Source organism: Hahella sp. CCB-MM4 (genome assembly GCF_002260525.1).
Taxonomy (GTDB): Bacteria; Pseudomonadota; Gammaproteobacteria; order Pseudomonadales; family Oleiphilaceae; genus Hahella.
The window spans coordinates 1-115343 of the sequence record NZ_MRYI01000012.1 but is presented as its reverse complement, the minus strand read 5'-3'; the positions used below and the strand labels follow the sequence as shown (position 1 = coordinate 115343).

Genomic DNA, 115343 nt, shown 5'->3' with positions numbered 1-115343 from the left:
GCTTTGAGACGACTAGACGTAGCATTTCAGTTTCATCGGATTCCCGCTTGTGGTTGAGTGTAGATTGAATAACCTTGTCCAAATGTTTTGGTGACGACGTGAATCCTGGGTCATTGTAGATAGTGGTGAGCTTACGATATAGCTCCTCATCTGAAACCGACAAAAAGTAATATTCCAAAACCTGATAGTATGAGAGGAATTGATTTATTGGGTCCTCGACAACCATTCCTCTTTGGTAGAACCTTGCAACATCTTTGTTAACCGTAGATCTTGGCATAGGAAGCTCGGTTCCAAAATCGTGGTCTTCGTATTTGAAATCATCCCCAATAACCTGCCGATGAGGTAGTTCTTCCTCAAGTACTAATGCTATCCCTTTCAAATACGAAATGTTAAACAAGCAACCCTCTATTATTTCCGATGCATTTTCAGCCATTTTTTCTGGGGTTGTCTCAGAAAGACCGAATACTTTTATCGTGAGCGGTGCATATACGTAAAACCCAATGTCTCTATCCGAATCATTTCTTCCGTGCCTGCCATTCATCCGAAATCGATCCAATGTTCTCATTATGAAATATTCATTGAATCTCAAATAATTCCTGTAATCTGCGGAAGCTTCAGATATTTCAACATAAACTGGATCAGTCTCTGGGTTTCCAAATGTAATTGTTTGCCCTCTGCGCATATTGAGAAAAGATCCATACCTATTCCCAGACGTAATCATTTGTTCAAAATGATCTTTATTACACAAACACGTCTCAAAAGGTTTATGTATATAAGTTGATCTTCGAGATTCAAATTCCAAGTACGATCTTATATCTTCAGAAGACGCCTTTATCGTTGTGCCGCCACGGCTCTGAAAACATATCTCATCCTCATGCTCATCAACAACTTCTAGCCATTTTCTCGCGTAAGCTTCTTTAAACTTTTCTTTTACTTCCTGCAGAGTCATATACGTATTTCCATTTGTGACGAGGTGCTAACGCCGCATTCAGCGGCTTGTCCGCTGCAATGCTTTGTTAACTTTCTGCTGATTCATCAATGGGCTCCTCTTTCAAAAAAGCCTCTAAGGATATTTGGCTATTGTCATCCTTTTCCAAATACTCATTGAATCGATCCTCAAATATTTCTTCGCGATATCTCACAATTCCTGGCCCCATTCGGCCCATATCAGATATTGCTTCGAATATTACATGACGCACATCTGGCGTCAGTGTAAGAAAACTATTCCAATCAATATTGATCTGGTTGATAAAATCCTGACTAAACCTTAATTCATAATATGTTCCATCCGATTTTATTAATGCAGATCTTCCAAATGAGCTTCTAGAATCTGGTATTTCTCGGATTGCGACTATATCTGCAAGGGATAGCAATTCTTCAAACCCTACACTACCTTCAGTAACGACACTAAAATCTGGGAAATTTATTCCTGAAAGAAAATCAGATAGGCGCCTATATTTTATTACGCCCCTCGCGACCTCTCTGTTCTGAGCGTTGCCAATAGTTGAAATCATTGCAGTTTTTAGGTCTTCGATCTGCTCTGTAATTGTAAATAATTTTCTCGTCTCAACTTGCTGTTCTCTCTGCTCGCGGAGCAACCTTTGAAAAAGCGACCCCCACTGCTTTTTTAAATGGTTTTCAATGTCTTCAATTTTACCGAATGGGATTACACTATTCCCTTTGTTTCGGTGCGAAAGGAAACTAATAAATTCAAATATGTACTTAGCAGTTTCTGGCTTATCGATAGATGGGAATTTGATTTTATCCACTAGTTCTTTGTTTTTTTGATACACATAATGATCATGCATTACCTTTTCATCAACAAAAGCAAAAACTGGCACAGCAGAATCTATTGCCTTTAAAACCTCTAGCTGCGTAATGGAAAGCTTTTCAGGATCATTTAATACAGTTACGTCAAAACTAGAGTTAACCAGATTTTCCAAGTCTACAGTTGATAAAGCTTCAGGGATTGCCTTCCCCCCAAAACGTGAACCAATAAGCACCACGACGATGTCGGCATTTGGAACTTCTTGGATACAACTGGTATGAGTATGAGCTCTTGGATCATAGAGAATATCTGAATACTCACTTAAAACTGGCTCATAGCCGACCCTCAAAAGGAATGAGCGAAGCTGTTCCCTAGCCATACCGAGGTCATAGCATGTTGATGAAACAAATACTTTTGGACTTGGCACATTTTCTCCTTAGAAAGTTAACATGTGTATATCGTGCATGCGCGTTTTTCCATTCCAACATTTTGAAGATAGTTCCTCCAGCCCACTGATTCCAGTGTGAAATCCCAGAAAGTCAAACTACCTCATTTACGAGAAACCGTGCGTGCGCATACACACTTTCTTGGGGGTCTCGTTATCACAACAGGCTATATCGTAAATTATTGAATCGAAGCACTTTTCAGGACAACATCATCAGAAAACCGAGCCATTCGGTACGGAAAAGCGTGCGACTTTCCACACATGTGAGAAATCAACTGTATTTATATACAGACAAACTTAGAAAAATTACCCGCCCCCCATCACAACCTCTTAAACCAGGTTAACTGTTACAACTTAGTTCCAAATTATTCAGTAATTGAAATCCTGATTTTTCCAAAGCCTGTCCCCCTTGGGGTTTAGGGCCTAACGCTAACTTCATAAATTCAGCATTTACTCAAATCGCGCAGGCGTGGGGAGGAGTGAATTTTTCCCGGTATGAAGGCATCATCCTTAATTATAAGGGGTTGTCCTTGCCCATCATCAGACAACAAATCAATGGGCAATTTCCTATACCAAACGGTCTAACCGTTTACCCCTATTGATCAAAAAGTAAGAACTTATTATGGTTCCCCGCTGGATGAAACAAAGCCCGTATTAAGGAGAATCCTGTGGCAATCTACATGAACTACAACCAACTCAACGTCAAAGGAAATGTGACCGCTGAAGGCTATAAAGACTGGATTCGTCTGGATAGCTTCAGCTTTGGCAATAGCCGCCACCTCACCATGGAAGCGGGTCACATGTCCAACCGCGAAGCCACCCGCCCCGTTCTCAGTGCCGTTACCATCAGCAAACTAATGGATACTGCCTCTTCCGGCCTGTTTAAAGAGTCTCTGACAGGTGACTCAGGTGTTAAGGTCGTGATCGATGTGGTTCGCACTTCCGCAGACAAAATTGAAAAATACGTCAGTTATGAACTGGAAGACGTAATCATTAGTGACTACAAAGTCACTGCCGGTGGCGAATCAGCCCCTTCAGAAGCACTTTCGTTGAGTTATTCCAAACTCACTATGAGCTACACCGCAGCCGACCGAGCCAACAAAGGCGCATCACCTGAGCGAGTCGGTTACGACCTGGAAGCCGGTAAAAAACTCTAATTCTATTTTCACCGAGAAGGAGAATAGGGTCAGGCCTTACATTTCACATCAGCCTCTATCAAATATAGAAAACAGATCAGCCACACCAATGATCACTTAGAAAATGAGCAGCCCTCCGAATAGACCAATTTCGCAGGGATAAAGGACATCCATTCAAGCGACTTGAACTGAGTCCTCCCCAACCTCTAAACCTCCGCAATCATTTTTCAGCCTTCCCTCTGTTGATTGATCATGCACATGATCAAAATTAGGTTTCAATATGTTTATAGGTCGGGAGTGGAGTGAGCGCAAGCATGCCTCAACCGTTCAGCTGATTACTCAAAACGAGAGTTGAATGGATGCTAGGTCAGATACAACCTCCGGGAATGGATTCGTCCCTGACACCAACGTTGCCCAAGTTTGGCGACAGCCTTGTCCAATTTATCCACTCTTCCCGCCAGTCGCGGAAATCTGTGCCCCAAGTATTTGATAGTTTCCGTCCAGTCCGCCACTGAAAAGTACTTCGATTCAATAACTTGCGATCTAGCCTGTTGTGATAACGAGCCCCCCAAGAAAGTGTGTATGCGCACGCACGGTTTCTCTTAAATGAGATAGTTTGACTTTCTGGGGTTTTACACTGGAATCAGTGGGCTGGAGGAACTATCTTCAAAATATTGGAATGGAAAAACGCGCATGCGCGATTACAAACGTTAAGTGCTCTCAACGGAATAAATGTCGATATTTATAGGATTTTGAAAATGAACACTTACGCTGACAAAACGCAAGAAGCTAAAAGCCTATCGGTTGCGAATCATGTTGCTCAAAAGCAAGGTGGTGAAGGCTCTACTTTTCAGTTTGTAGATAACCGACCTGAAGCCGTTAAGCAAAGAAAGCTGCAAGAGATGGCGGATAACTATTCTTCTCAACAGCAACAACCCATCCAAAAGAAAAAAAATAATACAGGTTTACCTGATAAGCTTAAATCTGGCATTGAAAACCTATCTGGCTATTCAATGGATGATGTAAAGGTACATTACAATTCAGACAAGCCTGCTCAACTAAATGCACATGCCTATGCACAAGGAACGAATATCCATTTAGCTTCTGGGCAGGAAGAAAATTTGCCCCATGAAGCATGGCATGTAGTTCAGCAAAAACAAGGCCGGGTAAAGTCAACTACGCAAATGAAGGCTAAAATAAACATTAATAATGATGCTGAATTGGAAAAAGAAGCGGATGTAATGGGACGTAAAGCAAAACTAAGCAGTAGTAACGCAATTGATACTGTTCAAAAAACTCTAAATCCTGCGTCTCAGCCTGTACAGTGCTTAAAAATTAAGAATGGTGTTTTGGTAAGCACATTTGATGAAAGTAAGGTAATTAATAAAACTCAAAGCGTTATTTCAGTGCGTTCATCTGACAAAGTATTTCATGGAGGACATACACGAATATATCTAGAATACTTAAATGGTAATGGGGAAGGTATTGCTCAACAATTAGATTTATGGGCAGATGGAATAACAGGGAAAATATCAATAGAATTAGTAATAAAACAAAAAGAGTATAATCCCTCGAACTTCTTCACAAGTACACTTTTTAATAGAGAAATTACTGAAGTAGAAGATGAAACAGATCGAACTCCTGGTCCATTAGTCGCTACAGGTAATTATCAAGCATATGCAATAAAAGCAGATGGCATTCAGGGGGCGCTAGCCAAAGTTGCTGAAATTAAATCCAAGGCTGATTCAGATGAGCTTACTTATGGGTTTACTCTTAATCCACTATCAAACTTAAACCCTTTCAGTAGTGTTACAAAAATGAATTGTTCCGAATTTTCTGCTGAAGTTCTGAGGGCAGCTGGTGTCAACATTTCCTCAGGATTATTTGGTATGCCGTCAACGGTATCGTCAAAAGATACTAGAACAAACGATCAAATTTACAAGGATAGCCAGTAAGCCTTGCCCTCGAAAATATAATAATTAAACAGGATGACGAGGTTATTCATAAACTAAATTTAAAAAGCGGAGAATAGGCTCAGGCCTTACATTTCACATCAGCCTCTATCAAATATAGAAAACATATCAACCGCCCAAAACTGACTATAGTACTATCGGTGCCGGATCCAAATTTCAGTTGATCTAATTACCGCCCTCCCCTAATAAAATATAGCAACCACGCCAATGATCGCTTAGAAAATGAGCAGCCCTCCGAATAGACCAATTTCGCACCCTATCCCAAATGCCCTAAACGAACGATGTAGCCCATAATCCTGATTGAATGATACATACGGAACTCCTATCTTTGCCGACCGGATTAGAAACGATCGCCAGCATTTAAGGCGACAAAGGAAAGCAAGGAGAATTCCATGGCAATTTATATGAACTACAACCAACTCAACGTTAAAGGCAACGTCACCGCAGAAGGCTATAAAGACTGGATTCGTCTGGACAGCTTCAGCTTTGGGACCGGCCGCCATATCACGATGGAAGCGGGTCACATGTCCAACCGGGAAGCAACCCGCCCTTCCCTGTCCACCGTCGATGTCAGCAAGTTAATGGATAAGGCATCTTCAGGCTTGTTCAAAGAGTCACTGACTGGAGACTCGGGTGTAAAGGTCGTCATCGATGTAGTGCGTACCGCAGCAGATAAGATCGAGAAGTACGTGAGCTATGAACTCGAAGACGTCATCATCAGCAGCTATAGCGTGTCCGCTAGCCACGAATCTGCACCTTCCGAAGCTATTTCAATGAGTTATTCCAAAATCACCATGAGCTACACCGCTGCCGACCGTGCCAATAAAGGCGCTTCCCCTGAGCGCGTGGGTTACGATCTGGAAGCAGGTAAAAAGCTTTAATACAACATCAATCTGTGTATAAGCGCCTTGATTACAAGGCGCTAACGGACTTATGACTTTCTGAAAAGGACGCGTGATGCAGAACAGCAACCTTCCCGCTCAACACGATCTCATCCCATTTGAAAACCCGTTGCCAAGCTGGGGGGCGTCACAAAAAGCCACCGGCAAGAAGCTGATGATCACTAAAGAGGCTGACTCTGACTTACGTCGCCTGAACACCTATGAGAAGACCTTAGCTTATAACGCAGCCTGCACGCTGGTCAGCGAAGGTGGTTATGGACTCGGTAGCGCAGGGTTCTTTAAGTCTCCCATGTTCATGCGTTTCAAGAAGTTTAAGGGCGGCGTAGGGCTGAGATACAGCTCGAATCCTGAGATGCTAATTGTTAATCAAGTAGAGTTGAAGCGTGAACTGACTGACCTTGACACTCCCAATAATAAACAACAGATGGGCCTGTTTGAAATTAAACGTGAGTCTGGTATGCGGTGGCATGAGACCTCCAGTCATGAAGATGTTCAAGAACTGCAAAAGGCTTGGAGCAGGCCTGTAAGAGTTCATCGTATTGGCACAGAGCACGTAGCAATCAATGGTATGTTAAACAACCTAGACAAAGCACGCTGGCTGATGGGTGTACACATGGATACTGCATATTGGGAAGACTATGCCAAAGCCTACACTTTGATTCATAACCCTACACGAGGCTGGTTGCCTGATTTCTTTGAGTGCCTGCAAGATAAGCTGGGGACATCCAAATTAGCCCAGTTTGTGGCCGTTATGCTATTGGAAAGTCAACAGAAAGGCGAAAAGCGCAAATGGACAGCCCATAGCCAGGGCGGAATCATACTGACCAGAGCAGTAGAGCTAGTGAATCAAAGAGGAGTTAGGCTGGAAGGACAAAGAGTCTCTATCCATGCAGGGGGCAATGACAAAGAACGCGCCGAGAGTGCTTTTAAGCAAGCGGGGATGACAATTGACAATATCACGCGAGATCACCCTTTTGATCCTGTTCCTAATCTCGCAGGTGGTAATAACGTATCACGCTCTTCAATTGGGCATGGACTTGGCAACCTGGGACTCGTTGCAGGAAGCTCGAGTCCTGTGGAAACCAGTCCTCATACTTTGCCCTTTCTCAGTGCCGAGTGTAGTATCCGTCACTTACAGATGAACGGCTATCACAAAAAAGCAGAGAAGCTAGCCTTGCAGGTGATGAAGGATATGGATTTAGTATGATCAAACAGCTGATGAAGCCTGTTCTGACAGGCAAAGGACCAGACTTCTCAAAGCTGACATCAAAAGAGTGTGGTTTAGGCGATTATCGATTGAGATACAAGCTCCCTGGAAATGCTCTCAGTAATGAAAGACCGAATAGATCCAAGCCTGAACGTGTCAACTTGAGAGACTCTCTCTTTGATTCTTACAATGTAGAGCATGACTACAACCGCACATTTGTAAAAATGGATTTTGAGCTGTGGAACTACAAGGGAAATTACTTTCAAGGATATTTTGGCAAACTCGGCGAAATGAGTATAGATATCGCAGTAAATCGAGCTGAGGCACACACTGTAATCAGAGAGAGTGATCTTGACAGCTTAGAGTCATATCTGAAAAAGGATTACTGGGAATACTACGAAACAGAACAAAACAAGGATGGAAAACCTGGTGCTAACTGGGAAGCTCGCTATGAGTTTGAGCATCCTGACGAACTTATTGCAAAAGGTTACATCCCCCCTCAAAGACTTGTATTGGTACAGCTGCCGGAGGTCTATGAGAAGGTGTGCTTCAATGATGTAAACTGGCTTCACTACGCCATTCGCGGAGAGGGAATTCCTGGACCTAGATATAGCTACTATTGGGCTTATCCCTTGAGTAATGAGTATTATTTAACGATTTGCTTTCGGATGTCATCTGAGGTCGGTAACGAAACAATGAGGTTCCAACGTATGCTTGAAGACGCCAAGCGTATCATGTCAACGGTTGAGGTGAGCAAATGCTAATGGACTGGATAGACCGTTTTAAATCTCTCAAATCGAATCCTGTAGGGCCTGACATTGCCAATGCATCCTGGACTTCCTTTACATTGTCCGGCACAGAAATTCGATTCAAATGCCCTCTTCATGAAATAGCTTCAGAGTTACAAGCAACGTCGCAGACCCTAGATATCTATCGGGACGATCTGTATGAGCATCCGTGGAACGAAGCAGATATCAGCATGTCAGCCTCATTAAGACATTCTGGCTGGAAACTCTGGAGCAACTCTTTCAAAGAAGAGCCTATTGGCGACCTTAGCTTTTCAATTCTCTTGACTAAGTGTCACCCAAATTACCGAAAGATTGACTCTCTGTTCAAACCTGCAGACATCCAAAATTGGATTCTCGAATACTGTGACTCCGGGTGGGGAGAATTGAACCGAGAACTTCGGGGGGATGATAATGATGGAATGGACATCCTAACTTACCCTCGGTCCGCCGGAGACATCCAAAGAACCTCTATCAACGGCCAAGCATGGTACAGCTATAGTGCTCAAGGGATTGGGGGTGGAAAAACCATCATATGGAACTTTCCGATCTCAGACTCTCATGCACTTATGTTCCAGTTCCAACCTACCCCAATTACCCGTAACTATAATGAGCCGGAGAACTATCTTGACGACCTAGCAGAAAAGACGGTTCAAGAGTTCATGTCTCACGTCCACGTCAAGTTATCCCCTGACGCACAACAACGTTGTGACAAGGTGAAATCCGAAAACCAAGCATCATAAATTCTATTTTATGATGCTTCCGAAGATCCCCTCCAGATTCAACACCTGATCATCAGAAGTATCATCATGGAAGCTGTTCGGACTTCAGCTCATAACATACCGGCAGCTTCGACCTTCTCTCTGCCTTACTTAGTTGGCTTCCGACGAGAAGTATTTTTACTATGCGAAGCTGATCGACGTTGATCCGCCTTTTGGGGTGGTTTCGGCCCCGTTTTTGGTGCAGCTTTGCGACCGTCGCGCGTTGGTCGCGGAGTTTTTTTCTCGCCGGACGGTGATGTCCGATGAGCTTTGCCCTGCCCCTTTTTGACGTCACTTTTTTTGGCGTGAGTGGTGTTAACCGCTTTGCGGTGTCCCTCAGCGGCAGTTTTGCTGGATCCTGCGACGGCGCGATTGATGTCTTCCATTTCTGCGGGTGTCAGATCCCGCCATTGTCCGGGCTTTAGATTGTCCAGTGTGACGTTCATGATGCGTGTACGAATGAGGCGGGTAACTTCATAGCCCAGGTATTCGCACATACGGCGGATTTGGCGGTTCAGGCCTTGTGTCAGAGTGATTCGAAATACAAATCGGCTTTCAACTTTTACCGGACAAGGCTTGGTGACCACGCCGAGTATCGGCACACCTCTGGACATGCGCTCGACAAAACGTTCACTCAGTGGTTTATCCACCGTCACCAGATATTCCTTATCGTGAGCATTTTCAGCCCGCAGAATCTTATTGACGATATCGCCATCACTGGTGAGAAAAATCAGACCTTCAGAAGGCTTATCTAATCGACCTATGGGGAAAATACGTTCCTTATGCTTGATAGCATCAACGATATTCCCTTTGACATGACGCTCTGTGGTGCAGGTGATTCCCACAGGTTTGTGGTAAGCAATATAAACCCTGTCTGATTTGTCGGGTACGCCTGTACTGATGACTTTGCCGTCCAACCGGATGACGTCCTGATCCGTGACCCGGGTACCCAGTTCCGGTAATTTACCGTTAACGGTGACACGGTTTTCTTCAATGTATCGATCAGCTTCCCTGCGGGAACAGATACCAGATTCGCTAATGTATTTGTTCAGACGTTTAGAGGTGTTTTCGGTCACTGCGGTTAAACCATCGGATGTTGAAGTGATGCATTAAACCACAAATCATCGATATCAGCCTCTTCCTTCTGCGAAGGCCTTTAAGGTATAGATCACCCAGGAGCAGCTTTACCTTCAAAATAGTTTAGTGTGAAACATGTGACACCTGCTCTTTTATTCCCAACTCAGCAGGAAGCGTGGTCGCAACCAGCTCAGCAGGAACCTTGGAGAATACGCTCAAAGCAGTCACCGTCACCAGGATCAGCCCCATACCGATAATTTGAACAACCACCAGACTCTCATCTAAAACCACAAAACCGAACAGAGATGCCGTGACCGGTTCAACCATTGCGACAATGGAAGCAACAGCCGGCGCAGTATGCTTGAGGCCAATGATATAGAGAATGAACGACAACCCCGCGCCAAATACCCCAAGCACGATAATCAGGGGCCAACTCGGCGTATTGAACACAGCAAAAGCCTGATTGGTATCGCTCAGTACAAACAGAATAGTGACAAGCACTACATATGATATGACGAGAATCGACTGTGGACTGCCGTGTTGTGCCGCATACTTGAAGCCGAAAATAAACACGGCATAGGAGAGCCCGGCAAGCAGTCCGGCAACAGCCCCAATCAGCGTAACGCCGCCCGAGCCGGTCTCGTAAATACGCGTCAGCAGCACGATGCCAACCATGACCATCGCGATCGCAGCCCACTTCAATGGGGTCGGACTTTCAAGCTTGAGCGTGAACGACACCAGATAGACGAACACCGGTGCGGAATACATCAATGTTGCAGCTACAGCGACACTCCCCTCAGAAATACTCAAGAAGTAGAACGCGAAGTTGCCAGCGACACCGATACCTGCGATCGCCGACCAGAACCACATTCGACCACTGGCGAGCCCGCTGCCACGGGGACGCAAAGCCAGCCATGCGAGAACAAACAAGAGACCGATTACACCGCGGAAGAACGACACAACCAAAGGGTTCCAACCATCGGCCATGAGAATCCCGCCGATCCCACCTGAAAGTCCCCAGCATAACGCCGCCAGCACCACAAATACCGTACTCATTCTGGCCATGGTGGCTCCTTTTGAGTCTGATACCTATCTGATATTTGTCAGATAACTTCTACACCTTCAAAGCGGTATCCGTACCAGTCTTCAAAGCCTTATTTGTCGGCCCCGATGTAGCGCTGAACCGCGACTATATAGTCCTCCCCGGATTAATATCCTTCTTGCCTGAAACCGACGCTTGAAGGTCTGATGGCCCTGATTAGCGTCACACTATTCTGCAACAACCATTTGGGGGTTCTTGTACTGCTTTCTATGATATCCAGTACTGCTCTCTCTATTTTTAAGTACTACTTTATCTGGTTTCCAGTACTGCTCTTTCTGGTCTTCAGTATCAGTTTTTCAGATTAACGGTAAATAAATCGTCATCCAGGCGACCAACAACTAAAGGCTCACCAACCTTCACCAGGACTGATGAGCTAAAGCTGTGCCGTATCTTCTGGGCTTTTCCCTCACTCACAAACTCAATATCCACGATGTAGCTGGAATCCTCTTTTTGAATTTTTCCAGATAGCTCCAAGTTATCCTTTTCGGTTTCTTTCGTACTCTCAAAGACACTATTGTCATTAATTGGCGCTGAGATAGATTGTTCACCAAAAGTGAATACAACTTCCGTTGGTTCTGACGAGTTATCGGAGGTGCAGCCAATTAAAAATGAGCACATTACAATTCCTAATTTGTATTTCATCTTCATCCTGATCTTTCTATAAGTTTCAACAAGTGAGCTAACAATAAGCGGTGAGGTAGATTAAAAAATCCGGCAGTTTTTACCCCAGCAGGATCTTCCTTTGCAAACCTTTCTGTACCTTTTATATCCGCGTTTAATTTTCCGGTAGAAGTGAGAGAAAGTGGGATTCAATCTATCTTTTTAGCGAGCGCTAAAACACCGAACAGATTCCCATATAAGAAAATGCCCTGGATACAAATCCAGGGCACAGGCCTATAGATAGTTAAATATCTAAGTATTTATCTATCTAAAGAGTTAAATATCTAATCTCTGACATAATAGTCTCTTAACACTCCATCGAACTTGCCTGAGGCCAGACAACAGCGCTTGAAATCTATTACCAGAACCGCAGGGGCACGGGTCGTTTCTGCCTAGTTTCTCGATGAGTTCCTTATTGCCATGAACCTTTCTATCGCCACGTTTGACTTGGGTTTCAGATGGATACCCTTTGCGACGTTTGCTCATGGTTTCGTTGAAAAAACACCATATTGGTTGAGGAATTCATGGTACACCTCCTGGTTAATTATTGAATGAGAGAGCCAGCCGGATGGCTGACTCTCTTGTTTGGTGCTCTCAGCTATTCCATTATTTCAGTCACAAAACCTGCACCAACAGTTTTGCCGCCTTCACGAATCGCAAACCGAATACCTTTTTCCAAACCTACCGGCTTATTCAAGGCAAACGCGATATCAGTCTGCTCTCCTGGGTTAACGCTTCCCTGCTCATTTTCGACAGTGATCTCACCGGTCACATCCGTCGTCCCAAAGAAGAATTGAGGACGATAGCCGGAGGTGAACGGCTTATGCCTTCCACCCTCATCACCGCTCAGCACAAAAATATGCGCTTTTGCTTTGCTGTAAGGTTTGATGGCTCCCGGCACGGTAATCACCTGACCTCGGTTGACGTCATGGCGTTTTACGCCACGCAACAACAAGCCCACATTCATACCGGCCTTGGCTTCAGGGACGTCAGAGCGAAATGCCTGCGTGCCCGTTACCACCACCTGGCGACCATCGTTAGCCAAACCGACGATTTCAACTGTATCACCGGCTCGGATAATCCCACGCTCAACACGACCGGTCACGACAGTGCCGCGACCTTCAATGGAGAACACGTCCTCAACTGGCATCATGAAAGGACTATCGAAGTCTCTTACCGGCTCAGGAATGTGGGCATCCAAAGTGTCCACAAGTTCAGCAATGCAGCTAGTCTCTGGGGAATCGAGGTCCCCACGAGCGATTGCATCCAACGCGCTTAATGCACTTCCGAAAATGAAAGGGACATTTTCATAGCCATGTTTGGACAACAGATCGTCAAGATCCAACTGAACCAGTTCAGCCATTTCCTGGCGCTCATCGTCAGCCAAAAGATCCATCTTGTTCACAAACACAATCAAGTGCTCAACGTTAACCTGTCGTGCCAGCAAAATATGCTCAAGCGTTTGCCTGGCGGCACCTTCAGTGCCATCAACAAGCAGAATAGCACCATCCATTTGAGAGGCCCCGGTGATCATATTCTTTATATAGTCAGCGTGGCCCGGACAGTCGATGTGAGCATAGTGCCGGGTCGGGCTTTCGTACTCGACATGAGTGACGTTGATGGTAATACCACGCTCCTTTTCTTCCTTGGCATTATCAATCTGATCATATGCCAGTGCCTTGCCACCCATGCGCGCAGCCTGCAGTTGCGTAATCGCTGCAGTTAATGTTGTCTTACCATGATCCACGTGACCGATGGTACCCACGTTTAGATGTACTTTAGTAAACATCGGAATTTCCTTATTAAATTGAGCAATTAGCTCGTTCTTTTATGGCAGTTGCCTGCCGTTGTTTTGTGCGCGCACACAAATTGGTAGCCGTTGTAATCCGTAACTGTTGGCAGTAGCAGCAAAACGGCAAAAAAAAACCCGGAAGGATGACCTTCCGGGTTTTCTGTTTGGTGGAAGGCACGTTACCGTGCCTTTCCTTTAAATCTTTTTAGATCGGCACGCAAAGAATCGCATCGCTGGATGACAGCGACGGCAGTACAGTTGATTCAAAACGGATTTGCGTGTTCATTTTCCAATCTCGGTGTTAAGGGTAAAAACAGCCGGTAGTCTACTCCGATAGACGACAATATCAAGCAGATATTGTGATAATTAATCGCAATTCTGAATAGCTCTCTTTTTCTTCCTGCCAGGTTTTATAATCCAAAGTCGCTATCTGACGGCTACATAGATTGAAATTTCTTAAGGGTTTTAAAAAGGAACCTTGAAGTTAATTTGTATTCAACCACATTGATCAATACAGGGAATTATCATGTATCAGCGATACTCGAAAATCATTTTGGTTTGGGCCATAGCGCTACAGGCGACTCTTGTCGCTTTCAATAACTTGACGGACTATGGATCAAACTATGAGTTTGTCGCCCATGTACTGGCCATGGATACCACTTTCCCTAACAACAAGGGAATGTGGCGGGCGATATACTCACCCACCATCCATCAACTTGGATACGCCATCATTATTGGTTGCGAATGCCTGGTCGCTATCCTTTGCTGGATAGGAGGCTACAAACTCTTCACCAGAGTCAATGATCGTCTGCAATTTCATCAGGTCAAAGGCATTGCCAGCTTAGGCCTGACCCTAGGGATCATACTATGGTTCACGGGTTTTATTACGATTGGCGGCGAATGGTTCCTGATGTGGCAATCAGAAATATGGAATGGACAGCAGGCTGCTTTTCGGATGGTGGTGATTCTCGGTATGAGCATCATCTACCTGAATATGGCGGAACCAATAGAGGCCCCATCAATGAAAGCCGGTCACGAACTGCATTAGGGAATAGTCTTTGATGAGCACTGAGTGGGTTAAGACATATAGTTTGAGGCAATCTACAGTGGGCTCCTCCTTATCCTCGACTTATTTACCCACATATCACCGTTCGCACCGGAAATTTGCCCGCTCACGACACTTGGCAGAAATTGAAACAAAACTGAAACTTTTTTGACGTATTCAGAAATGAAAGTCCACGTCGTCTTCAGCAAGTTGAAGGTAGTCCCTTCACACTCGACTCGGCGGCTCACTGAGCCGCCTTTTTTCTTCAAAAGACCCCGACAGATTAGCCTCTACATCTCCGAACCTAATTCGTTGAATTTAATATATTCAACTGAAGTAGGGAGGTTTTGAATCCCCGCAATTAAAAATTCAGGCTTCAGCACGTACTCCCCTAACTTGGCAATTGGAACCCAGCGAAATATCAGGTCAACATCCTTTTCAATACCCGCAAAATCAACTTCTGTCGAAACCTGGGGCTCACACTTGAATGATGCCAAGAAATAATTGGCGACTTCATGGAACTTCGTTCCTTTGTAATTAAAGAAGTTTTCAACATACCAAAGGTGGCGGTCAATCGATGACTCAACACCCAGTTCTTCCCTCAACTCCCGAACAATGGTGTCCTCAGAGGTTTCAAAGAACTCAACACGACCGCCGGGCAAAGCCCAAAAATCATCTGACACAGCTCTATGCAGTAAAACATGGTCGGAATGACATACAACCGCAGCACTTCTGAAATTGAATCGATTATTTCCTTTATCAAAGCGAATCATCTGCTTTCCTACTTCATTAATTTCCCAGGGCGAGTCCATATCAATATCTTTACTTCCTTCAAGAATTCGTAACGGCCGGACTCAATGACCATATACACTTTTCCAGATTCGCTACTATTTTTAGATAGTTACAGAATTGTAGATAGTTGCAGAATTGTCGATAAATGTAGAGCTGCTATGGGGATAAACGGGGATTATCTACATACACCAGCAATAAATGTTTCTGCCTCTTTAGGAGACTTCAATCTCACAAAATTTACGTGCTGGTATTCCGGTGAATTCATGTAACCTTCGTACTTGGCAATGTTCTTGCCATAGTTTGTCATCATCCACAAAACCACCGAATCTTTAGAGAAAAAACTCTTTGAAATTGACTCTCGGTTTCCTGTGCCAGGCCATAACTCCTCTTGAGTTATAGACCTTTTCACTGCACGTGTGACGGACTGTCTGAAAGTCCGAAAGAAGCTGTAATCGAGCCAGATAATGGTGTCTACCTTTGCCCATTTGATTGGAATTGTACGGGTGTAATTACCATCCAGTACCCACGAATCTCCCTCAATCGCTTTTCCAATCTTCGAAAGCAACTCTTTTTCGGAGGGTTCTGTCCAATTTTTCCCCCAGTAGACGGCATCCATTTCGATAAATTCGACACCGAGCGCTTCAGACAACCTCCGTCCAAAGGTTGTCTTTCCACTGGCACTGCTGCCTACAACATTGATCCTTTTCACTGTTTAACCTCTTTCCGTGACCTCTCTTATTTCATTGATTTTAAGAGAGAATAATCGACCCACAATTTTCTCAAACAGGGATATTGATTACCAGAGGGGCAATTCAGGAAGGGAGGTGCATTATATGAATTTAAGGAAAATGTCAGGCAGGAAATGGATTAAATCGATTGCCTTGGGATTAACTTCCAGAGCAATCGATACCGACCCAATCGAAAACGAGCTACGGCTTCCAATCTGGATGAACACCGCGACAGCCAGCAAATATAAACTTATTTACGTTTGGTTTATCCTGCCGGACGAGATCTATAATTTCGCTGAGAAGCAGATACTTCTTTGAATTACGATTACGAACAGAAGCAATGTGGGGTTTCCAGATAGAGCTAGTCATAAACTTTTCCATCTGTTTATACGACCAGTTATCCGCGTTTTTCTTGTCCCAATGATATCCAAGTCCCTTTACAACAACATAGTTCTTGCAGAGGGAGCCGCCGGAAAACTGGCGTTTATCAAAATCGTCCAGCATCATGCGGGCCGCCTTGGCCTGCTTGGTAAACAGTTGCTCATTGCGATCATAGCGGGTTGCCCCTTTCCCAAGTTCCGCAACCGGATTGGTTGTGTTGGGTAACGAGTGCATCACCCTGAAATTGAGTTCAACGCCGGACGGGACACGGAAATAATCCCCCAAGGATTCCACCCATCCAGCATGGCCCAAAATCAGACATTCGCTGGAGTTACCAGCCTTGGATTCGAACAGATAGAGATAATCCCCAAGAGCTTTCTGGTTACTCGCTTTAGACATGGACATAGCGCAGTTCCTATCAAGAAATTTTATCCAAAACCGGTGACCATTTCCTTTACAAACCCGATGAATGACCGGCAGCTCGTTTATAAGCGCCAATTTGTTCAATAAACCGGAATAGTGAATCAATATCGGATGTCAAACACGTATTTTTGGATTCAGCACTCACTCTCACAGCAGCGCTCAACCTACCGACGTCGCTGAAATCTGTGTTTTTTTGGCGATAATTTCCAGTGAGGTGTTTCTGTCCAACCAATCTCGAAATTTGGCAGCATCTCACATTCTGATTTACTCTTTGAGAAAGGAGATCATCCAAAGGAGGAGCCAAGATGCCCATAGTATCGCCGACCTTTGAAATGACACTGGCCGATTATTTCCGGGAGCGTCTGCAGGAACTCGGAGAAGAACTCAAGCCGCCACCGCATGAGGATACGCTCTGGTATATGGGAAACATGCTGGCCCGGTTTGGAGATAGTGATCAGTTGTTCAGTTACGATTATGGCAAGACGGGTATCCGGCCATTGGCTCTGTTATATAAAGATGCCCGCGAAGCCAGAGATGCCAGAATGCGCTGCCTGATATTGAGACATCTGGGTGATCTGGCGCTGTTTCTTGGAGCCCTGTTTCCGGAAAACTATGCCCGGCGGGGAATTCTGAAGGACTACTTTATCGGTATGGGTGGCGGTGCTTATGATTATTTATCTGAGAATGCCGACCAGAACCGTCATATCTTTTCCGAGCTGGCAACGAAGTTCGCTCGAATGCTTGAACTGGTTGCCAAGACCTGTTCAAAGCAAAACCCTTTTGACGCCAACGATGTTCTGAATCTTTATCAACGCTGGCGCCAAAGTGGAAATCCACGCATTGCCGAACAACTTAGAGCATTGGGGATTAATCTTCCCGAGTCGGACGAATTACACTAAGGCCTGCTCACGCGAACTCAAGCCTGCTGTGGAGTCGCCGTCTTCCTGATCTGTTCAACCTGCTCATTGAGTGTTGCGGCATTGATCTTATTGGCTTGATTGACAGCCCCGAACAACTTGGCCTGATCCTGTAGCAGCTTGTCATTTTGAGGAAGACCGACCAGAGATGTTGGATTATCGCGGCCTTTTGTCGTGATCCTGTCGATAACGGTCCGGGCACTTTCCGATGCTGTATCCTGTACACCTAGATCCACAATGGTTGGAGCATCTCCGGTAAACCATGTCTGCTGCCACCAATGATTTGTAGAAGGATCTCTCCAGGAAATATACCCTCCCTTCAGAATGGTTCTCGGGGCTTCAATCGCACCGGTGAAACTATATCTTACATTTCCTGAAGGACGTGGCAGGAAGAAATCCGGTGTGTAGAAATCTGAGACGATTACCCCATTGATCTGATAGGTAAAACTTTCGGCCTCACTGGGATCGCAGACTTCCATCAGGTACTGGACGTAACCCTGCTCTGATTTGATTGATGGCGCACTGATTGTTCTGTTGCCCATCGGGTCAACGAGTATTTCCAGGATTTCATGACTGGCAGTGAGTGACCACCGATTCGAATACTGAACCAAACCGAATGGTTGCTTATTCTGATCAAGATGAATCCCGGCCGCTCCAGGAAACCCTATGTTGTCCTTGATCAGGATCGGCCAGTATCCGGCAGGCACATCGTCCAACATATCAAAAGCACTGACGGTCGCATCAATTCCCCATATCGGGGTGAAATCACGACTAATCTGAATCTGCAAGGCAGCCGCTACCATCTGCACCTGCCAATTCGGGAGGTTCGTGGTTTGTGAAACCAACGCAACATAGTTAAACATGATCTTCCTCCTTGAGAGTAATACCAACACTCCCTGGTGTTGTTTACTCATAACCCTCATCAGTTGTTGTCAGGAGGGAACCAGCCAGCTCATCCAGAATGGTGAAACTGCTTGATTCTTAAGGAGTGAGCGCAGGTTTCCCCCCATACGTTACAAGGGTGCTCTCCTACAGCCGGGAAATCAGGCATTCCCAGGGGGCCTTCTTGTAGAAATTCCATTTTCTCTCGTGAAAACTATCCTTGTGAATTCCAGTTAAGTTTCCGGCCCCATTCTTGTCAAGCAGATGACAAGCAGGCTTCAGCCTATCCAAAAGCCGGGATATTCTTTCCGGCTATAATCAGATGTTTCCCCACTCGCCGGCATTTTGCACTAATCGGTCAATTGCAACGCGGGTCTTAAGCGGCATATAACTCGCTTTGGGCCAGATAGCATGTATTCCAGATTCAATCACGTGAAATTCGCCAAACGCACGCTGTAGGCTGCCATCCCCAAAGTGATGAGCGACCAACCAGCATGGCAGCCAGGCCAGTCCAAGACCGGCCAGTGCGGCATCAGCTATGGCCTGTACGTCATCAAGGAAAATGCGGGGAGGAATTGAAATGCTTTGCAGTTGCTGCTGTGGGTCTTTCACCAGCCATTGCTTATTCATACCCGGTCGGCTGTAGATAATTCCCACGTGATCGACCAGATCCTGAAAGGTCTCTGGCCTGCCGTACTTGGCAAAATATTTAGGTGACCCACATATAGCCATTCGCTGTGTCCCAATCCGACGAGCCACAAGGGACGGCGAGTCTGCCAGAGGGCCAATCCGCACCGCTAAATCATACCCTTCCTGTACCAGATCGACCGTATGATCACTGAAAGACACTTCCAGACTCATCTCACTGTGTGCACATACCAACCCAGTAAGTAGCGGTGCGATATGCAGGCGTCCGAACAAAATCGGTACGCTGACCCGAAGCTTCCCGCTTGGCGTGCTGCGACCATTATCCAGAGCCGCTTCTGCCAATTTCATTTCTGCCAGAATTCTCAAGCTATGCTCATAATACACCTGCCCGGCTTCCGTCAGATTCTGCTGTCGTGTTGTCCTCTGAAACAGCCTGACGCCAAGCCTGTGTTCCAGCCGGGCAATCACTTTACCGACAGCAGAACGGGTTAAATGCAGCTTTTCTGCTGCTGCGGCAAAGTTACCGGCCTCCACCACTTGGGCGAACACACCTATATCCTCCAATCGATCATTCATCGCCAACTATTGATTCCAAAATGGATACAGACTTAATAAAAAACATCAGCACTAAAAAACAAATGGAACCAATAGACTACAGGCTCCTTAATAATTTTCACAGGAGTTTTCCATGCGAGCTTTCCAGGTGCATCACGGCAAACAAATCGACGGATTGACACTGATCTCCAAACCAGACATTACAGATCTGGATTCCCATGAGGTAAAAGTGCGTATTCGTGCGGTCTCACTGAATTACAGAGACCTGATGATCACCCAGGGGATATATCCGGCTAAGGCCGACCATGGCATTATCCCGGCTTCAGACTTTGCCGGTGAAGTGATTGCAGTCGGGTCTTCCGTCACGCGATTCCAAACCGGCGACAGAGTAATGGCATCCTTTTTCCCAGACTGGCTGGAAGGAGAGTTAACCCTCGATAAAGTAACCCGGTGTTATGGAGGGGATAGCGACGGAGTTCTGCGGGAGGAAATTGCATTGCCCGAATCCGGCCTGGTAAAAATCCCATCGCACCTGGACTATATCAGTGCCTCAACGCTGCCCTGCGCAGGAGTCACCGCCTGGAATTCCATATTCGAGAGCACCAAACTTCAACCCGGCTCGACAGTCCTCGTGCTGGGTACCGGTGGCGTTTCCATTATGGCTTTACTGCTGGCCAAAGCTGCTGGTCATAAGGTATTTATCACCTCATCCAGCAATGCCAAGCTGGAACAAGCCCGCACTCTGGGAGCTGACGCGACCATCAACTACATCGATCAACCGGAGTGGCAAGAAGCAGTCCTCGACCTGACTCAAGGGAAAGGCGTCGATCTCGTGCTGGAAGTCGGCGGCAAAGAAACCGTCCAGCGTTCATTAACGGCAACGGGTACTGGCGGCACCATGGCCATCATCGGAGGAGTCAGCGGATTTACCGGCACACTTGATCCAATATCTCTCCTTTTCGGAGCTAAACAAGCGAAGGGGATTTTCGTAGGTAGCCGTGCGATGCTGGAGTCCCTCAGTCGGTTTACGGAAATCAACAATATCAAACCGGTTATCGATGAAGTTTTCAGCTTTGATCAGGTGCCACAGGCCTACGAATACATGGCCGCCGGAAAACATTTTGGAAAAGTGGTGATCAAACTCGATTAGTACGGCAAGAGTTCTGGTGCACTTTCGTTTCAACATGCGTCTGTAACCAGATTCTATGAAGAAACTTTTGAGGGGCCCCCAAAGAGCCCTTCAAAAAAGCTCTTTTAGAGGCACCCTATAAAGACTTGAAGCGAATTAAGAGACTGATTCCAATGCCTGGGATAAGTCAGCCAGGAGATCATCAATATCCTCAAGTCCGACAGACAAGCGTATCAAGCCTTCAGATATCCCATGCTGCGCACGTTCTTCAGGAGTATAAGTAGAGTGGGTCATACTGGCAGGATGTTGAGCCAATGACTCTGCATCACCAAGGCTGACTGCACGACTAAAAAGGCTTAACGCATTCATGAACCGGCGGCCGGCGTTTATTCCCCCCTTAAGCTCAAATGCAATCATCCCGCCCGGCAGTTTCATCTGGTGAGAAGCTAATTCAAACTGGGGAAAAGAGGCGAGACCAGGATAGCTGACACACTCCACTTCAGGGTGCATCTCAAGCATTTCCGCGACCACCTGGGCATTACTGCAGTGGCGATCCATTCGTAAAGACAGCGTCTTCATACCACGCATAAGTAAGAATGCATCCTGAGGAGACATCACAGCTCCTGTCAGGTCTTTCAGTCCTACCAAGCGAATCCGTTCAGCGATTTCCTTACTGGTCACCGCAATACCTGCGGTGATGTCGCCATGACCACTCAGATATTTGGTTGCGGAGTGAACCACCACATCGGCTCCCAATTCAATCGGGCGCTGCAGATAGGGCGTGCAGTAGGTGTTGTCCGCCACCACAGTGATGTTCTCATAATCATGTGTAACCCCTGCCACGGCTTTGATATCAACCAGAGACATGCTGGGATTAGCCGGTGATTCAAAGTAAATCACCCGGGTTGCCGGTGTAATTGCGTCCCTTAATGCGGAAATATTGGCGAGATCCACATGACGTACTTTGACACCGAATTCAGCGATTCCGTGATGTAGAAACGCAAACGTGCATCCATAGAGAGTCTGATCCACGATAATTTCGTCCCCTGGACGCAGCAATGTCCATAGGGTTGCCGTGATAGCCCCCATTCCGGAACCGAAAGCAATAGCAGCTTCCCCACCTTCCAGTGAAGCCATACGGGCCTCAAGAAGTGCCAAAGTCGGGTTTGAAATGCGGGTATAGAAGTGGCCGCTCTCTTCTCCTGCGAAGCAGGCTGCGCCATATTCTGCGGAAGGAAAAGTAAACGTAGATGTCAGACAAATCGGCGGTACCAGGGCGCCATGATTCTCCGATGCATTGTAGGCATGGTGAATGGCGCGGGTAGAAAAACCAAGATTCTTATCATTATGCTCCATGGCAACTCTCCAGTGCTTTTTATTTAGCCTATACTAAAAAGCACGCGCATTTTTTCTAAACATGCCACTCTATAGAGCATTTTTTAGATGATCATTATAAATACAGTATTATTTGAGGTAATTTATGCCCCCGCAACTGGATCGCACTGATAAAGCACTTCTGACAGCCCTCCAAAACAATGCCCGCCTTACCGTTGCCGAACTCGCCGATCAAGTTTCGCTGACCACCTCACCCTGCTGGAGGCGTATTAAAATGCTGGAGGAAAGTGGAGCCATTACCGGTTATCAGGCGGTTCTCTCCCCCCAGAAACTGGGATACGGCGTCACAGCCTTCGTCAGCGTGATGATTGACTCCCATACCAAGGACTTGGCCAGAGACTTTGAAAACAAGTTATTGGAGATACCGGAAATCGTCGCATGCCATAACGTTTCCGGGCGCTATGACTTTCTGCTGGAAGTCCTGGCAAAGGACCTTGAATCCTTTGGGGAGTTCGCCCGGGAAACTTTGCAAAGTTTGCCGGGCGTTAAAGAGATCTATTCGAGCTTTTCGTACAAGTCAGTCAAGCAATCAAGGGTAATTCCTGTCCCCGCCAGAGAATCATGAACAACGAGGTCTTGGATAGCCAGATCCTGAATAAGCGGGTCTTGAACAAGAAGGCCATGAACCACCAAACGACAGGTTACTGGTTCTTCGTCTGACCTGATCCCTGCCCTTTGCCTCCAGACCTTTGCCGACGAGGCTTACCCTGGGCTCCGGAGCGATTACCGCCGGCATTGGATCTGGAACGACGACCGCCGGAATTCTCATCCGAGCGTTTGCCTTGAGACTTCCCGCTGGAAGATTTGCCAGAGGGTTTCCCTGCGGAACGCTGTCCATCCTTATGCTCGGCTTTTGGTGCTTTCGGTTTTTTGGGCTTCTTGGGTTTAGCCGGCTTGCTATTGAGCTTTGTTTCCGGAATATCATGCAGCGGCTCAAATCCATCCTCGTACCGCCGAGTCAACAGCTGGCGAATCACATTCTCAATATCCTGCAGCTGTTTGTGCTCATCGTGACTGACAAGTGAAATAGCCTGTCCACTGGCTCCCGCCCGTCCAGTACGCCCGATCCGGTGCACATAATCTTCAGGGACATTGGGGAGGTCTACATTCACTACCTGCGGTAGCTGATCGATATCCAGCCCACGGGCAGCAATATCTGTGGCCACCAGAATCCGGATGCTGCCACTCTTGAAATCAGCCAGCGCTCGGGTACGGGCTCCCTGACTTTTATTGCCATGGATCGCCGCCGCGGTAATGTCTTTGGCGATAAGGTATCGGGCGAGACGATCCGCCCCATGTTTGGTACGGGAAAAGACCAGGACCTGATGCCACTGATGTTTGTTAATCAGGTGCGTCAATAATGCAGGCTTCTTACTCTTATCAACCGGACAAATCCATTGCTTCACGGCTTTTGCCGTAGAGTTACGGGGAGTAACTGAAACCTCAACGGGATCATTCACCAGCCCTTTGGCCAGTGTACGAATCTCATCGGAAAAGGTGGCAGAGAACATCAGATTCTGACGGTGCTTGGGCAATAACGTCAGAATGCGCCGAATATCATGAATGAAGCCCATATCCAGCATGCGATCGGCCTCGTCGAGCACCAATACTTCAAGCTGATCAAACTTCACCGCATTTTGATTATAAAGATCCAGCAGGCGACCTGGAGTGGCCACCAGAATATCCACCCCACGGCGCAGCTTCATCATCTGTGGATTAATGCTCACTCCACCGAATACGACTGCGGAACGCAGCGACAGAAATGCGCCGTACTGAGAAACGCTTTCTCCGACCTGAGCTGCCAGTTCTCGAGTTGGTGTAAGGACCAGCGCCCGGACCTGGTTCCCCCGGGACCGATTACCCTGTGACAATCGCTCCAGCAGCGGCAGAGTGAAACCTGCTGTTTTGCCGGTGCCGGTCTGGGCAGCCGCCATGACGTCCCTTCCTCGGATAATGGCAGGGATGGCTTGGGCCTGGATGGGTGAAGGGGTTTCATATCCCTGTTCGGATACAGCACGGACTATTGGGTCCGATAAACCCAATGCAGCAAAACTCATAAATGGAGAATCTCTTAAAATAGGGGGTAAGCCCGACATGCGGCGGTGCAGCTTACAGGATTCGGCGTACTGACGCCATCAATTTGGTGATTTTTTGAGCATCTTATGCACAACGATAAGAACACACGAGTAGAGATTAGGTAGAGGAATAGTCTGTCTTAGCAATATCAGTAGACATGATTTTTCCTGATGCATTCGTAGCTTTGTTAAAGCCCGGTGGAGTTTGTGTAAGCTTTCTCACAAACTCCACCGGGCATCAGGCCATAGAGGTCTATCCAACTCCAGATAATGGATATCTCTATATCTCTTATTTCTTATCTATCGTTTACGACCGACGGTTCAGGAGACGATTTCTGGCCCCAATACCTAAAATGCCGAGGAGCAGGAAGGATAAGGAAGCAGGAACGGGAACTTGGTTTACGTCATTAAGTACCAGAACTGAATAGGAGACAAGATCATCCTGTTCCCACTCATACGACTCCGTAACTTCTGAGATTCCATCCGTGGGATCCAAATCCAGGCCAATACCAATGTGCATGAATTCATATTGGTTGTAGTCAAAAGTTGATGCTCTCAGAACCGTGTCATTGAATTTACTAACATCATAAGTGAGCAATGAAAATGTGAAGGAGTTAAAAACACCGGGGTTAAATTCAGTACTCGCCCATACTGAGTCTGAAGCCGGTCGTCCATCCATATATTCATCATCAAGGACGCTGACCGAATGCTCTTTAAATGCATCAGTGGAATGGCCATCCACACTCAAATCCAGGCTTACCAATGCCTGTTGATAGTAGGACCAATTTCCTGAAGTGTTTCCAGGCGCTGCGATATCAAACACCAGGGAGGCATCCACATTGTGCCCGTCTGCAAGTGCCTCAAAATCAACCTGAATGAGTGTAGCGTTCGCCTTTATAGAGCTGAGGGCAATGACTGAAAGGGCAATAATGGTGGAAATAACGCGGCTAAATCTTTTGCCTTCAATGCTGCGTCTGATCATGTACTTCTTTACTCCTTCTTGATTCAGACTTTAAAGAAAGTGATTTTCGAAGAATCCAACTTCGTAAGAATTGAAAATCGGGGACGGGGCGCATTGTATAGGACAATCAGTTACAAATATGTAAAAACTTATAATAATCCTGGCGCATTAAGTATTCGTTTTTCACATATCTATAATTCATACTGACCACGCAATTTTTGTCGCAATCCCCCCAATTTCTCACGAAGCTCTTCCAGTTCAGAAAGCTTTAAGCCACAGCTTTCAAATATGCACTGGTTGATTCGCTTCGCATCTTTCTGCAACTTGCGGCCATGTTCTGTGAGCGTAATACTGATACTCCTCTCATCACCTTTATTGCGCACCCGGTGAAGAAACCCATCCGCTTCCATCCGTTTGATCACTGGAGTTAATGCACCTGGTTTCTGGCCCAGTTTGTCGGCCACCTGTTTCAGGCCGAGCCCATCATTTTCCCAAAGTATCAACATGACCAGGTATTGGGGATAAGTCAGCCCCATAGGTTCGAGTAAGGGCTTATAAACCTGGGTCATCGCAAGGGACGTGGAGTACAGGGAAAAGCACAATTGGGAGTCGATTGATAATTGATTGGAAGGCTTGGCCATATATCCCTCTACTTTATCCTGATGAGCTGACCGTATAATCCTGGCAATCTGACAGAATAGCCACGTTCATCGTGCGATAATTATTGGTGTGATAAATAAGCGATTCTACCTTTTGTCGAGTTCTCCTTAAAGCCTGGAGCCGTTGAGCCCAGTGAATAGAAGACTCAAAAACGGGCTCATTTCTGACCCCGTTCAGATATCTATAGACTCAGTTTGAATTTTCTTGCCCGCCTGGTCTGATACAGGAATGCTGAAGGTGTCAGGAGGGTAGCTTTGGAAGACTATATGACCAATGGCTTGTATCAGGCCAATCTATCCTCTCCCGCTACCCATGACGATTAGTTAAGTACCAAACCTACTCGTACGTTACCGCGGGTAGCATTTGAATAAGGACAAACCTGATGTGCCTTTTCAACCAGAGACTCCAATACTTCTTTTTCCAATCCCTGAATTTCAATATGCAGATCAACATCAATCGCAAAACCTACACCGGCAGGATTTGCACCAATCCCGACATAGGAGGTTACATTAGGTTCGTTTGGCAGCCTGATTTTGTCCTGCACCGCCACATATTTGAGTGCGCCGATAAAACAGGCAGAGTAACCGGCTGCAAATAACTGCTCTGGGTTTGTCCCTTCGCCACCAGCTCCTCCAAGTTCTTTGGGGGTGCTCAACTTGACATCGAGACGTCCGTCAGACGTGGTTGAACGTCCATCCCGACCGCCCGTTGAAGTCGCTTGTGCTTTGTAGACGATATTCATAGTTGCTCCTGTATATTCTCTATAGTTTTCAAATTTCGATAGTCATAAATGACTTGAAATAAAGTTATCGCAATAATAATTATCGCGCAATTAAATATCGCTATAACTTAAATCAGGTTTAGCTATAATTTTTAGATATCAATGGGATACGGGGACAGGACTATTGCGATAGGTCTAAAATCTAGTTTGTCTGATTTACCATCTGTATTGTATGGAGAGAGACTAAATCGTGACATCCTTCCATCTATAATCTATAAAGATCTATTTGACTCTTGGGGCGTGAGCACAACCTATGGCAGTACTTGCAGACTTAAGGAAGCTTTTTGTTTCCGCACTATTTGTCATTGCCCTTCCAACGATTAGCAGTTGTTCGTCGATTCAGTACGACACTTACTACGATATAGAATTTGCAAGACTGACCTCGAATGGCTTTGACTTGTTGATCAGTCAAGAAGAAGTGAAGAGGGAATGTGAAGTAGGTGCCCACGGATGCAGCCATAAAACTTTAAGCACTGCGCTATATCGGCTGGAGGTTGCGAAAGACGAGAGTTGGATTCCGTTGAACCAGGCTAAAGATCGGTGGAAAAAAATCATCGATACCGACCATCCCAAGGCTGATGGTTTCCTGTATACGGAACTATATGATGACTATCTCATTGACTTGAGATCCGCAAACGGTATTTCCTACTGTAAGGTTTCCACCACCCCACCCTGTTCCGACAGCACCAGTATTGCTTATGGACCCTCAATCGCTCCTTTTCGGGAAGCATTGATAAATTCTTCGACAGGGCTGCTTTTCTTGAGTGGCACAATCTATTCACTGTCAGATATGACCCCCTTGACTCAACTTTCTGAACGCTCCGATTACACAGACTTTGTGACGTCTGCTAAAGAGCGATTCTCCAAAGCCTCTTACGCGGCATTGGATATTCTACCTACGGGGGAGCATCAACTTATTGCTGCCGCAAATTTTGCCGATGAAAGCCGCACTGTCGCTATTCGGTTTGATGCACAAACAGGCCAGTCCCAGCCAATAAGATTACCCAACGCTTTTCCGGAAGCTTCTATAGCGGTAGAGCGTATTTTCTCCGATGATAAAGACACGGTTTTTGGGCTGAACTTCTTTCGTTTCAAAGAGGGGTCTCTCGACAAATTGCTTGACGAAAATTACCTCTATTCAGAAGCTGAGAATAAATTGTTCAAGATGGACAGCGTAGACTTTTCAGCGCTGGAATCGCTGGTATGGGATAGTACTGAAAGACAAATTATCCACATAGATTGGAACCATCAAAACGAGGGAATTAAAATTATCCGTCACTCATATTAGCCCTCTTCCCTCGGGTTCATTTCAGACATGGCATAAACCGCTGGGAGAGGTTACTGAGTAATCTCTCCCAGCTTCTCACGTTGATCATCATTCAAAAATACTACGTTCTTCTCCAGCATCTGGCTGATCAAGGAATAGTGCCCTGTGCGCATTTCCAGCTTGGCGAGTAATCCGTCTATAGCCGCTTTTTGAAGTTTTGGATCAGGATCAACGATCAGCTCATTCAAGGCCAATACGGCAGCATCTTCTTCGGAGACGACCAGCCCCTCAATATATTCCTGCTGTTGCTTTGCTTCGAGTTGATACAGTGGTTCCAGCAAATCCTGTTCATTCCCTATTTGCTCATTCACTTGCTGAAAATTGTAATCGTCCTCAACCAGTAGTTGCCGGACTTGCTCATCAGGATCTTCACTCTCGATAGCAGGAGTAGTATGAGGTGCGAGGGCAGTACCTGGAGATGATGAAGCGGTGGATTCAACACGATGCTCTTTTCCCAGTACCCAGAGAGCCAAGGATTTGATCTGAGAATCTGAATCGGCTGTCAGGAAATCGATTTCATGCTCATATTGCTCCTTCAATTGATGTCGCCATACCCAAAACAGAGCCTGCAGACGAACCTCCCTATCTGCATCCGAGAGCAATCGGCGAATATCCACTGCCTCCCTGTCAGGTCGTTCGACAGGGGTGTTCGCAGACAGATCGCTGACCATCGGTGTGGGACTTTGTCGGACAACATAATCTGGGCGATGAACTCCTGTCTCCGGCGAATTGAAGATGTTGGTGAAACCAGCTTGTCCAGCGAGATATCCGATGGGCAACAGCATCACAAAGAGCATGGGTTTGATCAAAGAGCGAGCCATTCTGCAAACTCCTTTTCAATAGAAACAGGATAACTATCCATCAAAAAAACAGGATATCTACCCATTAGAAACTAGGATGCCTATAGTGTGAACAGCCCTAGGCATCCTAAATTGAGTTATTAACGTTTGAAGTACTCTGTAGTGGTGTAGTCTTTCCGAGAATCGCCTGATGCAAAAGTACTGAACTGGTCAAGACGAAGATAACTGCCGGTACGCTTACCGAAGAACCGGGCATATTTGAACCCGCTATTGCGATAGGCAGTAAACCCTATGGCCGTATTAGACGACACACCAGCACTGTGAGGGTACGCCAGCACTGTCGTATGAACACAGGGGCTCGGTGAACAAGCGCCATAGGATTTGAAGGTCAGGCCGAATATCGTGCTTGTCACTTCAACTTTGACAATACCGGATGTACTGGCGTTAATGTTGTACCAGGTTCCCACCAGCCCGGACACATTGGAAGGTGGAAGAGCATAGGCTGAAGTTGCCAGCATGATACTGGCGACCAGAGACACGATCGAGAGAAGTTTTGCAAATTTCATAGCTATATCCTTGTTGTATGTGAGTGTTGTTTTGCGAGCTGTGACAGCCCCGCTTTTCCTCATCGAACCGACTACCTCGGTTTCAGGCTCCATGTTAAAAATTGGTAACCTGTGCAGCTGTGAAATTTTGCGAAGGAACTTTGTGAAATATTTACCTTATCGATCACTCTCCAGGAAAGGCTTTAGATAACAGTTCATTAGCAGCTTCCTGGCCGCTTGAAAATATGGCGAACTTCCTCTGCCCTGCTTCGGACAATGCATCCCTCAGCATGGTCGTTGATCAGTCCCATAGCCTGCATGAATGCATAGACGGTTGTAGGGCCAACAAACTTCCATCCCAGTTTCTTCAGGTCTTTGGACAGTGCGATAGATACTTCTGAAGTTGAAGCTGTTTGAGGTTCTGCCAACTGACTCTCTGTTGGCTCGTAACGCCAGAAATAAGCTGCCAGAGAACCTCGACTGCTTACCATCTCTTGCGCACGCTTGGCATTATTGACGACTGCTTCAATTTTACCCCGATGCCGGACAATGCCCTCATCCTGCATTAGCCGTTCGACATCTCTATCAGTAAATTCAGCCACTTCATTGAAATCAAAGCGACAAAATGCAGCGCGGAAGTTCTCGCGTTTGGCTAAAATCGTGCGCCAGCTCAGCCCGGACTGAAATCCCTCCAGGCAAAGTTTTTCAAATAATCGCTGATCATCCGCCACCGGAAATCCCCACTCCTTATCGTGATATTCCAAGAACTCCGGGACAGCAGCACACCAGCGGCATCGGGTATGTCCATCACTGCATTCGATGGTTGTATTCATTGTTTTTCCTTAAGCTGAAACGGTTGAATGTGCGAGAATTTAATCAAGCAAAAAGCTCAAGCGCGGATCTACCTTTCCCGGTGTAATTTCAAGAATTTCCGCAGACACCACCCGCTCAGCCACAAACGGATCATCATTTACCCGGTTCTGAAGCTCCTCCATAGAGGTATTGTGGGCAACAATTCCTCCCCCTTGGTTTGGCTGCAGACTCCCCACAACCAGGAACACGCCATCATCCATACCGCGTCGGATCCATTCGTTATGCCCCTCCATGAATTCCCTGGCCATAGACTTATTCTCTGAGAATTTGAGCAACACGATAAACATTTGGTTCTCCTTGAAATTCAATTGACTGAAAATGGGAAATAAGAGAATCAGCCGTGTGGATTATACGGCTTCACATACGTTTTCTGCTTATTTAACAGTGCGAGTTATCTGCGTCTGAAGCCAGTCACACATCTGCTTGACCTCAGCCTCCACAAAGGCTTCATCTCCAAATGCATTCGCCAAGGTAGCGACCCCCTGGCTACGGGCAAGAATATGCATCGCCAACAGATCGGCCTCTTCTTCAAGTCCGAGCTGCACAAACTGCCTGCTTAACCATTCACGAAACAACGTAAACAGCTTACTGGCTTCGGCCTGAGAGGCATGGTTAAGCTTTGCGAGTTCTGAACACAATGTTCCAACCGGACAACCGTGCTTCATAATCGGGTCCCGATTGACGATCAGGATATGAATAAAACTCCGGATTCGATCTTCAGGGCTCTCTCCGTCCATTTCCCACTGATCTAACATCTTCCGGGTTTTCTCCAACCGGAAATCGATCACCGCAGCAAGAATTTCATCTTTGGATTTGAAGTGGTGATAAAAATTACCACGGGAGATTTTCACCACATTGGCAATGTTCGAGAACGAGGTATGTTCAAATCCCTGTCGATAAAACAACTGATCTGCAGCTTCGACAATATTGGCCCGGGTTGTTTTATCACTCATGAAGCTACCTTTGAGATCAAAGTTGGCATTATATTTTAGGACAACCATCCTAATCCGATCTCAAAAATAGGACAGTCGTCCTAAGTTGTCAATAAATTGATTCGCATACCTGAGGGAATAGAAGTACAGCAAACAAATGCGGCTTTAGCGCAATCTCTTCATGTCATCGTCATCTTCAGATGCAGGCTGGTCTTTACAGTCGACATGCTCAGGGAAGTGGCGACATACATCTTGTGGTGAAATGGTGACACCTTCCTTCTGTTCGGAAGGTTGTTCAGACTCGGGACTCTGTTCTGAGGCACAGGAAATGAGCTGTAGGCATAACAGCGCGGCGGCGATCAGTCTCAGAAATTTATACATCGGTTTCGCTCAATTCCCAGGCGTTGAGGGCATCAGTACATTTTCTATGGCCCACTGAAAATCGCTACTCCGGCTTAATGCCGGTGTTTCATAGGGCTCATAGTCCAGGTTCTGAAATAGTTTGCTGACGTTGATCAATTGATTATAAAAATAACGAACATTGAGCTGATCATGCAACATAGAGGCAAAACGCAAACCATTGCGAGCAATATTCCAGTTAAACGGCTCCAGTGACAAAACTTCTTTGGTTTTACCCAAAAAATCCGATTGCTCAAAATAATCCAGCGTTTCTTTATCTTCGACCCAGGAGCCTTTTCGCTTAGCCGCATTCAAATGGCAGGCGAGAATATTTTGCCTGGCTTTGTATTTAACCAATTCGCTCAGTTCCGTTTCACATTCAATAATTGCCAATGCCTGCTGATAATGCGCAATCGCCCGCGCCTTAAGGCGATCGAGTTCATCCACATTCCGATAGGCCGGAATACGGTCAAAGCAGATATCCCCCAATAACCAATAGAAGCGGGCATCCCTTAACGGGAGTTGGGAGCGGCCCCTTTCGATTTCGAAAGAGATATAGGATTCCAACTTTTGAATTTCACTTCCATAGTCCTTCTTCTTGTCTGACCGGATAAAACTCTCATATATGTCCATCAAGCCGTCGACTTCAGCAGGAAAAGGACCGGGAAATTCTCTGTCGTGAAGCTTGTCTACCAAGGCGACAGTATGTCTGGAAGGTTTATGGTGAGGATATCGATAAGCCGTTTTCAGCGTTTTGATGTCCGGCCCGACACCATATTGCTCGATGAACGTTTCCCACGTCCAAAGATTCTTAAGGCGATGAATTTTATTAAAGGTTGTGGGCACTGTTACCAACCGACTCTTTCACTACTCAAAACACAAGGCTTGTCAAGACCAATTTTCTTGAAAAATTGGGATTCTAGCGACTTTTCTCCCCAAATACACTAAGCCCCACATCATCGGCCTTTAACGACACAATAAAGGATCTAGACTATGAGAAGCACTCTATTCTGCCTTTGCATATTTACGATAGGATTGTCTGCCTGCTCCGCCCCCTATGTTTATCAGAACTATCCAGGCAACAATGAAGCTTTCGCCCCCCAGGACACTGATAGCCAGGACAAGTTCATTGCCTTACCCAAAAACAATATCAAGCTGACAAAACGAGAGCCCGTTTCCACCTTTAGCATTGATGTAGATACCGGGTCATATAGTATTGCCCGACGCATGCTTTCAATGGGAAATTTACCCCCACCAGAAGCCGTTCGAGTTGAAGAATTTATTAACTACTTTGACTATGACTACCTCCCCCCTCAATCCTCCAAAGTACCTTTTAGTGTGTCGACGGAAATCGGACCAACTCCCTGGGATCAGAACACCCAACTTCTGCAAATTGGCATCAAAGGATATGAAGTACCTCCTGAGGAAGTCGGGAATTCAAATCTAGTTTTCCTTATCGACGTATCCGGCTCAATGCAAGGAGAGGATCGCCTCGATCTGGTTAAACAAGCACTAACCTCATTAACCTATCAATTGAGGCCTGACGATCAGATATCTATCGTCGTCTATGCCGGTGCAGCTGGAGTCATTCTGCCCCCCACCTTCGCATACCAAAAATCAAGAATCATCGAAGCCCTGGATCAACTGGAAGCTGGAGGCTCAACGAACGGTGGTGAAGGTATTCAGCTTGCCTATTCGCTTGCTCAGAAAGCCTACATTGAGGGAGGTATCAACCGAATAATTCTATGTACCGATGGCGACCTGAATGTTGGTATTACCGATACCAACCAGCTTAAAAGTCTGGTTGAGGCCAATAGAGAAAGAGGCATCAGTCTGACGACACTAGGTTTCGGTCTAGGCAACTACAACGACCATCTGATGGAGCAACTGGCAGATATCGGGAATGGCAATTATGCCTACATTGATAATTACAGCGAGGCGCGCCGGGTACTGGTGGACCAGGCAAACTCGACTCTGATGACGATTGCAAAGGACGTGAAAATTCAGATCGAATTTAATCCCGAAGTAGTTAACGAGTACCGGCTTATCGGGTACGAGAATCGTTTGTTGAACAGAGCGGACTTCAATAACGACAAGGTTGATGCAGGGGACATTGGCGCAGGGCACACTGTAACCGCTATCTATGAGATTCGCTTGTCAGACAGTGACAATCCAAGCATTGATCCGTTGCGCTATCAGACAGCCCACCCCACAAATGAAAGACAAAATGACCATGGAGAATTGGCTTACCTCAAACTTCGCTACAAGCTTCCCGACGGGGATCACAGTCAACTCGTCAAACACCCTATTTTGACGCAGGACATCAAAAACAAACTATATGACATGAGTGACGATTTCAGGTTTAGCGCCGCCGTTGCTGCATTCGGCCAAAAGCTTGGTCATAGTCAGATAGCAGATATGCCCTATGCAAGTATTCACGCACTTGCCTCTGGCGCTCTTGGGCAGGATAAATTTGGATACCGCCGGGAATTTATGTCTCTTATCAAATCTGCGGAGACCCTATCCCAGCAACAGTCGTCTTTATAGGGCCCTTATTAACTTTATAGGCCTTTTATAAACTTCATAAGAGCTTTATCAACTTAGAATGCCCCTCAACCCAGAGGGGTATCGTCAGCCATCAAGCACCTCGTGTTTGATGGCTTAATCTTCTCTACACGCTCTTCATTTCGCTTCGAGCCAACTTAATCCACTTTTTGTAGAGGTCATTGTAATGCCGGCTTGACCGGCTTGCCTGAAACACAATTTTCTCCAGTAACTCCTGAGCCTTTCGCATATCACCAGAGTTTTTAAGTAATTGCGCATAGCGATAGGTCGCCTCAGGACCTGAGAAATATGTATCCAATACTGAATATTCATGCAAAGCCGCCTGAACATCACCTAGACGCTCCAGCGTCCTGGCATATAACAGATGGGCATCCGCATTTTTGTAGTTGGGGTTATGTTCAATCAAGCGATCCAGGATTTGCTTCACTTCATCATAACGATGCTGACCAAACTCTGCTCTGGCCAACCCAAACAGGATCACAGGGTCATGTTCATAGATTCCCTTGAGACATCTCTTGAAAAGCGCACCAGCCTCTCCATACATTTCTTTCTTGATCATTTCCTCGGCCAACGCAATGGAATTTTCCTGCGTGTCCGAGATCGAATAGTCAAAGGCCGCCTTCTTGATTTCCTGATTTGGATTCACAATCCCACCAATTCTTCTTCTGGCTTTTCTACCTGTTCTACTGGCACCTATTTCAGGCAGAACTTCGACGACGAAATAAGCAATGGTCCCAACCATAGGCAGCATGATGACGACCCATATCCAGATAGTATTTCTACCGGTTTTAAAAATATGAACCACAAGAGCTACCTGAATCAGGATAGATAAGATCAGAAATGGCACTTCCCACTCTCCATGTTGATAACAACAGAGTTTGTATCTGAATAGTTTGGATACGAACAACATTCATCCATCAAGCCAAAGCTAAGTGGACAAGGCAGGCAATTTAAAGCTAAAGAAGCAACATTTCATCATATTGATTCACTTTTTCACTTTCTTTCACGTAATTTGTACCTTCTTGTGCATTCGCCCCCTCTTGCCAGGATGGATCTGCATTTGAGGCATTCTCTTAGGCCCACCATAATTTTGTTCCTTTCTTTGCTATAGTTAATGGGTATCAGCTATTCAGTATCACTGACACAGGCCTCTCAACCTCCTATCTCAGGCCACTCAGTGAAGAAGCTCCTATGATTCGAAGCTCCTATTATTCAAAGCAGTTATTCATAGCAGTGAACATTGCCAGGGAACCAGATAACGGTGACGCATGCTGAATCAGACTACCTTACAGGCGCTGGTGGACAGTTTTGAAGGCAGAACCATCCCACCTTATGTCCTGGCCGCAACTCTAGCCACGGAACTTAATTCCACCAAGCAGACGGCGAAACAGTTGTCGTTATGCTCCAAAAATGCCCAGGCTATCACTGCACGGGCTGACGAGTGGGGAAAAGGCTTTTCCGGGATTACGGACTACATCAATGTCACCGCGAATATCATGATCAGTCTGGCGGACAGCGTTGGCGAGCTCGCCCAGGGGTTAACCAAAGCTTCTGTAAAGAGCGTATTCGAACAGAAAATGGCGGCTAATCTGGACAGACTCAGTGACAAAGCTTTCCAGAACCATCCTGAACTACACCAGCTAAAAGAAGACATCTTAAAAAGTGCGGATCAATTCACCGAGAAAAACCTCAATGCGGTGGTATTGCTTAAGAAAAATCTTCGCGAGATCAAAGACTGTAACAGGACGTTGAATTCTATCGTTGCCATTTGCCGTATCGAGGCTTCCCGGGCCGGCCCTTTCCAGGATTCCTTATGGGCCATTGCCGACACCATTGAAGATGCTGTACTCAGGCTGAAAGACCGCATCCTGATGGGCGATAGACTGATGAACTTAATGGAGTGACCGGAATGCTCACCAAAACGCTTTGGGAAAACAATACGCACAAATGGATTATTTGCGGGCGGGATCCGGAAAAGCCAGATCGAATTATCGATACCAATCAATATATGATCAAAACGCATAATCGGCTTTTGATCATGGATCCGGGTGGAATTGAACTGTTTTCGGCCATGCTGAACAGTGCCCTGGAATATTCTGCCATTAATGAAATTACGGATCTGTTTGCTTCCCACCAGGACCCGGACATTATTTCATCCCTTGGGCTATGGGATAGAGCCCTGCCCAAGGCCCGGCTGCATGCTCCCTGGCTCTGGGAAGGGTTTATCCGCCATTTCGGTATGGAGCACACGGAATATGTTCGTATACCGGATGAGGGCGGCGAAATCGATTTGGGAGCCGTTCGCCTGACCCTGGTTCCCGCCCACTACCTTCACTCTTCCGGAAACTTCAATGTCTATGACCCACAATTGAAGGTCCTGATGTCAGGAGATATCGGAGCCGCATTGGAACCCGGACAACCCCCGCTATTTGTCGAGAACTTTTCCGAGCACACCAAACATATGGAAGCCTTCCATAAGCGTTGGATGCCCTCCAACAAAGCTAAGCAACACTGGATTGACCGGGTGCGCAAACTGCCCATTGAATACATGGCCCCACAACATGGACGGATCTTCAAAGGTGATGACGTAAAAAGGTTCCTGGATTGGTTTGAAGCATTGGAAGTCGGATCCGCCATTCTCTGAATGGGCCCAAAATATACAGCCTTCAACTTTTTAATATACGAATCTGCTGAGTTAAGGTAGTTTGTTTCGATTTACGTCTAACGGACAAACCTATCTGCATGGATATCCATATCTCAGCTGGCACCATCGTCACCTTTGCCATCTATGCAATTTTGGCACTTGGAATAGTTGGTGGAAAGCTCACTGCTTTTTCCAGGAATGGCTCCATTCTACTCGCCGGCATGCTGATCACAGCCACAATATTTCAACTGATCAATTTTATCGCATTAGGCATTGTGGTGGCGTACTTCGTCAGCGCTCACTTATCCAGACATCAGAACGCTTACATCAGAAAGGAATCCTGGACGCTCGTGATTATCGGTTCTTTGGCATTAGCTATGCACCTTGTGCCCGGCTTTCACAACGAAGTTTTATACCAGTCGCAGGGTATCAGCTCTTCGAGCTTGCCCTTTACACTGAAAGCAGGACTCGACAAGGCCATTGCAGCCATCGTCATCCTAAGCCTTATGCAGGGGCGGCTCCTTCACTGGAAAGCGGGCGAGTTCATTCAGAGAGATTTGCCGATCATGGCAGCTGGTATATCCACCGTATTTATTGTCGGCTATGTCTTGGGAATAAAACTTGATATCAAGTTCGGCGAATTAACCCTGGCATTTGCATTCTTTAATCTGTTTGTTACCTGCCTGGCTGAAGAGGCTTTTTTCAGACTATTAATTCAAGATACCTTATGGAGTGTCATAAAACATAGATATGCCGGCTTGATTGCATTCGCGGTGTCCGCAATACTCTTTACCCTTGCACATTTTCATACGGGCCCCGGTGCTGCCGAAAGAATGTTGTTGATATTACTGGCGGCCCTGCTATATGCCGGAGTTTACTGGAGGTCCAGGCACTATCTGACCTCAGTGACAGCCCACTTCTCATTGAACATTCTGCATTTAACGTTCTTCACGTATCCTGCGACGTTCTGAGGGGTTGAGCTGGCAATATCTGCTGTTCTATGTCGTTCTGTTTCATCAAGCATCCTATCCGCCAGATAAACTACGGAGGAATTCTTCCAGTGTTTTGTTGACGGCCACAGGCTCTTCCACTGTAGAGGTATGCCCTGCCCCGGGGATCACAACCATTCTGGAACCGTTAATCCGATCACGCATCCGTTCGGATTTGGCAGGGATAGTCGCCACATCCTGATCCCCCACAATAATCAGGGTAGGCACATTAATGCTGTCAAGCTGGTCATACATTCCTTTCCTATCGATGACGCCCTTAACAGCTCGGGTCGTTCCGAGTCTTCTATTCGCAATCATGCGCTGTTTCCACAGGGCTCTTTGCTGAGTGCGGGTTGGATCTGTCAGAAACTTCTGACCAAACATAATCGGCATCACCCGCTCAGCCACAATGCCAAATCCAAACCACCGGGCAATAAAATTCAGTTTTCGGTATCGGGGAATATTTTCTTCCGGCTCCGGGTCCGCCGAGGTTTCCAAGAGCACTAGAGATTTGATCAATGTGGGGTAATTGATGGCCAAACGTTGCCCGATAAATCCCCCCATGGATAGTCCGACAAAATGGCAGGGTGCGCAGTTAAGCGTCTTGATCATCTCTGCCGTATCATTGGCCAGAGTATCCATATCATACCCTGAAGCAGTGACTTCACTCTGTCCCTGCCCTCTGAAATCAAAGGTGATACAGCGGTATCGATCCTTTAATGCCTCCACCTGATCATCATACATGCGCCCACTCCACAAGAGCCCGTGAGCAAACACGATAGTTTCGGGACCAGTTCCCTGGTCTTCGTAATACAGGGATACACCGTTTACGTTGATGGTGGGCATCTGTCGTCCCTCTCCTGCTTGGTTTTCTGAAATGTGAAACTTTTAGGTTTCACAAATTTGTTGTACAGCGTAATAACGTAAGTCCTGGAACTTTGTATTGCGAATTCGCGGCCTTATTCTTAATGCTCAGCTTACAAAATTCTTAATGTTCAGCTTACAAAAAACGGAACATGACATAAGCGTCGACAAGTCCAAGTCGCTTGTGCCTGAATGCTTTGGGCAAAGTGCCCGCAATGGAAAAACCTAACGACTTATAAAGCTCAACAGCTGCGACATTGGTACTGACCACATAGTTGAACTGCATAGCTGAAAAGCCTTCTGAACGAGCTCGTTCAAGGCTATGGCAAACTAATGCCCGCCCGACTCCCTTTCCTTGAACATCCGGGCTTACCAGAAAGGTAGCACTTGAAACATGAGCTCCCAAGTCAGGGTAATTAGCTCCCATTTTATACATGCCGATAACACCAGACTCATTGGTTGCGACATAAGCCGGATGTGAAGTAAACCAATCCTGATGAAACGTATCCCGATCAAAGCTTTCACCAAATGGAAGCGCATCACCGGTTTCGATAACTGACTGGAATATATTCCACATCGTGTTGAAATCATCCATTGAAGCAGGTCGAATATCTACCATCTATAAATCCTTTACTATTAGTGGAAATATTTAAATAAGAAGAACAAATTCCCTGTTACTTTTTCACTCTTAACGCCTTTTTGCTCCTTACTGAATAAGCTTACCTGAAACCCCCGAACATTCATTTAGCATAAGCAGACTTCTCTGAAATTCAAATTGTCCTATAGCAAAGAACCATAGTTACCAAAGAACTATCGTTGCTATATAGCTCTATGTCTCCTATTCACTGTTTTCCGCATTCTGACTTCCGCTTCCCCCGCTTCCCACAGACTGTAAGACGATCTTACATACATAAAAAACACCAGGTCGGATACTGATACTGGAACGCTGTCACTTGATTCAATTTCGCTCTAATGGAGTAGTATCCGTGATAAAAATAACGACTAAACAAACCTTCCCTGGAAACACCGTCAATCTAACAGCACTCCTTTATCTGCTATTTAGTATCCTGCTCAGCATCATGATAGGGCCATTGGCCGGTTGTAGTGGAGGATCAACCACCACAACCAAACCCTCTGATTTCGAACCGCCTTTGGAGCCGATTAATGTTGGCGGAGATGGCGATCTTTACGATCCAAAGCGCCTGATTGATGTCAACATTACCATGGCGGCCTCTGATTATGCTGCCATGAAAAAAGAAGGACGCACTCTCGCCAGCACTGCGAGAGAGTGCGTACCCGACTACGAATACACCGAGTTCACCGCCACCGTCACCATTGATGGTGACACCATGAAAAATGTGGTGATCAGGAAAAAAGGATTCCTGGGCTCCCTCAGCCCCAGCCGCCCCTCCATAAAGCTCGATTTTGATGATCTTCATGATGGCCGCACATATCAGAACATGAGCCGCATGACATTGAACAACAACCGCCAGGATCCGTCCAATGCCCGTCAATGCATGGCCTATGATTTGTTTCGCAAAGCCGGGATTGCATCCCCCCACTGCAACTTCGCCCGCGTCAAAATCAATGGTGAAAACCTGGGTATCTTTTCCAATGTTGAACCAGTCAAAAAGCCATTCCTGAAAGAGGCTTTTGGCAACAAGGGTGGCAACCTGTATGAAGCCCAGCTGGCTGATTTTGGCACTTATCTAAGTCAGAAATTTGAACTGAAAACCAACGAATCAGAAAACGACCGTACGGATCTGCAACAGGTAGTAGACACACTCAAGCTATCAGATGCTCAACTTATCGACGCCTTACCGCAGATTCTGGATGTGGACGAATTCATTCGTTTCTGGGCCATGGAAACTCTCCTGGGCTTCTGGGATTCAGCTACAGGCAACGCCAACAATTTCTATATCTATCACTCTACCGACGACAAGCTGCTTCACTTTATTCCGTGGGGTGCCGACACCGCATTCACCGGTGCTCATGTATTCAAACCGGACTCAGGCCCGATGTTTAGAAACCTCAGCCTGGCTGCCCGTCTGTATGACATTGATACCTATCGTGAGCAGTACTTCTCTACCTTGGAAGATCTTCTCAACAACGATTGGAACGAAGCTGCATTGCAGGAAGAATTGAGCCGAATCCGCCTGCTGACAGGCACTCCCGAGGCAGCATTTGAAAGCATCTCCAACTTTATCTCCGGCAAAGGAAGTGAAGGCGATGATGACTATATCGCCTCTCAACGCCAAAAACTGAATGCTGCACTGGCGGATAGCGACGCGACGGGAACAGCGCATCTATTGGAGGATGTTGAGGTCGACTGCAGTCAGCAACCGAAAACGACTAATCTGAGCGGCTCAATTACAGCAAGCAAAGGGACGGATACCGGAACCTTCACATTCACCCTGCCGAACGGCCGTACCGTCATCTCCAACATCATGTATGCAGGCACTAAAGTAGACAGCATTGTTTACTCCCTGACGGACTACACCAATCCCAGCGTTGTCGGCTTACTGTTAATTGGCGTGGACATTAGTGATTTCACAAAAGCCTACGTCATCCAACTGTTTATCGAATCTTCCGATTACAAACCCGGCACACACTCACTACAGGGACTCGCCACCAACGCCATATTATTCGAAGCAGATGATTCCGCACCTTTGGGAGTTAACACCCTGGCCATGGGGGCAACGGGCACAATCAATATCAGCAGCGTTGGCAGCGGCAGCAATGTTGGCGATGTAAAACTCAGCATGAATATGAAACTCGAATATCTACCAGGAGTTGAGTAACGTGCGCCCCCAGGAACCCTTTCCCTGTAGCGGCCATCCGAGCCATTCACTGATAGAGCAGTCCAAGGCTGCTCTGATGAATCGCATGGATTCCAAGTTCATGCTGCTGCAGCCTGAACTGGAAAAGTATCTAGAATGCCTGAAAGGCAATTACACCATGCTGGAGATGGAAGGTTGCCGGTGGTTTACCTACGACACACTCTACTTTGACTCAGGCACATTAGAGCTCTATCAGGCGCATCACAACGGCAAATTGAATCGCTTCAAGGTGCGCACCCGGCATTATGTGGATAGCAATCAATCGTTTCTTGAAATCAAACACAAGAACAACCAACGACGCACCATCAAACACCGGATAGAAGTCGGCTCTCCAGATATTCCATCATCAGAGATTTACCATTTCCTTTACCGCCTGTTGGGCCTGTCGGCTGCAAGGATGCGGCCGGCACTTTTTGTCAGGTACAAACGAGCCACCCTCATGAGCAAGGATTTCCGCGAGCGGATTACCCTGGATGTGGACCTTCAATTTGCTACCGCCGACAAAGCTCAACAGATCGCGTTGCCGGGAATAGCACTGGTCGAGGTTAAATGCGAGCGCAAGCATGAGAACTCTGCAATGACCACGCTTCTGAAGCAGAAAGGGTTAAGACCTCTGGGGTTCAGCAAATACTGCATCGGAACCAGTCTGGTGAAGGGTGACCGGGTAAAGTCCAACCGTTTCAAGCCGGTTCTGAATCGACTGAACAGGCTCCAGCAATTACATCGCTCAGGAGCTCCCATCAAAGAACAATCTCACTCTGCGCCCCAGCACAATTTGGTGCCATTACAGGCCTTCACCATTCCGGGATATACGGACAAAACACTCCCGCACAATGGCACAGATGACAAAAATAATCAGAATCCAAAGGAATCATTATGGAATCAACCATTAACCTCGATTTTTTCATCCGCCTGATCATAAACACCGTCTCCGTTCTGGTACTTATTCGCCTCTATTACAGCTTCTCAAGACACAGAGAAAATGCGGCGTCCTTTATCCTGTTTGGTACCGGTGTTTTTCTGGTTACGGCTTTGCTGCATTCAGCGGAAGTAACCATGGGATTCGCCTTCGGGTTGTTCGCCGTATTCTCCATGCTTCGTTACCGCACAGAAGCCCTGGGCATTAAGGAAATGACCTACCTGTTCCTGGTCATCGCCATGGCGTTACTCGGAGCCGTAGGAGCCATGCAACACCATGAACTCATCGCTCTCAACACCCTGATAATTGCCCTGGCTCTGGTCCTGGAAACCAGAGTACTGCTCCCATTGATTGAGGAGCGCGACGTGGAATACGAAAAAATAGAAAACATTCACCCGGACAGAAGACAAGCCTTACTCGAGGACCTTTCCTTACGAACCGGCCTTGATGTTCTTCAGGTGGAAGTTATCTCGATCAGCTTCCTCAGGGATACCGCTCAACTTCGTTTGCACTACAGAAAAAAGGCTGTGAAATGAATACCATTTTCCAATGGACGCCAATGATGTTGGCTTTACTATGCGTTTCTGCCCATGGGGCAGACTCTCCCGAGGTTCAAGCTCCCTCGTCCGATAGTGTCAAAAACCAGGGCAAAGTCAGGAACCAGGAAGAGGTCATGGATCAGGAAGATGAAGAAGACCACAAAGAGGATGCCAACAACCTGGATATTGATGCCTATCTGAACCTGGGGATTGATCACTATGGATCGTTCCATGATAAGAAGGCGAAGGATTCCACCACCAATTATCTTTTGCGAAAGGCCAAACTGGGATTTGATTATCGTTTAAACAAGGAATGGAGAGCAGAACTGGGATTGAACTACAGTCACGAGGGAAACGACCAGGATCTCGAACTGGGAGACGCCAATATTGATTACCGGGGATTCAAGTTCGCCCATATTCAGGTCGGCCGAATGCTGGAGCCCTTTGGATTTGAACGACTGGGAGGTTTCTCCAGTCTGATCACCAATGAACGCTCACTGGCCACCTCCGTATTCGCACCAGGACGCTCATCTTACGGCATCAGGCTCAACGACAAAAAGAAGGCCTATACCTGGGCGCTGGGTGTTTTTCAGGAATCATCAGATTCCGAATCACCTCAATCCGTCACCGGCCGATTCACCATGGCCCCTGTTCGTGGAGATGCGTTCACTCTTCATATGGGATTGGCCGCTTCCTATCGCGATTTACAGGAACAATCTTTTCAAATTAAAGACGAAGCGGAAGTTTTCAGTGCAGATAATGTGGTTCGAAGCGCCCGATTCGATGCCGACACATCGACGCTACTTGGGGGTGAACTGGCGTGGCTATATAAATCTGTTACTTTCAGCTCAGAAGTCATGTCAGAACAAGTTACCCAAACTGATGACACTCAGTGGGACTATTCCGGATTCTATGCGCAGTTAAGCTTTCTGGTAACGGGCGAACAGCGGGAATACAGCAAGGGCGAATTCAAACGCATCAAACCGCAAAGCCAATATGGTGCTGTTGAACTGGTTACCCGCTTCAGTGCAGTGGATCTTCGGGATCATGAACTCGGGGCAAAAGCCCAGGTACTGTTAATGGGCATCAACTACTATCTGAAAAAGAGCTTTCTTATCAGACTGAATTACCTGATGCCTGACATCAGCGGCAATGCCTTGAATGATAACCCCGAAGGAGACGCCATTACCCTGAGAGCCCAATATCGCTTTTAGCTTCTACCGTAGATCGCAGAGGAAGCGAGAGCACCACCTCTGTCCAGACACCATGCTCACTATCAATTTTTATCGAACCATGATGGTGACGCATGATGGTCTGACAGATACTTAATCCCAATCCCAGGCTGTTGGGGGTGTCCTTGGTGGAATAAAACGGCTCGGTCAGGCGCCGTATATCATTTGACTCAATCCCTCTGCCGTTATCCCGAATACGAATATTCAGGCTGTCCGTCCCTTGCTCAGAGCTGATATCAATCATGGCGGCCTGGTTAACAGGTTTCCCTTCCAGAGCCGAGGAGGCATTCAACATGAGATTAACAAACACTTGAGTCAACGCAGATGGATAACAGCTTACGCTCAAGTTATCCGCCAGGGACACACGGACTTCAACGCCTCTCAGTTCATTCCGGCAGATACGGATGGCAGTATTAATCAATTCACGTACATCTGCCTGTTCCATATCATGATCAGGTTTAGGCTGGGAAAATTCGATCAGATCCGAAACAATATCGGCGATTCTGGATTGGTGTAATATGGCATCATCCAGCGCCTCACCGATTTCCTCATCCCGATTGATGCTCCTGGCATATTGCAACGCCTGTGTAGAGCAATTGACCGGATTCATAATCTCATGCAGCAGCCCTTTTGCCATATGACTCAGAGCTTGCTGCTTTTGCTGTTGAATCAATTTGTCTTCGGTTTCCTGAAGCGACTGAAATGTCGCTGTCAGAAGCTTGTTACGGTCCTTCAGGAGATACTGCAATGCAAACAGGTTGCGAAAAAACCAGCGATTAAAGATGGCTGACAAAGGCGCAATCATAAGACACATCGCAATAAACCAGTTGCTTAGGACAGAAGCTATGGCCCCCGCGACTTCTCCCGGAGTCACCGCCAACCGGGTAGCCAACACCAATAACACCAGATTCAGCGCAATAATCACCAAGGTATGAAAGAGAGACAGCGTAATAAAGCCCAATGAGCTCAGAAAGAAGTGCAATCCGAAGATCGGTACCACGCCTCCTGCGGCATCGATGTATCCCAGATAACTGAACAGGGACATCAGGGAAAACACAATGTATACAATTAACGGCGAGGCATATCGAAGCCGGGTAAATCGATGCAGAAGTGCCAGCCCCACAAGAATGCCCGTGTATACATACGTTAGAAAGTGAACATTGGTATCGGCCTGCCGGGAAAGGCTGAAAATGAACAGCAAGGTACCAAGAATCGTCACCAGCAATGACAGATCAGCAAATAGTGGTAATAGGCGATACTTCACCTGGGCATGATAAAAGCGCTCAAAATGCTGTTGCTTCTTCTCCGGCAACAGCCTGACCTGGGACAGCCCATTCAATATCTTCATACACTGACTTGATTCTGGAAACGCTTCATATACAAAACCAGTTCCGGCAGTCGCTCAAATCCCATTTTGACAAATATCCGGTCTTTGTATGAATGCACGGTTTTATAGGATACCCCCAATTGCTCAGCTATCGATTTCACCGACACCCTTTGCGCCATCAATTGCGCCACCTCCCTTTCGCGGTCTGATAGAGAGTTGAAGACCTCAAGGTCTGCCTCCACAGCCGCTGGCATCGGTCGATAGTGCTCGGCATCCACATACACATGACCATTTTTAATATAGTGGAGTGCTTTGATCAGTTCCTGGACGGGCTGATGTTTCGTAATCACCGACTTGATCCCGGCCTCAAGATAAATTGCCAGGCGATTGGTGCTGATGGTGGAATTCACCAACAACATGATGGAGAGTGACGGATTCTGGGCTAACGCAATTTCTGATATTGTCAGACCATCATTGTCCTTCAGATCCTCTTCGATAATCAGCACACTCGCACCACTATCGGACAACCTGGCAAGCGTATCCACCCCCGTGGAGGACTCACCGACCAGATCCACTTCATCTTGCAGAATTAACTGATACAGCAGGCACTCCCGGAACAGCAGCTTATCTATCGTGATGAAGAGTCTGATGCCTTGGCTACCCATCATGTCTATCCCCCATAACATCCAGCCCTTTCAACATCAGCTTCTTCAACATCCATCCACCTCAACCGCCTGAACCTGGGATCCTGATTTTGAGGGAAAAACTTTGCTGCGCGCCCTCTAGCTCGATTGTTCCCCCAAGTCGACGACAAAGGATATAGAGCATTAACAAAGCTGACTGCTGCTGTAGTAAAGGGCTGGATACTCTGGTCAACGGAGCCAATAGATGGGCATACATTTTTAAGGGGCCGGCACTACCACACCTCAGCTCCCAGTCTGCAGCAGATGCCTCGAATACAAGCGCCTCACGCGACATTCCCGACGACGAAAGAATCAGTTCCAATGCATTCAAAAACCCAACGCATACAGGATTGTCGGCATCAAGGTCTGCCACAGGATCAATAGATGCTTCCCCCATGATGCCGCAATAGGCCTTCAGACTCCCTGCCAACGAACTCAATGATTGCTGCCAGCAGGTCTTGTCAGACCGGGCAAGGGGTTCCAATTGACGACGAAGTTCTTCCTGCACTCCCCGGACGAGTAATTTCTCGACATCGGTCTCGCCACTGGCTCGAAGATGGGACGTATTGGGCGGCAACATCACGACCTTCTCCATATCTTCGAGAAATTGTCGTAGCGTCCCCTCCCCCCCGACACCATCAACAAGGTCAGCCAGCGCTTCGCATAACGCAGTTCTTCGCGTCTGGCATATCCGGCTGAATTCCTGCTTGATGTATGAACGGCTGTCACGATGCATTTGGGTCAGTTTACGGTGCTCATCCAATGCTGCATCAAGGCAGGCTAAAACCTCGCGGGCGTCCCAGGGCTTCTTCTGGTACCTGAATATCTTCCCTTGATTGACTGCACCTAAAGCCACGTCCACCTCCCCATAGGCAGACGTTAAAATCCTGATGATATGGGGCTGACTCCGGCGTAACTCATTCAGCAACTGGTCGCCCTTCATGCCGGGCATCCGCTGGTCGGTCATGATCACCGCTACCGGCTGGCTACGCACAATGCTTAACGCCTCATCCGCATTGGCAGCACAGAGCACATTAAAGCGGTCCTGCATCCGCTCCAACTGTTTGCGAAGGTATTTGGTGGCCGCTTGCTCATCATCCACGATCAAGACCGTTGGGAAAGAGGCCTCCCCGGAAACTTGGGATTCTGGCATCCCAATGGCATCATGCAGCGCCATTTGGGCGGTATACACAAGAGATCGAATCAGGTCGCGATCGTAGCGGCGGGAGAAGCATTTATCCACAACCTGCTTCCCGACCAGTTCAATGACTTCATCAAGGGCAATTCCGTCACTCAATAGAACCTTAAGGCAATGGGGAAAGCGTTGGCTGGCTAATAAAAAAAGCGGGGACTCCAGAGCCTGACGTGCATCAGCCAGGTCGACAAAGACCGCACATATCTCCTGTCCCTGTCGAATCAAAAAATCCAGCGCGAGCTGATCCGAATCACAACAGGTGACGGCAAAGTCCTCACCAAACTGGTCAACAAACCTCTTACATTCAGCTTCATCATCATAACGTAGCAAGACGGGGTATTGCTGACCTGTCGGCATAATAAATAGCGTCCGTGTTTGTTGCGGGCAGATGACTCTGGTTACGCCTGAGTCATCATAAACCATGGATTGTTTTCGAATACTAGCAGTGAGGATATTCATCTATGTAGGATAATCCTACACAGAGATATTGATTCACACCAGTTCAAACAGAATGGGCTGTGCACCTTCCCAGAGCGTCTTGACGCCAAGGGCATGCAGGTTTTCCATGCCTTCAGTAATAGTCAGAAAATGGTTACCCGCGAGTTGCCCCATCTTGCTGGCAAAACAGCAACTTCCATAGGCCATGATGATTTCCGTCTCACTATAACCACCGGGGTAAAACAGAATATCTCCGCGGGAGGGGTGACTGGTGTGATTCTCAAACCCAACCCCCAGCTCATAATCCCCCAAAGGAATCCAGCATCCTTCCCCACTCCAGCGTACATGAATCAGTTTCTGCTGGTATGGCAGAAGATTAAGAAAGGCGGCAACGGTCTGCGGCGCATCCGGGTGGGTCTCAGCAATGAATGTATAGCCACCGGAACTTATTTTTATTCTTTGGACCATGAATCGTCTCCTGTTTTACAAAATATGCCGCATTGGCAAGATACCGGGTTGAATAACGCTATATGTAAGCGCCTCTTAACAATCACTCAGGGACCGCCGGTACATTGAAAAAAGGCCTGTTCGCACTATTCATACAATTCGTACTATTCATACAACTCGTACTACCGGTACAGTTCATATGCCCGGATAAACAGAGCAGATATGCGAAAAACTGTCTATTTTTTGATCTTTTTGTTTTAAATGAACAAGTTAGACAAAAAGTGTTCGACTTTTGTTCAGATCATTGTATGATCAACCATCTGAAGTGTTTCTCAAAAGAATAATAACCTCAAAGAAAAAATAATAAGAATAAGACAACAATAAAAATGTATCCGGGAAAGCTATGGAGACACCAGGAAACTACTCAAAGACCAAAGACCCTCTGAGGATTAGGGATCGTATTTACCTTAATCTGACAATATCTGATCTCACCATAAGCTGGCGCAAACACCAGAGTGTCCGCTTCCGATGTTATCAGGACGGGAGCCAACCCGCTGATGACATTGACGTCTATTTGGCAGACAGCACGCGTCCTGTCATAAGAATCGCACACAACCTTCTGGCCCGTTACCTTCACACCGGTACTGATCTGGTCGCTGAAACCATTAACAGGTCACCCCGAAATCTATTTCAACGACAGCCAGTAGGACCGCACATCCTGAGAGTATGTGTAGAACCTGGCGAGTTGGACTGGAGCAAGATCAATCCCATCATTCAACGTAACAACGATATCGCGTTGAAAGTTGAGGAAGCCAGTTACTTCGCTGGCAGCGATCCTCAGAAGGCACTGGCGATGTATGAAGATGCAGTGAATGATATTTACGACCTTCATTTTGAATCGCCCCTGGCAAGTTACTGGCGCAGGGTGCAGTTTCCGGTAAATGAGCTGTCTGAACTACTGGAAAAAATGGGGGCCTGGGAAGCGGCCTACAAAACGATCGTGACCTATGAAGCCTTTGACGATCAGCTTGGTCTTCTCGCCATTGATCAGTTGGCAGTGGATGACCGTCGTCGTCGCCTGGAGCGCCTGCTCCAGACAAGACGACAGGAGACGGAAGCCGATAATACTATTCGACCAGAGCCTTCTACGCATGACACGATAACCGACGAGAAGGAAATGAAAGGCTCAATACCTGCCCTCAACAGCACGTTAAAACGAAGGGCCTTCAGCTAGTACAAGAGCTTCTGCTAATGAATAAAGAGCCCTCAGCGGATAAACAGGGCGCTTCAACCAGATAACGAAAGACAATCTTCCAGCCAAATAAAAAAGGGGCCAACGCCCCTTTTTTCTATCCCTTCTTCACTTGAATCTGGGAACAATTATCAGGATTTCTCCCGCCAGGAGAACCTCAATTCTCTACTGCCGCGGTTTCTGAGGGAGTAGACTCTTCCTCTTTTCGGGTAACCACCTCAGGAAGGTTCACCAGCTCGGACAGGCCTTTATCTTTCCGCCAGGCCTGCGCTTTGTCTTTAGCCTGATCCAGCTCTTCCTGTTCAATTTTGCCATTCAGGAAGGACACAAACAGCTTCGCCCGATCAAACCCACCCGCAGCACTGAGAATTGCCCATTTCATGGCTTCCACCATGTTGGTTTCTACACCTTCTCCAGTGGCGTATGCATAGGCAAGGTTGAACTGTCCGTACATATTGTTCTGCTGGGCAGCCTCTTCATACAATGAAATGGCTTTATCAAGATCCTTCTCAACACCCTCTCCCTTGGCGTATCGCAAGCCCAGGTTATATTTGGCATTCGAGCTACCGGAGTCCGCTGCCTTCTCCAGCCACTTTGCGCTTTCCTCAAGATTCACTTCAACGCCCCGGCCTTCTCTCAGCATTCCCGCCAGAGCCACCTGTGCGTTCGGATGCCCTTTTTCCGCAGCTTTTAAAAATAATTCGTAGGCCTTGGCCTGGTCCGGTTCAGTGGCAGTCCCACGCTCGTACATCAAACCAAGTAGAAAAATAGCGTCAGGGTGTCCCTGATTGGAGAGCACAGTTAGTGATTCAAAGGCTTTATCAAATTCCTTAGCCTTAACTGCTTCCATGACGTCCTTCATGGTAGCCGCGTGCAACTGGCTGCTGATCACTAGGGTAAAGATCAGTGCACCGAGGGATTTAAGGGAGAATCTCATAATTATTATCTATTCCTGTCGAAAACACGGCGAGCCGATTGATATAAACTCCTGTAGAAAACTAACAAAGTGAATGCACCATCTCAAGCGCATTTGGGGATAACGCATCAACCTGTGATCTGTACCACAATGGAAACAAAAAACCGGGCACAAGGCCCGGTTCAGGATTCAATATAGCGTTGCCACTAGAGCAGCAATTTGCGGATATCGCCCAGCAGCTCACCTAACAAGGCGGTGAATCTGGCTGCATCAGCACCATTGATGGCACGGTGATCGTACGACAGGCTCAATGGCAGCATCAGACGTGGCACAAACCCTTTACCGTCAAATACCGGCTTCATGGATGCTTTGGAGATACCGAGGATGGCCACTTCCGGAGTGTTCACAATCGGAGTGAATGCGGTACCACCGATACTTCCCAGGCTGGAGATAGTGAAACAGCCACCCTGCATTTCGTTGGGCTTGAGTTTCTTATCTTTCGCCTTGGCCGCCAGTTCCGCACATTCGCGGGCCAATTCCCAGATGCCTTTTTTGTTCACGTCACGGATCACAGGAACAAGCAGGCCTGACGGAGTATCTACAGCCATCCCGATGTTGATGAAGTGCTTCTGAATCACTTCTTTCTTTTCCATATCCAACGAAACGTTGAATTGTGGATAAGCTTCCAGTGCGTAAGCACACGCTTTCAACATGAAGGGCAGTGGCGTCAGGCGTACACCTTTTTTCTCCGCCAGAGCTTTCTGATCCTTACGGAATGTTTCCAGATCAGTAATATCCGCGTCATCAAACTGAGTCACGTGAGGCACGGTCAACCAGTTGCGCGACATGTTGTCGGCGGTCAGCTGATGAATCCGGGACATGGGCAATCTGTCGATTTTCCCAAACTGCGAGAAATCAGGCAGCTTGACGACCGGCAGACCCAATCCGGAACCGGCAGCGACGGCACCACCAGCCTTAAGCTGCTGCATACCGGCTTTAACGAATGACTGCACATCTTCTTTGATGATGCGTCCTTTTGGACCGCTTCCTTTAACCAGAGAAAGATCCACACCAAATTCACGTGCCAGCTTTCTCACCGAAGGACCGGCATGAACCTTACCACCAGATGCAGATACTTCAGCAACCGAAGACTGTGCAGGCGCAGGTGCCGCTGGAGCAGGTGCTGGCTGAGGAGCCGCCGGTGCCGGCTTGCTCTCAGTGGCAGGAGCAGGCTGAACAGCCCCGCCCTCGACTTCTACTTCAATGACAGGTGAGCCTTCACTAACCGTATCATTGGCTTTCACCAGAACCTTTTTGACAACGCCCGCCACTGGCGATGGAACTTCCATTGTGGCCTTGTCAGATTCCAGTACCAGAATGGAATCATCCACTGCGATCTTATCACCTGGAGATACGGTTACCTCAATCACTGAGACGCCGTCAAAACCACCGATATCCGGAACAGTGATCGTCTGCAGGCCGCCCGCTTGCTGAGGCGCCGCCGCAGGTGCGGTTTCTGGTGCAGGTGCGGCTTCCGGTTGCGGAGCAGGTGTTGCCGGAGCAGCGGTTGCACCACTTTCAGGAACCAGCATTTCTGCGATCGGAGTGCCTTCACTGACCTTACCATTCACTTCAACCAGCAGCTTCTGAATTTTCCCGGCCATGGGCGCAGGAATTTCCATCGTAGCTTTATCGGTTTCCAATACCAGGATCGGATCTTCAGCTGCTACTTCGTCGCCTTCCTTAACGCTGATTTCGATAATGGCAACATTCTCAGCACCACCCAGGTCAGGCACAGTAACGGTTTCCAGCCGGGTTCCACCTGCTGGAGCTGCAGCGGCGACAGGTGCGGCCGGAGCCGGTGCAGGCTCAGCAGCAACCGGCGCTTCAACTTTTGCCGGCTCAGCAGGTGCTGACGCAGCACCTTCGCCACTCATCAGCATGACCACATCGCCTTCGTTAACCTTGTCACCAATGGCGACTTTCAATTCAGCAATCTTGCCTGCATAAGTGGCCGGAATGTCCATGGACGCTTTGTCGGATTCAAGCACGAGCAAAGGATCATCCACGGAGACTTCGTCACCGGCTTTTACATAAATTTCGATTACCTCAACATCGGTTGCTCCGCCGATGTCAGGAATTTTGACTTCGATATTACTCACGTCAATCTCCTTCTATCAGCAGCTGATGGGGTTTGGTTTGTTAGGATCGATGCCGTATTTCTTGATCGCATCGGAGACTACAGAGCGCTCAATCTTATCTTCGCGGGCCAGACAATCCAGGGCGGCTACCACCACATAGTATCTGTCCACTTCAAAATGATGACGCAACTTCTCGCGGGTATCACTGCGACCGAAACCATCGGTACCCAGAACATGAACCGTTTGCTGAGGAATAAACTGACGGACCTGATCCGCAAACAGACGCATGTAATCGGTAGAAGCCACAACCGGGCCCTCGCGATCCTTGAGCATCTGCTTCACATAGCTCTCACGGCGTGGCTCTTCCGGATGCAACATGTTCCAGCGGCGTACATGGTGACCATCACGCGCCAGCTCGGTAAAGCTGGTGACAGACCATACATCGCTATCAACGTTGTAATCCTTCTTGAGCAGCTCAGCTGCCGCCAGAACTTCGCGGAAAATAGTGCCACTGCCCAGTAACTGGACCTTAGCATCACCTTTACTTTTCTTGCCGCTTTCCTGGAACAGGTACATTCCTTTGATGATGCCTTCTTCCGCACCCTTCGGCATTTCCGGATGTGCGTAGTTTTCGTTCATCAAGGTGAGGTAGTAGTACACGCTTTCGTTCTCGGCATACATGCGACGCATACCTTCACGAACGATCACTGCCACCTCATATCCGAATACCGGATCATAAGAGATACAGTTAGGAATCGTAGCAGACAGGATATGGCTGTGGCCGTCCTGGTGCTGCAGACCTTCACCGTTCAATGTCGTACGACCTGCGGTACCACCCAGCAGGAAGCCACGGGCACGCATATCACCAGCAGCCCAGGCCAGATCACCAACACGCTGGAATCCGAACATGGAGTAATAAATGTAGAACGGAATCAGCGGGTAATTGTTAGTGCTGTAGGATGTAGCAGCCGCCATCCAGGCAGACATGGCACCGGCTTCGTTAATCCCCTCTTCGAGGATCTGGCCGTTTTTGTCTTCCCGGTAGTACATGATCTGGTTACGGTCATTGGGAACATATTTCTGACCTTCAGAAGTATAAATCCCCAATTGACGGAACATCCCTTCCATACCAAATGTACGAGCTTCATCAGGGACGATTGGAACAATGCGCTTACCGATTTGCTTGTCTTTGGTCAGAGTGTTCAGAACACGAACAAACGCCATGGTGGAAGAGATCTCACGATCGCCACTTCCTTTCAGCACGGCATCAAAGTCAGACAGCTTAGGGATCGGCATGGGCTGCGAATCCGGCTGACGCTTCGGCAGATACCCTCCCAGACTTTCCCGGCGCTTCTTCATATAAAGCATTTCCGGAGAATCCGGGGAAGGACGGTAATATGGCAAGTTCTCAATTTCATCATCAGAAACCGGCACCCCGAAACGGTCACGGAATTTCTTCACCGTCTCAATATCCAGCTTCTTCAACTGGTGGGTCGTGTTCTGGGCTTCACCCTGCTCACCGAATCCATAACCTTTAACGGTATGGGCCAGGATGACCGTCGGCTGACCTTTATGGTTCACTGCCGCATGATAAGCTGCATAAACTTTGTATGGGTCATGGCCGCCCCGGTTGAGCTTATAGATGTCTTCGTCAGACATGCTCTCAACCAGTTTCAACGCCTCAGGATCTTTACCGAAGAAATGTTCCCGGGTATAGCCGCCGCCGTTGGATTTGAAATTCTGCATTTCGCCGTCGACCGCAAGGTCCATCTGGCGCTGCAGGGCACCGTTGGTATCTTTCTCCAGAATTGGATCCCACAGACGTCCCCAAACCACTTTCTGGACATTCCAGCCAGCGCCACGGAAGATACCTTCGAGCTCCTGGATGATTTTGCCGTTACCACGAACAGGACCGTCCAGACGCTGGAGATTACAGTTGATGACGAAAATCAGGTTATCCAGACGTTCACGTCCGGCCAGGCCGATCGCCCCAAGAGTTTCCGGCTCATCACACTCGCCATCACCCACGAAACACCAGACTTTACGTCCTTCAGTGGTGGTCATTTCCCGGTTGTTCAGGTACTTCATCACATGAGCCTGATAGATTGCCTGGATTGGCCCAAGCCCCATGGAAACGGTTGGGAACTGCCAGTAGTCAGGCATCAGCCATGGATGCGGATAGGAAGACAGACCGTTGCCGTCCACTTCCCGACGATAGTTATCCATCTGCTCTTCGGTAATACGGCCTTCCAGGAAGGAACGGGCATAAAGACCTGGGGAGGTATGCCCCTGCCAATAAATCAGGTCACCCTGGCGCTTTTCGTCACCGGCATGGAAAAAGTAGTTAAAACCAACGTCATACAGTGTGGCGATGGAAGAAAAGGAGGATAAGTGCCCACCCAGATCACCTGGACGCTTGTTGGCACGCAAAACCATCACCAAGGCGTTCCATCTCACCAACGAACGAATACGACGCTCCATGAACAGATCCCCCGGCATGCGGGCTTCCTGGGAGGCTGGAATCGTATTCCGATAGGGAGTGGTAATAGAGTATGGCAGCTGCGTCCCATCCCTAGTTGCCCGCTCAGCAAGCCGAGTCAGCAGATAGGTCGCACGCTCGATGCCCTCGTTTTCAAGAACGGACTCAATAGACTCGAGCCATTCCTGGGTTTCGATAGGATCGGCATCTTGATGCATAGAGGTTACTCCTTTTAGAGCTAGAGTTTGTAATTGTGTTACAGGTTGACGAGCCCCTCGTGAGTGCTCACCAGCCGAAAAACTTTCCGGAGTCCCCAGCGGAGTTGCAGACCAACTCCTTGAATAAAGTGACCGTGCACAGCCAGGCTATGACGGTAATTGATACACCCTGCAGCAATTTTTACCGGTCTGTCTTGAACGCAGACTCAGTTGCCGGTACTGAAACCCGGACACCCATTGGGCATCCCTCGCGGTTTCTTAATCCAGATTCTGCAAGCGCCTCAGTGAACGCAGATTCCTGGACTCAGCCCGGCTTTTTTCTAATAGTATTTCTTCTACATAAGCAAGATGGTCGTGGGCTGCCGACCGAGACTCCTGTGGGTCTCTCGCCAACACCGCGTTTTTCAGCCGCGTGTGCTGATCTTTGATCCTGCTTCGCATCACCTCTTCTTCGTACAGGTAATGCAAGTTGCTCACAATATTCTGTTTTAGCAACGTAAACAATGCGCGCATAGTATGAAGTAACACAACATTATGCGCCGCTTCCGCTATCGAAAGATGAAACTCGGCATCAGCCCTCGCCTCGTGCTCCGAATCTTTGACTTCGTGATAGTGCAACCAGTCCTGATAGCGCTTTTCGATAATCTTGCGATCAGCTTCTGTACCTCGTATTGCTGCATAATAGGCAGCAACACCTTCCAGAGCATGTCTGAATTCCAGCAAATCGTATTGGGATTCCGGGTGCTGGCTGATCAACGCGAACAATGGTTCAGTATAGCTGTTTCCCAGATCCTGGGAGACATAATTGCCGCCACCCTGGCGACGTACCACCAACCCCTTGGCTTCCAGCTTTTGAATCGCTTCCCTTACCGAGGGACGAGACACTTCAAACTGGACTGCTAAAGCCCGCTCCGGGGGTAATCGCTGGCCGGGCTTCAGGCTACCTTCCAGAATCATCTGTTCCAGACTATCCAGAATGACATCAGCCAACTTGGGCTGTTTTAACGGCTTTACCTGGGCCATGACGCCGACGGCTTCTCCTGCAAGTAAGCTTAGCATGATATCGGAATGGTATGACCACTCAACTGGTATGACCAATCCGAGCGGGCGGGAGACTAACATATCTGCTGAATCTACGCATCAGAGCTTAGACCAAAGTCTAAATTGAGCACTTTTTAAGCAGATTATCCCACCCTCCTATTGACTCTCATGAGAGTCCATCATACTTTAACAAAAGCTTTTGGTAAATTGGTATTACCAATTTCGTCAAACAAGTGTTTAAAATTTCCATCTGATTTTTCTCTATTCAGAACCTCTAATCAGACCCCTGTTGAATGCACTTGTTGGTAACCGACAGCTCTGAATTGACAATAAATGGCTTTATATTGGCGACCGATAGCTCTTGATTGGCATTCGCTAGCCCTGAAAATAATTGAAAACCACAGTATGCACGGCACCACTATGACCAGAGACTATCCGGAAAAGCCCAAGCAGGTTTACTTCTTCGGCACCTGCCTTATCGACCTGTTTTACCCTGAAGCAGGCCTCCACGGCATACAACTTATTGAACGGGAAGGTATCGCTGTGTTCTTCCCTCCTGAGCAATCCTGCTGTGGACAACCGGCCTACAATTCTGGTTACGATGACGAGGCCCGATCCGTTGCGGCAGCCCAGATCGCCTGTTTCCCGAAAGACATCCCCGTCGTTGTGCCGTCAGCTTCCTGCGCCAGCATGATCAGAGAGCAATATCCTTCCTTATTTGAAGGGTCCTCCCTGGAACAGGCTGCCCGCTCACTGGCGGAACGGACATATGAATTGACAGAGTTCCTGGTTGAGGTATGCCACATTCAACTCAAAGATCAGGGAGAGCCCGTCAAAATCGTTGTGCACCACTCCTGCAGCGCCCAGCGTCACATGCGAACATCCCATCAAACACAGAAACTGCTGAATCAGCTTGGCAATGTCGCTGTAGTCCAACAGGAACGCGCCAATGAGTGTTGCGGTTTCGGAGGCACTTTTTCTGTAAAGGCCCCAGAGATATCCAACGCCATGGTGCAGGACAAATGTGACAGCCTGATGGCCACGGGAGCTCAACAGCTGGTTACGGGGGATTGTGGCTGCATGATGAATATTACCGGAGCCATTGAGAAACGAGGCGATCAGCTGAATGGTAAACACGTTGCTTCATTTATATGGGAGCGCACCCAATGACAACTCAGGATGCAGGCCATATCAACCTCAACTTCAAGAACCGTGTCAACGAGGCTCTCGCAGACCAGGAACTACGAGGAAATTTTCGTGGAGCCATGGATTTTCTCATGCAGAAGCGCGCCGCCATGTTCCCGGACCAAGAGGACCTGGAAGCATTACGGAAAAGAGGTGAACAGGTCCGAAATCGATGCCTGCAACAACTGCCGGACCTGCTCGAACAACTGGAAGCCCAATGTGTTAGCAACGGCATCCAGGTGCATTGGGCTGAAACTGCCGAGCAGGCGAATAACATTATCCTGGGCATCATGCGGGATCATCAGGCAACACGCATGGTCAAAGGAAAATCCATGGCATCTGAGGAAATCGGTCTGAACCATTTCCTCGCAGATCACGGCATTGAAGCCCTGGAAAGTGATATGGGTGAATACATTGTCCAACTGGACCATTCCACCCCCTCTCATATCATCATGCCGGCGATTCACAAAAATAAACAGCAGATAGCGCGTCTGTTTCATGAAAAGACTCCTGGCGTCGAATATACCGAAGATGTGGACAAATTGATTGGAACCGGCCGTGAGGTGCTGCGCCAAAAGTTTTTTGAAGCGGAGGTTGGTTTGTCAGGCGTCAACTTCGCTGTCGCCGAAACAGGCACGCTATGTCTGGTGGAAAATGAAGGTAACGGCCGTATGAGTACAACCGTTCCTCCAGTACATATCGCGCTTTGCGGCATAGAGAAAGTCGTCCAGTCCCTTGCTGATATTCCTCCGCTCTATCGCTTACTTACCCGGTCTGCCACCGGGCAGGCAATCACAACTTATTTCAACATGATCAGTGGGCCACGCAAGCCTGATGAATTGGACGGGCCTCAAGAAGTGCATCTGGTGCTGCTGGATAATGGCCGCTCCCGTATGTATGCGGATAAGCAACTTCAACAAACCCTGCGCTGCATACGCTGCGGAGCATGCATGAATCATTGCCCGGTTTACACCAGAATAGGCGGGCATGCCTATGGCTCCACTTATCCGGGCCCCATTGGCCAGGTCGTTTCCCCGCAGATCTGGGGATTGAACAATGCAGGCAATATCACCCAGGCCTGCTCCCTGAACGGTGCCTGCCGAGACGCCTGCCCGGTGAATATTCCTTTGCCGGATCTGATTCGACGATTACGACATGACGGCAACAACAGCACAGCAGAAGGTCAGACCGCCGGTCAGGGACAACTGCGCAAACCGGCTGAAGCCGTGATATGGAAATTCTGGGCCTTGTTGAATCGATCCCCTCTTTTATACCGGCTGACATTGTGGAGCGCCACCCGGTTCCGCAAACTGATTCCATCTCATATCGGCCCCTGGACTCGCTACCGTTCTGCGCCAAGACCTGCGTCCAAATCTCTGCACGATCTGATGAAAGCATCCGGAACTCAGACAAATCACCCAACGAATCAGCCATGAGTGGTACCAAGGCCATGATGAACAGTCGTCACAACATACTTCAACGTCTTCGCCAATACCGCACCAGCATGCCTGCACACGAACAAATGGAAAATCCGACAGCCGGAGTGGTTGAAGTCGAAAATAAGGTAGGTGCCTTTACGGCAGCCATGGAAGCTGCCCATGGAGAGGTCATACCTACCACGTCAGAACACTGGCGTCGCGATTTGTTCGAGCATCTGCGCGCCCAGGCAATTCACAATCTGATGATTGCTGACCAAAGTCGTTTTGCGGACTTACTACTGCAGGAAAACACAGGAATTGAACTACTTCCCTATAACCAAGCATTTGAATCGATGAAGGACGATCTATTTCATCGGGTAGCGGCAGGCTTTTCCGTCGCCAGCGCGGGCATAGCGGAAACCGGCACGCTAATAGTGAAGTCCGGCCCCGGAGAGCCGAGAACATTATCCCTGGTGCCGCCGGTTAACTACGTCTGGCTGGATGCGAACACCCTATATCAAAATCAGTTTGAAGCCTTTGCAGATAAGGAATATATGAAGCCATTACCCACCAACCTGTTGCTTATCTCGGGACCATCCAAAACTGCCGATATCCAGCAGACCCTGGCTTATGGCGCCCATGGTCCAAAACGCCTGATTGTGCTTTTGATCGATGGCTGACGACTGTTCAAGGGCTAACGACTGATCAAAGACAGACGCCAAGCCCCGTCAATACCGCGAAGGATTTGAGAATCCTCTAGCGAAGAAGTAAACAGCGATATTGGGAACTGAGATGACATCCAACCTGACAGCATTTATTCAAAAGCTCGCCACCCAGATTCCGTCTGACCGGTTAATCCAGGACCAACTTCGGCGCCTGGCCTACGGAACTGATGCGAGCTTCTACCGGCTGATTCCTCAGCTTGTAGTAAGAGCGGAGTCTGAAGCCGAGATTGTTCATCTGATCAAATCAGCTCAGGAGTTTGGCGCTCCACTGACCTTTCGGGCAGCCGGCACCAGTCTGTCAGGCCAAGCGGTGACGGACTCCATACTCGTACAACTGCAGGGCTGGAGACAGCACGAGATTTTGGAAAACGGCAGCAGGATCAAGCTTCAACCCGGTATCATCGGCGCTCACGCCAACCAATATCTAGCGCCTTTCTCCCGTAAAATAGGTCCCGATCCAGCTTCTATTAATGCCGCCAGAATCGGAGGCATTGCCGCCAACAATGCCAGCGGTATGTGCTGTGGAACGAAACATAACAGCTACCACACCCTGGCTGATATGCGACTCATTCTTGCTGACGGCACCATATTGGATACCGCAGACCACAACAGTCGCCTCACCTTTGCACAGACTCATGGTGACGTTCTGCAGGGATTACTGAAGCTTCGGCAGAAAATTCTCTCCAACGCCAATCTGGAGAAGAAAATCCGCCACAAGTACCGCCTTAAAAACACCACAGGATACGGCCTGAACGCCCTGCTGGACTATGACGACCCCATTGATATTTTGACTCACCTTATGATTGGTTCAGAAGGGACATTGGGGTTCATTTCCAACATCACCTACCAAACTGTTGAGGACCATCCCTGCAAAGCAACGACTCTGGTTTTCTTTGCCGATGTAAAAACCACCTGTGAGGCCGTCTCCGCACTGAAATCTTCACCCGTCGATGCGGTTGAACTGATTGACCGCCGAGGACTATCAGCGATAGAAAGCAAATCCGGTGTCCCCGATTTCGTGAAACAGCTACCAGATGGTGCAGCAGCTCTCCTCATTGAAACCAGAGCAGCCGATCAGTCATTGTTGAATGACCGGAAGGAAGCCATTTCTCAAGTCCTGTCCGGATTCACGGTAATCAATCAACTGCCATTTACGGAAGTCCCGGAGCAAATCGCCCAGTTGTGGAATATTCGCAAGGGCTTGTTTCCCGCCCTCGGCGCACTGCGTAACACAGGCACTACGGTAGTTATTGAAGACGTGGCCTTCCCGGTTGCGGATCTCGCTGATGGCGTATTAAAACTACAGTCATTATTCGATCGACACCAATACCAGGATGCATTGATTTTCGGCCATGCCCTGGAAGGTAACCTGCACTTTGTCTTTGCCCAGGATTTGAATGATCCGGCCGCTATCGACCGGTATCGCGACCTGATGGAAGATGTTGCCCATCTGGTTGCCGTGGAGTACGGAGGGTCTCTGAAAGCAGAGCATGGCACGGGCCGTAATATGGCTCCCTTTGTCGCCCTGGAATGGGGAGAAGAAGCTTACGCGATTATGCAAGAGATAAAGGGATTACTGGACCCCAACAACATCCTGAATCCCGGGGTGATCCTGAACTCTGATCTTGAAGTCCACTTGAAAAATCTGAAGCCGATGCCGGTGGTAGACTCTCTGGTCGACAAATGCATTGAATGTGGATTTTGCGAACCCGTATGCCCCTCCAGAAATCTTACACTCACGCCACGTCAAAGAATCGTTATTTCGCGGGAAATAGCACGGTTGGAGACAAGCAATGAAGATTCCGCCTCTTTGGCAGAATTGCAAAGGGACTACCTCTATCAAGGTGACGACACCTGTGCTGCCTGCGGGCTCTGCGCCACCAGCTGCCCTGTCGGCATCAACACCGGAGATTTGACCAGGCTGCACCGCCACCGGCAGAACCTACCTCAGGCAGGGAAAGCCCAGTGGGCAGCAGGTCACTTCGCTGGAATGACCGCCACCACCAGAGTCATGCTGGCAGCCGCCGACAAAATGCACCAGTTGTTAGGCCCCGGAATTCTTGGAGGTGCCAGTTCTACGATCACGAAAGTCAGTGGAGGAAAGGTTCCGACCTGGCATCCTTATCTACCCAAAGCGGCGCCGCGCCTGCCAACCAGTAAAAGGACTCCAAGTTCTGGCAGCCCGCCCTGCCAGCCAGATGACCTTGTATACAAGGCTGTCTATTTTTCCAGCTGCGCTACCCGAACCATGGGACCGGCAAGAGGGGATGCTAATTCACAGGCAGTTACACAGGCCAATCTGTCACTACTGAAAAAGGCCGGTTATGAAGTTATTTTCCCAGAGTCCCTGGACAGTCTTTGTTGCGGCATGCCATTTCAAAGCAAAGGCTTTTTCGACACAGCCAATCAAAAGGCAGAACAACTCCTGAGTGCCCTATGGCAAGCCAGCGAATATGGAAAGTATCCCATCTTTTCCGATACCAGCCCCTGCACCATGCGATTACTGGATCAGGTCAAAACACTTCCTGAATTCCAGCAAATTCACATTCTGGACACCGTTGAATTTATTCATGACCACTTGCTTCAGCGTCTTGAAATTCATCCCATGAACCAACCCACTGCCCTGCATATAACCTGCAGCACCACTAAAATGGGGCTTGCAGGAAAACTCACCCATATTGCCAAGGTCTGCTGCACTGAGATCTTTATCCCGGAAGATATCACCTGTTGCGGATTCGCTGGAGACAAGGGCTTTTCCCGCCCGGAACTCAATGCCTCGGCCCTGTTGCCATTGAAGGCTCAGGTGGAAGAAAAACAATGCGAGTCAGGAGTTTCCAATAGCCGTACTTGTGAAATAGGTCTGTCACTGCACTCAGGCATCCATTATCACGGAATCAGCCTGCTGGTGGATGCTGTCAGCCAGCCGAAGCCAAACTGACGGAAGTCATCGGCCTGCCTGTAAGAGGCTCCTACAAGGAAATCCTGAGAACGAGTTCAAATAAAAAGGAATTTGGAGGTTATATCTCGTTATCCCACTTCATTGGCAGGTGGGTACGGGATAGACTACAAAACACAATATTTCGTTACGTGAACTTACATATAATCCGCTCCGGAATATCCCTGCTTTGGAAACTCGGTAGGAATATCGTCTGCTGCGACTCACTCTCATAAATTTGGCTCTGGGAAGTCTCGACCAAACCAACGCCGGGGATGAACGATGAACGCCTGCTCCTTGTTTGCCAAAGGCTGCCTGTTAAGCGGGTTTGTCTTACTCTCAGCCAATCTGGCAGCCGTTGAACAGTTAGATGAATCAGGACTTGCGGAAATTCACTTCCCCGGATTACCTGCCGCTTCTGCCGGTACTTCCCTAGAGGTTGACGGCGTCTCTCAGCAGATCGCCGAGACAGCGACGGCAGAAGCCCACGCCCACGTGCGAAAGGAAATGATCGTCGCCAACGAAACACCCAATCAACCCAACTCGCCCGCTGTGGAGGAAATTCATCAGGAACAGCTACAGCGCACTTCCCTGGTGACCTATTCAGAGATCACCCAGAGCAACAACCAGGTTGAAAATTCATTGGCTGAGGTCGTGATTAATTTCGACAAAGCAGACAATTACAGTCATTCACATGACGTGGACAAGGGCGTCAATATCAACCTGTCCAACACCGTGAATCAGGTTGAGATCTCCAATATGCGAAGCACCTTGAGCACAGACGATAATCGGGGCAACTTTGCAATCCAATCCATGTCCGTCGAAGCGAATATCATCATCCAAAGTCGCTAAAGGAACACGCGTCTCCAAGCACGCGGATTAAACTTTGGATGGCAGCATTTTCGACGACCGCTAAAGCAAAGCAATACATTTAAGCAGCAAAACCTACATTAATGCAGCAAGGCGTATAATTGACGCCGGTACTGACGTACCAGGGGATGAGCAGCGCCCAGCATATCGAACAACTCAATCAGTGTGCTTCGGGCCTTTCCGTCATTAAATTCCCGATCGACCCCTAGAATCTGCATCAGGCGACTGATGGCTTTATCAAAGTCATCCGACATCACATCGTGCATCGCCAATTGGAACAACGTATCCAGATCTTGCCCATCCTTGGCCAGCCGCTGCTCCAGCTTATTTCGCGGCTCCAGCTCATCAGCTTTCTCGGCAAATCTCAGACGAGATAAAAGCTGCTTATATTCGGAGTTGTCTCTCTGGTCTTTAGGAATGCTATCGATGATCTGCCGACACTCATCTATGCTTCCCTGGGTTAATTTTAGTGAGGCAATGGCAAGCAACACGTTGGCATTGCCCGGATCGGCCAGGTTCATTTCCTGAAGTATTTCAAAGGCCTGATCTAATGCCCCTTCGTCGATGAGTTGCTTGGCTTTATCCAATCTGTCCTCTGCAGGACTGGAAACATGGGGCTCCAGGAATTTCCTGACCTGGGACTCCGTTTGAGCGCCGGATAAATCTCCTGCGATACGCCCCTGCACAATTAATTTGACGGTTGGCAGACTACGAACACCAAAATGAGCCGTCAGCTCCTTCTGCTGGTCTGCATTGACCTTAGCCAATAGCACTGCCCCTTGATAATCTGACACCACTTTTTCCAGAACGGGCATTAGCTGCTTACATGGAGCACACCAGTCGGCCCAGAAATCCACCAAGACCGGCATTTGCATGGATTTTTCCACCACCGCAGTCTGGAAATTCTGCAGATCTGCATCGAATATCATTTCAGAAGACATCAGGGCCGTTCTCTTTAGATTATGGTTAATTGCTCATGCCCATACAGGCACGCCTACATTCTATTTATTGAAAGAATACGTTTATCTTATAGAAAGAATACGTTTATCGAAGAACACATTTACAGACGAATATGTGGGCAAGTCGAGAATTTTGCAATCTCTCATTACCTCATGAATGACATTCGAATTCCTGAAAAGTTTTTAAATATGCCCAGGGGTTTAAGTCCGGCTCAATCACCCCTACTTAATGAATAATTGGTAGCAAACCGGACAACGGAATTCAAAAGTATCATGAGCGAATTAGAACTGGAAAACGAGCTGGATCTCGAAGCGGAATTTATCAGCCGCGACGAGGGAGACATTGAAGGCGAGCAGTCGGGAACCCTGATTCTTCCACATCAGGTTCTTCCCAAACGAATCTATCTGTTGCCGGTAACCAACCGTCCATTTTTCCCAGCCCAGGTGCAGCCGCTGGTGTTCAATGCCCCTCAATGGGAAGAAACGCTTAAACGCGTCGCCAACACCGACCATAAGGTACTGGGTCTGTGTTTCGTGGAAGACGACTATGATCCACAACAAGTACCCGACAGCGACTCGCTCGCCACTTATGGCTGTGTGGTAAAAGTACACAAGCCATCCCGACAGGAAGATAAATTCCAGTTTATTGCCCAGGGACTGCAACGCTTCAAAATCGTTCAGTGGTTACGAAGGACACCACCATATCTGGTGGAAGTCGAATACCCTCAGCCGGCCAAAGAGTCGGAGAATGAAATTAAAGCCTACGCCATGGCGCTGATCAATACGATTAAAGAGCTGTTGCCGTTGAATCCTCTGTACAGCGAAGAGCTGAAAAACTACCTCAGCCGTTTCAGCCCGGATGAACCCTCCGCTCTGGCCGATTTTGCTGCAGCCATTACTTCAGCCAAAAGCCACAAATTACAGGATGTGCTGAATACAGTACCGCTACTGAGCAGAATGGAAAAAGTCCTGCTATTGCTGAAAAACGAGCTGGAAGTTGCCCAACTTCAGACTCGGATCAGCGCAGAGGTCAATGAAAAAATATCGGAAAGGCAACGGGAATTCTTTCTGCGGGAACAACTCAAAATCATCCAGAAAGAACTCGGCCTGGCAAAAGACGACCGTACCGCTGACGTTGAGATGTTCAGCGACCGCATGGCAGCCCTGGAACCGCCGGAGCATGTAAACCGCCGCTTTGAGGATGAGCTTAAAAAGCTATCAGTCCTGGAAACCGGCTCACCGGAATACGGTGTCACCCGAAACTACCTGGACTGGTTAACCCAGGTGCCTTGGGGCCACACATCCAAGGACAAATTGGATATTTCTCACGCACGGGACATTCTCAACCGCGAGCACGATGGCCTCGCTGACGTAAAAGACCGCATTATCGAATTCCTGGCGGAAGGCGCGTTCAAAGGTGAAGTGTCCGGCTCTATTCTATTGCTGGTTGGACCGCCGGGTGTGGGAAAAACCTCTATAGGTAAATCGATTGCCAGCGCTCTGGGGCGCGAGTTCTATCGCTTCAGCCTCGGGGGCATGCGTGATGAAGCGGAAATTAAAGGACACCGTCGAACTTACATAGGCGCTCTTCCGGGCAAAATGGTGCAGGCGCTGAAGGATGTCGGCACAGCCAACCCTGTGATCATGCTGGATGAAATCGACAAGATCGGCTCCTCTTACCAGGGGGATCCAGCCAGTGCATTACTGGAAACTTTGGATCCAGAGCAAAACAGCGAGTTCCTGGATCACTATCTCGACTTACGCCTGGATCTTTCAAAAGTTCTGTTCGTGTGTACTGCCAACCAGCTTGATACCATCCCCGGGCCTCTTTTGGACAGGATGGACATCATCAGACTGTCTGGATACATCACCGAGGAAAAAGTCGCGATTGCACGGAACCACTTATGGCCTAAACTCCTTAGCAAAGCCAAGCTGAAGAAAAAACAGCTGGTGATTTCAGATCCTGCATTAAAGGAGCTGGTTGAAGGCTATGCCCGTGAAGCAGGTGTCCGGACGCTGGAAAAACTGCTACACCGCATCGTGCGTAAAGCCATTGTGAAGCTGATGGAGCACCCTGAGAAAAAAATCAGCGTCGGCATCAAGCAACTGCATGAATATCTTGGCCCTCCGTTTTTCAAAAAAGAAACCAGCTTAGGGGGCGTGGGAGTGGTAACCGGACTAGCCTGGACAGCAATGGGCGGAGCGACACTCCCTATTGAAGCGCAACTGATTCACTCCAGCAATCGAGGATTCAAACTTACCGGAAAGCTGGGTGATGTCATGCGGGAATCGGCAGAAATCGCCTACAGTTATGTTTCTGCCAATCTGAAAAAATTCAAAGGTGACCAAGCGTTTTTCGACAAGGCCTTTGTTCACCTGCATGTTCCAGAGGGGGCCACTCCCAAAGATGGCCCAAGTGCGGGCATTACCATGGCCACGGCGCTATTGTCCCTCGCCCGAAACCAATCGCCTAAAGCGAACGTGGCGATGACAGGAGAACTAACCTTGACCGGTCAAGTATTCCCGGTAGGAGGTATTCGAGAGAAAGTCATTGCGGCCAAACGTCTGGGAATTAAAGAGGTCGTATTACCTGAAGCCAATCGCAGGGACTTTGAAGAATTGCCGGACTATATAAAAGCAGGAATGACGGTGCACTTTGCCAAAAACTTCCAGCAGGTTCAGAGCATCATGTTTGAAGGCTGAAGCCTGCTGAAAAGACAGGACTCAGGGAGATTTAACGGCCCTCAGAGCTCCATACCAACTGGTGGTGGAGCTCTGGGTATTATCTCCGTCAGTCATGATGGCAATCGCTGAAACTGGAGGCGGCTCATAGCCAAAAGCTGCGACAAAATCCTCCCTCAGATTACGTTCCTGACTCACCCACCGCCCCGCCTGGTCATTACCGGAATTGACCAACACCATTTTCACTCTGCCGGTATATGGATTGTCGACAATCGTACCCACCTTACCCCGATTAGCCCATATATAAGACAAGGTTGCCAGTGGTGGTGTTTCTCCGTAGATCAATTCATAGGACTTTACCTGCAGTTTTTCCCACCAGCTCAGTTCCACTCCGGAAGAGTCAAAAGTGATGTATACACGAGCGGGATAATCATCCCCGGACTTCTTAGTGAAATCGCCTCGCTCATAGACGGATGATATCTTCCAGCTCCACTGCAATATCGGAAATTCCGAAACAGAATATTCGATCTCGCGGATAATCCCTGAAGCCGAACGATCAGCATTTGCCTCAACGGCAATAACATCGCCGTCTTTTACAATCCGGTAGCGTGTATGTTGGGAAATTTTAGGGAAAAAGACCGGCTTCCAGTTCTCAGGCAGGCCCTGATCCGCAATATCTGACTCCTGTAACCCCAGCAGTTCAAGCCTGTTTTCCATGCTATCTGCCCAGCTGCCGCCTGCCCCTACCAGGAACAAACCTCCAACGCCCACCACCATGGCAAAGCGGCGGATATTTTTACTCATAACAGCCCCTCACAAACTGCGGGAATCACGTATGTCGAACGACAAATCAAAAAAACTATACTTGGCAACTTACCAGTTGTGATGATGTTTTGTCCTGTCTTTCTTATAGACGCTTTGAAGGTGCCGTTTGGGCACCTTTTTTTTAACCAAAACATGCATCACTTGTTAGAGCAATCCTGCCTTTGACAGAACGTATACCCTGTTACTGGCTGATAACCATCGTGGAACAGTCGCCAGCCCTTTTCTTGTTGGTACTTTGGGGGTATATTCCAGACTGTTTTACCGTATGTGCGGTACAGTTTGAAGGTTGCTTGGCACGTCTGACCACCTTTCACTGCACCGACTCCAGTACGGAAACACGATTAAAACTACTAAACTCGGGAAGACAATATAATGAAAAAGAAAGTCGCTCAGAAAGTGCTCGGTTTAAGCGCCTCTGTCTTGTTGGCTGGCAGCTTCAGCCTGGCAAATGCAGAAACCATCAAGATTGCAATCGCAGGCCCACAAACCGGTGACGTTGCCCAGTATGGTGATATGCAGGTCATCGGAGCAGAGATGGCAGTTGAGCAAATCAACGCTGCTGGCGGGGTAAACGGCGATAAAATCGAAGCTATTCGCTATGACGACGCCTGCGAACCAAAGCAAGCCGTTGCTGTGGCGAACAAAATTGTCAACGATGGTATCAAGTTTGTAGTTGGCCACCTGTGTTCCGGTTCTACTCAGCCTGCTTCCGATGTATATGAAGACGAAGGCATCCTTGCTATCTCACCAGCATCAACCAACCCGGAAATTACCCAGCGCGGCTATAAAATGATTTTCCGCACCATCGGTCTGGACAGCCACCAGGGCCCAACCGCTGGTCGTTATATTGCTGACAAAATCAAGCCATCCAAAGTAGCAGTTATTCACGACAAGCAGCAATACGGTGAAGGTATTGCGACTGCTGTTAAAAAGACTCTGGAAGAAAAAGGCGTTAATGTTGCCCTGTTCGAAGGTGTCAACAAAGGCGACAAAGATTTCTCTCCTCTGATTGCCAAGCTGCAGAAAGAGAAAGTTGACTTCGTTTACTACGGTGGATACCACCCTGAACTGGGCCAGATGCTGCGTCAGGCAGCAGAGAAAGGCTTCAAGGCCAAGTTCATGGGACCAGAAGGTGTTGGCAACAAAGACATCAGCCAGATTGCAGGCGATGCATCTGAAGGCCTGCTGGTTACTCTGCCACCTGCATTTGACCAGCGTCCAGAAAACAAAGATCTGGTTCAGGCATTCAAAGACAAGAGCGAAGATCCTAGCGGAGCGTTCGTCATGACCTCTTATGCTGCGGTTAAAGTCATTGCTGACGCCGTTGCAGCCACCAAATCCCAGGATACAGATGCTATCCAGGAATACCTGCGCAGCCACACCTTCAAAACGCCAATGGGAGAAATCTCTTTTGACGACAAAGGTGACCTTAAAGGCTTCGACTTTGAAGTTTACACCTGGCACGCAGACGGTAGCAAAAGCTCAGTAAACTAAGCATAACTTAGCTCTCAATAGAACACCTTCTTTACCGAACCTGTAACTGCATCGAACAATTACAGCCCAAGTAAGAAGGTGTTTTTATTAGACCCGCCGCCTAAATCCCCAAAAAGGCTCAAAAGGCGACACATAGAATAAAATTGGAGTACCCATCCAATGCTTGAAGTGACCCTCTACTTCGTACAGCAGCTCATTAACGGCATAACTATCGGGAGCACTTATGCCCTGATCGCCATAGGCTACACCATGGTCTACGGCATAATCGGTATGATCAACTTCGCCCACGGCGAGGTATACATGATCGGCACCTATATCGCATTCATGGCCATAACCGGATTATCGATGCTGGGAATTGAATTCCTGCCAATCGTATTTGCCGTGGCCCTGATTTCCAGCATGCTGGTATCCAGCACCTTTGGCCTGGCCATAGAGCGCGTCGCCTACAGACCGCTACGTGGAGGCAATCGGTTGATACCACTGATATCTGCTATCGGGATGTCATTCTTCCTGCAAAATTATGTTCGGATCTCACAAGGAGCCCGGGATATTGCCATGCCCAGCGTGGTCACCGGTGGCTGGAATTTCGGCCCTGAACATGGCTTTCAAGCTTCCATCTCATACATGCAGATCATTATTTTTATTGCCACATTTATTTCCATGACTGCACTGACCCTCTTTATCAGTCGTTCGCGTCTGGGCCGCGCCTGCCGCGCAACCGCACAGGATTTGAAGATGGCCGGCTTACTTGGAATTAACACCAATAATGTTATTGCCGCAACCTTTGTCATTGGCGCAGCTCTGGCTGCTGTCGCCGGCACACTTCTGGGAATGTACTACGGCGTCGCTAACGCCTATATAGGATTCCTCGCAGGCTTGAAAGCCTTTACTGCTGCTGTACTCGGAGGTATTGGAAGCCTTCCAGGTGCGATGCTGGGAGGTTTGATTCTGGGGATTTCTGAAAGTATGACCGCGGCCTATTTCAGCACAGAATACAAAGACGTTGTTTCTTTCGGGCTCCTGGTACTGATTCTGTTATTCAAGCCAACGGGTATTCTTGGCAAACCGGAAGTGGAGAAAATCTGATGCGAAACAACCTGTCATCGGCCCTCTTTGCTGCCGGCGTTACTTTTATTCTGTCGTTCCCGTTAATGGGTCTTCAATTGACCACAGAGGGAGTAAACCTAATCGTCGCAACGTCACCGGCAGCAACCTTCGGTTATATTGCCGCTGGCGTCCTCGCCGTATTCTTTGTCCAGCTATTCAAGGAACAGATCCTCGCGCAATTGGGCAAGGCAAAACCCAGACCCGGTACTATCAGCAACTTCCTTCCAACTGATGCCACCCGGGCCAAATTGATCAAACCGGGCGTTCTCTTGATCATCCTCGGTGCTTTAATGTGGCCATTTATAATGGAGCGTGGCGCCACCGACCTGGCAACACTGGTCCTGATCTACGTCATGCTTGGCCTTGGATTAAATATCGTTGTAGGGCTTGCAGGTCTTCTGGACTTGGGATACGTAGCGTTCTATGCCGTTGGCGCATACACCTACGCCCTGCTGGCACAGGACTTTGGATGGTCATTCTGGGCTTGCCTGCCTCTTGGCGGGCTACTCGCCGCCCTGTTTGGATTCCTGCTCGGCTTCCCTGTTTTACGTTTAAGAGGGGATTACCTGGCAATCGTAACACTCGGGTTTGGTGAGATTATTCGCATTCTGCTTAACAACTTAACGGACTTGACCGGTGGCCCCAATGGTATCGGCGGTATTCCAAAGCCAACGCTTCCAGCGATTCAGACAGATCCTGAATTCTCTGTAGTCGGCTTAGAATTCACCCGCCGGGCAAGTGAAGGCAATGTACCCTTCCATGAATTCTTCGGCATGTCCTATGACCCCGCGTCAAAGGTTGTCTTCCTCTACCTGCTGGCTTTGTTGCTGGTATTCCTGACTCTGTTTGTTATTCGCCGCCTGATTCGCATGCCTGTCGGACGCGCTTGGGAAGCACTCAGGGAAGATGAAATCGCCTGCCGCTCTCTGGGCCTTAACCGTACAGCAATCAAACTGTCGGCCTTTACCATGGGAGCTGCATTCGCCGGATTCGCCGGATGTTTCTTTGCCGCCCGCCAGGGCTTTATCAACCCCGAATCCTTCGTGTTCAAGGAGTCTGTCATCATCCTGGCCATCGTTGTATTAGGCGGCATGGGATCACAAATCGGGGTAATTCTGGCAGCGATCCTGATCACGATCCTTCCTGAACTGGCTCGGGAGTTCCAAGAGTACCGCGAACTCATGTTTGGCTTGATGATGGTTGTCATGATGATCTGGAGTCCACAAGGGCTTCTCCCCATGAAACGACCCCATATCGAACTGAAGCAGGAGTAAGTATATGTTAAGTGTACGCGAACTATCGATGCGCTTTGGTGGCCTGCTGGCAGTGAATGGCGTATCTCTCGATGTAAATGAACGGGAAATTATCTCCGTCATCGGACCAAATGGTGCAGGAAAAACAACCGTATTTAACTGTATCAGCGGTTTCTATAAACCCACCGCCGGTGAAGTCAAATTTCAGGGGAAAGCCATTCAAGGCATGCCTGATTTCAAAATTTCCAGGCTGGGCATGGTAAGAACCTTCCAGCACGTGCGTTTATTTAACAGCATGACGGTTATAGAAAACCTGCTGGTAGCACAACACCGTCACGTCAACACAAATCTGTTATCCGGATTACTCAAGACCCCCTCTTTCCGCAAGAAAGAAAGCGAGGCCATGGAACGAGCCGCCTACTGGCTTAAGAAAGTGGACTTGCTTTCAGTTGCCAATAGAGAAGCGGGCAACTTGGCCTACGGCCAACAACGTCGCCTTGAAATTGCACGCTGCATGGTGACTGAACCCAGTCTGCTGATGCTGGACGAACCTGCCGCCGGTCTTAACCCTAAGGAAACCAGAGATCTGGATGAACTGATAGTCAGCCTGAAACATGACTATAACGTTTCCGTCCTGTTGATCGAACACGATATGGGGCTGGTAATGGGAATTTCCGACCGCATCTATGTGGTCAGCCAGGGCACCCCGCTGGCACAGGGATCACCGGATGACATCAAAGCCAATCCGGACGTCATCAAGGCTTACCTGGGAGAAGAATAATGCTGTCATTTGAAAATATTCATACTCACTACGGTAAGATTGAAGCCCTTCATGGCATCAGCCTGAATGTTAATGAAGGCGAAATCGTCACTTTGATCGGTGCTAACGGCGCCGGTAAAACGACACTTCTGATGACGCTTTGTGGCGACCCACGAGCCTCCAGCGGCAAGATTACCTTCCGGGGCGAGGATATCACCCATAAACCTACTGCTGACATTATGCGCAGCGGTATTGCAGTCGTACCTGAAGGCCGGAGAATTTTCCCCGGACTAACCGTTAAGGAAAACCTGCATATGGGGGGATTTTTTACTCCCAAGGAAGAATTCAATAAAACTCTGGATTACGTATTTAATCTGTTCCCAAGACTGAAAGAGCGCGAGAACCAGCGCGGCGGCACAATGTCTGGTGGAGAGCAGCAGATGCTGGCAATCGGACGGGCCCTGATGAGCCACCCCAAATTGTTGTTATTGGATGAACCATCACTTGGTTTGGCTCCGATCATCATCAACCAGATATTTGAAAACATCTCCCAACTCAGGGAAGAAGGTATGACCATCTTCCTGGTAGAGCAGAACGCCAACCAGGCTCTTAAGTTAGCCGACCGCGGCTATGTACTTGAAAATGGTAAGGTTGTCATGGAAGATAGCGGTGCAAATCTACTGGTTAATGAGGACGTGCGAAAAGCTTACCTTGGAGGTTAGGGCAGCCTGGCAAAAGAACAAGTCATCGTGTATATAGTCAATCTGGCTTACTTGCGCTTTTGCCGATCTATTGCTTCAATGTCCTAAGGTCTGTTGACGCTTCATATGACACTCTAATCAACCCAGAGACTACGTCAGTGAACCGCCAACAGACTACCAGTGCCGAATGACACTGGTGAAAAGCTTTCGGCCTTGTAATGCCAATCACGAGAAAAATGCTTAAGGAGACGAGAATGAAGAAACATTGGATAGCCGCTGCACTCGCTGTGTCTGTGTCAGGTTTCGCTGCTGCCGATGGTGGCCCAGGTTGTGGTGTGGGCGCTATGATTTTCAAAGGTCAGTCAGGTGTAGGACCTCATGTTCTGGCGGCTACAACCAACGGTACATTGGGTAACCAGACTTTCGGTATGACAACCGGTACTCTGGGCTGTAACGCCAACCAGCCTGTCACTTCCATGGCGTCAGTATTCGTTGACGAAAACATGGAAAAAGTTGCTCGCGACATGAGCCGTGGCAGCGGTGAGCACATTGAAACCCTGGCGACTCTGATGAACATCGAAGGCGCAGACCGCGACCTGTTCAAGCAGACCGTACAAAGCAACTTTGACCAGATCTACACCAGCGATGAAGTTACCTCTTCAGAAGTGGTCACCAATCTGGCTAAAGTTATGGAGCAAAACCAAGCTCTGGCCAAGTATCTGGGCTAATAGAAGTTTCCTTAGCTAAGATTTACTGACTTATAATCGAAGAGGCGCTTTATGCGCCTCTTTTTTTTTCTGTAAAATCTATCAACCGAATTCCAAACATCTCTAACCAAAAGGAACCGGAAGTTTGCTCACCCAGGTTGTTACTCTTGCTCGATGCATATTATGCTGCTGCCTTCTTATCCTGCCGGTTTCAGCCTTCGCTACAATATCCATAGATGATGGGTCTTTGACATCTCTCGCCAGCTCCAAGGCATGGCATAACCTTTTACATTATCGGCAGAACATATTCTCTACAGAGGTTCGCTCACAAGCTGACGACAAAAAGTTTTTTTACTCTCCTCTAGGAGACCATGATGCAAGCAGCGAACTAAAGGCATTCATTGAGGCGATCAACCAACGAGATAGCAATACCCTTAACCCGGCTTGCCGATTTCCTGCCCGCTACCAATGGTTGAAAGAACAACTATCCCCGCAGCAGGAACTCCCTCAGGTTTCATGTCCTGAACTTGAGGAATGGTTGAAACAGCTGAATGCAGAACATATCACGCTGGTTTTTGCGGCATCATACCTGAACAGCCCCTCATCCATGTTCGGTCACACATTCTTGCGAGTCGATCCCGTTGGCATGGGAGCTGACAACCTGCTGTTGGCGCGCACGATCAGCTACGCTGCTGATGCAAGTGAACATGATAATGAGCTGATGTTTGCTTATCGGGGGATATTCGGTGGCTACCCAGGCATCACCACCGTTGAGCCTTACTACCAGAAATTAAAACTGTATAGCGACCTGGAAAACAGGGATCTGTGGGAGTACCGATTAGACTTAACACCAAAGGAAGTAAAAACCCTGCTGCTCCATACCTGGGAAGTTAAGGATATTCGGTTCGACTACTACTTCTTCGATGAAAATTGCGCCTACCGATTATTTGCGCTTATTGATGTCGCACGTCCAGGCATAGAGCTCACAGACTCACTGCCTACACTCAGAGCCATTCCCTCGGATACTGTTAGGGTTGTTGTGGACAAGGATATTGTCAGCGACATTCGTTATCGACCAGCCACTGCATCCATTATCCGTTATCAATTGGCAGAGTTTTCGCCACAGCAGCAGGATGCAGTGGAGAGCTTCCTCAAGCTGGATTTCGAGCTGCCGAAACCACTATCGCCACTTGAACAAGCAGAAAGCCTGGAAACCGCCTACGAACTTCAGCAGTACAGAACAGTCGATGAGAAGCTGCCCAGAGAGGTGTCAGCGCCTGTTTCCTTTGCACTGCTAAAGAAGCGTGGCGAAATTAACCAGCAAACGGAACCCAGACGCCCCCCTACTCCTCAAATCCGCGATGACGAAGGTCATAGCACATTAAGATTCGGTCTATTTGGAGGCCGGTTTGCAGAAAAGAATTACCTTGCCGCCGAATGGAGACCCGCCTATCACGACCTGGATGATCCGCTGCCAGGATACCGAAAAGGGGCCCATCTGCAATTCTTCAATACTCAAATTCGGTGGTATACGGGAAATGATGAAGTCCAATTGGAACAGTTTAAGTTTGTGGAAATTATTTCACTGACTCCGAGAGATCGGTTCTTTGCTCCCTGGTCATGGAAAGCCGGAGTAGGCAGCCGTCGCTCCTGGATTGCTGGCGACAACCCCGCCCTAACACCTTACGTTGACGGGTTCGTTGGCCCCACCCATGAACTCGGGCCGATATTAGCCACTATGGCATTAACCGGACAGGCTGAACCTTCTTCCCATTTACCCAGTGGCGGAATGCTGGAAGGTGGAGCTCTACTGCAGCTTAATTACCAAAGTGAGTTTGTCCGCCTTTCACTGTCAGCAGAGCAGCGGGTAGACGCCATCAATGAAGACGAAAGAAGGCGATTTGCAGAAGCTAAGCTGAGCTTCTCGATTAATGAGCGTCATGCCATTCAGCTACGTATAGCAGACAGACATTCAAAGTACGATAATGAAACGGATATCGGAGTTGGCTGGTATGGCTATTTTTAGCTTTCGACTTGGCTGTGGATTACTGATTGCATTTCTGTTCACCGGATGCAGCAGCGTGTTTTTTTACCCGGACAACAAACACTACTCCACTGCCGAGGAACTTAATCCACAATCCCAATCCGTGTTTCTCGACACAGCCGACGGAACACGCATACATGCTTTGTGGCTGCCGGCGAAGACCACTGCCCCCAAAGGGTCCATCCTGTTCTTTCACGGCAACGCCCAAAACCTGAGCAGCCATGTCATCAATCTCGCCTGGATCAACCGGTATGGCTACAACCTTCTGATATTTGACTATCGAGGCTTTGGCCAATCAGTGGGTTCACCAACTGTAGGCGGGGCACTGCTGGATGCACAAGCGGCATACGAGTGGCTAATCGACAAAGAGAAAGGCCCGATCTATCTGGTAGGTCAAAGCCTGGGTGGCGCTCTGGCTACCGGATTTGCAGCCCAAAGACCGGAAGTAGCGTCCCGAATCAATGGCCTGATAGTTGACGCGACATTCACCAGTTATCAGAAAATTGCCCGAGAAAAGCTGGCAGAAGCCTGGCTTACCTGGCCTCTACAGTACCCTCTAAGCTGGATAGTCATTTCCGGACCAGATCCAATAGACAGCCTCGAACAACTGACTGGCTTACCCAAGCTGCTGATTCACAGCACACAGGACCAGGTGATTCCATTTTCCCATGGCCAGCAGCTTTATATGGCTGCCAGCGAACCGAAATCGAGGCTCATCACCGACACTCCCCACGCCTATACCTTCACGGTGAAGTCCAATCAGCAGGCTTTATTGGAGTTTCTGACCGAAACACAAACAAAAAAGCCGCGACAATCCGCGGCTTTGAATAATCAAGGAGATTAAGCTCAGGAGAACTGCGCTTTCTCTTCTTCGGTCAGATCTTTCATGGAGAGCTTCACGCGTCCACGTGCGTCCACATCCAGAACTTTTACGATAACTTCCTGTCCTTCCTTCAGATAGTCAGTCACATTCTCAACACGCTCCTGGGCGATTTGAGAGATATGAACCAATCCATCCTTGCCAGGAAGAATGTTAACGAAAGCACCGAAGTCGACGATTCGCTCAACCTTGCCTTTGTAGACTTTGTTGACTTCCGCTTCTGCTGTGATCTCTGTGATTCGATAGATCGCTTCATCTGCAGCCACTTTGGTCTCTGCATAGATCTTGATTGCACCACTGTCTTCAATATCAATGGATGCACCAGTATCTTCACAGATAGAGCGGATGGTAGCGCCGCCTTTACCAATAACATCACGGATCTTGTCCGGATCAATCTGCATGGCAACCATCTTCGGAGCATTGTCCGCGACACTCTCACGAGAAACGGAAATGACCTTATTCATTTCACCAAGAATGTGAAGACGCGCGTCCAGAGCCTGGTTCAGAGCGATCTCCATGATTTCTTCGGTAATACCGTTGATTTTGATGTCCATCTGCAGAGCAGTGACACCTTTATTGGTACCGGCTACTTTAAAGTCCATATCACCCAGGTGATCTTCATCACCGAGGATATCCGTCAGCACCGCAAAACGCTCGCCTTCCTTCACCAACCCCATCGCGATACCTGCTACAGGAGCCTTCAAGGGAATACCCGCATCCATCATCGCCAGGCTGCTGCCGCACACACTTGCCATAGAGCTTGAACCGTTGGATTCGGTAATTTCGGAGACTATACGCACAACGTAAGGGAACTCTTCCTGGTTCGGCATCAACGCCTGCACACCACGACGTGCCAGACGGCCATGCCCGATTTCCCGACGTCCGGTAGCACCAATACGGCCGGTTTCACCAACAGAATAAGGAGGGAAGTTGTAATGGAACAGGAACGGATCTTTGCGCTCACCTTCAAGAGCATCAATAATCGCCGCATCACGCATCGTTCCCAACGTGGCGGTCACAATCGCCTGAGTCTCGCCCCGGGTAAATAGTGCAGAGCCGTGAGTACCAGGCAATACACCAACTTCAACGTTGATAGGACGCACAGTCTTGGAGTCACGCCCGTCAATACGAGGCTTACCTTCGATAACGTTCTGGCGAACAATATTTTTTTCAAGCTTGCTGAAGTACTTCTTCACTTCTTCAGCATCGTACTGACCTTCTTCCTCACCTGCCAGCTCTTCCACAGCCAGCTGACGAACCTCGTTCAGCTTACCGTAACGGACCAGCTTTTCGCTGATGGCATAGCCTTCAGTGATCGCAGCTGAGTAACGCTCTTTCAAGGTATCTGCCAGAGTTGCGTTGGACGCTTCAGGCTGCCAGTCCCACTTCTGAGCACCTACTTCCTGAGCAAACTCTTTGATTGCAGTAATAACACACTGCATTTCCTGATGAGCAAAGAGAACTGCGCCAAGCATCTGGTCTTCGGTCAACTCTTTAGCTTCTGATTCCACCATCAGTACTGCGTCTTCGGTACCTGCAACCACCATATCCAGGCGAGAATTCTCCATAGCGGAAAAACCAGGATTCAGCAGGTAACCTTCCTCATCGGTATAGCCTACACGGGCAGCTGCCAAAGGTCCGCCAAACGGAACTCCGGACACTTCCAATGCTGCTGCAGTACCAATGATGGCGGCGATATCCGGATCGGTATCCTTATCCGCAGACATAACGGTACAGAGGATCTGTACTTCGTTCATAAAGCCGTCAGCGAAAAGCGGACGAATCGGGCGGTCAATCAACCGCGAAGTCAGGGTTTCTTTTTCTGAAGGACGGCCTTCACGCTTAAAATATCCACCGGGAATTCGGCCTGCGGCGTAGGTCTTTTCCTGATAGTGAACAGAAAGCGGGAAGAAATCACGCCCTGGCTGGGCTTCTTTTTCTGCAACAGCCGTTACCAGGACAACTGTCTTGCCCATGGTTACCATCACAGCACCTGTTGCCTGTCTTGCTATGCGACCGGTTTCCAGGGTGATGGTTGAGTTGCCATATTGAAATGTTTTAGTAACTGGGTTCACTTGAACTCCTTACGAGAGTCACATTGAGTCGTGACATATCGATCTTATTGACTTAATCCGATGCGTACATCGGTTCTTGTACTCGTACTTATGACAAATGCCAGGATTGCCAATGCAGATATTGTGAAGTTCTAAGGTAACCTTTGATTTATTCGATTACTTGACGATCCATCGCATCAAGATCAAATCCAACCATCGAATAAATCGGAGGCCCCTTATAAAACAACGGGGTCTCGACTTATGCCGACACCCCGCCATCTTCAGCAATATCCTGACAGTCTTATCGACGCAGACCTAACTTCTGGATCAGGTTGACGTAACGATCAGCATCTTTGCCTTTCAGATAGTCGAGCAATTTACGACGCTGGTTTACCATGCGAATCAGACCACGACGAGAGTGATGGTCGTGCTTGTTCGCCTGAAAGTGACCTTGCAGCTTGTTGATGTTATGAGTCAACAAAGCTACCTGTACCTCTGGGGAACCAGTATCGCCTTCTTTGGTTTGAAACTCTTTCAGAATTTCTGCTTTTTCTACAGCTGACAAAGCCATATTACTATCTCCAAATATGCATTAATTCGGTACCGACCGTGCATATTAACAGCCGGACCAACCAGTGGAGCCTATACCAAAACCGAGCTTTACACCTGGTTTGGTACGAGGACATCCGTATTCAGCAAACGAACAGACTTCAGCTCGTTTGCCGGATTCAATTCTCCCAACCCCAAAAACTGACCATCAGTCTCACGATAAAGCCTAAGAATGTGAGTTTGATTCTTTACAGAATCAGCCTCACCGGCCATACCCGGGATTTCGGGAGGCGATATTTTAACCGTTTGGCCTCGGATAAGCGAGCCCGTATCCATTTGATTCAGGATTAATTTTGGGAATTCCAACACGGCAGTATCTATTGGCAAGAAGATATCATCCAATTGAGTCCCGGATATTCTCTCACCTGACTCAAATAGTGACCAAGATTGAGCATGACTTAAATCGAAGGGACCACATCTTGTCCGCCTTAATTCGACCACATGGGCACCACACCCAAGGACCTCGCCGATATCCTCTACCAGGTTTCGTATGTAGGTTCCTTTACTACATCTAACCCTCAAGGAAATATAGGGCAGTGTAACTTCAAGCAATTCAAGCTCATATATTCGAACTCTGCGGGCCTTACGCTCGATTTCCTGACCTTTCCTGGCCAGTTTGTACAAGGGAACACCATTATGTTTCAGAGCAGAATACATCGAAGGGGTTTGATCTATTTCCCCGCGAAACCTTTCCAGAATGGGCTCCAGATCAACAGCGGAAAGCTCCAGAGGCACATCCCGCTCCTCTAGCACTTCGCCCTCAGCATCAGAAGTTGTCGTTGTTTGCCCCAGTCGAGCCCGAGTCACATACTCTTTGTCAGACTCTAACAATATCTGGCTAAACTTGGTTGCCTCACCAAAGCACAGAGGCAACACACCTGTAGCCAAAGGGTCTAATGCACCTGTGTGACCCGCCTTTTGAGCATTCAAACACCAACGGACTTTTTGCAGTGCAGCGTTTGATGTGACTCCCTGGGGTTTGTCCAAAACTACAACCCCATGGAGTGGAAGACCTTTGCGACGTTTTGCCATTGATCAAATACCGAAATTACTACCAATTATGCGTACGCAAAGCGGAAAAAGCAGACTTACTGCTGGGAATCGTCGTCAGACTCATGGTCAACCGGCGACCGACCGTCTTTGGCTCTTGCCTGCTGGATGAGTTCACCCATCCTCTGAGCCTGACCAATAGTACGATCATAGTGAAAACGTAACTGTGGCATTACCCGCAACTTGATAGCCCGTCCGAGCTCGGCTCGCAGAAAGCCAGCAGCCTGCTTCAGCACTTTTAATGAGTCATCAATCGCAGTCTTATCATCTACATCACGTAGACTGAGAACAGTGACATAAATATCTGCATATGACAGGTCCTTACTGACCTTGACCATATTGATTGTCACCATACCAAGCCGGGGATCTTTAAGTTCGCGCTGAATTAATTGGGCTAGATCTCGTTGAATCTGATCGCCAATACGATCCAAGCGGCTATATTCACGTGCCATTATAAATACCTTTAACGATCTGGGAGCCCAGCTCCCAGATCTATGCAGCCAAAGTTGCGATTAGAGCGTGCGCTCTACCCGGACACGATCAAACACTTCGATCACATCGGCAACTTTAACTTCGTAGTTGCGCACCCCGATACCACACTCGGTACCAGACCGAACTTCGGCAACATCGTCTTTGAATCGACGAAGTGAGTCCAGCTCGCCTTCGAAGATAACAATGTTGTCGCGCAGCACCCGTATCGGCTTGTTTCTATACACAACACCTTCTGTAACCATACATCCAGCCACCTGACCGAACTTAGGACTCTTAAAGGTGTCGCGAACCTCTGCGATACCAACAATATCTTCGCGATATTCTGGCGCCAGCATACCGGTCAATGCTTTCTTCACATCATCGATGATGTTGTAGATAACACTGTAATAACGCAGCTCAATACCTTCCTTCTCGATGATCTTACGGGCAGAGGCATCGGCACGAACGTTAAAACCAATGACAATCGCACCGGTTGACAGCGCAAGGTTAGCATCAGTTTCCGTGATACCACCCACACCACTGGCAACGATCTTGACCTGAACTTCTTCATTACCAAGATCATTCAGCGCTGCAGACAATGCTTCTAATGAACCACGAACATCTGTTTTGACAACCAGGTTAAGTTCTTTAACTTCACCTTTACCCATGCTTTCAAACAGATTTTCCAGGTTAGCGGTCTGTTGACGCTGTAAACGGGTTTGACGCTCTTTACTGGCACGGAACTCAGCCACCTCACGAGCCTTCTTCTCGTCTGAGACGACAAAGAATTCATCACCAGCATCCGGGGTGCCATTCAAGCCTAAAATCTCGACTGGTATAGATGGTCCAGCCAGCTTTACCTGCCTGCCGTTTTCATCGACCATTGCACGGACCCGACCATAACAGCCACCGGCCAGCACGATATCACCCTGATTAAGGGTCCCATTCTGAACCAATACGGTTGCTACAGAACCACGCCCTTTATCCAGGCTGGACTCAATAACAACACCTTTCGCCGGAGCATCAGGAACCGCCGATAATTCAAGCATTTCAGCCTGGAGAAGCACAGCTTCCAACAGTTCATCAATACCCTGCCCCGTGTGGGCCGATACTGGAACAAACTGGATATCACCACCCCAATCTTCAGGAATGACGTCCAAAGCAGCCAGCTCGCTCTTAACCCTATCGGGATCAGCTTCTTCTTTGTCCATTTTGTTAACAGCAACCACCAGAGGCACACCAGCACTTTTCGCATGCTGAACAGCTTCCTCTGTCTGAGGCATTACGCCATCATCTGCTGCAACTACCAAAATGACGATATCTGTACACTGAGCACCCCTTGCGCGCATAGCAGTAAACGCCGCGTGCCCAGGAGTATCCAGGAATGAGATCATGCCTTTGGGAGTATCTACATGGTAGGCACCAATGTGCTGAGTAATCCCCCCAGACTCACCGGCAGCTACTTTAGCACGGCGAATATAGTCCAGAAGTGATGTCTTACCATGGTCAACGTGACCCATAACACTTACTACGGGCGCTCGGGTACTAACTTCACCTTCGTATGAAATAGCATCCAACACTTCGGTCTCCACCGCATCTTCCTGCAGCAGCTTAACCTTGTGTCCCATTTCCTCAGCTACCAGCTGAGCAACGTCCTGATCTATTGATTGGTTGATTGTCGCCATGACGCCCATTGACATAAGCTTCTTGACAACCTCAACCCCCTTCACCGACATTTTTTGTGCCAGCTCAGTTACGGTAATGGTTTCCGGAATAATAACCTCTCTTACAATAGGCTGCCCTGATTTATTATCGGCAGGCCCCTTGTGTTTCTTGCGTTTTTGACGAACCCTTCTAGGCGCAGCTAGAGTCTGCTCCTCAATTTCGTCTTCAAGTGATTCGTCAACCGCTGCCACCTTCACTTTAGGCTTTTGCGGTACCGGCTTGGGCTTATGTTTCTCCCGGCGCTTGATTTCTTCTGCATCAAGCTCTTTCCCTTCAGATTCTTCCTTGTGTCGACGATGCTTACTCTTCTTCTCCGCTTTATCATCCAGGTCAGACGCATCTTTGTCTTCGCCTTCTGCAGCGGGAGTTTCGCCTGCTTCAGAAACCGGCTCAGATTCTTCCTTAGTTTCAGTCTCATCAGCCTGCTTGGCTTCTTCCACTTCAACTATCTCTTCAGCTTCCTTGGAAACCTCTTCGGCAACCGGTTCAGCCGTTTCCGCTTCGACTGCTGCTTTCGCTTCTTCTACAGCCGCAGCTTCCATCTCTACTTTTTCTTCATCTGCAGCTTTTGCAGCAGCCTCAGCTGCGCGAGCTGCTTCTTCTTCCTTAGCCGCTTCTGCATCTGGAAGAACTTCACTTCGCTTGATATATGTACGCTTTTTGCGAACTTCCACATTCACGGAACGATTCTGTCCCGCTTTCAGAGTGGTAGTGGTCTTGCGCTTAAGAGTAATTTTCTTAGGCTCTGCCGAGGATTCACCGTGGCTCTCTTTCAAAAATGCGAGCAACCGCTGCTTTTCATCATCGGTTACCAGATCTTTTTCGCTACGCTGATTTAGTCCCGCATCTTCAATCTGCTTAAGCAGACGCTCTACGGGAGCCCCTACGTCCTGGGCAAGCTGTTCTACTGTCACTTCTGCCATGCTTGTCTCCTGCCTCCCGTTATCTTACTGCTGATCATCGAACCAGGGTTTACGTGCCGTCATTATTAATTGAGCGGCCCGCTCTTCATCAACCCCTTCGATATCCAGGAGGTCATCTACTGCCTGTTCTGCCAAATCTTCCATTGTGATAATACCTTTACTGGCAAGAACAAATGCCAGGTGCTTATCCATGCCTTCCATATTAAGAAGATCGTCGGCCGGCTCTGCCTTATCCAGCTGCTCTTCACTGGCGAGTGCCTGGTTAACCAATACGTTCTTCGCCCGTTTACGCAGCTCTGTCACCAGGTCTTCATCGAAGCCTTCAATTGCCAGCATCTCTTCCATGGGCACATAGGCCACCTCTTCAAGAGAGGTAAAACCTTCCGCAACCAGAAATTCGGCCAACTCCTCATCAACATCCAGCTGATCCACAAAGTTGGTTACGAACTTCCCATACTCCTCTTCTTGCTGCTTACCGGCTTCCTCTTCGGTCATCACGTTGATATCCCACCCGGTCAACTCAGCTGCCAGCTTTACATTCTGACCGCCTCGACCAATAGCCATTGCCAAGTTCTCTTCAGAGACAGCAACGTCCATCGTATGAGTATCTTCATCAATGATAATAGAGGCGACTTCTGCGGGAGCCATGGCATTAATTACCAGTTGGGCGGGATTATCGTCCCACAGAACAATATCGATACGCTCATTACCCAGTTCACCGGAAACTGCCTGAACCCTTGAGCCACGCATACCGACACAGGCGCCGACAGGATCAATTCGACCGTCATTGGTTTTAACCGCAATTTTTGCCCTGGAACCAGGATCCCTTGCGGCGGCCTTGATCTCGATAACTTCCTCAGCGATCTCGGGAACTTCAATACGGAATAGCTCAATCAACATTTGCGGATTTGAGCGACTTAGAATTAACTGGGGGCCCCGGTTATCGATACGAATCTCAAGCAACAATGCCCGGACACGGTCTCCAACACGAAAAGTCTCACGCCCGATCAACTGATCTTTTGGTAACAACGCTTCTGCGTTATTACCGAGATCAACAATAATGTTGTCCCGGGTAACTTTCTTAATTGAGCCATTGACCAGCTCGCCGACACGTTCGCGGTAACTGTCAACGATCTTACTGCGCTCAGCTTCACGAACCTTCTGAACAATAATCTGTTTAGCGGCCTGGGCACCAATACGACCAAAAGCAGCCGCTTCGACTTCTTCTTCATGAATGTCGCCCGGCTTCAGCTCTGAACTGATTTCTTCTGCTTCTTGCAGGGTCAGCTCTGTTCCCAACGCAGGAACGGCATCATTATCAACAACAAGCCATCTCCGATAAGCACTGTATTCACCGGTTTTACGATCGATATCGACGCGAATATCAGCTTCTTCGTCTTCATAGCGCTTTTTGGTCGCTGTCGCCAAGGCAAGCTCAATAGCTTCAAAAATAACGTCTTTATCAACGCCTTTTTCGTTTGAAACGGCCTCAACAACCAATAATATTTCTTTACTCATTTTTACCCCGTATCCCCATCAATACTGCGGCACAATATTCGCTTTATCGATAACTTCCAGTGGGAAGGTGAACTCTTCATTGTCCACCCGCATTACAACCTCAGAATTCTCAACTGCCGTGAGTGTTCCTTTAAACTTGCGACGTCCGTTAAATGGAACTTGCAAGCGAACTTCTATGACGGATCCGACATATGCCTGGTACTGACTCTCTTCAAACAGGGGACGGTCCCATCCAGGCGAAGACACCTCTAGCATGTATTCACCTGCTATTGGGTCCTCAACATCCATAACGGCACTCACCTGCCGACTGACCGCTTCACAGTCCTCGACAGTAATGCCCTCTTCTTTATCAATAAAAACACGCAGGACACTTTTTCGACCCTGGGCCAGATATTCTATCCCCCAAAAAATATAGCCTAACCCTTCGACAACAGGCCTCAACATTTCGATAAGTTGATCGCGTCGTGCCAAAAAAACCTCCATCAGCCTAACCAGCTGAAAACTCAAACAAAAAATGGGCCCTAAGCCCATCCTGAATGCCGTTATTTTCAACAGCTAATAAAAAACCCCTTATAGAAGGGGTTTTTACAACATGCTTCCCACAGGAACAGCGCGACAAATTATATAGGCTGCCCTTAAACCAGGTCAACGCCTGATCAAGAAAGCATCGGACTTACGCCCATATTCAAAAGATGGTGCCGAAGGCCGGACTTGAACCGGCACGACCAGAGGCCACTACCCCCTCAAGATAGCGTGTCTACCAATTTCACCACTTCGGCAAATCTATTTGTAACCAGACTAACGTCCAATCACCTTATTCGAGGACCGGCTTCCCTTCGTCAGCCGCAGCTTCTTCTGCAGGTGGAGGAGTCGCATCATCCAAAGCAGGGACTGCCTGCTCAGGAGCACTCTCAATCACTTGCGGAACAAAATCCTGTTGAGCAATTTCTTCAGATTTTTGCTTGGCAAAAACCGCAAGGGCGAAACTGCTTACAAAAAACACAATAGCCAAGAGGGATGTCATTTTGGTCAGAAAGTTTCCACTTCCCTGAGATCCAAATAGAGTCTGAGAAGCGCCAGCTCCAAACGCGGCCCCCATGTCAGCCCCTTTACCTTGCTGCAGCAACACCAAACCTATCACGCCAGCAGCGACGATAACATGAACCACTACAACCAGAGTTTCGATCAACTCCATTACACATCCACCTTAATTACCCGCTGCAGCAATAATTGCAGCAAATTCTTCGGCTTTCAACGATGCACCGCCAACCAGTGCACCATCAATATCCTGTTGCTGAAACAACTCACTGGCGTTTGATGCCTTTACGCTACCACCGTACAGAATTTGAATTCTATCGGCCACATCGCCACAAACTTCCCGCAAGCGATTTCTTAGCACTTTATGCATTGCCTGCGCATCTTCAGCAGAGGCAGTCTTTCCAGTTCCGATTGCCCAAACGGGTTCGTAGGCTATAACCCAGCGTTCATCAGCCTTTACTTCTGCCATGGCGCCATCTAACTGGGAAACACATACATCTTCAGCCCGACCAGCCTCTCTTTCTTCGAGAGTCTCACCGACACACACAATCGGCCTGAGATCAGCATTCAATGCCTTTTTTACTTTGGCGGCGACATCCGAATCACTCTCACCAAATATTGCACGCCTTTCAGAGTGCCCGAGAACCACCCAACTTGCGCCCACTTCTTTCAGCATTTCAGCAGTCACCTCACCGGTGAAAGCTCCACTGTCATGGGCAGAGCAATTCTGAGCACCCACTTCGATCTTACTACCCTGCAAATCATTTGCAACGCCTGCAAGATATACTGCAGGAGGGCTCACCAACACGTTCACATCCGGCCCAAAGGAACACTCTTTCAGAGCACTCAACAGAGACTTGTTTGACACCAAGCTACCGTTGGACTTCCAGTTTCCAGCCACCAATTTTGAACGCATTTTGCCTCCCGGATCGCAGCGAGGCGCAAATACTACCGAAACTGGATCTAAGATACAAGCAGTTAATCGCCACCAAAAAGATCAGCAGCAATATAACCGCTTTAGAAGGCTCTTAGACTGCCTTTTCTACCGCTCTAGCCAACTCTTGGGTTACAGCGACAACCAATTCTGAATCCTCACCTTCAGCCATCACCCGTATTACAGGCTCCGTTCCTGAAGGCCTCAAAAGAACTCGCCCCCTCCCTGCCAACTGCTGCTCCGCTGCTTTTACCGCCACCTGGATCGACTCAATTTCTATATCGATCTTTTGCGAAACCCGGACATTAATCATATGCTGCGGCAACTTTGTCATTCCCTGTTTCAATTCATGCAGAGAACGCCCCTGACACACCATCGCAACCAACACCTGAAGAGCAGAAATAATCCCGTCACCGGTAGTCGTACAGTCAAGACATACGATATGCCCCGAACCCTCACCTCCAAGCGCCCACTGATTTTCCTGCAGCTTCTCCATCACATAGCGGTCACCAACTTTAGCCCTGACAAACGGTATACCCAGACCATTGAAAGCCAACTCAGCACCAAAATTTGTCATCAAGGTTCCCACTACGCCGCCTTGCAATCGTCCGGTAGATTGCTTGTCTCTGGCAATCACAAAAATAAGCTCATCACCATCGACAATCTCACCTTTATGATCCACCATGACCACACGGTCACCATCACCATCAAAGGCAATACCAAGATCCGCCCCAGACTCTATCACCTTGGCAGCCAATGCCTCCGGATGAGTTGAGCCCACCTGATGGTTAATATTCAGACCATCAGGGCTCACCCCCATGGTCTCAACTTTAGCGCCCAGCTCCCGAAATACACTTGGAGCCACTTGATAAGTCGCCCCGTCAGCGCAATCCAAAACTATTTTCAAACCTGACAGAGAGAGATTAAACGGAACCGTACTCTTACAGAACTCTATGTAGCGCCCCTTCGCATCCTCAAAGCGTGCCGCCTTGCCTAACAGGCTCGAATCACAGACCTGCATAGGCTGACGCAAATGATCTTCAATCTGCAATTCAACCTCATCAGGAAGCTTGGCCCCTTGAGCGGAAAAAAACTTCACACCATTGTCATAATGAGGATTATGGGATGCACTAATCACAATACCAGCACAAGCCCTGAAAGTTCTGGTGAGATACGCGATAGCCGGCGTCGGCATTGGTCCCAACATAGCCACGTCCACTCCCGCAGCCGCGAGCCCTGACTCAAGTGCAGACTCAAACATGTATCCAGATATTCGTGTGTCCTTTCCTATTAACACTCTATTCCGCTTCCCTTCTTGCCGAAATACCTTTCCAGCAGCCCATCCAAGCTTCAACATAAATTCAGGGGTTATGACACCTTCGCCCACCTTTCCGCGAATGCCATCTGTACCAAAAAACTCTTTACCCACTTATCACCTCATAAATTCTATAGGTCTCGCGACTTCCTAACGGCTACCGCCACTTTTACCGCGTCCACCGTAGCAGCCACATCATGCGCCCGAATAATATGCGCGCCATTATACACAGCCAGCGCCGCCGCAGAGAGGCTTGCAGGCAACCTTTGATCAACATCCTTACCTGTAATCATCCCCAGCATGCTTTTACGCGAAATCCCAGCCAGCACAGGAAACCCCAGATCCACAAATCCTTCAATCTGATCAAGAAGCCTTAAATTGTGCTCCAACGTCTTACCAAATCCAAACCCCGGATCAAGGATAATACGCTCTCTCTCAACCCCTTGCAGAACAAGTGACTCTACCCGCCCCATGAGATAATCCTTCACCTCTTGAACAGGGTCCTTGTAGCGAGGATCATCCTGCATTGTCTGAGGCGTCCCACGCATGTGCATCACACAGACCGGCACACCTGCTTCAATGGCAGCTTCAACCGCCCCCGGTCTCTCCAGGGCACGCACATCATTAATCAGTCCTGCCCCCAGCCGCACACCCTCACGCATAACAGAGGCTGTACTGGTATCCAAAGAGACAACGACATCAAACTCTCTACAAACAGCCTCCACTACCGGACAAACCCTATCCAGCTCATCGGATTCAGACACCGGAGCGGCACCCGGCCTCGTAGACTCTCCACCTACATCGATAAAAACAGCTCCCTCGGAAACCATTTTTTCCACCTGCCGCAGCGCCGCATCTAGCCGGTTAAAGCAGCCACCATCAGAAAAAGAATCCGGCGTTACGTTAAGCACCCCCATCACACAAGGGGTAGAAAGATCGATCGTTTTACGAGGAAATTGAACACGCATGGAATTTTGATAACCGCCAGAATAGTAATTTCAGTGTAGCACCCCAAACAAAAAGACCCGGATTAACCGGGCCTTTCAAAAGAGTCGGAGACTATTAAACAGTTCCCGCAGGACCACCTATCGGTCCGCCTTTAGGGTCTACCCCCTTCGGAGCTCCCCCCTGCACCGAGTCAGGAGTTACTTTTGCTCCACCAGGAGGATCCGAATCCCCCCAACCTTTTGGCGGATTAGGTTCTCTTCCAGCCATAATGGCATCGATCTGCTCACTATCGATGGTCTCATACTTCATCAAAGCATCGGCCATCATATGCAGCTTATCCATATGATCGACAAGAATTTGCTTAGCACGCGCATAACAGTCATCAATAATGGTACGGATTTCATCATCTATGCGCTGCGCAGTTTCAGGAGAATAGACTTTTTGTGCATGACCAGCACTACGACCAAGGAACACTTCCTGGTTTTCGTCGTCATACATCAGCGGGCCAAGCTTTTCAGACAACCCCCATTTGGTGACCATATTTCGCGCCAGCTCCGTTGCCCGCTGAATATCATTCGAAGCACCGGTCGTCACACCCTCAGAGCCTAACGTGATCTCTTCAGCGATACGACCACCGAACAAACTGCAAATCTGACTGATCAGCGATTGACGGCTATGACTGTATCGATCTTCTTCAGGCAGAAACATGGTAACACCCAAAGCTCTGCCACGAGGAATAATACTCACTTTGTACACAGGGTCGTGTTCCGGCACCAGCCGCCCGACAATTGCATGCCCGGCTTCATGATAGGCAGTGTTCCGCTTTTCTTTCTCGGACATCACCATGGATTTACGCTCTGCACCCATCATGATTTTGTCTTTGGCCAACTCCATTTCCTGCATGCTGACAGTGCGCTTATTGGCACGCGCCGCAAACAATGCAGCCTCATTCACCAAGTTGGCCAAATCAGCCCCTGAAAATCCAGGAGTACCGCGCGCAATAACCGCAGGATTGACATCATCCTCTACCGGCACCTTGCGCAGATGCACTTTCAAAATCTGCTCACGACCAACGATATCCGGCAACCCTACAACCACCTGCCTATCGAAACGACCTGGACGCAACAACGCCGGATCCAACACGTCCGGACGGTTGGTTGCAGCAATAACAATCACACCTTCATTGCCTTCAAACCCATCCATTTCGACCAGCAACTGGTTCAAAGTCTGCTCACGCTCATCATGACCACCACCCAAACCCGCGCCACGATGACGGCCCACAGCATCGATCTCATCAATAAATATGATACAAGGCGCCTGCTTCTTTGCCTGATCAAACATATCCCTGACACGAGAAGCACCAACACCGACAAACATTTCCACAAAGTCAGAACCGGAAATAGAAAAGAACGGCACTTTTGCCTCACCGGCAATGGCTTTGGCAAGCAGTGTTTTACCGGTACCAGGCGAGCCAACCATCAGCACACCACGAGGAATCTTTCCACCAAGGCGCTGAAACTTGCTCGGATCACGAAGAAAATCAACAATCTCCTTCACCTCTTCCTTCGCCTCATCAACACCAGCAACATCAGCAAAGGTGGTTTTAATCTGGTCCTCTCCCATCAGACGAGCTTTACTCTTGCCAAATGACATCGGCCCCTTGCCACCGGCACCGCCCTGCATTTGCCGCATAAAGAACATGAATACCGCGATAATCACCAGAATCGGGAAAGATGCGACCAGCAATTGTGTCCAGATACTTTGTTTTTCCGGCTCACGCCCCTCGACAACCACATCATTCTTGAGCAGATCACCAATCAGATCGATATCCGTGACCGGGGGTCGTATTGTGGTAAAGCGGGAACCATCCTGTCGCTCACCATCTATCGTCAGCCCATCAATAGCCACTTTCCGCACCTGGCCGTTATCAACCATTTGCAGGAACTCGGAGTAATTAAGCTTCTGCGCTGACGACGGAACATTAAAATTGTTAAAAACTGTCAGCAGAACAGCCGCTATGATCAGCCAGAGTAATAAATTTTTAGCCATATCGTTCAAGGGCCAACCCTCTTTTAACTTCTAAAAGTGTATCTCGCACATTTGGCGGGACTATACCCGATATCAACCAGAACCTTACTATATGTCCTGGCCATACGCCATATTGCCCCGCATAGAATTTAGCTAAGAGCATCATTAATTTTAGCTCATTAACCGCCCTTAAACCCCTTTGCCACCAGATAAGTTTCTCTTGACCGGGATCTTGAGGCATCAGGCTTTCGAATCACCACAGTGGAAAACTTTTGACGCGCGTCCTTTAACAACTCATCAAAACCAACACCATGAAAAACCTTGGCGACAAACACGCCATTCTTTTTCAACACCCTATCCGCCAGATCCAGTGCCAATTCCACCAAATACATAGCCTTAGGGATGTCTACAGCCTTCATCCCACTCATATTGGGGGCCATATCTGAAATTACAAGGTCGACCGGACGCTCATTCACTAATTGCAAAATATTTTCGAGGACTTCATCTTCTGTAAAGTCTCCCTGAACAAACTCTACACCGGCAATATTATCCATCGGCAGAAGATCGCAGGCGATAACCACACCTTTATCACCAACCTTTTCCGCCACAATCTGCGACCACCCCCCAGGTGCAGCCCCCAGATCGATCACCGTCATACCAGGTTTCAACAGCTTATCGAGCCTGTCCAACTCCAGAAGCTTATAGCTGGCACGGGACCTATAACCATCCTCCTTGGATTTTTTCACATAAACATCACTATGATGCTCCTGCAGCCAGCGATTACTGGATTTAGAACGCGCCACGATATCACCTCAAAAATTAAAATTAACCTTGCTGAGCATCTTTGCGACAAAAAGCCACCTCAATAGCGGCAAAAGGCTCGGATTCACAGCAGGCTTCAGCTAAAATGTCGCCATTATTTACCGGAGTGTTTATTCCCTATGGCTTTATCTATCGAGCAGCGCAAGCAATACAAAGCGATTGCCCACCACTTAAAACCTGTCGTCATTATAGCCGGAAACGGCGTTACTGAAGGCGTAATTGGCGAACTGGAGAGAGCGCTGACGGACCACGAGCTTATCAAGGTCAAGATCGCCGCCGGCGAACGTGATGAGCGGGCAGAATTGGTTGAAGAACTCTGCAAAATGGTTCGTTGCGAGCTGGTCCAGCTAATCGGAAAAACGGCTATATTGTTACGTCGCAATCCGAAGCCCAACCCCAAACTGTCCAACATTCTTCGCGCGCAGGCCGGTAAAAGTCAGACCGGTAGAAGATAGTCTGTTCGATGCCTGCACACCGGACAGCCCACCTGCCCCCAAAATAAAAAGAGCCGGATTACAGCAATCCGGCTCTTACATTGACGAAACTATTCTCAGGCGTGACGAACTTCTTCGATTTCGTATTCGACCAACCCGCTTGGAATTTTGACGACAACCACATCACCAACCTCTTTTCCAACCAATGCACGAGCAATTGGCGAAGAGATTGAGATTTTGTTCTGCTTGATATCAGCCTCATCGTCACCAACGATAGTGTAGGTGCTCACCTCATCAGTATCGAGATTAATGATATCCACCGTCACACCAAAAATAACCTTACCGGTATTAGGGATAGACGACACGTCAATCACCTGACACATCGACAACTTGCCTTCAATCTCCTGAATCCGCCCCTCAATGAAGCTTTGCTGCTCTCGAGCAGCATGGTATTCAGCATTCTCTTTCAAGTCCCCGTGCTCACGCGCATCAGCAATCGCTTCGATCACTTTAGGACGATCTACGGTTTTTAAACGGCTTAACTCTTCACGCAGGGCTTTCTCCCCTGCTTTAGTCATAGGTACTTTATTCATAAAACCTTTATCACTTTCCTTAGGCGAACAGAAAACAAAACTTAGTTCGCCGCGTGAATATCCTGCAGCCTGTTAACTTCATGATCCTGCCCAACCCTGATAGCACGACAGAACGCCTCGCCACCGGTCAGGGTTGTAGTATAGGTCACCTTGTGTCGCAAAGCTGATTTACGAATTTCTGCAGAGTCCGCAATCGCCTTTCTGCCTTCAGTGGTGTTGATAATCAGATCCACTTCTTCATTCTTAATGGCATCGACAATATGCGGACGACCTTCACGCACCTTATTGATTTGCTTCACTTCGATCCCGGCATCCTGTAACACCTGGGCCGTTCCACCAGTCGCCATAATGCGGAAACCGCTTTCAACCAGACTGCGTGCAACACTCACCGCACCAGGTTTATCCGCATCACGTACACTGATAAATGCAGTCCCTTTGACCGGCATAAGATCCCCACCGGCAGCAGCCGCTTTGGCAAACGCTTCATCAAAAGTACGCGCGATCCCCATCACTTCACCGGTAGACTTCATTTCCGGCCCAAGAATCGGGTCAACACCCTGGAACTTGTTGAACGGGAAGATCGATTCTTTCACATTGTAGAACTTAGGTACAATCTCATGAGTAAACCCTTGCTCTTCCAGTGATTTACCAGCCATCGCCAGCGCCGCCACCTTGGCCAGGGACATACCAATTGCCTTAGACACAAACGGCACCGTCCGGGAAGCCCGAGGATTAACCTCGATAACATAGATATGGCCATCCTGATACGCCAACTGAACGTTCATCAAACCTACCACCTGAAGTTCAAGCGCCATTTTGATAACCATTTCGCGCATCTGATCCTGCACGTCAGCAGCCAGACTATAAGGCGGCAAGGAACAGGCCGAGTCACCGGAATGCACCCCAGCCTGCTCAATATGCTGCATGATGGCACCGATCACGACGGTTTTGCCGTCAGACACGGCATCAATATCCACCTCAACAGCCGCATTCAGGAAGTGATCCAGCAACACAGGACTATCATTGGAAACCATTACGGCCTCACGCATATAGCGCTTGAGTTCGACCTCATCGTAAACAATTTCCATTGCCCGTCCGCCCAATACATAGGAAGGACGTACCACTAACGGGTAGCCGATCTCCTTGGCATGGGACAGCGCCTGCTCCAGACTCCGTGCGGTTGCATTGGGTGGCTGCAGCAGCCCAAGACGGGTAATCATCTGCTGGAAGCGCTCACGGTCTTCGGCGCGGTCAATCGCGTCAGGCGTGGTACCAATAATGGGAACCCCGGCATCTTCCAGACCGCGCGCCAATTTAAGAGGAGTCTGACCGCCATAATGAACGATAACCCCTTTGGGTTTTTCGACATCTACGATCGCCAACACATCTTCCAGTGTAATCGGCTCAAAATACAGACGATCCGAAGTGTCATAATCTGTAGAAACCGTCTCCGGATTACAGTTGATCATAATGGTTTCATAACCATCATCACGCAGCGCCAGCGCTGCATGCACACAACAGTAGTCGAACTCGATTCCCTGACCAATTCGGTTAGGACCACCGCCGATTACAATAATTTTTTCACGATCACTAGGCTGCGCCTCGCACTCTTCATCATAGCTGGAGTACATATAAGCCGTAGAAGAAGCAAACTCAGCTGCACAGGTATCCACACGCTTATATACGGGACGCACACCAAAATCATGTCGTTGCTTCCGCAGCGCTTTTTCATTGATTCCAAGCAACTGAGCCAGACGCTCATCGGAGAACCCTTTGCGTTTCAGGCGACGCATGCGCTCAGCAGTAAGATCCGACAATGCCAGTTTGGTTAACGCCTCTTCCTCTTTGATCAGATCCTCAATCTGAACCAGATACCAGGGATCGACCATACAGTGCTCAAATATTTCCGCAACAGTCATCCCCGCACGGAATGCATCACCGATATACCAGATACGATCAGCAGTGGGCTGCTTCAATCCGCGAACCACGGACTCATCCGCATCTTCCGCAGTCAAATCCAGCTTCGGATCAAAACCACAGGATCCAACTTCCAGGCCTCGCAATGCTTTCTGCATAGACTCCTGAAAATTGCGACCAATCGCCATCACCTCACCAACAGATTTCATCTGCGTGGTCAGCGTAGGGTTGGCTTGTGGAAACTTCTCAAACGTGAATCGTGGAATCTTGGTTACAACATAGTCGATGCTAGGTTCGAAGGATGCCGGCGTTGCACCGCCCGTAATATCGTTCTGCAACTCATCCAGGGTATAGCCGATGGCCAGCTTCGCTGCGACCTTGGCAATGGGAAATCCAGTCGCCTTTGATGCCAAAGCCGAAGAACGGGATACCCGAGGATTCATCTCGATAACCACCATCCGGCCGGTCTCCGGGTCCATACCAAACTGCACGTTGGAACCACCCGTTTCGACACCTATTTCACGAAGTACCGCCACCGACGCATTCCGCATCAACTGATACTCTTTGTCAGTCAGGGTTTGCGCAGGAGCGACAGTGATCGAATCACCTGTATGCACTCCCATAGGATCAAAATTTTCGATGGAACAGACGATGATACAGTTGTCGTTTTTGTCACGCACAACCTCCATCTCATATTCTTTCCATCCAATCAGCGATTCATCAATCAGCAGCTCACTGGTCGGCGACAGCTCCAGCCCCCGCTCACAAATCTCGATGAACTCTTCTTTGTTATAGGCGATACCACCACCGGAACCACCCATGGTAAATGAGGGACGGATGATGCAGGGGAAACCGATCTGATCCAGCACCTGCATCGCCTCTTCCATGCTGTGAGCAATCGCAGCTCTGGGCGTTTCGAGACCGATAGCTTTCATGGCCCGGTCAAAACGTTCCCGGTCCTCCGCCTTATCGATGGCATCCTGAGTCGCACCGATCATTTCCACGCCAAACTTGTCCAGCACACCTTCACGAGCCAGATCCAACGCACAGTTCAACGCCGTCTGCCCTCCCATGGTAGGCAACAGCGCATCAGGACGCTCTTTCTCAATGATCTTGGCCACCGCCTGCCAGCTGATTGGCTCAATATAGGTGGCATCCGCCATGGCTGGATCCGTCATAATGGTGGCGGGATTGGAGTTAACCAAAATGACTTTGTAACCTTCCTCGCGCAGGGCTTTACATGCCTGTGCGCCGGAATAGTCGAATTCACACGCCTGCCCGATAACAATGGGACCGGCACCAATGATGAGGATACTTTTAATATCTGTACGTTTAGGCATCTGTAACGTTCTTCTCTATTCGAATATCTGACCAAGCATGTGCGAAAAACCGCACCCTCTCGGCTGCGGCGTGGCAGCGCTCCTTAGTTTCTGCGCAGGCATGCACAAAAACCGGAGCGCTTGTCTGGAAGTACCGCCGGTTAATTCGCAGTGCGAAGCTGGGCGTCTCTCATCATAGTTATAAACTGATCGAACAACGGGGCAACATCATGGGGCCCCGGACTTGCTTCAGGGTGTCCCTGAAAACTGAATGCCGGCACATCAGTGCGGCTAATGCCCTGCAGAGAACCGTCAAACAATGATTTGTGTGTCGCTCTGATATTTGCAGGCAGTGTCGCCTCATCCACGGCAAAACCATGGTTTTGGCTGGTAATCATGACACAACCTGAGTCCAGATCCTGAACAGGATGGTTTGCGCCATGGTGACCGAACTTCATCTTGACGGTCTTGGCACCACTGGCAAGCGCCAATAACTGATGTCCAAGGCAGATACCAAAAGTTGGCACGCCGGACTTCAGTAACTCCTCGATTGCCTGGATGGCATAGTCACACGGCTCTGGATCACCCGGGCCATTGGACAAAAAGATTCCATCAGGATTGTAGGCTGCAACTTGAGCCGCAGGAGTCTGGGCTGGAACAACGGTAACCTTACAGCCACGCTCAGCCAGCATCCGCAAGATATTGCGCTTGACCCCAAAGTCATAAGCAACGACATGAAACTCAGGCTCGCCCAGCGCTTGATAACCCTCTCCGAGCACCCAGGTAGACTCAGTCCATTCCACCGTATCTTTGCGGGTCACTTCTTTTGCAAGGTCCATCCCCTTCAAACCGGGAAAGGCTTTGGCTGCTTCAATTGCCGCATCAATTGAAAGATCGTCGCCCGCCATAATGCATCCGTTCTGGGCACCTTTTTCCCTTAGAATCCGGGTCAGACGGCGGGTATCAATATCGGCGATACCGACAATGCCGCTTTCCTTCAGGTATTCAGACAAGGACTTTTCAGCTCTCCAGCTGCTCATCTCCATCGCCAGATCACGAATTACCAATCCGGCAGCCCATATCTGATCGGACTCAACATCTTCAGTATTCACACCGGTATTTCCGATGTGAGGATAGGTCAATGTTACGATTTGTTTTGCGTAGGAGGGGTCGGTAAGGATTTCCTGGTATCCCGTCATGGAGGTGTTAAACACAACCTCACCGATGCTTTGCCCGGTGGCTCCAATAGAAATACCATGAAATACGCTTCCGTCTTCAAGTGCCAGTATCGCAGGTGTGTATGATTCCATAGCTCGCCAGAAAACGTGTCAAATCTTGAAAGATGGCGGATTCAAGTTGTAAAAAAGCGAGAGGGAGTAAACTCCATCCCGCTTTCCAGAAACTTTATCCAATAATTGATTATGGGCAACGCGCGCACAAACGGCGGTATTGTATAAGACTGGACGTTTTCTGTCACGCCCAGAATTTAACCTTTTGTCATAATCATGACAATTTACTTCAATCCGAGCACGTCCTGCATGTCATAACAGCCTGGACCACGCCCCTGCAACCATGCTGCCGCCTTCACCGCACCCTTGGCAAAAGTCATGCGACTGCTGGCCTTGTGAGTTATCTCAATCCGCTCCCCCTGGGTCGCAAACAGGACCGTATGATCCCCCACAACATCTCCGGCACGAATGGTCTCAAAACCAATGGTCTTCGAGTCCCGTTCCCCGGTAATCCCCTCACGCCCATAGACGGCACATTCTTTCAAATCCCGCCCTAGCGCATCGGCCACCACTTCACCTAATCGCAGCGCGGTGCCTGAAGGTGCATCTTTCTTGAAACGATGATGAGCCTCAATGATTTCCACATCATAATCATCACCCAGGGTTTTCGCTGTCAGCGACAATATATTAAGCAGCAGATTGATTCCTACACTCATGTTGGGAGCAAATACCAGAGAAACCTTTTTACCTGCTTCTTCAATCGCCCGCTTCTGATCCTCACTTAAACCGGTCGTTCCGATTACCAACGCTTTTTGGTGCTCAGCGCAGAATTCAAGCAACGCCATCGTAGTTTCCGGCCCGGTGAAATCGATGATGACATCAAATTGATCCAACACACCACCCAGATCATCCGTACACAGCACTCCCTGCCGACCAATACCTGCCAGCTCACCCGCATCAGCCCCTACCAGAGAACTACCCGGACGAACACTGGCCGCACCAAGATGAGTAGAATCATTCTCCACCACTGCTTCAACCAGAACTTTGCCCATCCGACCAGAAGCACCCACAATTGCTACGCGTGTCATCAATAACCCTTTCTATCTGCTATGCCGGACACCATCATCCGGAAACCAACCCAACCAATCGAAAACCAACTCAGTCTGGCGCAGTGCAAAAAAGCCGGCAATCGCCGGCTTTAAGTTCACAACCTAGAACTTCATATCATCGAAGAAGCTTTTAACCCCTTCAAACCAACTCTCTTTTTTGGGAGCCTGCCCACCGGACGCCTCCATCGTAGACTGAAATTCGCGCAGCAGATCTTTTTGCTTTTTCGTGAGATTTACCGGCGTTTCGACAACCACCCGGCACAAAAGATCTCCGGCAGAGCCGCCACGAACAGGAGCCACTCCTTTACCGCGCAACCGGAACAAACGGCCGGTTTGAGTTTCCTCAGGAATTTTCAACTTAACACGACCATCCAGGGTTGGCACTTCAAGCTCGCCACCCAAAGCCGCGTCCACAAAGGAAATAGGAACTTCGCAATATAGATTACGACCATCACGAGTAAAGATTTTATGCTCACGTACAGACACCTGAACATATAAATCACCCGCAGGACCACCATGCGATCCCGGCTCACCCTCTCCAGTAAGACGAATACGATCTCCCGTATCCACACCGGCAGGCACCTTAACGGAAAGCGTTTTTTGCTCTTCTACATAACCGGAGCCATGGCAGGACTTACAAGGATTGCGAATAATTTTGCCCGCCCCGCGACAACGCGGACAGGTCTGCTGAATGGAGAAGAATCCCTGCTGCATCCGAACCTGTCCCTGACCATGACAGGTGCCACAGGTCTCCGGCTCAGAGCCCTTCTCAGCGCCGGAGCCACTACAGGTCTTACACTCAACCTGGGACGGCACACGAATCTTTACCGTAGTACCACGAACCGCCTCTTCAAGATCAAGCTCCAACGTATAGCGCAGATCGGCACCGCGATTAGCCCGCGTCCGGCCGCCACCACCGCCTCCGCCAAAGATATCCCCGAAAACATCACCGAAGATATCACTGAAACTGGCTCCGCCACCAAAACCGCCGGCGCCGGCCGCATTAGGATCCACACCAGCATGCCCAAACTGATCATACGCAGCACGCTTCTGGTCATCAGACAAAATATCGTATGCTTCGGTCGCTTCCTTAAACATTTCTTCGGCCGATGCATCGTCCGGATTACGATCCGGGTGATATTTCATAGCCAGACGGCGGTATGCTTTTTTGACTTCCTTGGCGTCGACACCCCGTTCGACACCCAGTACTTCATAGTAATCTCGTTTAGCCATAGTCAGTTAGATGCGCCCACTGCAAAAAAGATTGCGATTATACCCCAAATACGAGAAAGCAGCGCGGCGCAATTCCGCACTGCTTCAACCTCTCGACCAATTCCGCCGCATCAGCCGCGACATCATCGCGTGACGCAGCGGTAACAGGAGGTTTACTTCTTGTCGTCCTTAACCTCTTCAAACTCTGCATCTACAGCATCGTCAGAAGATTGACCGCTGCCAGCCTCATCCTGCTGAGCCTGAGCGCCAGCATCAGCTTGAGCAGCTTCCGCGTACATTTTCTGGGCCAGCGATGAAGATGCTTCGCTCAGCTTCTGCATAGCAGTTTCGATCGCTTCTTTGTCGTCACCCTTGGCAACTTCTTCCAACTCTTTCAGAGCAGCTTCAATGGAGGCCTTCTCTTCGTCTGTAGCCTTATCGCCAGCATCCTTCAGAGTTTTCTGAGTGGCGTGAACCAGAGCGTCAGCCTGGTTACGAACAGATGCCAACTCTTCAAACTTCTTGTCGTCCGCTGCATGCGCTTCCGCATCTGCGACCATTTTTTCGATCTCTTCATCGCTCAGACCGGAAGACGCCTTAATAATGATGGACTGCTCTTTACCAGTCGCCTTGTCTTTTGCAGATACATTCAAGATACCGTTGGCATCGATATCGAAAGTTACTTCGATTTGAGGCACGCCACGCGGCGCAGAAGGAAGACCTGCCAGATCGAAACGACCCAGTGATTTGTTATCCAGCGCACGCTTACGTTCACCCTGAACTACGTGAATGGTAACCGCAGACTGGTTATCTTCAGCCGTTGAGAACACCTGAGACTTCTTGGTTGGGATAGTTGTATTCTTCTCGATAATCGGAGTCGCAACACCACCCATTGTCTCAATGCTCAGCGACAAAGGAGTTACGTCAAGCAGCAGAACATCTTTTACATCGCCAGACAGAACCGCACCTTGAATTGCCGCACCAATGGCAACCGCTTCATCAGGGTTCACATCCTTACGGGGCTCTTTACCAAAGAACTCTGCAACGCGAGACTGAACCAAAGGCATACGAGTCTGACCACCCACCAGGATGATCTCGTCAACTTCTGAAGAACTGACGTCTGCATCTTTCAAAGCACAACGGCATGGCTCAAGGCTACGCTCAACCAGTTCTTCCACCAAGCTTTCGAGCTTGGCGCGAGTTACTTTGACATTCAAATGCTTAGGACCGGATGCATCTGCCGTGATGTATGGCAGGTTCACATCAGTCTGCTGGCTGCTGGACAGCTCAATCTTGGCTTTCTCTGCCGCTTCCTTCAGACGCTGCATTGCCAGAGGATCACCGTGCAGATCGATACCGGAATCTTTCTTGAACTCACCTGCCAGATATTCAATCAAGCGAAGGTCAAAGTCCTCACCACCCAGGAAGGTGTCACCGTTAGTTGCCAGCACTTCAAATTGCATCTCGCCGTCAACATCCGCAATTTCGATGATAGAAATATCGAAAGTACCGCCACCCAGGTCATATACAGCGATCTTGCGGTCACCGCCACGCTTGTCCAGACCATAGGCCAAAGCAGCCGCTGTCGGCTCGTTGATGATCCGCTTAACTTCAAGACCTGCAATACGACCAGCATCTTTCGTCGCCTGACGCTGGGAATCATTAAAGTACGCAGGAACCGTAATAACCGCCTCAGTGACTTTCTCACCCAGAAAGTCTTCAGCAGTCTTCTTCATTTTCTTCAGAATTTCCGCCGAAACCTGTGGAGGTGCAATTTTGTCGCCCTTCACTTCAACCCATGCATCACCATTGTCCGCCTTGGCGATAGTGTAAGGCACCATTTTGATATCTTTCTGAACAACGTCATCTTCAAAACGACGACCGATCAGACGCTTGATAGCAAACAGAGTGTTTGTGGGGTTGGTAACCGCCTGACGCTTGGCTGACTGACCTACCAGTATTTCGCCATCGTCAGTGTAGGCCACGATGGAAGGCGTGGTTCGACCACCCTCTGAATTCTCGATAACACGCGCCTTGTCACCTTCAAGAATGGCAACACAGGAGTTAGTGGTACCCAAGTCGATTCCGATAATTTTACCCATAATGAAAAGCTCCCGACTCAAACTTGAAATTAATTACCAGCTAATATTGGAGTCGTTCCTGATTTTTCAACCCAACACCGCTTAATTTTTACTCTCCAGTGACGCAATCACCGGACCTTGCAACTCAATTCTTACCCTTTGGCTACCATAACCATGGCCGGACGTACCAGACGCCCGCTGAGGGTATAACCCTTTTGCAGCACCGCAATAACGGAATTCGGCTCCGCATCCGGCTGAGGCACCATGGACATGGCCTCATGAAATTCCGGATTAAACGGCTGTCCTTGCGGATCAACAGGCTCAACATCAAACTTTTTCAGTCCGCCCATCAGCATGGACAGCGTCATTTCCACGCCATCTCTGAGCAACACGACCTGCTCAGGCGCATCACCTTCAGCAGAACAGGCCTCAATGGCTTTCTCCAGACTGTCGACAACCGGAAGCAGCTCTTTCACAAAGCGCTCCAAAGCAAACTTGCGGGCTTTCTCCACATCGTTTTCCGCTCTACGGCGGACATTCTGCATTTCCGCACTTACCCGCAGCATCTGGTCTTTGGCCTCTGCCAACTCCGCTTCCAGCGCGGCGATGCGGCTTTCAGCATCTCCTGCAGAGCCTGCGCCAGCAGCACCAGCTTGCGCTTCTGTTTCCTCGATCTGGGATTCTTCTGTTTGATTTTTGGTTTCTTCTGACATTCGTGAAACTCCCACAAACCTGCCGAAATAATTAAGTTGGCCTCTATATGGGGTCGCTTAAGCCGGTTTCAACCGTTTTTTTAACATCCCGCCACATTATTGATGCTCCAAATCAATTTGCCGGACGAATGAACATCAACCCAAAGCGCATATTGCAAACTTCAGTCTTGCTGAGACTCATATTTTACTGTATACATAGACAGCACTTTTACAGAACTCTACTTATACAAGTAACCTCTGCTTAACAAGAGACCTCCGATTACCAAGAGACTTCCTATGCTGACCCATCTCTCTATTCGTAATCTTGCTATCGCCGCCCACCTTGAACTCGAATTCGGACCTGGAATGACCGCCATGAGCGGTGAAACAGGTGCAGGAAAATCGATTGTGCTCGACGCTCTTGGCTTGACACTGGGTGATCGCAGCTCTTCAGATGTTGTCAGACATGGTAGCGACCGCGCAGACGTAACGGCTGTATTTGACCTGGCCAACCTGCCTGACGCCCAAAAATGGTTAAAAGAAAGGGAGCTGGACCAGGAAAACGAATGCATTATCCGTCGTACTGTCACTGCCGAGGGCCGCTCAAGGGGATACATCAACGGCCAGGCCGTTCCGATGCAGGATCTGAAAGATCTCGGCGAACGACTAATGGAAATTCATAGTCAACACGAACACCACTCCCTTCTCAAAAGAGAAACCCAACAGCGGCTCGTTGATGAGTTCGGTAATCTCAGCGGACTGGTAAAGGAGGTTTCAGGCAAGTACAAAGAATGGAAGCAAAAATCCGACAAGCTCAATGCACTGCTGAACCTGAACGAAGAAAATGAAGCCCGCATTCAACTCCTCACCTATCAGGTTGAAGAACTGGATTCACTGGCGCTTCAGGAAGGCGAACTGGATCAGCTCGAACAAGAACAGAACCAACTGGCCAACGCTGAAAGCATACTAGCCAGTGTTCATCAGGTCAGCGACGGCGTTTTGGAGCAGGAAGGTGGCTGCCTGGATCAATTACGGCACGCCGTGCACATCCTGCAGGATCTCGGCCTCAACAACACCCGACTGAACAGCGCGCAAACCATGGTGAACGATGCGCTGATCCAACTGGAAGAAGCCCACACGGAGCTTCGCCACTTACAGGACGATATTGAACTGGATCCAGAGAGACTGCAGGAGGTAGAGGTCCGCCTTTCCAGCATTTACGATCTGGCCAGAAAACATCGCATTACGACTGAGCAGCTTCCGGAACGACACCAGGAGCTTGCCTCAGAATTGACCGAACTCACCTCCGATGACAACAATGCCGAAGCTCTATCAGCACAGGTTCAAAAGCTGCACGAAAGCTACCTCGAAACTGCCGAGAAGCTAAGCAAACAGCGAGGTAAAACTGCCAAACGCCTTCAGGACTCTGTCGTCAAACAGCTTGCCAATCTGGGCATGACACCCGAGTTTGTCATTGAACTCACGCCTCTCCAGGAGCCAGGCCCCCAAGGCGCTGAAGAAGCGGAGATGCTGATCAGCATGAACGCCGGCCAGCCGCCTAAGCCTTTGCGCAAAATAGCCTCAGGAGGTGAGCTGTCGAGAATCAGCCTTGCTATTCAGGTAGTCACTGCGGCTTCGTCCCAGACTCCTACCATGGTCTTTGATGAAGTGGATGTCGGCATTGGTGGCGCGACGGCAGAAATCGTCGGACGTATGCTACGCGAACTGGGCCAAAACGCACAGATTCTCTGCGTCACACACTTAGCCCAAGTCGCCTCTCAGGCCAACCACCACTTATTTGTCACCAAGAGTGTCCGGGAAGGTGCAACCCAGTCATCCATCCACAAACTCAGTGGCGAAGACAGAGTACACGAAATTGCCCGCATGCTGGGCGGCGTCAATATTACTGAGCACAGTCTGGCTCACGCCCACGAGATGCTGAATACCAGCCAGCTACAATAGAGCGGATCAGGCCACCATTCTGAGAATGGTCAGCACAATATAATTGAATAAATACGAAGGGAAATTAAGAGAGAAATAAAGGAAAGGAGGACAAGAAGTCCTGATAATCAGGACTTCTTAGGCTTTACGTAGAGAATCAGACTATGGTCGACAATTTCGTAACCACGCTCTGCGGCAATCTCTTTCTGCCTTTTTTCGATCACAGGATCACAAAACTCAATAACTTCACCGGTCTCCGTACAAACCATATGATCGTGATGATCATCATTGTTCAGTTCAAATACGGCATGGCCACCTTCAAAGTTGTGCCTTAGCACCAAGCCGGCAGATTCAAATTGCGTCAGCACCCGATACACGGTCGCCAAGCCAACATCATCTCCGGATTCCAGAAGTGACTTGTATACATCCTCGGCGCTCATGTGACGGTTTTCCGCCGATTCAAGAATGCTCAGGATTTTTACGCGGGGCAAAGTGACTTTCAGCCCGGCTTTTTTCAATTCTAAATTTTCGTTAGTCATAGACGTGTATCAGTTCGCAATGCAATCAGTTATCATTCGCTGCCGAGCCAAGATAGAGGAAAAAACCTCAAGATGCAAAACCTAAAATTATTATTGCTTGCCTTTGCCTTAGTGCTGTCCACTGGCTGTTCATTTCCTGGGGTGTATAAGATCGATGTTCAGCAAGGCAACATCATTGAACAGGAAACGATTGATCAGCTGACCGTCGGCCTGAATCGCAAGCAGGTGCATTTTATCATGGGCGCTCCAGTCCTTGAGAGCACGTTCGACCCGTCTTACGAAACTTATATTTACACCATCCAGCTGGAAGGTGGAGAGATTCATCACCAGAACATCACCCTCCACTACCAGAATGATATTCTGCAAGGCATCGATAAACGCGAAATTCTCGCAGCCGACCTGGCTAACCCGGCGAAGGCTTACACCCATCGTCGCAAGGATCAGTCAATTTAAGGCTCAGCAATAACCGCTTACTTCTCCGGTTATGCTTTTTTCTTGGCCCGATTCAGTCTCGCCTGCTTAGGATCAATCTTAAGCGGGCGATAGATTTCAACCCGATCCCCTTCTCTTATTTCCTGGACCTCAGGATTTGTCACCGCCTTACCAAATATCCCAAGCTTGCTGTTCTCCAGGTCAATTTCCGGAAACACATTAGTAATTCCAGACAACTTCACCGCTTCTGACACAGTCGTCCCAGGCACCACATCCAGTTGCAGGATTTTCTGTTTTTCCGGAAGGGCATAAGCCACTTCGACTTTAATTTTCAACTCACTCATGACGTCAGAATCTCCTCAGAACGCTCTAACTTCACCTGCATATCGCCTTATTACCCGTATATATCCTTGTTCACCCGTATATATCCTTGGCTCGACGGCAAAAGGCATCCACCATGGTACCTGTGGCCTGGGAAAAAATTGGCCCCAAGGCAATTCCCGCGATCGCCTTTGACAGCTCGAAGTTGAGTTCCAGAATCACTTTGCAGGCATTGTCATCCAACTCAGCAAAACGCCATATACCTTCCAGACTCTTAAATGGCCCCTCAACCAGGGAGAGATGGATCTTTTCAGGGCGGACCAGACTATTCCTGGTCGTAAAAGCCTGCACCACTCCGCCTTTACGCACTTCTATTCTCGCCACCATCTCACTACCGTGACTCTCCAGCACCCAGGTCCGGCCACACCATGGCAAAAACTCAGGATATGCCTGTACATCATTCACCAGGTCATACATACGCTCTGCCGAGTAAGCGACCAATGCGCTTCGACTAATCTGGGGCAACCTCTGTCTCCTGCTTTTCTTTAGTTTCCGGCTTTACTTTAGCTTCCGGCTTAACGGGCGCGGATTCGGCTTTCGTTTCGCCGGTCATTTCTATTGTTTCTTTGCCCGGCAACATATCAGCAACATTGCCTGCCGGGCTTTCATCGATACTTTCAAGTCTTTTGCGGCCCCCACCTCCCGGGCGGGCTTCCCCAGCTGCTATTGCTCCTGCACCCACACCACCGGTCTCCGCGGGCTGCTCTTCAGTCTCGCTTTTCAACTCTACCTGAACTTCCAGCTCTCCTGGGTCTGCCGGGTCTACTGCTAACTCACCCTCTTCGTCCTCGAGAGGGCTAGCCTCTTTATTTTCCACATCCGCCGTATTGGTTTCGACCTTTTCCTCAGACATCCCGGATTCGACGGCTTCTGACTCAACCACAGCCGGCTCATCTCCGGGACATAACAACAAACCGGGCTCTTTATTAAACTGACAACTGTATGCCCACAAATCAGACAACATTGAGACCTGAATAATCACCACTACCGGTACACATATATACCGGAGGAGAAAATGGCCAATTCGAAACATCATCTTTGGCCGGGGCTTCTCACCGGTTTTCACCATCATGTCCAATGACTCTGCCAACTTCCCCGCCGGAAGAACGTAAACACAAAGCACCAACAACAGCCCACCGGCTAGCGGGATAATCAATGTGGACACCATGAACTGCACCAGACTGAACAGAGGCATTCCCGCCCAACCAAGCTTTTGGGGATCTGTCAGCGATATCACCAGCCCAGCACCGACCAGCCACACCACAATATGCACCAGTGTCGTGGCTATTGTCCGCTTCCATTTCAAGCGCTCCTGCAGCCATGCAATCAGGGGCTCAATCAGGAAGATGGCAGAACTCCAGGCAGCAAGCGTCAGCAGAACAAACAGCATGGCACCGAAAAACTGCCCGAATGACATATTCCCCAAAGCCAGAGGTATCGACTGGAATAGCAATGAAAACCCCTGATCCAGAGGCAGTTCAAGCATCAGCAGCCAGGGAACCACAATGAGCCCGGCCAACACACCAACAGCCGTATCAACCAGCCCGATGGTCAACACTACGCGGGTGATATGACCATGGGAGGGCATATAAGCCCCAAGCAATATGAAAACACCAGTCCCCAGAGCCAGGGAGAAAAAGGCCTGCTTGAAAGCAGCCAATACTCCTTGCCAGCTGATACTTGTCATTTCGTGAGCAAACAGGACTTGAGCTGCGGACTCCATCGTCGGCAGCCTGGCACTAAACAGCGCCAGAAATAGAAGGATCACCGCCATTAAAGGGATAAAATACTGCACCGCAACGGCCAGCCCCCGATACATTCCACGGATAGAGATCATCCAGACGACCAGAACGAATACTGTCAGCCATTGCAGCATCTGATCAGCATCCTGCTGCAGATTGGTAAAGGTACTGACCACCTTGCCCACATCTGCGCCCTGAAAATCACCTATCGCCGATTTGAACGCATAGGCCAACCCCATACCAGCGACGACCGAGTAGATCACTACCGTCAACGTTGCTGCCAACACCAACAGAAGCCCGGACAGTCTCCAGATGGAATAGCCATCCGCCTTATCGCCCAGTTGCTGCAGAGCCAGCACCGGCGTTTTGCGAATATGCTTGCCGATTCCCACCTGCAGAGCCATAAATGGAACAGCAAACAGCCCCAGCGCCACCAGGTAAGACAGCAGAAAGGTCATCCCGCCGTATTGGGTCATAAGCGATGGAAACGTCCAGAAATTCGAAAATCCGACCACTACCCCAATGCCGGACATCAGAAAAGTTTTCTGGCGATTCCACCTGCGCGCATCATTGACGATGCGGATATCGTGCTGGGCCAATAGATCACAACGCTCTTCAGATTAACTACACAGCCTGCCTTTTTAGGTTTTTATTTGCGGCCGATCCAAACGCTGAATTGTAACGGATAAACTGCCCGGAAGTCAGTGCATTGGCAATTGTTAGCCAATCCCGCCGAGTTTCATTACAATACGCCGTTTTAAATTGTCAGCCGGAATTATGAGCAAAGCCAAAAAACAATCTCCGGGCACTATTGCCCTGAACAAGAAGGCCCGCTTCGACTATCACATTGAAGAGAAGTTTGAAGCAGGCATGGTCCTGACCGGATGGGAGGTCAAAAGCCTTCGCGCCGGCAAGTGCCAGCTCGTGGATTCCTATATTTTGCTAAAGGATGGCGAGGCTTGGCTGTTGGGAGCCCATATCACTCCCCTGAAAGAAGCATCCACCCACGTGGTTGCCGACCCTACCCGAACCCGTAAGCTGCTGCTCAACAAAAGAGAGTTGGACAAGCTGATCGGCAAAGTTAACCAGACCGGTCACACCTGCGTTCCCCTGGCACTCTACTGGAAAGGGAACAAGGTGAAATGCGAGATCGCCCTGGTGGTCGGTAAGAAAGAACACGACAAGCGCGAGACGGAAAAAGAGCGCGACTGGAACCGTCAGAAACAGCGCGTCATCCGTGACCACGTTAAGCAATAACCCTCTGTTAACTAACGGATATCTGTTAATTAACAATCTAAAGTGGCGAACCACACTTGAATTCAGGTATGATCGCCACCATATCTGCAACATCTACTGATAAGTTGTAGAAACACTTTCTGGGGACGACTTGGTTTCGACGCCGGTTACAAACCCTGAGGTGCATGTCGAGTGGACAGTAACACTCGTACTCCAATTACTGTAAAAAATAGTCGCAAACGACGAAAACTACGCTCTAGCAGCTTAATGCTGCTAGCACTCATGCCAAGATGCTTGTATCGCGGTTTTTATGAGTGTCATCCAGAACAAGCTAGCTAGCGCCGCTGCTCCAGCGGCACTCGCGAAAACTCAGGAGATCGCCTGTTACACCCTGCCCTCCGGGTCGTATCAGGTTAATTAAATAGAGGGTCCTAAGCATGTAGAGCCAATGGCAGCGGACTGGCGGACGCGGGTTCAATTCCCGCCGTCTCCACCAATACAAAACCCCAGCGTGAAAGCGCTGGGGTTTTTTATTGGTCGAACGACAGAGGGTATTGTTCTTATATGCCGGTTCACAAAAATGTATGGAACATTTTTGGACGTCCGAATGGACGGGCCGAAGGCCGAGGCTCAGGACGAGCCGAGCAATTCCCGCCAGCAGGCAATATCAAGTCTGAGTTAGCACCAAGTACATTCCCGCCAAGCAGACAATGACTAAATCTCTCGATCACTATAACCAGCCCTATTCTTTATCCCCTCCCTCAATACAACATTGGAAGCTGCAACCATGAGTATCTGAACTCTCTATTCGTACTTAGCCTCCACTAAACAAAAGTTTAGTTTGGTAGACCTTAAAGCCGATATACAAGTGGTGACCATTTGTTACCATAATAGCCCGAATACGATCAGTGCAGTCGGAGAGGCTGCCGATCATCTTACCTTTCCCCATCAATGCCATGACCACAAGGAGTCCGTTAGTGGCTATTTATCTCAATTTCAATCATCTCACCGTTAAAGGCAATGTGACCGCAGAAGGTTACAAGGACTGGATTCGCCTTGATAGCTTCAGCTTTGGTGTCAGCCGCCATATCACAATGGAAGCAGGCCATATGTCCAACCGGGAAGCCACCCGCCCAAGCCTGACCGCCGTGTCGATCAGTAAACTGATGGATACTGCATCTTCCGGTTTGTTCAAAGAGTCTCTGACGGGTGACGCTGGCGTAAAGGTCGTTATCGATGTGGTCCGCACCCACGCCGATAAGATCGAGAAGTATGTCAGCTATGAACTGGAAGACGTCATTATCAGTGATTACAAAGTGAGCGCTGGTGCAGAGTCTGCCCCTTCCGAAATGCTTTCTCTGAGTTACTCTAAAGTCACCATGAGCTACACCGCCGCCGATAGAGCCAACAAGGGCGCTTCTCCTGAGCGTGTCGGCTACGACCTGGAAGCAGGCAAGAAACTTTAATATCTCGAAGGACCATCAGCGGTTAGGTTAATAGAAAGGAGATCGTCAGCACGATGAATGCACCTGCCAATATCAAAGCCCCCGTCAGTCAGACCAGCCTTAATAACCACGGCTTCAAACGTATGGTCGGCTTAGCCTCTTCAGGCTTTGTTCTATATTCCGACGGCCCCGAAAGCGGTATCGGCCACCGGATATACATTCCTGCCGTCCTGGCGGAGTGGTTCGCCAGTCTTGTGAACCTACAAGGCCCTCAAACGGCTCAACGGGTGATGCGGGGATTGTCCCAGCTTCCTTCCTCGGCATTAGGGTTTCAAGCGTACAGCAATGCTCAGAACGCTTTTGAGCATTTCGTGTTGGTAGAGAACTTGCGGATTACCTATATCGTCCTACAAGACAACAACCTGAAAGGTTTAAATCCGGGAGTGTACATCACAGATATGGACGTGGCGGAACACGCCAGCGGACACAAACCGGGATTCTATCAAATAAAACCAGAGGGTAGAGGTTGGAGACTAGATGAAGATCCTGTAAACACAATAACCACTCTTAATGCTGCTATTAATGGGCTAGCCGAAGACATTAGACATGCCGCCCAAAAGACCATGCCTGGCATGATTGCGGCCGCTTACAAAGATGACTCCGCACACCTTCAAAGCGAAGGCTACACCCTGACCTACAACCCTCCACCGTTATATCAACGTGGTTCGGAGTGGCGCACCCCGGAACAGAAAGCGGTCTCTGGTGATCATACCGCAGCCATACTGGCAAAAGGACTGTACAACGCCCAGCTTCAACAAAAGGAGGTTCACTGGACCATCCACGGCGATGGGGCAACCTTGTTACTGAACGCCTTGAAGAAGTTGCCGCCTCGGTTTAGTCTGGATAAACACACGCTGTTTTTCGCAGCACCTTCCCCAGTGATGAATGAATTGTTTACCGAAGTGGAAAACCGCCAAATGTCGTTAGCCAAAGACGTCATGAAGTTCCATAAGGATGACTGGCGCAGTGTCACGGTCAGAGCCTGGCAGCAATACCAAATGGGACAGCGATTAGCGGCAAAAGGCGGGGACCATGCGTTGACTGCCGAGATGCTGAAAGGTCAAGCTTGGACAGATGCCAAAGCGTTGAACAGTCTGATAAAGCCGGTGTATCAAGCTGGTAGCGGTCTTGGTGCTATCGGACTGGCGATTGCTGCCGGAATGGAGCCAGGTGTGGCCATTGCGGTTGGCCTTGGTGGTGCAGAAGGATTGCGGAGAGCTTGCACTTCTCTGGTCTTCAATGCAGAAACCTATCGGAACCTGTTAGCAATGAACACAACCAGCATGTCCTTGAACCCACACTTTAGCCCGACCATGAGCCCCACAGAATTTAACGCTCGTGCCAGGATGCAACACGGCGGCGTCGTTAAGTCTTTCGTTGCACTGGTTCGAGAGCTGGGGAGTGTCTGGAGGAGGCAATTTTAATGCAGCTTTTACGCCGTCTTAAAGCATCCAAGATGAACCCGATAGGCCCGGATGTTGCTAAAGCTCCCGTGATGGCGTTTGATCTGTCGGGAACGGAGCTAGCGTTTCGATGCCCGCCTCATGAATTGGTAGGAGATGATTCTACGACATTACCCCCGGCTCTGAATATTTATCAAGATGATATCTATGAGCCTTGGGCGAGAGTTGAAAACATTGGCATGTCCGCTCACCTGTTGTACACGGGCTGGAAGTTTTGGGACAGGCCTTTCGCAGAAAAAGCGATTGGCTACGTGATACTAGATATCCACCTGACCAGACGCCATCCCCATTATCGTAAAATCGACTCTCTACTCAGACCTTCAGATATGGCAAATTGGCTACTGGAGTATTCTGATATTTGCTGGGGTGGAGCCAACAAGACCAAATGGGAAAACAGGGAGTATAAAGATACACCCGTCATACCAGAGCTACATTTCTGGCGATATCCGCGCTCTCTTGATGATATTAGACAAATAGATATCAATGGCACTAGATGGTTCAGCTACGTTGCAGACAGACCAGATGGACCAAAAGAGCGAATATGGAATAGTCCCATCTCGGACGACCACGAGGTTAATTTCCATTTCAACCCCAGCGCCCTGAACCGTGAATACTACGAGCCTGACCACGATCTAGACGGTGCGGTTGAAAAGTTTGTCCAAGAGTTCATGTCTCACGTTCACGTCAAGTTAGCCCCCGACGCTCAACAGCGTTATGACGAAGTGATGGCCGAAGTTAATCAGGCCGGGTGACCCACCACAGCATGAACAAAAAGAGGGACGGAAGGTGCAATCCAATGTCCCTCTGCCCTTCAAGTTCAGGCGGTTGCCTGTCTATATCTAGCACCTTTGATTCGACAGCTCACCAGCAAACAATGATGAAACTACTTATCCCGCTTCCGAGCCTCATACAATTTCATAAACTCTTCACTAACATGCTTGTCTCCCTGAGGCCAGTCAGCCTTTATCAGAGATAGCACCTCACTTATATCCACCCACCCCACGACTTCACCGGGAAGCTCAAGTTCCCATTCTTCACCATTCCAGACGGCAAAATCATAGGTTCCGAAGCCACTAGAATAACGAACTGCAACGAAATACAGCCCTTCATAGGGCAATTCCAAACTTTCTTGCCATTTAACGGGCAAATTTATTTCGCTCATTGGTTTAGTCGTCTTTTCCGTCATCCTGACAAATATTATCTATAGCCTTCTGCGTCCCTGAAGCAAGGTAATCAGGTTCGCCGACACTTTCAGAAACTTTCTTGAGTTCGCGGCTTCTGCGCTTGGCAAACTCTTCAATTTCTTCCTGCGTCCAGCCTTTTTTCTGCTTGGCTTCCGCCAACCGTTTAATGTTGCCACTCATCACAATATATCCCTAGTCAGGTAGTCACCCTTGGATACATACCTATAACCATATTTTTCGTAGAAGGCTTTTACCGTATCGTTAACACCCTGCGGTTATTCCAGTCGGGCTATGGGGGCTATCGCGTCGACATGGTGGATTACAAAGAAGGGGCTTGGACTCTTAATCTATTCCTCCTCGGGGTCTACCCCGTTTCCTCGACGAGATACTAGGCGAAGCTTTCGCTCCTCAGGACGATATTCTTCTATTTCTTCTGGGAAAGCTTCAGCATCCGTGGAGTTTAATGATTTCTCACTACCGAAAATAACCCCACTCTCATCGAAGTCAACAGGACCATTTTTAAACAAATCGTCAACGACAGCCTGAGTCTCTTTGCGCACCCACTCCTCGAACTCTTTTGTACCTGGCTTTGGACGTTTTTCACTCATGACAGCTTCCTGTAGCAATAATCGCCTTTCTCATCGTGGGAAAATCCAGACAGTCGATTAAGCCAGGTAGGCCTTCCAAGCGATAATCCGCAAAGAAATATATCACGATACCATATAGCCAATTCAAAGTGCTTTGGATGCCTCCAAGCATTATGGGGGCTATCGCGTCGACATGGTAGATTACAAAGAAGGGACTTGTGGGACTTGATCTACCCTCGCTCCTCAGGCCGATTTAGACCATATCTACAAATATTTTCGGCCTCCAAAGTAAGATAGAGCGCGACCCTTGTACCAAGTCCCACGCCCAGATCCCTGCATTTTTTTAAATTACATCGAAGCGCATATCGAGCAGATTTTTCAACATTCGAGGTGGCACCGTCTTCCATTCCACGCTACTAACATCTGAACGGTTTTTTGTGAAAGATATAGAAATACCATTATCGGTGTTCGTATAAATGCTAAAGCTGTTATCACGTTCTATTGCAATACAGGGTAAATAATCACAAGGTGTCTTCGGTACATTTACAACAGAACCATTAGCGTAGGCTTCTCTAAATATTGCGGCATAATCACTTCGCAATTTTGACTGATAAGACACTCTTACAGATTTAAGAAAAGGCTTTTCTTTAGCCGCTAGCCAACATACAGCGGCGATGGCTCTATGAACTCCATTTTCGATCTCGACCGCACCTCCCCGTATTACAACTCTTAAGTTGCGTGTGCTCCCTGGTTGCCCAAATTCTTGATCCCTTATCTCACACTCAAAGTATCTGAAAATATCATCCGTCCATGGCTCCCCGTTTTTTGACTTTCCCTCGATCTCCATAAGGTTTTCACGCCAAGTTGCGCCATCAAACGCCACGGTCCTATTCAACGCGACAATTGACTCGATAGGTATATCCATATACTCAGGGGCTTTTATAGTCTCGCAAAAATAAAACGTATCTAGATGGTCATCGTATATCGGCTCATCTAAAAGATGTGCCTTCGAATCAGCTACAGTTGATTTTAACTTGTCGATAGCAAGGCTCACTGGGTTCTACCCCGTTTCCACGGACGGTTTTAAAACGGCTGATAACTTCCGATCCTGAAGGGCAACTCTACGCCGCATCCTAGGATTATGGAACCGCTCGATGTAATCAAAAATATCTGCTCGCGCTT

At 48.6% G+C, this 115343-nt stretch carries 106 protein-coding genes, 1 tRNA gene, 1 other RNA gene and 1 pseudogene (1 of these 109 running past the window's edge); 42 read left to right on the top strand and 67 right to left on the bottom strand.

Annotated features, from left to right (window positions below; translation table 11 throughout):
• Window positions 1-949: the 5' portion of a hypothetical protein gene (locus BTA51_RS19200; protein WP_094710214.1), read on the bottom strand. It extends 305 nt beyond the left edge of the window; the window shows 949 of its 1254 coding nt (coding positions 1-949); it begins with the start codon at window positions 947-949; its stop codon lies beyond the left edge, outside the window.
• 67 nt (window positions 950-1016) lie between these two features.
• Entirely contained in the window at window positions 1017-2195 is a 1179-nt protein-coding gene (locus BTA51_RS19195; RefSeq protein WP_094710212.1) for a DUF4062 domain-containing protein, read from the bottom strand.
• Between the two features lie 686 nt (window positions 2196-2881).
• Between BTA51_RS19195 and BTA51_RS19190 the strand changes: the two genes are divergently transcribed.
• The 6 genes from BTA51_RS19190 (at window position 2882) to BTA51_RS19160 (ending at window position 8959) form a co-directional block, all read left to right on the top strand.
• The gene (locus BTA51_RS19190) at window positions 2882-3370 is read left to right on the top strand and encodes a type VI secretion system tube protein Hcp (RefSeq protein WP_094710210.1); all 489 of its coding nucleotides are present in this window, start codon (window positions 2882-2884) and stop codon (window positions 3368-3370) included.
• Window positions 3371-4107: 737 nt separating this feature from the next.
• Window positions 4108-5304 (top strand): DUF4157 domain-containing protein, encoded by a 1197-nt coding sequence (locus BTA51_RS19180; protein ID WP_094710208.1) that lies wholly within the window; start codon window positions 4108-4110, stop codon window positions 5302-5304.
• Between the two features lie 410 nt (window positions 5305-5714).
• Window positions 5715-6203: a type VI secretion system tube protein Hcp gene (locus tag BTA51_RS19175; protein ID WP_094710206.1), complete on the top strand. Its 489-nt coding sequence runs from the start codon at window positions 5715-5717 to the stop codon at window positions 6201-6203.
• Window positions 6204-6279: 76 nt separating this feature from the next.
• Window positions 6280-7431, top strand: a complete 1152-nt coding sequence (locus BTA51_RS19170) for a hypothetical protein (protein WP_094710204.1) — start codon at window positions 6280-6282, stop codon at window positions 7429-7431.
• Window positions 7428-8195, top strand: a complete 768-nt coding sequence (locus tag BTA51_RS19165) for a hypothetical protein (protein ID WP_094710202.1) — start codon at window positions 7428-7430, stop codon at window positions 8193-8195. The genes BTA51_RS19170 and BTA51_RS19165 overlap by 4 nt, the downstream gene beginning before the upstream one ends.
• Window positions 8195-8959: a hypothetical protein gene (locus BTA51_RS19160; protein ID WP_094710374.1), complete on the top strand. Its 765-nt coding sequence runs from the start codon at window positions 8195-8197 to the stop codon at window positions 8957-8959. The genes BTA51_RS19165 and BTA51_RS19160 overlap by 1 nt, the downstream gene beginning before the upstream one ends.
• Before the next feature lie 125 nt (window positions 8960-9084).
• On the opposite strand, the gene rluF is transcribed toward BTA51_RS19160, so the two are convergent.
• From rluF to tuf, 5 genes are all read right to left on the bottom strand, one after another.
• Complete coding sequence (gene rluF, locus BTA51_RS19155) at window positions 9085-10053, bottom strand: 23S rRNA pseudouridine(2604) synthase RluF (protein ID WP_094710200.1); 969 nt, start codon at window positions 10051-10053, stop codon at window positions 9085-9087.
• 124 nt (window positions 10054-10177) lie between these two features.
• Window positions 10178-11119, bottom strand: a complete 942-nt coding sequence (locus BTA51_RS19150; protein ID WP_094710198.1) for a DMT family transporter — start codon at window positions 11117-11119, stop codon at window positions 10178-10180.
• A 325-nt stretch (window positions 11120-11444) separates the two neighbouring features.
• Window positions 11445-11798, bottom strand: coding sequence for a hypothetical protein (locus BTA51_RS19145; protein ID WP_094710196.1), 354 nt, complete (start codon window positions 11796-11798; stop codon window positions 11445-11447).
• A 294-nt stretch (window positions 11799-12092) separates the two neighbouring features.
• Window positions 12093-12302, bottom strand: a complete 210-nt coding sequence (locus BTA51_RS30915) for an SEC-C metal-binding domain-containing protein (protein WP_094710194.1) — start codon at window positions 12300-12302, stop codon at window positions 12093-12095.
• A gap of 112 nt (window positions 12303-12414) precedes the next feature.
• Window positions 12415-13605: an elongation factor Tu gene (tuf, locus tag BTA51_RS19135; protein ID WP_094710192.1), complete on the bottom strand. Its 1191-nt coding sequence runs from the start codon at window positions 13603-13605 to the stop codon at window positions 12415-12417.
• Between the two features lie 529 nt (window positions 13606-14134).
• On the opposite strand from tuf, the gene BTA51_RS19130 reads away from it, so the two are divergent.
• The gene (locus BTA51_RS19130) at window positions 14135-14656 is read left to right on the top strand and encodes a DUF2165 family protein (RefSeq protein ID WP_094710190.1); all 522 of its coding nucleotides are present in this window, start codon (window positions 14135-14137) and stop codon (window positions 14654-14656) included.
• Window positions 14657-14943: 287 nt separating this feature from the next.
• On the opposite strand, the gene BTA51_RS19125 is transcribed toward BTA51_RS19130, so the two are convergent.
• The 3 genes from BTA51_RS19125 to BTA51_RS19115 all read right to left on the bottom strand — a co-directional run bounded on the left by BTA51_RS19125 (window position 14944) and on the right by BTA51_RS19115 (window position 16959).
• Window positions 14944-15465 carry an NUDIX hydrolase gene (locus BTA51_RS19125; protein WP_246841096.1) on the bottom strand — a complete coding sequence of 174 codons (522 nt, stop codon included), beginning with the start codon at window positions 15463-15465 and terminating at the stop codon, window positions 14944-14946.
• 155 nt (window positions 15466-15620) lie between these two features.
• The gene (locus BTA51_RS19120; RefSeq protein WP_094710188.1) at window positions 15621-16154 is read right to left on the bottom strand and encodes a shikimate kinase; all 534 of its coding nucleotides are present in this window, start codon (window positions 16152-16154) and stop codon (window positions 15621-15623) included.
• 220 nt (window positions 16155-16374) lie between these two features.
• Window positions 16375-16959 carry a putative adhesin gene (locus BTA51_RS19115; RefSeq protein WP_094710186.1) on the bottom strand — a complete coding sequence of 195 codons (585 nt, stop codon included), beginning with the start codon at window positions 16957-16959 and terminating at the stop codon, window positions 16375-16377.
• A gap of 323 nt (window positions 16960-17282) precedes the next feature.
• Here BTA51_RS19115 and BTA51_RS19110 point away from each other — a divergent pair, with 323 nt between their 5' ends.
• Window positions 17283-17876 (top strand): hypothetical protein, encoded by a 594-nt coding sequence (locus BTA51_RS19110; protein ID WP_094710184.1) that lies wholly within the window; start codon window positions 17283-17285, stop codon window positions 17874-17876.
• Between the two features lie 17 nt (window positions 17877-17893).
• Here BTA51_RS19110 and BTA51_RS19105 read toward each other — a convergent pair whose 3' ends face one another.
• Entirely contained in the window at window positions 17894-18757 is an 864-nt protein-coding gene (locus tag BTA51_RS19105; RefSeq protein WP_094710182.1) for a hypothetical protein, read from the bottom strand.
• Window positions 18758-19094: 337 nt separating this feature from the next.
• The gene (locus BTA51_RS19100; RefSeq protein WP_094710180.1) at window positions 19095-20000 is read right to left on the bottom strand and encodes a LysR family transcriptional regulator; all 906 of its coding nucleotides are present in this window, start codon (window positions 19998-20000) and stop codon (window positions 19095-19097) included.
• 112 nt (window positions 20001-20112) lie between these two features.
• Here BTA51_RS19100 and BTA51_RS19095 point away from each other — a divergent pair, with 112 nt between their 5' ends.
• Window positions 20113-21129: an NAD(P)-dependent alcohol dehydrogenase gene (locus BTA51_RS19095; protein WP_094710178.1), complete on the top strand. Its 1017-nt coding sequence runs from the start codon at window positions 20113-20115 to the stop codon at window positions 21127-21129.
• 135 nt (window positions 21130-21264) lie between these two features.
• Here the strand turns inward: BTA51_RS19095 and BTA51_RS19090 are convergent, their stop codons facing one another.
• Window positions 21265-22464, bottom strand: coding sequence for a methionine gamma-lyase (locus tag BTA51_RS19090; RefSeq protein ID WP_094710176.1), 1200 nt, complete (start codon window positions 22462-22464; stop codon window positions 21265-21267).
• A 124-nt stretch (window positions 22465-22588) separates the two neighbouring features.
• Between BTA51_RS19090 and BTA51_RS19085 the strand changes: the two genes are divergently transcribed.
• Window positions 22589-23068 (top strand): Lrp/AsnC family transcriptional regulator, encoded by a 480-nt coding sequence (locus BTA51_RS19085; RefSeq protein ID WP_094710174.1) that lies wholly within the window; start codon window positions 22589-22591, stop codon window positions 23066-23068.
• Window positions 23069-23144: 76 nt separating this feature from the next.
• On the opposite strand, the gene BTA51_RS19080 is transcribed toward BTA51_RS19085, so the two are convergent.
• The 4 genes from BTA51_RS19080 to BTA51_RS19065 all read right to left on the bottom strand — a co-directional run bounded on the left by BTA51_RS19080 (window position 23145) and on the right by BTA51_RS19065 (window position 26941).
• Complete coding sequence (locus BTA51_RS19080; RefSeq protein WP_094710172.1) at window positions 23145-24560, bottom strand: DEAD/DEAH box helicase; 1416 nt, start codon at window positions 24558-24560, stop codon at window positions 23145-23147.
• 325 nt (window positions 24561-24885) lie between these two features.
• The gene (locus tag BTA51_RS19075; RefSeq protein ID WP_094710170.1) at window positions 24886-25560 is read right to left on the bottom strand and encodes a hypothetical protein; all 675 of its coding nucleotides are present in this window, start codon (window positions 25558-25560) and stop codon (window positions 24886-24888) included.
• A gap of 170 nt (window positions 25561-25730) precedes the next feature.
• Window positions 25731-26180 (bottom strand): MarR family winged helix-turn-helix transcriptional regulator, encoded by a 450-nt coding sequence (locus BTA51_RS19070; RefSeq protein ID WP_094710168.1) that lies wholly within the window; start codon window positions 26178-26180, stop codon window positions 25731-25733.
• Between the two features lie 338 nt (window positions 26181-26518).
• Window positions 26519-26941 carry an organic hydroperoxide resistance protein gene (locus tag BTA51_RS19065; protein WP_094710166.1) on the bottom strand — a complete coding sequence of 141 codons (423 nt, stop codon included), beginning with the start codon at window positions 26939-26941 and terminating at the stop codon, window positions 26519-26521.
• Between the two features lie 292 nt (window positions 26942-27233).
• On the opposite strand from BTA51_RS19065, the gene BTA51_RS19060 reads away from it, so the two are divergent.
• The gene (locus tag BTA51_RS19060) at window positions 27234-28268 is read left to right on the top strand and encodes a hypothetical protein (RefSeq protein WP_094710164.1); all 1035 of its coding nucleotides are present in this window, start codon (window positions 27234-27236) and stop codon (window positions 28266-28268) included.
• Window positions 28269-28318: 50 nt separating this feature from the next.
• Here the strand turns inward: BTA51_RS19060 and BTA51_RS19055 are convergent, their stop codons facing one another.
• The 7 genes from BTA51_RS19055 to BTA51_RS19025 all read right to left on the bottom strand — a co-directional run bounded on the left by BTA51_RS19055 (window position 28319) and on the right by BTA51_RS19025 (window position 32702).
• Complete coding sequence (locus BTA51_RS19055; protein ID WP_094710162.1) at window positions 28319-29128, bottom strand: hypothetical protein; 810 nt, start codon at window positions 29126-29128, stop codon at window positions 28319-28321.
• A gap of 119 nt (window positions 29129-29247) precedes the next feature.
• Window positions 29248-29673 (bottom strand): hypothetical protein, encoded by a 426-nt coding sequence (locus BTA51_RS19050; RefSeq protein ID WP_094710160.1) that lies wholly within the window; start codon window positions 29671-29673, stop codon window positions 29248-29250.
• A gap of 197 nt (window positions 29674-29870) precedes the next feature.
• The gene (locus BTA51_RS19045) at window positions 29871-30485 is read right to left on the bottom strand and encodes a DNA-3-methyladenine glycosylase I (RefSeq protein ID WP_094710158.1); all 615 of its coding nucleotides are present in this window, start codon (window positions 30483-30485) and stop codon (window positions 29871-29873) included.
• 39 nt (window positions 30486-30524) lie between these two features.
• Window positions 30525-30812 (bottom strand): YciI family protein, encoded by a 288-nt coding sequence (locus BTA51_RS19040; RefSeq protein WP_094710156.1) that lies wholly within the window; start codon window positions 30810-30812, stop codon window positions 30525-30527.
• An 87-nt stretch (window positions 30813-30899) separates the two neighbouring features.
• Window positions 30900-31478: a TetR/AcrR family transcriptional regulator gene (locus tag BTA51_RS19035; protein ID WP_094710370.1), complete on the bottom strand. Its 579-nt coding sequence runs from the start codon at window positions 31476-31478 to the stop codon at window positions 30900-30902.
• 144 nt (window positions 31479-31622) lie between these two features.
• Window positions 31623-31838 carry a hypothetical protein gene (locus tag BTA51_RS19030; protein ID WP_094710154.1) on the bottom strand — a complete coding sequence of 72 codons (216 nt, stop codon included), beginning with the start codon at window positions 31836-31838 and terminating at the stop codon, window positions 31623-31625.
• A gap of 9 nt (window positions 31839-31847) precedes the next feature.
• Window positions 31848-32702, bottom strand: a complete 855-nt coding sequence (locus BTA51_RS19025; RefSeq protein WP_094710152.1) for a hypothetical protein — start codon at window positions 32700-32702, stop codon at window positions 31848-31850.
• A gap of 147 nt (window positions 32703-32849) precedes the next feature.
• Between BTA51_RS19025 and BTA51_RS19020 the strand changes: the two genes are divergently transcribed.
• Entirely contained in the window at window positions 32850-34403 is a 1554-nt protein-coding gene (locus tag BTA51_RS19020) for a VWA domain-containing protein (RefSeq protein WP_094710150.1), read from the top strand.
• Between the two features lie 124 nt (window positions 34404-34527).
• Here BTA51_RS19020 and BTA51_RS19015 read toward each other — a convergent pair whose 3' ends face one another.
• Complete coding sequence (locus tag BTA51_RS19015; RefSeq protein WP_094710148.1) at window positions 34528-35268, bottom strand: tetratricopeptide repeat protein; 741 nt, start codon at window positions 35266-35268, stop codon at window positions 34528-34530.
• A 421-nt stretch (window positions 35269-35689) separates the two neighbouring features.
• Here BTA51_RS19015 and BTA51_RS19010 point away from each other — a divergent pair, with 421 nt between their 5' ends.
• The 3 genes from BTA51_RS19010 to BTA51_RS19000 all read left to right on the top strand — a co-directional run bounded on the left by BTA51_RS19010 (window position 35690) and on the right by BTA51_RS19000 (window position 38036).
• Entirely contained in the window at window positions 35690-36325 is a 636-nt protein-coding gene (locus tag BTA51_RS19010; RefSeq protein WP_094710146.1) for a hypothetical protein, read from the top strand.
• Window positions 36326-36330: 5 nt separating this feature from the next.
• Entirely contained in the window at window positions 36331-37065 is a 735-nt protein-coding gene (locus BTA51_RS19005; protein WP_094710144.1) for an MBL fold metallo-hydrolase, read from the top strand.
• A gap of 98 nt (window positions 37066-37163) precedes the next feature.
• Complete coding sequence (locus BTA51_RS19000) at window positions 37164-38036, top strand: CPBP family intramembrane glutamic endopeptidase (protein ID WP_094710142.1); 873 nt, start codon at window positions 37164-37166, stop codon at window positions 38034-38036.
• A 54-nt stretch (window positions 38037-38090) separates the two neighbouring features.
• Here the strand turns inward: BTA51_RS19000 and BTA51_RS18995 are convergent, their stop codons facing one another.
• Together BTA51_RS18995 and BTA51_RS18990 are read right to left on the bottom strand one after the other, a co-directional pair.
• A complete protein-coding gene (locus tag BTA51_RS18995) occupies window positions 38091-38900 on the bottom strand; it encodes an alpha/beta fold hydrolase (RefSeq protein ID WP_094710140.1) in 810 nt (269 codons plus the stop codon).
• 154 nt (window positions 38901-39054) lie between these two features.
• Window positions 39055-39537: a GNAT family N-acetyltransferase gene (locus BTA51_RS18990; RefSeq protein ID WP_094710138.1), complete on the bottom strand. Its 483-nt coding sequence runs from the start codon at window positions 39535-39537 to the stop codon at window positions 39055-39057.
• A gap of 367 nt (window positions 39538-39904) precedes the next feature.
• Between BTA51_RS18990 and BTA51_RS18985 the strand changes: the two genes are divergently transcribed.
• The 4 genes from BTA51_RS18985 to BTA51_RS18970 are packed head-to-tail and all read left to right on the top strand — an operon-like array spanning window position 39905 to window position 44430.
• Complete coding sequence (locus BTA51_RS18985) at window positions 39905-41719, top strand: CotH kinase family protein (protein WP_246841095.1); 1815 nt, start codon at window positions 39905-39907, stop codon at window positions 41717-41719.
• 1 nt (window position 41720) lies between these two features.
• Window positions 41721-42674, top strand: coding sequence for a polyphosphate polymerase domain-containing protein (locus tag BTA51_RS18980; RefSeq protein WP_210404874.1), 954 nt, complete (start codon window positions 41721-41723; stop codon window positions 42672-42674).
• On the top strand, window positions 42635-43213 hold the full coding sequence (locus tag BTA51_RS18975; RefSeq protein WP_094710136.1) for a DUF4956 domain-containing protein: 579 nt from the start codon (window positions 42635-42637) through the stop codon (window positions 43211-43213). Before BTA51_RS18980 ends, BTA51_RS18975 begins: the two co-directional genes overlap by 40 nt.
• Entirely contained in the window at window positions 43210-44430 is a 1221-nt protein-coding gene (locus BTA51_RS18970; RefSeq protein WP_094710134.1) for an OprO/OprP family phosphate-selective porin, read from the top strand. The genes BTA51_RS18975 and BTA51_RS18970 overlap by 4 nt, the downstream gene beginning before the upstream one ends.
• On the opposite strand, the gene BTA51_RS18965 is transcribed toward BTA51_RS18970, so the two are convergent.
• The 4 genes from BTA51_RS18965 to BTA51_RS18950 are packed head-to-tail and all read right to left on the bottom strand — an operon-like array spanning window position 44402 to window position 48559.
• On the bottom strand, window positions 44402-45796 hold the full coding sequence (locus BTA51_RS18965) for a sensor histidine kinase (protein WP_094710132.1): 1395 nt from the start codon (window positions 45794-45796) through the stop codon (window positions 44402-44404). The two genes, BTA51_RS18970 and BTA51_RS18965, sit on opposite strands and share 29 nt — an antisense overlap.
• A complete protein-coding gene (locus BTA51_RS18960; protein ID WP_094710130.1) occupies window positions 45793-46443 on the bottom strand; it encodes a response regulator transcription factor in 651 nt (216 codons plus the stop codon). Before BTA51_RS18960 ends, BTA51_RS18965 begins: the two co-directional genes overlap by 4 nt.
• 58 nt (window positions 46444-46501) lie before the next feature.
• A complete protein-coding gene (locus BTA51_RS18955; protein ID WP_094710128.1) occupies window positions 46502-48112 on the bottom strand; it encodes a response regulator in 1611 nt (536 codons plus the stop codon).
• A gap of 33 nt (window positions 48113-48145) precedes the next feature.
• Window positions 48146-48559, bottom strand: a complete 414-nt coding sequence (locus BTA51_RS18950) for a DUF3830 family protein (protein WP_094710126.1) — start codon at window positions 48557-48559, stop codon at window positions 48146-48148.
• 382 nt (window positions 48560-48941) lie between these two features.
• Between BTA51_RS18950 and BTA51_RS18945 the strand changes: the two genes are divergently transcribed.
• The gene (locus tag BTA51_RS18945) at window positions 48942-49772 is read left to right on the top strand and encodes a hypothetical protein (RefSeq protein ID WP_094710124.1); all 831 of its coding nucleotides are present in this window, start codon (window positions 48942-48944) and stop codon (window positions 49770-49772) included.
• Window positions 49773-49947: 175 nt separating this feature from the next.
• Here BTA51_RS18945 and BTA51_RS18940 read toward each other — a convergent pair whose 3' ends face one another.
• From BTA51_RS18940 to pdhR, 4 genes are all read right to left on the bottom strand, one after another.
• Entirely contained in the window at window positions 49948-50727 is a 780-nt protein-coding gene (locus BTA51_RS18940; RefSeq protein WP_094710122.1) for a tetratricopeptide repeat protein, read from the bottom strand.
• A 185-nt stretch (window positions 50728-50912) separates the two neighbouring features.
• Window positions 50913-52868: a pyruvate dehydrogenase complex dihydrolipoyllysine-residue acetyltransferase gene (aceF, locus tag BTA51_RS18935; RefSeq protein ID WP_094710120.1), complete on the bottom strand. Its 1956-nt coding sequence runs from the start codon at window positions 52866-52868 to the stop codon at window positions 50913-50915.
• 15 nt (window positions 52869-52883) lie between these two features.
• Window positions 52884-55544: a pyruvate dehydrogenase (acetyl-transferring), homodimeric type gene (gene aceE, locus BTA51_RS18930; RefSeq protein WP_094710118.1), complete on the bottom strand. Its 2661-nt coding sequence runs from the start codon at window positions 55542-55544 to the stop codon at window positions 52884-52886.
• A gap of 258 nt (window positions 55545-55802) precedes the next feature.
• Window positions 55803-56567 carry a pyruvate dehydrogenase complex transcriptional repressor PdhR gene (gene pdhR / locus BTA51_RS18925; RefSeq protein ID WP_094710116.1) on the bottom strand — a complete coding sequence of 255 codons (765 nt, stop codon included), beginning with the start codon at window positions 56565-56567 and terminating at the stop codon, window positions 55803-55805.
• Between the two features lie 423 nt (window positions 56568-56990).
• Here pdhR and BTA51_RS18920 point away from each other — a divergent pair, with 423 nt between their 5' ends.
• The 5 genes from BTA51_RS18920 to BTA51_RS18900 all read left to right on the top strand — a co-directional run bounded on the left by BTA51_RS18920 (window position 56991) and on the right by BTA51_RS18900 (window position 63700).
• On the top strand, window positions 56991-57755 hold the full coding sequence (locus BTA51_RS18920; protein ID WP_246841094.1) for a (Fe-S)-binding protein: 765 nt from the start codon (window positions 56991-56993) through the stop codon (window positions 57753-57755).
• Entirely contained in the window at window positions 57752-59206 is a 1455-nt protein-coding gene (locus BTA51_RS18915) for a LutB/LldF family L-lactate oxidation iron-sulfur protein (RefSeq protein ID WP_094710112.1), read from the top strand. The genes BTA51_RS18920 and BTA51_RS18915 overlap by 4 nt, the downstream gene beginning before the upstream one ends.
• Entirely contained in the window at window positions 59203-59868 is a 666-nt protein-coding gene (locus tag BTA51_RS18910; protein WP_094710110.1) for a lactate utilization protein C, read from the top strand. Before BTA51_RS18915 ends, BTA51_RS18910 begins: the two co-directional genes overlap by 4 nt.
• Window positions 59869-59980: 112 nt before the next feature.
• A complete protein-coding gene (locus tag BTA51_RS18905; RefSeq protein ID WP_094710108.1) occupies window positions 59981-62851 on the top strand; it encodes an FAD-binding and (Fe-S)-binding domain-containing protein in 2871 nt (956 codons plus the stop codon).
• A gap of 279 nt (window positions 62852-63130) precedes the next feature.
• Window positions 63131-63700 (top strand): hypothetical protein, encoded by a 570-nt coding sequence (locus BTA51_RS18900; protein WP_094710106.1) that lies wholly within the window; start codon window positions 63131-63133, stop codon window positions 63698-63700.
• A gap of 98 nt (window positions 63701-63798) precedes the next feature.
• Here BTA51_RS18900 and BTA51_RS18895 read toward each other — a convergent pair whose 3' ends face one another.
• Window positions 63799-64659, bottom strand: a complete 861-nt coding sequence (locus BTA51_RS18895; RefSeq protein WP_094710104.1) for a tetratricopeptide repeat protein — start codon at window positions 64657-64659, stop codon at window positions 63799-63801.
• Between the two features lie 291 nt (window positions 64660-64950).
• Between BTA51_RS18895 and lon the strand changes: the two genes are divergently transcribed.
• Window positions 64951-67380: an endopeptidase La gene (gene lon, locus BTA51_RS18890; protein ID WP_094710102.1), complete on the top strand. Its 2430-nt coding sequence runs from the start codon at window positions 64951-64953 to the stop codon at window positions 67378-67380.
• Window positions 67381-67401: 21 nt separating this feature from the next.
• Here the strand turns inward: lon and BTA51_RS18885 are convergent, their stop codons facing one another.
• A complete protein-coding gene (locus BTA51_RS18885) occupies window positions 67402-68163 on the bottom strand; it encodes a DUF3047 domain-containing protein (RefSeq protein WP_094710100.1) in 762 nt (253 codons plus the stop codon).
• A 393-nt stretch (window positions 68164-68556) separates the two neighbouring features.
• Here BTA51_RS18885 and BTA51_RS18880 point away from each other — a divergent pair, with 393 nt between their 5' ends.
• From BTA51_RS18880 to BTA51_RS18845, 8 genes are all read left to right on the top strand, one after another.
• The gene (locus BTA51_RS18880) at window positions 68557-69678 is read left to right on the top strand and encodes a branched-chain amino acid ABC transporter substrate-binding protein (RefSeq protein WP_094710098.1); all 1122 of its coding nucleotides are present in this window, start codon (window positions 68557-68559) and stop codon (window positions 69676-69678) included.
• A gap of 159 nt (window positions 69679-69837) precedes the next feature.
• A complete protein-coding gene (gene livH, locus BTA51_RS18875) occupies window positions 69838-70764 on the top strand; it encodes a high-affinity branched-chain amino acid ABC transporter permease LivH (RefSeq protein WP_094710096.1) in 927 nt (308 codons plus the stop codon).
• Window positions 70764-72059, top strand: coding sequence for a high-affinity branched-chain amino acid ABC transporter permease LivM (gene livM / locus BTA51_RS18870; protein ID WP_094710094.1), 1296 nt, complete (start codon window positions 70764-70766; stop codon window positions 72057-72059). Before livH ends, livM begins: the two co-directional genes overlap by 1 nt.
• 4 nt (window positions 72060-72063) lie before the next feature.
• Window positions 72064-72819, top strand: a complete 756-nt coding sequence (gene livG / locus BTA51_RS18865) for a high-affinity branched-chain amino acid ABC transporter ATP-binding protein LivG (protein WP_094710091.1) — start codon at window positions 72064-72066, stop codon at window positions 72817-72819.
• Window positions 72819-73520 carry an ABC transporter ATP-binding protein gene (locus BTA51_RS18860; protein WP_094710089.1) on the top strand — a complete coding sequence of 234 codons (702 nt, stop codon included), beginning with the start codon at window positions 72819-72821 and terminating at the stop codon, window positions 73518-73520. The genes livG and BTA51_RS18860 overlap by 1 nt, the downstream gene beginning before the upstream one ends.
• 233 nt (window positions 73521-73753) lie before the next feature.
• Window positions 73754-74227, top strand: a complete 474-nt coding sequence (locus BTA51_RS18855; RefSeq protein ID WP_094710087.1) for a DUF3015 domain-containing protein — start codon at window positions 73754-73756, stop codon at window positions 74225-74227.
• Between the two features lie 226 nt (window positions 74228-74453).
• A complete protein-coding gene (locus BTA51_RS18850; RefSeq protein WP_168188219.1) occupies window positions 74454-76232 on the top strand; it encodes a DUF4105 domain-containing protein in 1779 nt (592 codons plus the stop codon).
• Window positions 76219-77094, top strand: a complete 876-nt coding sequence (locus BTA51_RS18845; RefSeq protein WP_094710083.1) for an alpha/beta hydrolase — start codon at window positions 76219-76221, stop codon at window positions 77092-77094. The genes BTA51_RS18850 and BTA51_RS18845 overlap by 14 nt, the downstream gene beginning before the upstream one ends.
• Window positions 77095-77096: 2 nt before the next feature.
• Here BTA51_RS18845 and pnp read toward each other — a convergent pair whose 3' ends face one another.
• The 14 genes from pnp to rlmE all read right to left on the bottom strand — a co-directional run bounded on the left by pnp (window position 77097) and on the right by rlmE (window position 92546).
• Window positions 77097-79205, bottom strand: coding sequence for a polyribonucleotide nucleotidyltransferase (gene pnp / locus BTA51_RS18840; protein ID WP_094710081.1), 2109 nt, complete (start codon window positions 79203-79205; stop codon window positions 77097-77099).
• A gap of 280 nt (window positions 79206-79485) precedes the next feature.
• Window positions 79486-79755, bottom strand: a complete 270-nt coding sequence (gene rpsO / locus BTA51_RS18835; protein WP_094710079.1) for a 30S ribosomal protein S15 — start codon at window positions 79753-79755, stop codon at window positions 79486-79488.
• An 89-nt stretch (window positions 79756-79844) separates the two neighbouring features.
• The gene (truB, locus tag BTA51_RS18830) at window positions 79845-80825 is read right to left on the bottom strand and encodes a tRNA pseudouridine(55) synthase TruB (protein ID WP_094710077.1); all 981 of its coding nucleotides are present in this window, start codon (window positions 80823-80825) and stop codon (window positions 79845-79847) included.
• 56 nt (window positions 80826-80881) lie between these two features.
• Window positions 80882-81295, bottom strand: a complete 414-nt coding sequence (rbfA, locus tag BTA51_RS18825) for a 30S ribosome-binding factor RbfA (RefSeq protein WP_094710076.1) — start codon at window positions 81293-81295, stop codon at window positions 80882-80884.
• 60 nt (window positions 81296-81355) lie between these two features.
• Window positions 81356-83962, bottom strand: coding sequence for a translation initiation factor IF-2 (gene infB, locus BTA51_RS18820; protein WP_094710074.1), 2607 nt, complete (start codon window positions 83960-83962; stop codon window positions 81356-81358).
• Between the two features lie 24 nt (window positions 83963-83986).
• Entirely contained in the window at window positions 83987-85480 is a 1494-nt protein-coding gene (gene nusA / locus BTA51_RS18815; RefSeq protein ID WP_094710072.1) for a transcription termination factor NusA, read from the bottom strand.
• 18 nt (window positions 85481-85498) lie between these two features.
• Window positions 85499-85951 carry a ribosome maturation factor RimP gene (rimP, locus tag BTA51_RS18810; protein WP_371333203.1) on the bottom strand — a complete coding sequence of 151 codons (453 nt, stop codon included), beginning with the start codon at window positions 85949-85951 and terminating at the stop codon, window positions 85499-85501.
• Window positions 85952-86173: 222 nt separating this feature from the next.
• A tRNA-Leu gene (locus BTA51_RS18805) sits at window positions 86174-86259 on the bottom strand.
• 35 nt (window positions 86260-86294) lie between these two features.
• Complete coding sequence (secG, locus tag BTA51_RS18800) at window positions 86295-86675, bottom strand: preprotein translocase subunit SecG (RefSeq protein WP_094710070.1); 381 nt, start codon at window positions 86673-86675, stop codon at window positions 86295-86297.
• Between the two features lie 12 nt (window positions 86676-86687).
• Window positions 86688-87434, bottom strand: a complete 747-nt coding sequence (tpiA, locus tag BTA51_RS18795) for a triose-phosphate isomerase (protein ID WP_094710068.1) — start codon at window positions 87432-87434, stop codon at window positions 86688-86690.
• Between the two features lie 112 nt (window positions 87435-87546).
• Window positions 87547-88881 (bottom strand): phosphoglucosamine mutase, encoded by a 1335-nt coding sequence (glmM, locus tag BTA51_RS18790; RefSeq protein WP_094710066.1) that lies wholly within the window; start codon window positions 88879-88881, stop codon window positions 87547-87549.
• Window positions 88882-88898: 17 nt separating this feature from the next.
• Window positions 88899-89735, bottom strand: a complete 837-nt coding sequence (folP, locus tag BTA51_RS18785; protein ID WP_094710064.1) for a dihydropteroate synthase — start codon at window positions 89733-89735, stop codon at window positions 88899-88901.
• 94 nt (window positions 89736-89829) lie between these two features.
• Window positions 89830-91773, bottom strand: coding sequence for an ATP-dependent zinc metalloprotease FtsH (ftsH, locus tag BTA51_RS18780; protein ID WP_371333202.1), 1944 nt, complete (start codon window positions 91771-91773; stop codon window positions 89830-89832).
• A gap of 149 nt (window positions 91774-91922) precedes the next feature.
• A complete protein-coding gene (gene rlmE / locus BTA51_RS18775; protein WP_094710060.1) occupies window positions 91923-92546 on the bottom strand; it encodes a 23S rRNA (uridine(2552)-2'-O)-methyltransferase RlmE in 624 nt (207 codons plus the stop codon).
• 138 nt (window positions 92547-92684) lie between these two features.
• Between rlmE and yhbY the strand changes: the two genes are divergently transcribed.
• On the top strand, window positions 92685-93020 hold the full coding sequence (gene yhbY / locus BTA51_RS18770; protein WP_094710058.1) for a ribosome assembly RNA-binding protein YhbY: 336 nt from the start codon (window positions 92685-92687) through the stop codon (window positions 93018-93020).
• Window positions 93021-93115: 95 nt separating this feature from the next.
• Here yhbY and greA read toward each other — a convergent pair whose 3' ends face one another.
• The 7 genes from greA to grpE all read right to left on the bottom strand — a co-directional run bounded on the left by greA (window position 93116) and on the right by grpE (window position 103172).
• The gene (greA, locus tag BTA51_RS18765; RefSeq protein ID WP_094710056.1) at window positions 93116-93592 is read right to left on the bottom strand and encodes a transcription elongation factor GreA; all 477 of its coding nucleotides are present in this window, start codon (window positions 93590-93592) and stop codon (window positions 93116-93118) included.
• Between the two features lie 41 nt (window positions 93593-93633).
• The gene (gene carB / locus BTA51_RS18760) at window positions 93634-96849 is read right to left on the bottom strand and encodes a carbamoyl-phosphate synthase large subunit (protein ID WP_094710054.1); all 3216 of its coding nucleotides are present in this window, start codon (window positions 96847-96849) and stop codon (window positions 93634-93636) included.
• Between the two features lie 140 nt (window positions 96850-96989).
• Window positions 96990-98138: a glutamine-hydrolyzing carbamoyl-phosphate synthase small subunit gene (gene carA / locus BTA51_RS18755; RefSeq protein ID WP_094710052.1), complete on the bottom strand. Its 1149-nt coding sequence runs from the start codon at window positions 98136-98138 to the stop codon at window positions 96990-96992.
• Window positions 98139-98341: 203 nt separating this feature from the next.
• On the bottom strand, window positions 98342-99145 hold the full coding sequence (gene dapB / locus BTA51_RS18750; RefSeq protein ID WP_094710051.1) for a 4-hydroxy-tetrahydrodipicolinate reductase: 804 nt from the start codon (window positions 99143-99145) through the stop codon (window positions 98342-98344).
• Window positions 99146-99268: 123 nt separating this feature from the next.
• A complete protein-coding gene (dnaJ, locus tag BTA51_RS18745; protein ID WP_094710050.1) occupies window positions 99269-100399 on the bottom strand; it encodes a molecular chaperone DnaJ in 1131 nt (376 codons plus the stop codon).
• Between the two features lie 152 nt (window positions 100400-100551).
• Window positions 100552-102480 carry a molecular chaperone DnaK gene (dnaK, locus tag BTA51_RS18740; RefSeq protein ID WP_094710049.1) on the bottom strand — a complete coding sequence of 643 codons (1929 nt, stop codon included), beginning with the start codon at window positions 102478-102480 and terminating at the stop codon, window positions 100552-100554.
• A gap of 131 nt (window positions 102481-102611) precedes the next feature.
• Window positions 102612-103172, bottom strand: a complete 561-nt coding sequence (grpE, locus tag BTA51_RS18735) for a nucleotide exchange factor GrpE (RefSeq protein ID WP_094710048.1) — start codon at window positions 103170-103172, stop codon at window positions 102612-102614.
• A 276-nt stretch (window positions 103173-103448) separates the two neighbouring features.
• Here grpE and recN point away from each other — a divergent pair, with 276 nt between their 5' ends.
• The gene (gene recN, locus BTA51_RS18730) at window positions 103449-105113 is read left to right on the top strand and encodes a DNA repair protein RecN (protein ID WP_094710046.1); all 1665 of its coding nucleotides are present in this window, start codon (window positions 103449-103451) and stop codon (window positions 105111-105113) included.
• Window positions 105114-105220: 107 nt separating this feature from the next.
• Here the strand turns inward: recN and fur are convergent, their stop codons facing one another.
• Window positions 105221-105631, bottom strand: coding sequence for a ferric iron uptake transcriptional regulator (gene fur / locus BTA51_RS18725; protein WP_094710044.1), 411 nt, complete (start codon window positions 105629-105631; stop codon window positions 105221-105223).
• Window positions 105632-105703: 72 nt separating this feature from the next.
• Between fur and BTA51_RS18720 the strand changes: the two genes are divergently transcribed.
• On the top strand, window positions 105704-106084 hold the full coding sequence (locus BTA51_RS18720) for an outer membrane protein assembly factor BamE (protein ID WP_094710042.1): 381 nt from the start codon (window positions 105704-105706) through the stop codon (window positions 106082-106084).
• Window positions 106085-106113: 29 nt separating this feature from the next.
• Here the strand turns inward: BTA51_RS18720 and BTA51_RS18715 are convergent, their stop codons facing one another.
• From BTA51_RS18715 to BTA51_RS18705, 3 genes are all read right to left on the bottom strand, one after another.
• Window positions 106114-106407 carry an RnfH family protein gene (locus BTA51_RS18715; RefSeq protein ID WP_210404873.1) on the bottom strand — a complete coding sequence of 98 codons (294 nt, stop codon included), beginning with the start codon at window positions 106405-106407 and terminating at the stop codon, window positions 106114-106116.
• 70 nt (window positions 106408-106477) lie between these two features.
• Window positions 106478-106909, bottom strand: coding sequence for a type II toxin-antitoxin system RatA family toxin (locus BTA51_RS18710; protein ID WP_094710040.1), 432 nt, complete (start codon window positions 106907-106909; stop codon window positions 106478-106480).
• Complete coding sequence (locus BTA51_RS18705; protein WP_246841093.1) at window positions 106896-108785, bottom strand: sodium-dependent transporter; 1890 nt, start codon at window positions 108783-108785, stop codon at window positions 106896-106898. The genes BTA51_RS18710 and BTA51_RS18705 overlap by 14 nt, the downstream gene beginning before the upstream one ends.
• Before the next feature lie 178 nt (window positions 108786-108963).
• Here BTA51_RS18705 and smpB point away from each other — a divergent pair, with 178 nt between their 5' ends.
• From smpB to BTA51_RS18680, 5 genes are all read left to right on the top strand, one after another.
• Window positions 108964-109443 carry an SsrA-binding protein SmpB gene (gene smpB, locus BTA51_RS18700; RefSeq protein WP_094710038.1) on the top strand — a complete coding sequence of 160 codons (480 nt, stop codon included), beginning with the start codon at window positions 108964-108966 and terminating at the stop codon, window positions 109441-109443.
• 121 nt (window positions 109444-109564) lie between these two features.
• Window positions 109565-109918, top strand: a transfer-messenger RNA (tmRNA) gene (gene ssrA / locus BTA51_RS18695).
• 481 nt (window positions 109919-110399) lie between these two features.
• Window positions 110400-110888: a type VI secretion system tube protein Hcp gene (locus BTA51_RS18690; protein ID WP_094710036.1), complete on the top strand. Its 489-nt coding sequence runs from the start codon at window positions 110400-110402 to the stop codon at window positions 110886-110888.
• Window positions 110889-110941: 53 nt separating this feature from the next.
• On the top strand, window positions 110942-112351 hold the full coding sequence (locus BTA51_RS18685; RefSeq protein ID WP_094710034.1) for a hypothetical protein: 1410 nt from the start codon (window positions 110942-110944) through the stop codon (window positions 112349-112351).
• Entirely contained in the window at window positions 112351-113142 is a 792-nt protein-coding gene (locus BTA51_RS18680) for a hypothetical protein (protein WP_094710032.1), read from the top strand. Before BTA51_RS18685 ends, BTA51_RS18680 begins: the two co-directional genes overlap by 1 nt.
• 131 nt (window positions 113143-113273) lie before the next feature.
• Here BTA51_RS18680 and BTA51_RS18675 read toward each other — a convergent pair whose 3' ends face one another.
• From BTA51_RS18675 to BTA51_RS18655, 5 genes and pseudogenes are all read right to left on the bottom strand, one after another.
• Window positions 113274-113552, bottom strand: coding sequence for a hypothetical protein (locus BTA51_RS18675; RefSeq protein WP_094710030.1), 279 nt, complete (start codon window positions 113550-113552; stop codon window positions 113274-113276).
• Window positions 113553-113556: 4 nt separating this feature from the next.
• Complete coding sequence (locus BTA51_RS18670; RefSeq protein WP_094710028.1) at window positions 113557-113754, bottom strand: hypothetical protein; 198 nt, start codon at window positions 113752-113754, stop codon at window positions 113557-113559.
• Window positions 113755-113921: 167 nt separating this feature from the next.
• A complete protein-coding gene (locus tag BTA51_RS18665; RefSeq protein ID WP_094710026.1) occupies window positions 113922-114182 on the bottom strand; it encodes a hypothetical protein in 261 nt (86 codons plus the stop codon).
• A gap of 322 nt (window positions 114183-114504) precedes the next feature.
• Window positions 114505-115215: a hypothetical protein gene (locus tag BTA51_RS18660; protein WP_094710024.1), complete on the bottom strand. Its 711-nt coding sequence runs from the start codon at window positions 115213-115215 to the stop codon at window positions 114505-114507.
• A gap of 6 nt (window positions 115216-115221) precedes the next feature.
• Window positions 115222-115343 (bottom strand): annotated as a pseudogene (locus BTA51_RS18655) (IS3 family transposase); the annotation flags it as partial.

Coding starts and splice junctions, on each gene's coding strand:
- infB (WP_094710074.1), bottom strand. CDS start 83,962: ATGGCAGAAGTGACAGTAGAACAGCTTGCCCAGGACGTAGGGGCTCCC.
- BTA51_RS18995 (WP_094710140.1), bottom strand. CDS start 38,900: ATGCCCACCATCAACGTAAACGGTGTATCCCTGTATTACGAAGACCAG.
- truB (WP_094710077.1), bottom strand. CDS start 80,825: ATGGCAAAACGTCGCAAAGGTCTTCCACTCCATGGGGTTGTAGTTTTG.
- carB (WP_094710054.1), bottom strand. CDS start 96,849: ATGCCTAAACGTACAGATATTAAAAGTATCCTCATCATTGGTGCCGGT.
- folP (WP_094710064.1), bottom strand. CDS start 89,735: ATGCGTGTTCAATTTCCTCGTAAAACGATCGATCTTTCTACCCCTTGT.
- lon (WP_094710102.1), top strand. CDS start 64,951: ATGAGCGAATTAGAACTGGAAAACGAGCTGGATCTCGAAGCGGAATTT.
- BTA51_RS19170 (WP_094710204.1), top strand. CDS start 6,280: ATGCAGAACAGCAACCTTCCCGCTCAACACGATCTCATCCCATTTGAA.
- tpiA (WP_094710068.1), bottom strand. CDS start 87,434: ATGCGTTCAAAATTGGTGGCTGGAAACTGGAAGTCCAACGGTAGCTTG.
- pdhR (WP_094710116.1), bottom strand. CDS start 56,567: ATGGCCCAGGTAAAGCCGTTAAAACAGCCCAAGTTGGCTGATGTCATT.
- BTA51_RS18665 (WP_094710026.1), bottom strand. CDS start 114,182: ATGAGTGAAAAACGTCCAAAGCCAGGTACAAAAGAGTTCGAGGAGTGG.
- grpE (WP_094710048.1), bottom strand. CDS start 103,172: ATGTCAGAAGAAACCAAAAATCAAACAGAAGAATCCCAGATCGAGGAA.
- BTA51_RS19110 (WP_094710184.1), top strand. CDS start 17,283: ATGCCCATAGTATCGCCGACCTTTGAAATGACACTGGCCGATTATTTC.
- BTA51_RS19010 (WP_094710146.1), top strand. CDS start 35,690: ATGCTGAATCAGACTACCTTACAGGCGCTGGTGGACAGTTTTGAAGGC.
- BTA51_RS18940 (WP_094710122.1), bottom strand. CDS start 50,727: ATGAGATTCTCCCTTAAATCCCTCGGTGCACTGATCTTTACCCTAGTG.
- BTA51_RS19050 (WP_094710160.1), bottom strand. CDS start 29,673: ATGAAATTTGCAAAACTTCTCTCGATCGTGTCTCTGGTCGCCAGTATC.
- BTA51_RS18895 (WP_094710104.1), bottom strand. CDS start 64,659: ATGTCTTCTGAAATGATATTCGATGCAGATCTGCAGAATTTCCAGACT.
- BTA51_RS19040 (WP_094710156.1), bottom strand. CDS start 30,812: ATGTTTATCGTGTTGCTCAAATTCTCAGAGAATAAGTCTATGGCCAGG.
- BTA51_RS18965 (WP_094710132.1), bottom strand. CDS start 45,796: ATGAAGATATTGAATGGGCTGTCCCAGGTCAGGCTGTTGCCGGAGAAG.
- fur (WP_094710044.1), bottom strand. CDS start 105,631: ATGACTAACGAAAATTTAGAATTGAAAAAAGCCGGGCTGAAAGTCACT.
- dapB (WP_094710051.1), bottom strand. CDS start 99,145: ATGACACGCGTAGCAATTGTGGGTGCTTCTGGTCGGATGGGCAAAGTT.
- greA (WP_094710056.1), bottom strand. CDS start 93,592: ATGAATAAAGTACCTATGACTAAAGCAGGGGAGAAAGCCCTGCGTGAA.
- BTA51_RS18680 (WP_094710032.1), top strand. CDS start 112,351: ATGCAGCTTTTACGCCGTCTTAAAGCATCCAAGATGAACCCGATAGGC.
- yhbY (WP_094710058.1), top strand. CDS start 92,685: ATGGCTTTATCTATCGAGCAGCGCAAGCAATACAAAGCGATTGCCCAC.
- dnaJ (WP_094710050.1), bottom strand. CDS start 100,399: ATGGCTAAACGAGATTACTATGAAGTACTGGGTGTCGAACGGGGTGTC.
- BTA51_RS18910 (WP_094710110.1), top strand. CDS start 59,203: ATGAGTGGTACCAAGGCCATGATGAACAGTCGTCACAACATACTTCAA.
- BTA51_RS19130 (WP_094710190.1), top strand. CDS start 14,135: ATGTATCAGCGATACTCGAAAATCATTTTGGTTTGGGCCATAGCGCTA.
- BTA51_RS19125 (WP_246841096.1), bottom strand. CDS start 15,465: ATGGACTCGCCCTGGGAAATTAATGAAGTAGGAAAGCAGATGATTCGC.
- secG (WP_094710070.1), bottom strand. CDS start 86,675: ATGGAGTTGATCGAAACTCTGGTTGTAGTGGTTCATGTTATCGTCGCT.
- BTA51_RS18885 (WP_094710100.1), bottom strand. CDS start 68,163: ATGAGTAAAAATATCCGCCGCTTTGCCATGGTGGTGGGCGTTGGAGGT.
- BTA51_RS19180 (WP_094710208.1), top strand. CDS start 4,108: ATGAACACTTACGCTGACAAAACGCAAGAAGCTAAAAGCCTATCGGTT.
- BTA51_RS19165 (WP_094710202.1), top strand. CDS start 7,428: ATGATCAAACAGCTGATGAAGCCTGTTCTGACAGGCAAAGGACCAGAC.
- BTA51_RS19045 (WP_094710158.1), bottom strand. CDS start 30,485: ATGAATACAACCATCGAATGCAGTGATGGACATACCCGATGCCGCTGG.
- BTA51_RS18685 (WP_094710034.1), top strand. CDS start 110,942: ATGAATGCACCTGCCAATATCAAAGCCCCCGTCAGTCAGACCAGCCTT.
- BTA51_RS19105 (WP_094710182.1), bottom strand. CDS start 18,757: ATGTTTAACTATGTTGCGTTGGTTTCACAAACCACGAACCTCCCGAAT.
- dnaK (WP_094710049.1), bottom strand. CDS start 102,480: ATGGGTAAAATTATCGGAATCGACTTGGGTACCACTAACTCCTGTGTT.
- BTA51_RS19175 (WP_094710206.1), top strand. CDS start 5,715: ATGGCAATTTATATGAACTACAACCAACTCAACGTTAAAGGCAACGTC.
- BTA51_RS18720 (WP_094710042.1), top strand. CDS start 105,704: ATGCAAAACCTAAAATTATTATTGCTTGCCTTTGCCTTAGTGCTGTCC.
- BTA51_RS18715 (WP_210404873.1), bottom strand. CDS start 106,407: ATGAGTGAGTTGAAAATTAAAGTCGAAGTGGCTTATGCCCTTCCGGAA.
- BTA51_RS18970 (WP_094710134.1), top strand. CDS start 43,210: ATGAATACCATTTTCCAATGGACGCCAATGATGTTGGCTTTACTATGC.
- BTA51_RS18990 (WP_094710138.1), bottom strand. CDS start 39,537: ATGGTAGATATTCGACCTGCTTCAATGGATGATTTCAACACGATGTGG.
- recN (WP_094710046.1), top strand. CDS start 103,449: ATGCTGACCCATCTCTCTATTCGTAATCTTGCTATCGCCGCCCACCTT.
- carA (WP_094710052.1), bottom strand. CDS start 98,138: ATGGAATCATACACACCTGCGATACTGGCACTTGAAGACGGAAGCGTA.
- BTA51_RS18950 (WP_094710126.1), bottom strand. CDS start 48,559: ATGGTCCAAAGAATAAAAATAAGTTCCGGTGGCTATACATTCATTGCT.
- BTA51_RS18955 (WP_094710128.1), bottom strand. CDS start 48,112: ATGAATATCCTCACTGCTAGTATTCGAAAACAATCCATGGTTTATGAT.
- BTA51_RS18945 (WP_094710124.1), top strand. CDS start 48,942: ATGGAGACACCAGGAAACTACTCAAAGACCAAAGACCCTCTGAGGATT.
- BTA51_RS18855 (WP_094710087.1), top strand. CDS start 73,754: ATGAAGAAACATTGGATAGCCGCTGCACTCGCTGTGTCTGTGTCAGGT.
- BTA51_RS18880 (WP_094710098.1), top strand. CDS start 68,557: ATGAAAAAGAAAGTCGCTCAGAAAGTGCTCGGTTTAAGCGCCTCTGTC.
- BTA51_RS18905 (WP_094710108.1), top strand. CDS start 59,981: ATGACATCCAACCTGACAGCATTTATTCAAAAGCTCGCCACCCAGATT.
- BTA51_RS19065 (WP_094710166.1), bottom strand. CDS start 26,941: ATGAATATCGTCTACAAAGCACAAGCGACTTCAACGGGCGGTCGGGAT.
- BTA51_RS19150 (WP_094710198.1), bottom strand. CDS start 11,119: ATGGCCAGAATGAGTACGGTATTTGTGGTGCTGGCGGCGTTATGCTGG.
- BTA51_RS18860 (WP_094710089.1), top strand. CDS start 72,819: ATGCTGTCATTTGAAAATATTCATACTCACTACGGTAAGATTGAAGCC.
- BTA51_RS19035 (WP_094710370.1), bottom strand. CDS start 31,478: ATGAGTGATAAAACAACCCGGGCCAATATTGTCGAAGCTGCAGATCAG.
- livM (WP_094710094.1), top strand. CDS start 70,764: ATGCGAAACAACCTGTCATCGGCCCTCTTTGCTGCCGGCGTTACTTTT.
- nusA (WP_094710072.1), bottom strand. CDS start 85,480: ATGAGTAAAGAAATATTATTGGTTGTTGAGGCCGTTTCAAACGAAAAA.
- BTA51_RS18900 (WP_094710106.1), top strand. CDS start 63,131: ATGAACGCCTGCTCCTTGTTTGCCAAAGGCTGCCTGTTAAGCGGGTTT.
- tuf (WP_094710192.1), bottom strand. CDS start 13,605: ATGTTTACTAAAGTACATCTAAACGTGGGTACCATCGGTCACGTGGAT.
- aceE (WP_094710118.1), bottom strand. CDS start 55,544: ATGCATCAAGATGCCGATCCTATCGAAACCCAGGAATGGCTCGAGTCT.
- BTA51_RS19000 (WP_094710142.1), top strand. CDS start 37,164: ATGGATATCCATATCTCAGCTGGCACCATCGTCACCTTTGCCATCTAT.
- BTA51_RS19160 (WP_094710374.1), top strand. CDS start 8,195: ATGGACTGGATAGACCGTTTTAAATCTCTCAAATCGAATCCTGTAGGG.
- BTA51_RS19085 (WP_094710174.1), top strand. CDS start 22,589: ATGCCCCCGCAACTGGATCGCACTGATAAAGCACTTCTGACAGCCCTC.
- BTA51_RS19075 (WP_094710170.1), bottom strand. CDS start 25,560: ATGATCAGACGCAGCATTGAAGGCAAAAGATTTAGCCGCGTTATTTCC.
- BTA51_RS19005 (WP_094710144.1), top strand. CDS start 36,331: ATGCTCACCAAAACGCTTTGGGAAAACAATACGCACAAATGGATTATT.
- BTA51_RS18845 (WP_094710083.1), top strand. CDS start 76,219: ATGGCTATTTTTAGCTTTCGACTTGGCTGTGGATTACTGATTGCATTT.
- BTA51_RS18920 (WP_246841094.1), top strand. CDS start 56,991: ATGCACGGCACCACTATGACCAGAGACTATCCGGAAAAGCCCAAGCAG.
- BTA51_RS18915 (WP_094710112.1), top strand. CDS start 57,752: ATGACAACTCAGGATGCAGGCCATATCAACCTCAACTTCAAGAACCGT.
- BTA51_RS19145 (WP_094710196.1), bottom strand. CDS start 11,798: ATGAAATACAAATTAGGAATTGTAATGTGCTCATTTTTAATTGGCTGC.
- BTA51_RS18960 (WP_094710130.1), bottom strand. CDS start 46,443: ATGATGGGTAGCCAAGGCATCAGACTCTTCATCACGATAGATAAGCTG.
- livG (WP_094710091.1), top strand. CDS start 72,064: ATGTTAAGTGTACGCGAACTATCGATGCGCTTTGGTGGCCTGCTGGCA.
- BTA51_RS19080 (WP_094710172.1), bottom strand. CDS start 24,560: ATGAGTTTTGCTGCATTGGGTTTATCGGACCCAATAGTCCGTGCTGTA.
- BTA51_RS18675 (WP_094710030.1), bottom strand. CDS start 113,552: ATGAGCGAAATAAATTTGCCCGTTAAATGGCAAGAAAGTTTGGAATTG.
- BTA51_RS18670 (WP_094710028.1), bottom strand. CDS start 113,754: ATGAGTGGCAACATTAAACGGTTGGCGGAAGCCAAGCAGAAAAAAGGC.
- BTA51_RS19020 (WP_094710150.1), top strand. CDS start 32,850: ATGAGAAGCACTCTATTCTGCCTTTGCATATTTACGATAGGATTGTCT.
- BTA51_RS19100 (WP_094710180.1), bottom strand. CDS start 20,000: ATGAATGATCGATTGGAGGATATAGGTGTGTTCGCCCAAGTGGTGGAG.
- BTA51_RS19115 (WP_094710186.1), bottom strand. CDS start 16,959: ATGTCCATGTCTAAAGCGAGTAACCAGAAAGCTCTTGGGGATTATCTC.
- smpB (WP_094710038.1), top strand. CDS start 108,964: ATGAGCAAAGCCAAAAAACAATCTCCGGGCACTATTGCCCTGAACAAG.
- BTA51_RS19070 (WP_094710168.1), bottom strand. CDS start 26,180: ATGGCCAAGCCTTCCAATCAATTATCAATCGACTCCCAATTGTGCTTT.
- BTA51_RS30915 (WP_094710194.1), bottom strand. CDS start 12,302: ATGAGCAAACGTCGCAAAGGGTATCCATCTGAAACCCAAGTCAAACGT.
- BTA51_RS19055 (WP_094710162.1), bottom strand. CDS start 29,128: ATGGCTCGCTCTTTGATCAAACCCATGCTCTTTGTGATGCTGTTGCCC.
- BTA51_RS19090 (WP_094710176.1), bottom strand. CDS start 22,464: ATGGAGCATAATGATAAGAATCTTGGTTTTTCTACCCGCGCCATTCAC.
- rbfA (WP_094710076.1), bottom strand. CDS start 81,295: ATGGCACGTGAATATAGCCGCTTGGATCGTATTGGCGATCAGATTCAA.
- rpsO (WP_094710079.1), bottom strand. CDS start 79,755: ATGGCTTTGTCAGCTGTAGAAAAAGCAGAAATTCTGAAAGAGTTTCAA.
- BTA51_RS19030 (WP_094710154.1), bottom strand. CDS start 31,838: ATGTATAAATTTCTGAGACTGATCGCCGCCGCGCTGTTATGCCTACAG.
- BTA51_RS19060 (WP_094710164.1), top strand. CDS start 27,234: ATGGCAGTACTTGCAGACTTAAGGAAGCTTTTTGTTTCCGCACTATTT.
- livH (WP_094710096.1), top strand. CDS start 69,838: ATGCTTGAAGTGACCCTCTACTTCGTACAGCAGCTCATTAACGGCATA.
- BTA51_RS19095 (WP_094710178.1), top strand. CDS start 20,113: ATGCGAGCTTTCCAGGTGCATCACGGCAAACAAATCGACGGATTGACA.
- BTA51_RS18975 (WP_094710136.1), top strand. CDS start 42,635: ATGGAATCAACCATTAACCTCGATTTTTTCATCCGCCTGATCATAAAC.